General features: G+C 62.3%; 101 protein-coding genes, 1 tRNA gene and 1 pseudogene (2 of these 103 running past the window's edge). 49 read left to right on the plus strand and 54 right to left on the minus strand.

Features of this window, described 5'->3' with window-relative positions:
- The 3 genes from BLR13_RS08265 to BLR13_RS39985 all read right to left on the minus strand — a co-directional run.
- Positions 1-327, minus strand: the start of a protein-coding gene (locus BLR13_RS08265; protein ID WP_079586509.1) for an ABC transporter permease. Its footprint begins 549 nt before the window's first position; 327 of the gene's 876 nt are visible here — the first part of the coding sequence; it begins with the start codon at positions 325-327; its stop codon lies off the left edge, out of view.
- Positions 328-390: 63 nt separating this feature from the next.
- A complete protein-coding gene (locus BLR13_RS08270) occupies positions 391-1,539 on the minus strand; it encodes an ABC transporter substrate-binding protein (protein WP_074825599.1) in 1,149 nt (382 codons plus the stop codon).
- A complete protein-coding gene (locus BLR13_RS39985; RefSeq protein WP_143039774.1) occupies positions 1,536-1,721 on the minus strand; it encodes a hypothetical protein in 186 nt (61 codons plus the stop codon). Before BLR13_RS39985 ends, BLR13_RS08270 begins: the two co-directional genes overlap by 4 nt.
- 294 nt (positions 1,722-2,015) lie before the next feature.
- On the opposite strand from BLR13_RS39985, the gene BLR13_RS08275 reads away from it, so the two are divergent.
- Positions 2,016-2,966, plus strand: coding sequence for a LysR family transcriptional regulator (locus tag BLR13_RS08275; protein ID WP_074825596.1), 951 nt, complete (start codon positions 2,016-2,018; stop codon positions 2,964-2,966).
- A gap of 529 nt (positions 2,967-3,495) precedes the next feature.
- On the opposite strand, the gene BLR13_RS08280 is transcribed toward BLR13_RS08275, so the two are convergent.
- Entirely contained in the window at positions 3,496-4,725 is a 1,230-nt protein-coding gene (locus tag BLR13_RS08280; protein ID WP_244525229.1) for a GlxA family transcriptional regulator, read from the minus strand.
- Positions 4,726-4,950: 225 nt separating this feature from the next.
- Here BLR13_RS08280 and BLR13_RS08285 point away from each other — a divergent pair, with 225 nt between their 5' ends.
- Genes BLR13_RS08285 through BLR13_RS08295 form a run of 3 tightly spaced genes read left to right on the plus strand, consistent with a single transcriptional unit; the run spans position 4,951 to position 7,067 of the window.
- Positions 4,951-5,592 carry a glutathione S-transferase family protein gene (locus BLR13_RS08285; RefSeq protein WP_074825589.1) on the plus strand — a complete coding sequence of 214 codons (642 nt, stop codon included), beginning with the start codon at positions 4,951-4,953 and terminating at the stop codon, positions 5,590-5,592.
- A 12-nt stretch (positions 5,593-5,604) separates the two neighbouring features.
- Positions 5,605-6,090, plus strand: a complete 486-nt coding sequence (locus tag BLR13_RS42410) for a winged helix-turn-helix domain-containing protein (protein WP_349517037.1) — start codon at positions 5,605-5,607, stop codon at positions 6,088-6,090.
- On the plus strand, positions 6,087-7,067 hold the full coding sequence (locus BLR13_RS08295; RefSeq protein WP_074825587.1) for an agmatinase: 981 nt from the start codon (positions 6,087-6,089) through the stop codon (positions 7,065-7,067). Before BLR13_RS42410 ends, BLR13_RS08295 begins: the two co-directional genes overlap by 4 nt.
- 127 nt (positions 7,068-7,194) lie before the next feature.
- Here BLR13_RS08295 and BLR13_RS08300 read toward each other — a convergent pair whose 3' ends face one another.
- The 4 genes from BLR13_RS08300 to BLR13_RS08315 form a co-directional block, all read right to left on the minus strand.
- Positions 7,195-7,830, minus strand: a complete 636-nt coding sequence (locus tag BLR13_RS08300) for an ankyrin repeat domain-containing protein (RefSeq protein ID WP_074825586.1) — start codon at positions 7,828-7,830, stop codon at positions 7,195-7,197.
- A gap of 85 nt (positions 7,831-7,915) precedes the next feature.
- Positions 7,916-8,710: a catalase gene (locus tag BLR13_RS08305; protein ID WP_283806925.1), complete on the minus strand. Its 795-nt coding sequence runs from the start codon at positions 8,708-8,710 to the stop codon at positions 7,916-7,918.
- 760 nt (positions 8,711-9,470) lie between these two features.
- Positions 9,471-10,538, minus strand: coding sequence for a DUF4062 domain-containing protein (locus tag BLR13_RS08310; protein WP_074825580.1), 1,068 nt, complete (start codon positions 10,536-10,538; stop codon positions 9,471-9,473).
- A 22-nt stretch (positions 10,539-10,560) separates the two neighbouring features.
- On the minus strand, positions 10,561-11,712 hold the full coding sequence (locus BLR13_RS08315; protein ID WP_074825578.1) for a hypothetical protein: 1,152 nt from the start codon (positions 11,710-11,712) through the stop codon (positions 10,561-10,563).
- A gap of 1,197 nt (positions 11,713-12,909) precedes the next feature.
- Between BLR13_RS08315 and BLR13_RS08320 the strand changes: the two genes are divergently transcribed.
- Positions 12,910-13,338: a hypothetical protein gene (locus BLR13_RS08320; RefSeq protein ID WP_074831762.1), complete on the plus strand. Its 429-nt coding sequence runs from the start codon at positions 12,910-12,912 to the stop codon at positions 13,336-13,338.
- A 21-nt stretch (positions 13,339-13,359) separates the two neighbouring features.
- Here the strand turns inward: BLR13_RS08320 and BLR13_RS08325 are convergent, their stop codons facing one another.
- Complete coding sequence (locus tag BLR13_RS08325; RefSeq protein ID WP_074825576.1) at positions 13,360-14,238, minus strand: VOC family protein; 879 nt, start codon at positions 14,236-14,238, stop codon at positions 13,360-13,362.
- 920 nt (positions 14,239-15,158) lie between these two features.
- Here BLR13_RS08325 and BLR13_RS08335 point away from each other — a divergent pair.
- Positions 15,159-17,405, plus strand: a complete 2,247-nt coding sequence (locus tag BLR13_RS08335) for a TOMM precursor leader peptide-binding protein (protein ID WP_074825574.1) — start codon at positions 15,159-15,161, stop codon at positions 17,403-17,405.
- A 95-nt stretch (positions 17,406-17,500) separates the two neighbouring features.
- The gene (locus tag BLR13_RS08340) at positions 17,501-18,877 is read left to right on the plus strand and encodes a SagB/ThcOx family dehydrogenase (RefSeq protein ID WP_074831760.1); all 1,377 of its coding nucleotides are present in this window, start codon (positions 17,501-17,503) and stop codon (positions 18,875-18,877) included.
- Positions 18,878-19,607: 730 nt separating this feature from the next.
- On the opposite strand, the gene BLR13_RS08345 is transcribed toward BLR13_RS08340, so the two are convergent.
- The 7 genes from BLR13_RS08345 to BLR13_RS08380 form a co-directional block, all read right to left on the minus strand.
- Positions 19,608-20,771 carry an IS110 family transposase gene (locus BLR13_RS08345; RefSeq protein WP_083387627.1) on the minus strand — a complete coding sequence of 388 codons (1,164 nt, stop codon included), beginning with the start codon at positions 20,769-20,771 and terminating at the stop codon, positions 19,608-19,610.
- On the minus strand, positions 20,738-22,321 hold the full coding sequence (ltrA, locus tag BLR13_RS08350; RefSeq protein ID WP_074825571.1) for a group II intron reverse transcriptase/maturase: 1,584 nt from the start codon (positions 22,319-22,321) through the stop codon (positions 20,738-20,740). The genes BLR13_RS08345 and ltrA overlap by 34 nt, the downstream gene beginning before the upstream one ends.
- A gap of 383 nt (positions 22,322-22,704) precedes the next feature.
- Positions 22,705-23,865 (minus strand): IS30 family transposase, encoded by a 1,161-nt coding sequence (locus tag BLR13_RS08360; protein WP_074825569.1) that lies wholly within the window; start codon positions 23,863-23,865, stop codon positions 22,705-22,707.
- A 125-nt stretch (positions 23,866-23,990) separates the two neighbouring features.
- Positions 23,991-24,974, minus strand: a complete 984-nt coding sequence (locus BLR13_RS08365) for an ABC transporter substrate-binding protein (protein WP_074825568.1) — start codon at positions 24,972-24,974, stop codon at positions 23,991-23,993.
- A gap of 136 nt (positions 24,975-25,110) precedes the next feature.
- A complete protein-coding gene (locus BLR13_RS08370; protein ID WP_074831757.1) occupies positions 25,111-26,550 on the minus strand; it encodes an IS1182 family transposase in 1,440 nt (479 codons plus the stop codon).
- 179 nt (positions 26,551-26,729) lie between these two features.
- The gene (locus BLR13_RS08375) at positions 26,730-26,963 is read right to left on the minus strand and encodes an ABC transporter substrate binding protein (RefSeq protein ID WP_074825563.1); all 234 of its coding nucleotides are present in this window, start codon (positions 26,961-26,963) and stop codon (positions 26,730-26,732) included.
- 792 nt (positions 26,964-27,755) lie between these two features.
- A tRNA-Gln gene (locus BLR13_RS08380) sits at positions 27,756-27,830 on the minus strand.
- 301 nt (positions 27,831-28,131) lie between these two features.
- Here BLR13_RS08380 and BLR13_RS08385 point away from each other — a divergent pair.
- Positions 28,132-29,913, plus strand: coding sequence for an acyl-CoA dehydrogenase (locus BLR13_RS08385; RefSeq protein WP_074825561.1), 1,782 nt, complete (start codon positions 28,132-28,134; stop codon positions 29,911-29,913).
- A 48-nt stretch (positions 29,914-29,961) separates the two neighbouring features.
- Positions 29,962-31,143 carry a MalY/PatB family protein gene (locus BLR13_RS08390; RefSeq protein WP_074825560.1) on the plus strand — a complete coding sequence of 394 codons (1,182 nt, stop codon included), beginning with the start codon at positions 29,962-29,964 and terminating at the stop codon, positions 31,141-31,143.
- A 798-nt stretch (positions 31,144-31,941) separates the two neighbouring features.
- Here BLR13_RS08390 and BLR13_RS08395 read toward each other — a convergent pair.
- The 7 genes from BLR13_RS08395 to BLR13_RS08425 all read right to left on the minus strand — a co-directional run bounded on the left by BLR13_RS08395 (position 31,942) and on the right by BLR13_RS08425 (position 42,958).
- Positions 31,942-32,151, minus strand: a complete 210-nt coding sequence (locus tag BLR13_RS08395; protein ID WP_074825557.1) for a hypothetical protein — start codon at positions 32,149-32,151, stop codon at positions 31,942-31,944.
- A 158-nt stretch (positions 32,152-32,309) separates the two neighbouring features.
- Complete coding sequence (locus tag BLR13_RS08400; protein ID WP_074825555.1) at positions 32,310-33,854, minus strand: SpoVR family protein; 1,545 nt, start codon at positions 33,852-33,854, stop codon at positions 32,310-32,312.
- Entirely contained in the window at positions 33,854-35,131 is a 1,278-nt protein-coding gene (locus BLR13_RS08405) for a YeaH/YhbH family protein (protein WP_074825554.1), read from the minus strand. The genes BLR13_RS08400 and BLR13_RS08405 overlap by 1 nt, the downstream gene beginning before the upstream one ends.
- A gap of 13 nt (positions 35,132-35,144) precedes the next feature.
- A complete protein-coding gene (locus BLR13_RS08410) occupies positions 35,145-37,088 on the minus strand; it encodes a PrkA family serine protein kinase (RefSeq protein WP_074825552.1) in 1,944 nt (647 codons plus the stop codon).
- A gap of 278 nt (positions 37,089-37,366) precedes the next feature.
- Entirely contained in the window at positions 37,367-38,512 is a 1,146-nt protein-coding gene (locus tag BLR13_RS08415; RefSeq protein ID WP_074825550.1) for an OpgC domain-containing protein, read from the minus strand.
- Between the two features lie 56 nt (positions 38,513-38,568).
- Positions 38,569-39,756: an efflux RND transporter periplasmic adaptor subunit gene (locus tag BLR13_RS08420; RefSeq protein ID WP_074825547.1), complete on the minus strand. Its 1,188-nt coding sequence runs from the start codon at positions 39,754-39,756 to the stop codon at positions 38,569-38,571.
- 16 nt (positions 39,757-39,772) lie between these two features.
- Entirely contained in the window at positions 39,773-42,958 is a 3,186-nt protein-coding gene (locus BLR13_RS08425) for an efflux RND transporter permease subunit (RefSeq protein WP_074825546.1), read from the minus strand.
- A 265-nt stretch (positions 42,959-43,223) separates the two neighbouring features.
- Here BLR13_RS08425 and BLR13_RS08430 point away from each other — a divergent pair, with 265 nt between their 5' ends.
- From BLR13_RS08430 to BLR13_RS08475, 10 genes are all read left to right on the plus strand, one after another.
- Entirely contained in the window at positions 43,224-44,102 is an 879-nt protein-coding gene (locus BLR13_RS08430; protein ID WP_244525231.1) for a LysR family transcriptional regulator, read from the plus strand.
- 209 nt (positions 44,103-44,311) lie between these two features.
- Positions 44,312-45,073 carry a crotonase/enoyl-CoA hydratase family protein gene (locus tag BLR13_RS08435; RefSeq protein WP_074825542.1) on the plus strand — a complete coding sequence of 254 codons (762 nt, stop codon included), beginning with the start codon at positions 44,312-44,314 and terminating at the stop codon, positions 45,071-45,073.
- A gap of 55 nt (positions 45,074-45,128) precedes the next feature.
- The gene (locus tag BLR13_RS08440) at positions 45,129-46,793 is read left to right on the plus strand and encodes a bifunctional metallophosphatase/5'-nucleotidase (protein WP_074825540.1); all 1,665 of its coding nucleotides are present in this window, start codon (positions 45,129-45,131) and stop codon (positions 46,791-46,793) included.
- Between the two features lie 114 nt (positions 46,794-46,907).
- Complete coding sequence (locus BLR13_RS08445; protein WP_074825539.1) at positions 46,908-47,834, plus strand: histone deacetylase family protein; 927 nt, start codon at positions 46,908-46,910, stop codon at positions 47,832-47,834.
- 75 nt (positions 47,835-47,909) lie between these two features.
- Positions 47,910-48,161, plus strand: a complete 252-nt coding sequence (locus BLR13_RS08450; RefSeq protein WP_074825537.1) for an exodeoxyribonuclease VII small subunit — start codon at positions 47,910-47,912, stop codon at positions 48,159-48,161.
- Positions 48,162-48,431: 270 nt separating this feature from the next.
- Entirely contained in the window at positions 48,432-49,730 is a 1,299-nt protein-coding gene (locus BLR13_RS08455) for a hypothetical protein (RefSeq protein ID WP_074825535.1), read from the plus strand.
- Between the two features lie 328 nt (positions 49,731-50,058).
- Positions 50,059-52,005, plus strand: coding sequence for a 1-deoxy-D-xylulose-5-phosphate synthase (dxs, locus tag BLR13_RS08460; protein ID WP_074825533.1), 1,947 nt, complete (start codon positions 50,059-50,061; stop codon positions 52,003-52,005).
- 186 nt (positions 52,006-52,191) lie between these two features.
- Entirely contained in the window at positions 52,192-52,755 is a 564-nt protein-coding gene (locus BLR13_RS08465; RefSeq protein ID WP_074825532.1) for a nucleoside 2-deoxyribosyltransferase, read from the plus strand.
- Between the two features lie 2 nt (positions 52,756-52,757).
- Complete coding sequence (locus BLR13_RS08470; protein ID WP_074825530.1) at positions 52,758-53,513, plus strand: TlyA family RNA methyltransferase; 756 nt, start codon at positions 52,758-52,760, stop codon at positions 53,511-53,513.
- Positions 53,506-54,753, plus strand: a complete 1,248-nt coding sequence (locus BLR13_RS08475) for a class I SAM-dependent RNA methyltransferase (RefSeq protein ID WP_244525125.1) — start codon at positions 53,506-53,508, stop codon at positions 54,751-54,753. The genes BLR13_RS08470 and BLR13_RS08475 overlap by 8 nt, the downstream gene beginning before the upstream one ends.
- Before the next feature lie 154 nt (positions 54,754-54,907).
- Here the strand turns inward: BLR13_RS08475 and BLR13_RS08480 are convergent, their stop codons facing one another.
- Positions 54,908-55,171 carry a metal-sensing transcriptional repressor gene (locus tag BLR13_RS08480; protein WP_197679570.1) on the minus strand — a complete coding sequence of 88 codons (264 nt, stop codon included), beginning with the start codon at positions 55,169-55,171 and terminating at the stop codon, positions 54,908-54,910.
- A gap of 152 nt (positions 55,172-55,323) precedes the next feature.
- Here BLR13_RS08480 and BLR13_RS42220 point away from each other — a divergent pair, with 152 nt between their 5' ends.
- The 4 genes from BLR13_RS42220 to BLR13_RS08490 all read left to right on the plus strand — a co-directional run bounded on the left by BLR13_RS42220 (position 55,324) and on the right by BLR13_RS08490 (position 59,285).
- Entirely contained in the window at positions 55,324-55,446 is a 123-nt protein-coding gene (locus BLR13_RS42220) for a hypothetical protein (protein ID WP_283806842.1), read from the plus strand.
- Positions 55,447-55,735: 289 nt separating this feature from the next.
- Positions 55,736-56,158, plus strand: a complete 423-nt coding sequence (locus BLR13_RS40005; RefSeq protein WP_143039771.1) for a hypothetical protein — start codon at positions 55,736-55,738, stop codon at positions 56,156-56,158.
- A gap of 69 nt (positions 56,159-56,227) precedes the next feature.
- On the plus strand, positions 56,228-57,961 hold the full coding sequence (locus tag BLR13_RS08485) for an ABC transporter permease (protein ID WP_074825527.1): 1,734 nt from the start codon (positions 56,228-56,230) through the stop codon (positions 57,959-57,961).
- A 13-nt stretch (positions 57,962-57,974) separates the two neighbouring features.
- Entirely contained in the window at positions 57,975-59,285 is a 1,311-nt protein-coding gene (locus BLR13_RS08490) for an ABC transporter ATP-binding protein (protein ID WP_074825525.1), read from the plus strand.
- Between the two features lie 58 nt (positions 59,286-59,343).
- On the opposite strand, the gene BLR13_RS08495 is transcribed toward BLR13_RS08490, so the two are convergent.
- Entirely contained in the window at positions 59,344-60,228 is an 885-nt protein-coding gene (locus BLR13_RS08495) for a DUF1194 domain-containing protein (RefSeq protein WP_074825523.1), read from the minus strand.
- Positions 60,229-60,409: 181 nt separating this feature from the next.
- Between BLR13_RS08495 and BLR13_RS08500 the strand changes: the two genes are divergently transcribed.
- The 3 genes from BLR13_RS08500 (at position 60,410) to BLR13_RS08515 (ending at position 62,346) form a co-directional block, all read left to right on the plus strand.
- On the plus strand, positions 60,410-61,288 hold the full coding sequence (locus BLR13_RS08500; RefSeq protein ID WP_074825521.1) for a c-type cytochrome: 879 nt from the start codon (positions 60,410-60,412) through the stop codon (positions 61,286-61,288).
- 332 nt (positions 61,289-61,620) lie between these two features.
- Positions 61,621-61,926 (plus strand): ATP-dependent Clp protease adapter ClpS, encoded by a 306-nt coding sequence (gene clpS, locus BLR13_RS08510; protein WP_074825520.1) that lies wholly within the window; start codon positions 61,621-61,623, stop codon positions 61,924-61,926.
- A 3-nt stretch (positions 61,927-61,929) separates the two neighbouring features.
- Positions 61,930-62,346: a hypothetical protein gene (locus BLR13_RS08515; RefSeq protein ID WP_079586503.1), complete on the plus strand. Its 417-nt coding sequence runs from the start codon at positions 61,930-61,932 to the stop codon at positions 62,344-62,346.
- A gap of 4 nt (positions 62,347-62,350) precedes the next feature.
- On the opposite strand, the gene BLR13_RS08520 is transcribed toward BLR13_RS08515, so the two are convergent.
- Positions 62,351-63,535 carry an adenylate/guanylate cyclase domain-containing protein gene (locus BLR13_RS08520; RefSeq protein ID WP_074825518.1) on the minus strand — a complete coding sequence of 395 codons (1,185 nt, stop codon included), beginning with the start codon at positions 63,533-63,535 and terminating at the stop codon, positions 62,351-62,353.
- A gap of 129 nt (positions 63,536-63,664) precedes the next feature.
- Here BLR13_RS08520 and BLR13_RS08525 point away from each other — a divergent pair, with 129 nt between their 5' ends.
- On the plus strand, positions 63,665-65,359 hold the full coding sequence (locus BLR13_RS08525) for a GMC family oxidoreductase (RefSeq protein WP_074825516.1): 1,695 nt from the start codon (positions 63,665-63,667) through the stop codon (positions 65,357-65,359).
- A gap of 26 nt (positions 65,360-65,385) precedes the next feature.
- Here BLR13_RS08525 and aroC read toward each other — a convergent pair whose 3' ends face one another.
- A complete protein-coding gene (gene aroC, locus BLR13_RS08530) occupies positions 65,386-66,474 on the minus strand; it encodes a chorismate synthase (RefSeq protein WP_074825514.1) in 1,089 nt (362 codons plus the stop codon).
- Between the two features lie 124 nt (positions 66,475-66,598).
- The gene (locus tag BLR13_RS08535; protein ID WP_074825512.1) at positions 66,599-67,198 is read right to left on the minus strand and encodes a histidine phosphatase family protein; all 600 of its coding nucleotides are present in this window, start codon (positions 67,196-67,198) and stop codon (positions 66,599-66,601) included.
- 254 nt (positions 67,199-67,452) lie between these two features.
- On the opposite strand from BLR13_RS08535, the gene BLR13_RS08540 reads away from it, so the two are divergent.
- On the plus strand, positions 67,453-67,941 hold the full coding sequence (locus BLR13_RS08540) for an RNA polymerase sigma factor (protein ID WP_074280304.1): 489 nt from the start codon (positions 67,453-67,455) through the stop codon (positions 67,939-67,941).
- 113 nt (positions 67,942-68,054) lie between these two features.
- Positions 68,055-68,825, plus strand: a complete 771-nt coding sequence (locus BLR13_RS08545; RefSeq protein ID WP_074825510.1) for an anti-sigma factor family protein — start codon at positions 68,055-68,057, stop codon at positions 68,823-68,825.
- A gap of 402 nt (positions 68,826-69,227) precedes the next feature.
- Here the strand turns inward: BLR13_RS08545 and BLR13_RS08550 are convergent, their stop codons facing one another.
- Together BLR13_RS08550 and BLR13_RS08555 are read right to left on the minus strand one after the other, a co-directional pair.
- Positions 69,228-70,196, minus strand: coding sequence for a DnaJ C-terminal domain-containing protein (locus BLR13_RS08550; RefSeq protein WP_074825508.1), 969 nt, complete (start codon positions 70,194-70,196; stop codon positions 69,228-69,230).
- A 191-nt stretch (positions 70,197-70,387) separates the two neighbouring features.
- Positions 70,388-70,792 carry an RT0821/Lpp0805 family surface protein gene (locus tag BLR13_RS08555; protein ID WP_074831752.1) on the minus strand — a complete coding sequence of 135 codons (405 nt, stop codon included), beginning with the start codon at positions 70,790-70,792 and terminating at the stop codon, positions 70,388-70,390.
- A gap of 122 nt (positions 70,793-70,914) precedes the next feature.
- Here BLR13_RS08555 and pdxH point away from each other — a divergent pair, with 122 nt between their 5' ends.
- Positions 70,915-71,556: a pyridoxamine 5'-phosphate oxidase gene (gene pdxH, locus BLR13_RS08560; RefSeq protein ID WP_074825506.1), complete on the plus strand. Its 642-nt coding sequence runs from the start codon at positions 70,915-70,917 to the stop codon at positions 71,554-71,556.
- 118 nt (positions 71,557-71,674) lie between these two features.
- Complete coding sequence (locus BLR13_RS08565) at positions 71,675-72,430, plus strand: SDR family NAD(P)-dependent oxidoreductase (RefSeq protein ID WP_074831750.1); 756 nt, start codon at positions 71,675-71,677, stop codon at positions 72,428-72,430.
- A gap of 26 nt (positions 72,431-72,456) precedes the next feature.
- Here BLR13_RS08565 and BLR13_RS08570 read toward each other — a convergent pair whose 3' ends face one another.
- Together BLR13_RS08570 and BLR13_RS08575 are read right to left on the minus strand one after the other, a co-directional pair.
- Entirely contained in the window at positions 72,457-72,681 is a 225-nt protein-coding gene (locus BLR13_RS08570; protein ID WP_074825504.1) for a hypothetical protein, read from the minus strand.
- A gap of 184 nt (positions 72,682-72,865) precedes the next feature.
- Entirely contained in the window at positions 72,866-73,843 is a 978-nt protein-coding gene (locus tag BLR13_RS08575) for a magnesium transporter CorA family protein (protein WP_074825502.1), read from the minus strand.
- Positions 73,844-74,182: 339 nt separating this feature from the next.
- Between BLR13_RS08575 and BLR13_RS08580 the strand changes: the two genes are divergently transcribed.
- On the plus strand, positions 74,183-74,860 hold the full coding sequence (locus BLR13_RS08580) for a L,D-transpeptidase (protein ID WP_074825499.1): 678 nt from the start codon (positions 74,183-74,185) through the stop codon (positions 74,858-74,860).
- 39 nt (positions 74,861-74,899) lie between these two features.
- Here the strand turns inward: BLR13_RS08580 and BLR13_RS08585 are convergent, their stop codons facing one another.
- Positions 74,900-76,048 carry an extensin family protein gene (locus BLR13_RS08585; RefSeq protein WP_074825497.1) on the minus strand — a complete coding sequence of 383 codons (1,149 nt, stop codon included), beginning with the start codon at positions 76,046-76,048 and terminating at the stop codon, positions 74,900-74,902.
- A gap of 83 nt (positions 76,049-76,131) precedes the next feature.
- On the opposite strand from BLR13_RS08585, the gene BLR13_RS08590 reads away from it, so the two are divergent.
- The gene (locus BLR13_RS08590; RefSeq protein ID WP_074825495.1) at positions 76,132-77,760 is read left to right on the plus strand and encodes a fatty-acid--CoA ligase; all 1,629 of its coding nucleotides are present in this window, start codon (positions 76,132-76,134) and stop codon (positions 77,758-77,760) included.
- Between the two features lie 204 nt (positions 77,761-77,964).
- The gene (locus tag BLR13_RS08595; RefSeq protein ID WP_074825492.1) at positions 77,965-78,819 is read left to right on the plus strand and encodes a DUF1499 domain-containing protein; all 855 of its coding nucleotides are present in this window, start codon (positions 77,965-77,967) and stop codon (positions 78,817-78,819) included.
- A 93-nt stretch (positions 78,820-78,912) separates the two neighbouring features.
- Here the strand turns inward: BLR13_RS08595 and BLR13_RS08600 are convergent, their stop codons facing one another.
- The 3 genes from BLR13_RS08600 to ribB form a co-directional block, all read right to left on the minus strand.
- The gene (locus tag BLR13_RS08600; protein WP_074825490.1) at positions 78,913-79,830 is read right to left on the minus strand and encodes an MBL fold metallo-hydrolase; all 918 of its coding nucleotides are present in this window, start codon (positions 79,828-79,830) and stop codon (positions 78,913-78,915) included.
- A gap of 159 nt (positions 79,831-79,989) precedes the next feature.
- Complete coding sequence (locus BLR13_RS08605) at positions 79,990-81,204, minus strand: acyl-CoA dehydrogenase (protein ID WP_074825487.1); 1,215 nt, start codon at positions 81,202-81,204, stop codon at positions 79,990-79,992.
- Between the two features lie 176 nt (positions 81,205-81,380).
- The gene (ribB, locus tag BLR13_RS08610; protein WP_074825485.1) at positions 81,381-82,457 is read right to left on the minus strand and encodes a 3,4-dihydroxy-2-butanone-4-phosphate synthase; all 1,077 of its coding nucleotides are present in this window, start codon (positions 82,455-82,457) and stop codon (positions 81,381-81,383) included.
- Positions 82,458-82,689: 232 nt separating this feature from the next.
- Between ribB and BLR13_RS08615 the strand changes: the two genes are divergently transcribed.
- The 3 genes from BLR13_RS08615 to BLR13_RS08625 are packed head-to-tail and all read left to right on the plus strand — an operon-like array spanning position 82,690 to position 85,707.
- Positions 82,690-83,685, plus strand: a complete 996-nt coding sequence (locus BLR13_RS08615; RefSeq protein WP_074825483.1) for a Bug family tripartite tricarboxylate transporter substrate binding protein — start codon at positions 82,690-82,692, stop codon at positions 83,683-83,685.
- Positions 83,682-84,188: a tripartite tricarboxylate transporter TctB family protein gene (locus BLR13_RS08620; protein WP_074825482.1), complete on the plus strand. Its 507-nt coding sequence runs from the start codon at positions 83,682-83,684 to the stop codon at positions 84,186-84,188. The genes BLR13_RS08615 and BLR13_RS08620 overlap by 4 nt, the downstream gene beginning before the upstream one ends.
- Before the next feature lies 1 nt (position 84,189).
- Complete coding sequence (locus BLR13_RS08625) at positions 84,190-85,707, plus strand: tripartite tricarboxylate transporter permease (protein WP_074825480.1); 1,518 nt, start codon at positions 84,190-84,192, stop codon at positions 85,705-85,707.
- 68 nt (positions 85,708-85,775) lie between these two features.
- Here the strand turns inward: BLR13_RS08625 and BLR13_RS08630 are convergent.
- A pseudogene (locus BLR13_RS08630) lies at positions 85,776-87,504 on the minus strand (cation:proton antiporter).
- 58 nt (positions 87,505-87,562) lie between these two features.
- Between BLR13_RS08630 and BLR13_RS08635 the strand changes: the two are divergent.
- The 3 genes from BLR13_RS08635 to BLR13_RS08645 all read left to right on the plus strand — a co-directional run bounded on the left by BLR13_RS08635 (position 87,563) and on the right by BLR13_RS08645 (position 90,393).
- Positions 87,563-88,102 carry a DUF3124 domain-containing protein gene (locus BLR13_RS08635; protein WP_079586500.1) on the plus strand — a complete coding sequence of 180 codons (540 nt, stop codon included), beginning with the start codon at positions 87,563-87,565 and terminating at the stop codon, positions 88,100-88,102.
- Between the two features lie 98 nt (positions 88,103-88,200).
- Positions 88,201-89,445: a PLP-dependent aminotransferase family protein gene (locus BLR13_RS08640; protein WP_074825478.1), complete on the plus strand. Its 1,245-nt coding sequence runs from the start codon at positions 88,201-88,203 to the stop codon at positions 89,443-89,445.
- 69 nt (positions 89,446-89,514) lie between these two features.
- Complete coding sequence (locus tag BLR13_RS08645) at positions 89,515-90,393, plus strand: DMT family transporter (RefSeq protein ID WP_074825476.1); 879 nt, start codon at positions 89,515-89,517, stop codon at positions 90,391-90,393.
- A 6-nt stretch (positions 90,394-90,399) separates the two neighbouring features.
- Here BLR13_RS08645 and BLR13_RS08650 read toward each other — a convergent pair whose 3' ends face one another.
- Positions 90,400-91,680, minus strand: coding sequence for an amidohydrolase family protein (locus tag BLR13_RS08650; RefSeq protein WP_074825475.1), 1,281 nt, complete (start codon positions 91,678-91,680; stop codon positions 90,400-90,402).
- Positions 91,681-91,871: 191 nt separating this feature from the next.
- Here BLR13_RS08650 and BLR13_RS08655 point away from each other — a divergent pair, with 191 nt between their 5' ends.
- Both BLR13_RS08655 and BLR13_RS08660 read left to right on the plus strand, forming a co-directional pair.
- Positions 91,872-93,140, plus strand: a complete 1,269-nt coding sequence (locus BLR13_RS08655; RefSeq protein WP_074825472.1) for a serine hydrolase domain-containing protein — start codon at positions 91,872-91,874, stop codon at positions 93,138-93,140.
- Between the two features lie 128 nt (positions 93,141-93,268).
- Positions 93,269-93,487, plus strand: coding sequence for a hypothetical protein (locus tag BLR13_RS08660; RefSeq protein WP_074825470.1), 219 nt, complete (start codon positions 93,269-93,271; stop codon positions 93,485-93,487).
- Between the two features lie 209 nt (positions 93,488-93,696).
- On the opposite strand, the gene BLR13_RS08665 is transcribed toward BLR13_RS08660, so the two are convergent.
- On the minus strand, positions 93,697-94,866 hold the full coding sequence (locus BLR13_RS08665; protein ID WP_074825468.1) for a thiolase family protein: 1,170 nt from the start codon (positions 94,864-94,866) through the stop codon (positions 93,697-93,699).
- A gap of 101 nt (positions 94,867-94,967) precedes the next feature.
- Positions 94,968-95,786: an aldo/keto reductase gene (locus tag BLR13_RS08670; protein WP_074825467.1), complete on the minus strand. Its 819-nt coding sequence runs from the start codon at positions 95,784-95,786 to the stop codon at positions 94,968-94,970.
- Positions 95,787-95,866: 80 nt separating this feature from the next.
- Between BLR13_RS08670 and BLR13_RS40010 the strand changes: the two genes are divergently transcribed.
- The gene (locus BLR13_RS40010; protein ID WP_074825466.1) at positions 95,867-96,049 is read left to right on the plus strand and encodes a hypothetical protein; all 183 of its coding nucleotides are present in this window, start codon (positions 95,867-95,869) and stop codon (positions 96,047-96,049) included.
- A gap of 2 nt (positions 96,050-96,051) precedes the next feature.
- Here BLR13_RS40010 and BLR13_RS08675 read toward each other — a convergent pair whose 3' ends face one another.
- The 3 genes from BLR13_RS08675 to BLR13_RS08685 form a co-directional block, all read right to left on the minus strand.
- On the minus strand, positions 96,052-97,635 hold the full coding sequence (locus BLR13_RS08675) for an alkaline phosphatase D family protein (RefSeq protein ID WP_074825464.1): 1,584 nt from the start codon (positions 97,633-97,635) through the stop codon (positions 96,052-96,054).
- A gap of 190 nt (positions 97,636-97,825) precedes the next feature.
- Complete coding sequence (locus tag BLR13_RS08680; RefSeq protein ID WP_074825462.1) at positions 97,826-98,254, minus strand: hypothetical protein; 429 nt, start codon at positions 98,252-98,254, stop codon at positions 97,826-97,828.
- Between the two features lie 154 nt (positions 98,255-98,408).
- The gene (locus tag BLR13_RS08685; protein ID WP_074831747.1) at positions 98,409-101,882 is read right to left on the minus strand and encodes an indolepyruvate ferredoxin oxidoreductase family protein; all 3,474 of its coding nucleotides are present in this window, start codon (positions 101,880-101,882) and stop codon (positions 98,409-98,411) included.
- Between the two features lie 190 nt (positions 101,883-102,072).
- Here BLR13_RS08685 and BLR13_RS08690 point away from each other — a divergent pair, with 190 nt between their 5' ends.
- The 3 genes from BLR13_RS08690 to BLR13_RS08700 are packed head-to-tail and all read left to right on the plus strand — an operon-like array spanning position 102,073 to position 104,421.
- Positions 102,073-103,017 carry a hypothetical protein gene (locus BLR13_RS08690; protein WP_074825460.1) on the plus strand — a complete coding sequence of 315 codons (945 nt, stop codon included), beginning with the start codon at positions 102,073-102,075 and terminating at the stop codon, positions 103,015-103,017.
- 47 nt (positions 103,018-103,064) lie between these two features.
- On the plus strand, positions 103,065-103,619 hold the full coding sequence (locus tag BLR13_RS08695; protein ID WP_074825457.1) for a carboxymuconolactone decarboxylase family protein: 555 nt from the start codon (positions 103,065-103,067) through the stop codon (positions 103,617-103,619).
- 1 nt (position 103,620) lies between these two features.
- Entirely contained in the window at positions 103,621-104,421 is an 801-nt protein-coding gene (locus BLR13_RS08700) for an SDR family NAD(P)-dependent oxidoreductase (protein ID WP_074825455.1), read from the plus strand.
- Here BLR13_RS08700 and BLR13_RS08705 read toward each other — a convergent pair.
- Positions 104,369-104,923, minus strand: a complete 555-nt coding sequence (locus BLR13_RS08705; RefSeq protein ID WP_074825453.1) for a response regulator — start codon at positions 104,921-104,923, stop codon at positions 104,369-104,371. The genes BLR13_RS08700 and BLR13_RS08705 overlap by 53 nt on opposite strands.
- 421 nt (positions 104,924-105,344) lie before the next feature.
- On the opposite strand from BLR13_RS08705, the gene BLR13_RS08710 reads away from it, so the two are divergent.
- Positions 105,345-105,569 carry a hypothetical protein gene (locus tag BLR13_RS08710; protein ID WP_074825450.1) on the plus strand — a complete coding sequence of 75 codons (225 nt, stop codon included), beginning with the start codon at positions 105,345-105,347 and terminating at the stop codon, positions 105,567-105,569.
- A 222-nt stretch (positions 105,570-105,791) separates the two neighbouring features.
- Positions 105,792-106,670 carry a DMT family transporter gene (locus BLR13_RS08715; RefSeq protein WP_074825448.1) on the plus strand — a complete coding sequence of 293 codons (879 nt, stop codon included), beginning with the start codon at positions 105,792-105,794 and terminating at the stop codon, positions 106,668-106,670.
- A gap of 16 nt (positions 106,671-106,686) precedes the next feature.
- Here the strand turns inward: BLR13_RS08715 and BLR13_RS08720 are convergent, their stop codons facing one another.
- Genes BLR13_RS08720 through phnG form a run of 9 tightly spaced genes read right to left on the minus strand, consistent with a single transcriptional unit; the run spans position 106,687 to position 113,656 of the window.
- Positions 106,687-107,298 carry a pyridoxamine 5'-phosphate oxidase family protein gene (locus tag BLR13_RS08720; RefSeq protein WP_074825447.1) on the minus strand — a complete coding sequence of 204 codons (612 nt, stop codon included), beginning with the start codon at positions 107,296-107,298 and terminating at the stop codon, positions 106,687-106,689.
- A 14-nt stretch (positions 107,299-107,312) separates the two neighbouring features.
- The gene (gene phnN / locus BLR13_RS08725; RefSeq protein ID WP_074825445.1) at positions 107,313-107,909 is read right to left on the minus strand and encodes a phosphonate metabolism protein/1,5-bisphosphokinase (PRPP-forming) PhnN; all 597 of its coding nucleotides are present in this window, start codon (positions 107,907-107,909) and stop codon (positions 107,313-107,315) included.
- Entirely contained in the window at positions 107,906-109,057 is a 1,152-nt protein-coding gene (locus tag BLR13_RS08730; RefSeq protein WP_074825442.1) for an alpha-D-ribose 1-methylphosphonate 5-triphosphate diphosphatase, read from the minus strand. Before BLR13_RS08730 ends, phnN begins: the two co-directional genes overlap by 4 nt.
- Positions 109,058-109,072: 15 nt before the next feature.
- A complete protein-coding gene (gene phnL / locus BLR13_RS08735) occupies positions 109,073-109,771 on the minus strand; it encodes a phosphonate C-P lyase system protein PhnL (RefSeq protein WP_074825441.1) in 699 nt (232 codons plus the stop codon).
- Between the two features lie 9 nt (positions 109,772-109,780).
- Complete coding sequence (gene phnK, locus BLR13_RS08740) at positions 109,781-110,581, minus strand: phosphonate C-P lyase system protein PhnK (RefSeq protein ID WP_074825439.1); 801 nt, start codon at positions 110,579-110,581, stop codon at positions 109,781-109,783.
- Positions 110,574-111,458, minus strand: a complete 885-nt coding sequence (locus BLR13_RS08745) for an alpha-D-ribose 1-methylphosphonate 5-phosphate C-P-lyase PhnJ (protein ID WP_074825437.1) — start codon at positions 111,456-111,458, stop codon at positions 110,574-110,576. Before BLR13_RS08745 ends, phnK begins: the two co-directional genes overlap by 8 nt.
- Positions 111,455-112,558, minus strand: coding sequence for a carbon-phosphorus lyase complex subunit PhnI (locus BLR13_RS08750; protein ID WP_074825435.1), 1,104 nt, complete (start codon positions 112,556-112,558; stop codon positions 111,455-111,457). Before BLR13_RS08750 ends, BLR13_RS08745 begins: the two co-directional genes overlap by 4 nt.
- Positions 112,559-112,570: 12 nt before the next feature.
- Positions 112,571-113,179 carry a phosphonate C-P lyase system protein PhnH gene (phnH, locus tag BLR13_RS41050; RefSeq protein WP_074825434.1) on the minus strand — a complete coding sequence of 203 codons (609 nt, stop codon included), beginning with the start codon at positions 113,177-113,179 and terminating at the stop codon, positions 112,571-112,573.
- A 3-nt stretch (positions 113,180-113,182) separates the two neighbouring features.
- A complete protein-coding gene (gene phnG / locus BLR13_RS41055; RefSeq protein ID WP_074825432.1) occupies positions 113,183-113,656 on the minus strand; it encodes a phosphonate C-P lyase system protein PhnG in 474 nt (157 codons plus the stop codon).
- Between the two features lie 124 nt (positions 113,657-113,780).
- Between phnG and phnF the strand changes: the two genes are divergently transcribed.
- Positions 113,781-114,509 (plus strand): phosphonate metabolism transcriptional regulator PhnF, encoded by a 729-nt coding sequence (gene phnF / locus BLR13_RS08760; protein ID WP_074825431.1) that lies wholly within the window; start codon positions 113,781-113,783, stop codon positions 114,507-114,509.
- A 112-nt stretch (positions 114,510-114,621) separates the two neighbouring features.
- Here the strand turns inward: phnF and phnE are convergent, their stop codons facing one another.
- Positions 114,622-114,752, minus strand: partial view of a phosphonate ABC transporter, permease protein PhnE gene (phnE, locus tag BLR13_RS08765; protein WP_074825429.1) — the 3' end only. The gene runs 718 nt beyond the window's last position; the window shows 131 of its 849 coding nt (coding positions 719-849); its start codon lies off the right edge, out of view — the gene reads right to left on this strand; its stop codon occupies positions 114,622-114,624.

Here is a 114,752-nt window from a genome sequence, read left to right on the forward strand (position 1 = left end):
ACGGGTGGCAGACTTGGCCCGGAACACGATCGTGTAGGCAGCCGGAAAGGCGATCAGGCTGCACAGCACGGCCGCCAAGAGCGACAGCGTGAAGGTGTGGACGAAAGCTTTGGCGAAGAAGTCCGCCTTGAAGATCGTCACCCAGTTCGCAACCGTGAAATCGGGCTGCAGCCGGAAATTACGCACCGACCAGAAGGTCATCGCGAGCAGGAAGCCGAGCGGCACGACGAAGAACAGGAGCTGCCAAGCCAAAGGCGGCGCGCCGAGCACGACGGCGAAGCGACGCGACGCGGCCTTCGATCGCTCGGATATGGCTTGGTCGGTCATCGGGCACCGCGGTAGCATGACGTGCGACTTGGAGGCCGCAACGCCGGGTTCGGAGCAGCTCGATCACATGGCCTTGAATTCGGACCAAGTGTCGTTCCAGGCCTCGATGCTTTGCTTCAGGGGCGTTTGCCGGATGAAAATCTTGCCGTCCTTGTACTCGTCCATGACATTGCGCTTGTCGAACGTGTGACGGAGCTTGACGGCGTCAGTGGGAGCTTCCTTGTTCATCTGCTCCCATCCTTTCTTGTTGGGGATGGATGCCCAGTAGGCCGGCAGGCGCGCGGAGCGAAACTGGCCCTCGGGCGAGCTTGCATACTGGATGAAAGCCTTCGCCAAATCTTTCTTGGTGGAAGTCGACACGACCGACATGGACTCGGTCCACTGGATGCCGCCCTCCTCAGGCACCACCGCCTCGACCGGAACGCCGTTCTTCTGCAGCAGCAGCACGACCCAGTCCCCGATGCCGGGGATCACGGCCGCAGAGCCATTGGTTAGCATCGCGAACTGGTCGGCCATGCTGTAGAACCCGCTTTCCTGCGGCTTCAGCGAGAACAAGGTCTTCTTGAGCTTGCCGAAAGCCGGATCGGCGATGTCGAAGGGCGGCTTGTTGCCGTCGTATAGGCTGAGGCAGCCCATGGTTGGTAGGTACCAGTCGAAGAAGCCAACCTTGCCTTTCACTTTAGGGTTCCAGAGCGCCTTGTAGGACTTGACGTCGTCAGGCGTCAACGCGTCGCTCCGGTAGGCCATGCCGAGATAGCCGAATCGGATCATCACCGAATAGAGATTGTCACCGGCCCAATGCAACGGGAAATGCTGGAACTCGGGCCAATAATCGGCGAGCGGGAAGTCCGCCGGGTTCAAGGCGTCGATAAGTCTGCCTTCCTGCAGCATGTGGATGTATTCGGCGTCCGCCAGAACCACGTCGAAAGTGCCGGGCGGGGACTGGTTCATCAGCGCGAGCATCGGCTCGCCGCCGACATATTCCTTGGCCACGACCTTGACGCCGTACTTGTCCTCGAACGGCTTCACAAAGGCGGGGTCGCCGTGACCGGGCCAGGACAGGAGATTGAGCACCTTGTCGTCCGCATACGCGGAGCCCATTCCGGCGACGCCGGTGGCCGCCGCCGCAGCAACGGCGCCGGCGCCTTTTACGAAGTCGCGTCGCGTCGTGCGAAGAAGCCCTCGCGGATCGGTGATCTTGAACTCGGTCATCGTCGTCTTCCTCCAGCCATCTCGGCAGTCATCTTGATCGCCTGACCGCCCAACGCGGCGGGATCAGTGATGGCTGCTGAATTGCCGATGCAAGGTTCTTGCCGGGCAAAGCTAGTCGTCGAACACAGTCCGAGCACTGCTGCTGCAACGATTCCGCGGCGGAACATACTCTGCGAAAACATTTCGACTTCTCCCGCTCCTTTGGTGACCGAAACTCAAGCGTCCCGCTCGTTCCCGCCGGCGAGCTAACGGCAAACGTATTCCTGGAACAAAGACCAAATTCCAATGAAAGACATAGGCAAAACCTATTGCATTTGCCATGCTCGAATTTGATGCAGAGGATCTATGCTTACCTTTATGATTTATATAGATTATTTCTATCGCTAGGCAATAGTTTTTCCGAATGCACATTTTGAAAGCATGTTGACAGTGGCCACTGCCCAGCCACAAATGTTTGGATCAGGAACGAACGCTAAATGGATCTGCGTCAGCTCAAATACTTCGTGCAAATAGCAGAAAGCGGCAATTTCTCTCGCGCCGCTGAAGTGCTCCGCATCGCACAGCCTTCGCTCAGTCAGCAAATCAAAAGCCTTGAAGAAGAGCTCGGGGTTAAACTTCTGGTACGCCACGCAAGAGGCGTAACCGCAACCGAACCCGGACAGCAGCTATACGACCACGCCCGCCGGATTCTTCAGGAACTCGATCACGCCAAGGATACCGTGCGCTCGCGGACATCCGATCCATCAGGCCGGGTGTCTGTCGGACTGCCGACATCTGCTTGCCGCGGATTGTCGCTCCCGCTCTTTCGGATAATGGCCGAGCGCCTGCCAAACGTGACGTTCCATCTCGTCGAAGCAATGACGGGATATCTTGACGAACTCATACAGGCGGGTCGTCTCGATGTGGCGCTTCTGTACGATCACAAGGCTTTCGAACACGTCGCATGGACAGAGATGATGACGGAAGACCTGATGCTTTTCGTGCACAAGAGCAGCCCGATAGCGAAGCGAAAATCCGTGTCCTTCAGGAAAGTGTTTGATTTTCCCATCGTTCTTCCAGGGCGCCCGAACGTCCTTCGAACCGTGATAGAACAGCTGGCTGCCCGTCACGATATCACGCCTGCGGTCAAGGACTGCGACAGTCTGCCTGCCATCGCGAAGCTAGTCTGCAATTCAAACTACATGGCGATCATGCCACACTTTGCTTTTATCGATGAAATGGCGCGGGGGGAGATGGTGGCGATCCCGATCCTAGACCCGGTTCCATCATGGACGCTTGCAGTTGTGGTTTCGCAAAGAACCATGAACACGCGTGGAAGCGAGGCGGTTGCCCGCGTGTTGGCGGATCTGATCGCGGACATGGTGGAGCAAGGCACTTGGCGCGCAAAACTCCGGGGTGAGAAGTTTAACAGGGAGACGCTGGCCTGACCGGCTCATGCGGAGATCGGTACAGAACCTCGACAAGGCGATGCTAACTGCGCCCTCGAAGCACGTCCGGCAGCTTTATCGATCAGAAACAATTCGCCCTTCTTCGCCCTGTGTGTACCGAAAGCTAAACCCGGAAGTAGTGATGGTGAGCCCGTACAAGCCTTTGCGCGCCTGCAGCAGCATCAAGGTCCGATCGCCGAGGCACTCACCCTTCTGCAGTCGGTGTACGATCGCTTCAGTGAGGGCTTTGAAACTGCCGACCTAAAGACCGCGAAGGCGTTTCTCAACTCTTGGCAGTGACGCTCGAGGCGGCGGTCGCGCGGGCTGTCATCGACGCCATGGGGGTTCAGCCACTTCGTTACCTCAATGACTGCTCCGATCGCTTCCGGCTGGAGCGATTGCCGGATGGGGCTTGCACCCACTGGAAAGCGCCGCCTTTGCACGGCGCACACCTGAAGCGGGCATCGCTCAGATTTGCGAGCCGACAAAAGGCGCCTACTTGCGGACGTATCGTTGTTTCCCCGAACACCTATCGCCGAAATCGTTCTCGATAGTCACTGGGTCCGGTGCCGATCCGCCTTACGAAGGCCCGCCGCATTGTATCTGGACTCGCAAAGCCGCAGCGCGAAGCCACTCTTTGCAACGGGGTATCGCTTTCCTCCAGCAGACGCCGGGCCGAATCCACGCGCGCCATCTCGACAAAGTCCGCAGGTGTAATGCCCGTCTCGTCTTGAAACACACGCGAAAAATTGCGCACGCTCATGGCAGCTCGTTCCGCCAGGGACGCCAAGGTAAGATCGAGCGGAAGATGGTCGAGGATCCAGTGTTGCACGGACTGAATCCGCCCCTCGTTTGCGATTTGCGCCGCAAGGTGCGCACTGAACTGTGATTGACCTCCGGGGCGCTTGAGAAACACCACCAACCGACGAGCGACCATCAGCGCGATATCCCGACCATGATCGTCCTCGATCAACTTTAGAGCAAGATCGATCCCGGCGGTGACCCCGGCGCCCGTACATAGTGAGCCATCCTCGACATAGATCTGGTCCGGCACGACCTTGGCTGCCGGAAAGCGTTCCGCAAGTTCTGCCGCGTGTTGCCAGTGCGTCGTTGCATTCAATCCGTCAAGCAGGCCTGCGGCGCCGAGAAAAAACGCCCCGGTACATACCGAGCCGTATCTCCGTGCCTTCGGTGCGCGGCGGCGCAGCCAGGTGTGAAAATCTCCGCTCGAATAAGCGAGTGCGAAGTCAGGCGTGCCGGCAACAAGAAGTGTATCGATAGCCTTGGAATCGTCGAAAATCGAACTATCCGCAATCAACGACATGCCGCCTGCCCTGATCGTTCGGCCGGCATCGATGGCCACCAGCCGGACATCGTAGTGAACCCGGCCGGATGATTGACGGTTTGCTTCAAGAAAGGCGTCGAGCGGACCCGACACGTCCAGCGATTGCGCGTTCGGCGGCACGACAATGGCAATCGACCTCCGCGCCGGTTTCGCACTCATCTTCTTCATCCTTTCTTTGCGCGCTCTTCGAGCGCCAGAACCTAAACCCTGCACGGCCGGATATGGCGTGTCTTTGGCCAGAATCGTCGGCTTCCGGTTGTTGTGGCCAAGCTTACAGAATTCTATTTCCAGATCAGTGCAAAATCCAGCACAACGATGGAGTTCGACGATGTTAAAAAAACGCCTTCTCACGATTTCGCTCTTGTTGCGGCTGATGGCGATATCTACAGCGGCCCACGCCGGTTCAACGATCACGGACAAAAGTTACTGGCCGGATGAGGCCAGGCAGACCGCACAAAGCTCATCTCTCAGCTCCCAAAGCAACTTCAATTCTGCGCTCGCAGACGAAGGTTCAGCGTCAAGTTTGCAGCTGGCGGCGAACGACGGTGGATCCACCCGACGCTATCAAGGTGGGCCAAAATCCCCGTGATGTCCGCATGCGTCCATCTTCTCCCCAGAATACCAAACAGGAACGCACCGATGTATCAGCTTCACTATTTTCCCGCGAATGCCAATGCAGCGCCGCACATGCTGCTCGAAGAGCTCGGCGCCAAATATGAGCTTCTGCTCGTCGACCGGACCAAGGACGCTCAGAAATCCAAGGAATATCTCAAGCTCAATCCGAACGGACGTATCCCGACCTTGGTCGATAACAGTCTGGTCTTGTCTGAGGCCGCTGCCATCGTACTTCACCTTGTCGATCAACATGGCAGAGCCGGGCTTGCACCGAAGGTCGGAACGCCAGAGCGCGCAAAGTTCTATCAGTGGCTGACCTTTCTGACGAACTCGCTGCAGGAAGAGTTGATGATCTGGCAATATCCGGAGCGTCTGGCCGGTAAGAACTCGACAGCCACGGAAGTGGTCAAGCGCAGCGCAGAAGCGCGTGCCCGCAGCTTTCTTGATGTCGTCGAAGATCATCTCAAGGCCAATGGCCCATTGTTCCTCGGCAACAAACTCAGCGCCATCGACTTCTATCTCGTCATGCTCTGCCGCTGGGCGCGCCCGATGGCCAGACCGCCCCGCTCGCGTTTCAACATCGCAAAACTCCTCGACAAGGTAACCGCTCTACCGTCGGTGCGACGCGCCTACGAGCGCGAAGGCATTACCGACGAGATCTGCTGAAAGGACATTGCAGTGACTACTGACATCATCAACCGCAACACGCCCGACCCGATCGACCTGCCGTTTGTCGGCACTTGGATTCTGCCACGAGCCCAGCCAAGAGAAACGATGCTACGCGTGGGACCGCTAGAGCTCGATCTCATTGATCGGACTGGGAAGCGTGGCGAGCGGCCGATCGACCTGAGGCCGCGCGAGTTCCAGTTGCTCAAATACATGATGCAGCGAAGCGACCAGTTGCTAACGCGGGCTATCCTCTTCCAAGAGGTGTGGCACTATAAATTCGATCCTGAAACGAACCTTGTCGATGTTCATATGGGTCGGCTGCGTCGCAAGGTCGACGGGTCAAATGAAGCGCCCATGATTCGCAATGTCCGCGGCGCTGGCTTCGTTCTCAGTGCGACCCCATCGCAAGCCACACCGACGAGAACTGCTGAACGATCGACCAATCCGGCCATCGGAGACCTGTCTCCGCGGTCGGTGGAAAGGATATTGCAATGACAACCGATAACACCAGCCGCAACACACCCGACCGGATGGACTTGCCCTTCGTCGGTCTAGCAACGTTTGCTCGCCAACCGGCATGCCCTGATTGGGATAAGCTCGACGGCGCCGATGTCGCCATCCTCGGTATCCCGATAGACACGGCATCGAGCTATCGCGTTGGCACGCGCTTCGGACCGCGGGCAATCCGCGAGGTTTCCATGTTTCACGGCTTCGGGCCGGAGGGCGTGTTCGATTTTGAGGACGAGGTCACGTATCTGACCGCAGCCGAAGTGAAGGTCGTCGACGCCGGCGACAGCGATGTGATCTACGCCGACACGAAGCGCAGCCTGGCGAACGCCGAGCAAGCCGTGCGCGCCCTGCTCGACGCCAAAACCATGCCTTACATCCTCGGCGGCGACCACGCGATCACGATGGCGACCGTGGCGGCGTTCTCCAACGAGAAGCCGATCCACATCGTTCATCTGGATGCGCATTTCGACTTCTTCGACGAGCGCAACGGCATCAGCTGGGGCCACGGCAGCCCGATGCGGCGGGCATCCGAGATGCCGCGTGTGAAGGGCATCACCACGCTCGGTCCCCATAACATGGCCGCCGTGAGCCGCAAGGATTGGGAAGCTTCCAAGGTCTACGGCACCAACGTCGTTCCGCTGCGCAAGGTCCGGGCTCAGGGCGCGGTCGCGTCACTCGCACATATTCCGAACGGCGAACGCGTCTATGTTTCGATCGACATCGACAGCTTCGATCCTTCGATCGCACCGGGAACGGCCACGATCAGCCATGGCGGCTTTAGCTACTACGAAGGCAAGGACCTCCTACGCGAAATCGCGAAGCGGTTCGAAGTGGTGGGCGTCGATTTCGTCGAAGTTTCCCCGCCTTACGATCCGTCCGGCATCACGTCGCTGCTCGCTGCACGGACCAGCCTCGATTTCATCGGTTCGATCTTCCACGAACGCGCCAAGCGGCGCGCCTGACATCGATCACGGGACTGGCCCGTCCGGGCCCCGTGATTACACTGCTCTCCTCGGCGCCCAGCGCGTCTGCGCCAAGCCGGCATCCCGGCTCCCCATTTGACGATGCCCGCGTCTCGCGATCAGTGGGTCACTGGCCTTTGGCGGCTTGTGTGAGCAGGGCAATCATCTGCGGGTTGGCCTGTTGCTGCGCCAGGCCCACAGCCGTGTTGCCGGCCTTGTCCCGAAGCTCAGGATTCGCGCCGTTCACAAGCAGCAGTTTTACGACATCCGCGCGCCCGAACATGGCTGCCATCATCAGAGCCGTCTGGCCCTCGTCGTTGCGCGCATTTACATCACACTGGGCGGCGATCAGGCGCTGTGCGATTTTGGTTTCCCCCTTGAACGCAACACCCATCAGGCTGCTGTTGCCTTTGGAGTCCGTCGTGCAAGGACTTGCTCCCTTCTCAATCAGAAAGTCGACGGTCTTTGCCTGCCCGTTGTACGCTGCGAGAATCAGCGCCGTATAGCCCTTCGCATCCCGCTCGTCCGGCTTCATCCCGGACTGGATCAGTCCGTCCAGCAGGTCGTTGCGCCCCTGTCGGGCGGCATCGAAAAATAGCTCCTTGATGTGATCCTGGCTCAGGTTGGCGAAGTCGTGCACGGATGAACTTGCAGCGCGGTCCTGCGTGTCCGCGAGGCGAACGAACGCCGATGCCGGGGCCGTTAATGCGACGGGAACAAGCAACAGCGCCGCGATCAGAAAAGCGTTTGACATGCGTGACATCACAGATTCCTTCACAATCGCTGCCCCGGCTTCCCGCGACAGCTCATTCACTCCTGGCTGAACCGGCGTTGCAGCCCTTGCCGTTTCAATGCGACACTTCCTTGGTGGCAAGGGCAGCAACCTCGTTCACGTCCAGATGGGTCGCTTCCGCAAGTCGCGTGCCATAGTCGCGGTCGGCTTTATAAAAGTAGCTGACCTGCCGGGCCTTCACCCCATGGTCGCGAATCTGATCCAGATCAGACGCCATGTTCTTAACAAGGTTGCTTTGATCCTGCTTGCTGTAGGACCGCCATAGCTCACCGGCCTGACTGAAATCGTCCGTCTTGGCGATCGCAGTCTGCTGCGCCACGCCGGACACCGGGTATTCGCTCAACCTGAAGGACGGCTGGGGAGTGACTGCACCCGCCTGCTTCGCGGTGGAAGGCTCATAGTTCACTTCGCCGACCTGCGGAACGGAGCTCATGCTTCCGTCCTGATTGTTGTTGGCGACCTTCACCAGCGGGCGATTGACCGGCAGTTCCTGATAGTTCGTCCCAATGCGGTACCGCTGCGTGTCAGCGTATGCGAACAGGCGGCCCTGCAGCATCTTGTCCGGAGACGGCTCGATACCGGGAACCATGACCCCCGGCGCAAACGCCGATTGTTCGGTGTACTGGAAGTAATTATCCGGCACCTTGTTCAATGTCATGGTGCCAAACTTGACTTCCGGCACGTTGTCCCAGGTCTTCGTGTCGTCGAAGCCGTCATAGGGAAGTTGCGCGACCTGCTCCGCTGTCAGAAGCTGCACGTAGAGGTCCCATTTCGGAAAATGACTCTCGCGAATGTTGTTATACAGATCTCGGGTCGCGTAGTTCGGATCCGCGGCATGCTGCTGTTCCAGGGTCCAGGCGAACGTGAAAGTCTAGATTTTCGAGCGGATCGGGGATTGGCTGCTTTCGCATTGCGTCCCGCACTTGCGCTTTCCAAACTGCTTTCAGTCGACTGGCACCTATCACTTTGCGTAGGTCTTCGATTTTCAATGGAAACTTAGGGGAGTACATTTCGCATTCCGCCGAAATTAGATGCCGCTGAAAGATATTTTGGTTCGATACTGAGTGGCCGAGCTTTCCCAGCTCAATGGGCCAACATCGCCTCATGAGCCTATTGGTCTAAACCGAATAACCCAAAGGTTGCTAGAGGCTTATTGGCAGCGTCGGGTTGATTAGACCTCGCGGTGACGGTGGGTGGTCAGCAAGCCAAGACCGGTCGTCGGCATCAGGCGTCACGGCATGCTAGGCAGCTCGCGTTGCGTCCGCCGGGCCGCGTCGATGGCCGAGCCCATCTTTGGTTCATCGAGTATCGCCGACAGGCAAATTGCAGCTTTGCCCAGCTGGGCATGCCTCAGCACCCGATATCAGGACCGGTGGGTCAAAAGTTGTTGTATAGATACTAATGACCGACTAGCCCTTGCATGAGCTGTGCTGCTTCGCCTTTGCAGAATACGTGTCCGCTCGGGTGCAGATGCTGGTACAGATGGGTGGGTACCGCCGTTAAAGCCCTTGCGTCTTGATAAACCTAGCGAATTTGCCCGCTATTGATATGCTTTTGTGGCAGGGTTTTGTAGTTGCGCAAACGCCAACCCCGTGGCGGCGCACTACGGGTCAGGTGTCGAGAAAATCCCAATCATCGCCTAACACCCAATTCAATGCCGACAGTTTCCCGTTGACCATTCCCCACTCAAAATCGTCCCAACCAAGGTTTTTCGTTCCATACTTTTTTTCGATCCGTTTGGCTGCTTTGCGGGCTGTTGCGAAGATGGACTTTTGCTCTGGTTTTAGTTCCTCTTCCCCAGTCGAAAGGCGGTAGAGCCAGTTCTGATGACGGTTCCACCAAACCTTGTCCCAAAACTCGCGAGAGGCCTTCGCAACATCGTTGTCATTTCGGCGGATAACGACCGGGATCGGCGGCGCGGTGTCATCTTCACTGTCAGGCCACCACTCAACCTTATCCCCGTTTTTCAGGTAGCCGATTGGAAAGCCGTTTGAACTGACTTCTCCGGGTTTAACGGGATCAATGGAGGTTGCCTTTGCGCGACGCTGGGGACCGATCATATCCTCTCGGAACTTTTCGAACTCTTCCGGGGTGATCTTTTCCTTTTTGTGAACGCGTAAGATTTCTGTCAGACGTGCAACTTGCTCGATGCGGTCTTGCTTCGGTCGCTTCTTCAACTGCCGGATTTGTTGGGTGAGGTTACGCAGTAAGATGTCGCGTAGTGAAGCGCTGGAGCGAAACTCGCCTGTGAGAGCACTGGTGCGTGTGCTTTGCTTGAACACTTTCAACTTTTGGTGCTGCTTCATATCGATCAGGTCGGGATCGATCGGCTTCCGAGAAAAGTAGAGGAGCGCTGGCTTTGATGCCTGAACGAACTGATCGATTTCCTCGACCGTGCCAGAATCCGCGACACCGGTGTTAGTTCCGAACCGTGTCCAGAACATGCCAACGAGAATGTCAGCCGTGGAAACAATCTGCTCATTGAGAGCTTTCTGTGGCCTGACACCCGTCTCCGGCTTGGAATGGGTTTCCCAGCGAACAGGTAGAAGTACGATTCCTTCGGCCGCCGAGTGTAAAGCGTTCCATTCATTGATAGCCGCCGTGGCGACATCCCGCTCTTCGGCCAAATCGGAAGGTGACGCAATTAGGACGCGATACGTTTGTGCTGCAAATGGCATGGGAACCTTCGAGACCGCGCCGTCAATTCAGGCGGTTGTTATCAAGAAATCCGCGCAGTTTGTTTTCCACGAAGAAATGGGGTCTCCATTTTTTAGCCAACCTGTCGATAAGGAAGCCGTCAACAGCGCCCAGTATTGTACTTGAACCCGGAGCTACGATGTCGGCAAAATATCCAGCTCCGCTAAATATCCCGAAGCGCGCGGCCTTCGCGGGCAGTTTCTCCAACCAACCGACGCTCGTTTTTTCCCGCAACATCTCTTGGATAAGGTCCTTGTCAGGATTTTGAGCATTCAGCCACTTCTTAAAACTATCGGCGCTCCCGAGGAGGTCAATGAACTCACGAGCCGTGCGTTCGCCACTGTTAATGGCCTCGCGTACGGATGGCGTATCAAGCGAAATGAAATCGTAAATATCCCGAGGAACGTCTCGCGAGTTCGCCTGCGCACCAATGGCCTTGCTAAGGACCATTTCAACAATGCGTTGATTGGCGCTGTTGCCGATGAACGCCGCATTGTGTTCGGCAGCCATAAAGATATCGAGGCGAGCATCGCCGACACCAGGAAACAGGTCATTCGGACCGGTGACGTTTGGATATTTTTTCGTTAGGCTCGCGAAGTCAATATCGGTGTCAAGGGCGAACCTGCCATCACCGAGTGGAAATACTGTGAGCCGTGAGAACATTATTTCATTTGCTGGCACTCCCAGCTGCAGGAGGCTCATTCGCGCAATCTCGCTGGCAAACCTCGGGTCAGCGATATCGTCGGCAGCTTTTGCAACCGCTTTCCCGTTGTCGAGAGATTTGAAGGAGACGAACTTGCATAACTGTCGGTGATGAGCTCTCGCCTTCCCTTTGTCGGCGAAATGCTTCTCGAGCTGATAAAGGAGGGCGTCAGGAGACCGTTTTAGAGGGCCTCCTTGCTCGCTTCCGACCGTTCTGATGATCGTAAAAAGGTGCTCTCGAAGCCCTCCTTCAGTTTTCGTAAACAGTGCTGGCGTCTCGGGCGCGTAGCTCGCGGTGACGTGGCCGCGCTTCAACATCTCAATGAAATCGTCGAGAAATCCTGCGTTCGCGAAAAGGGCTAAAGTCCCTTGATCAAGAATGACGTGCGTCTTCGAAAAAAACAGCAGCGCCTCGCAAAGCGCGCCTAAATCCAGCGAGTTGTCGCCCTTCATTGGCGTTCGGATTAGACAGTTACCGAGCATCATTCCTCACTGACGAGCCACTAGAGCCGAATCGCGTTAGCGATAGTACTGGAACCCTGAAGCATCAAGCAGCTCTGCAGAATAGGAATCCCTGTGATTCCGAAACGCCTCTACCTGCGGCTGAAGGGGCCTGTTACAAGTTGATCTAACGTTCGTTTCACCGTTCGTATCGGTCTTTTTTTCCGTATTTGCGGTAGCCATCCGCCCCTCTGCTGCCTCGTGCGACAGTCAGAGCGAAAGGCTCCCAATTCTGTACCGCCGAGACCGGGAGATTGGGCCGAAGCTGAGTGCCAAAGTCGGGCGGCAGTCCTGATCGAACCCGTCTCCGCCGATAGTCTCCCTAAAACGGGAATATTCGCGGAAACGGCCGGAGACTTTCAGCAATTTCCCCCTCAAGTTCGGCAAAGTGGGAGTCCAGAGACGAAAGCGAATACGCGAAAAGCCGGGATTTCCGGCGCATTCCGCGGTCTCTTGGGAAGCCTGGCAGAACGCCGGAATGCGTGGCTGGAGACGGAGGGATCGAACTCACGCATTCCTGCTCGAACCGGTCTCCGCCCCTCGGAAGTGGAATTTGGGAATTTGGCACGACGTTGGTGCTGCTCGGGGTCTTGCTCTTTGGGACATTTTCGGAAGCTAGTGCCAACCTTCTCGAGGTCCGTTTTGGCCCTGCTAACGGACATCACCGCCACCATTGCGCACGTCCGAAATGTGCCAATATCGAAAGTGACCCGCACTATTCGATCACCTCACCCACGCGGGAAAGGAAGGGACGCGGGAACTTCTTGAGACGGATTACGAGCATGTACTTGCTGGCGCCCTCGAACCTCGAGAGCGTTGCTATTTTCTACTTTGCGGCCACCGCCAACGGCGTGATTGGAGCGGCCTATGCGCGGAATAAGATTTCAGGAAAATGGCTCTTCCGATTCAAAGCGCTGCAACAGGGCTCACCGTTAGAGTTCCCTCGCAGGTCATAACCATATCCCGCCGCTCGGGTTGCGGGAGCAATTTCAGGTTTTTCGTTTCAGCCGCAGCCTTGGGAACTGCTGTTGTCCTGCCCCCCTGCTACGGGTAGCGCCCAGACATTGCCACGAACCTGAACGAGCTTGTCGCGGCTTCGCCATCACGCAAAGCGATCCAATCGGTTTGCTCGAACCCAAGGGTGGGGACATAAAGTATATGACCCGGTTCCTTGCGGCAATTGTCCTAATCCTAACTGTGTCGGAGGCGTGTGCTGCAATACGCATCTCGAATGATCACGGCGGTCGGATCGCGACTTACGTCGTCAAATATCAGCGACTGGCCTCATCCGGCGAATCCGTGATCATTGATGGTCTCTGCGCCTCGGCATGTACCATTGTCCTGGGCGAGCTCCCCCGAAACAGAATCTGCGTGACGTCGCGCGCGACTCTCGGCTTCCATGCGGTTTGGAATTACGGTCCCAACGGGCGTACCTTCACCGATCCCGAAGCGACCTTGATGCTGTACTCGACGTACCCGGCGCCGGTGCGCCGCTGGATCGCACGTCGGGGCGGCCTCACACCTCACATCATGTTTTTGAGCGGAAAGCCATTGCAGGCGATGTATCGCTCGTGTTGACCAGAGACGCGGAACGTATACCTAGCTTTTTTGTCGCTTCGTCTTGGGAAGCACCATCCTGCCCTGTGAAGCAATGCCCTCCCATTTGGCGGACCAGGTGACTTCCGAGGCGGAGGATCGCTCGATGCCCTTCTGATCCCACGCCCCCTGCAGCGCAAACAGGGCGCCTTGGGGATCGACACATCGCACGATCCAGCAATCATCGGGCAACTCGATAGGCCCTTGGAGAACCCGACCGCCGCGAGCATTGACCCGCCTGGCCGCCGCGCCGACGTCGTCGACATTGAAGTAATGGAGCCAACACGCCTGCGATACGCCCGGAAGCTTGGTGAGCATGCCGCCGATCGTCTGCCCGGCCGCCGAAAACAATTCATACACGCTTGCCGGGTCGGCTTCGACGGAGGCCTGTTGCCAGCCGAGAAGCTCGCCGTAAAACGGAAAGACCTTGCTTCGGTCTTCAGCCAGCAACTCGTGCCAGCCCACGCGCCCGGGCTGGTCCAACCCGCTCGGTTGCGATTGGCCATATGTCAGCCCTGTGACCAGCGCAAGCGTCGCTCCTTGCGGATCGGCGACCACCGCAATGCGGCCGATGTTGCTGTCGGTCGGCGATACCAGGATCGCGCCCCCAAGCCGGCGGATCTGCGAGGTCCTCGCATCCATGTCATCGACGGCGACGTAGCCGAGCCATCTCGGCGTTGCTCCCATTCGCACCCCCTCTTCGGGGAGATCCATGAGCCCGACGACCGGAGCGTCGCCTGCAGTCAGCAGCGTGTAGGCAAGTTCCGGGCTCGACGCATCTTTCACGGTCCAGCCGACGACCTCGGCGTAAAAAGCAGCCGCCGACGGCCTGTCCGTCGTCAGAAGCTCATACCAAGCGAAGCGTCCGAGTTGATCGACCAAGCTAGCTTCCCCGTTCGCGCGGGCAGACGATTGCGCACTGCATCATGGCGGCAGTTCGGTATAAGCGACAAGAAATTGCCGCGATGTCGTTCATGAAGATGAATGCATCTGAACGAGCCCAACACATTTGTGTACGCGTGAATCTTGCTCGCCCTGTTTGCTAGGCGTAGGATCATCCCACCAAGATCGTACTTCCAGCCACGGAGGATGCGGCCATGCAGCGGACGAAGCAAGCTTCGAAACAGAAGCGAATGACCAAAGCAGCAGTACCGGCGCTCGGTTTCGCCGGACTGACTTTTTCGCTGGCCGGAAGCGCGGCGGCGTCCGCGGTGCCGCCAGGCGAGCTTCAACAAAGGCCGAACTTCGCGCCCGGCCAGTTCACCACGCTCAGCGAGGAAGAACTCGCGGACGTCAGCCTCGCCACCTTCCATCTCGCCAACGATGAGAAAACCTTGAGCGGCGTGCTGCTCGCGCGGGGATGCGGTGGCTGTCGTGGCTGCGGCGGTGGCTGCGCGGCCAGAGGTTGCGGTGGCTGCAGAGGTTGCGCAGGCTGCAGAGCCTGTCGCTGCGGCGTCGGTTGCGGGGGCTGCGGCGTTGGCTGGATCGGCGTGGGGGTGGCATGCACAGGGTGCTGTGCATCATGGGGCCGCTGCCGCTGGTGCTAGACAACAGCGCTCCCCGACTGTGTATCGACAAGTCACGATTTCATTGACCGGGCTCGCAAACGACCCGGCCAATTTGCTGTTTTTGTTGAGGCGTTCGCTGCGCCTGGCTGGTCAACTTGCCGATGGCGAGCGAGTATGTTCCAACTTATTCGAAGATGGCCGGTGGTCGAGCTCGACGCACAAGTCGGGCCGGGCCAGGCGTTCGTCGTGCGCCGGCAATCGGAAATGACGGGAACAGGATCAGCGTGCTGCCCGATGACAGTCAATCGAATGAGTCGCGCTGCGCGGCAGACCCGCAAGAGCATTTTGCGATTCGCGCCGAACTTCACCGCCTATCTGCTTCCTCCCAATGTGGTCTGTCTCTACTCGGAGAACCGCAAGTTCTTCCTGCACGGCGATCTGTATTGCGCCGTGGCGAGCGCGATCGGAAAAAATGGCAAGGCTGCGCCGGAGATCATCCGCCAGCTTTCGAAGAGTTTTCCCGTCGCCGAGATCGAGGAGGCGATCAGGCGGTTGTTGGAGCGCCGGTACGTCGTCAGTGGAGCATCGCACGCATACGCAGGCGCCGTTGATGGATATTGGGCAAGCCTCGGCCTGCCTCTCGAGGTCGCCGAAGAGAGCCTGCGCAATTGGCCCGTGCGGGTGGAATCGATCGATGTCAAAGGCGCCGGCGAACTGAGCGCGGCGTTGAGCAAGCTCGGGGTTCAAATCACCCAGCGGTCGCCCAGGCTCATCATCACGCTTGTGAACGACTACCTCGAACGGCGGCTCGCCGATGTGAACACGGGACGCGTGGCCGACGGGACGCCCTGGCTGCTGGTCCAGCCGTCCGGCGTGTTTCCACTGGTGGGGCCTGTGTTCAAGCCGGGCGAAAGCGCCTGCTGGACCTGCCTGTTCGATCGCATGATCCGCAATCGCGAGATCAAGGGATTTCTCGACCGCGGAGCGGCGCAAGCGGTCGCCGTATCGCCCCTGGTCAACGACACCGTAGGACAGACCGCGATCCACTTCGCTGCGGTTGAAATCGCGAAGGCGATCGCCTCGGGATTTCGTACTGACCTCAGCGATCACATCGCAAGCTTCGACCTGACCGGGGCTGCCATCGCCAGGCACTACGTCGCAAAACGCCCGCAATGTCGGACCTGCGGCAGCAAGAAGCTGCGGAATCCGCGACGGGCAGCAGTGCCGATCGACATTGCCGAGGGCAGACGGCTCGTCATGACCAGCGGCGGATACCGCACCGTGACGTCGCGAGCCACCGTGGCGCGGTTCCGCAAACATGTCAGTCCGCTGACCGGCGTGGTGTCGCGGCTCGAGCGGATCGAGGCCGATCTGCCGATGAACACCAATTTTTTCGCCCACCACAATTTCTCTGCGCCGGCCTGGAACGTCGACCAGCTCAGGTCCGCCCTGAGCGGCGGCAGCTTCGGCAAGGGCTCCACGGCCGAGCAGGGCGAGGCGAGCGCGCTGATGGAGGCGATCGAGCGCTACTCGGGCATTTTCCAGGGTGACGAGATCAGGACGAAGCGCCGCTTTGCCGATTTCGCTCCCGGTGACGCTCTTCTTCCCAACGACGTCCAGTTCTTCAGCGACACGCAGTTTCAAAACAGGCATGCCCCGCAGCCGGACGATTCACATCCGGTTCCCGAACCGTTCGACCCCTCGACCAGGACCGAGTGGTCGCCGGTCTGGTCGTTACGCGACAAGCGCTTCAAATATCTTCCGACCGGCCTGCTGTATTTCTTCTATGGCGGCTTCCACACGGATTCCAACGGGTGCGCGGCCGGCAACACCCGCGAGGAGGCCATCGTTCAAGGCTTCCTCGAACTGGTCGAACGCGATGCCTACGCGATCTGGTGGTACAACCGCGTGCGGCGTGCCGAAGTGGACCTCACGCAATTCGAGGATTCCTACGTGCGGGATCTTCAAGACCAGTTTGCCGATGCGGGGCGCCGGCTCTGGGTGCTCGACATCACCAGCGATCTCGGCATTCCCTCCTACGTTGCGATCATGCACTGGATGCAGAACGGACGCGAAAATATCGAGTTCGGTTCCGGCTCGCATTTCGATCGCCGCATAGCTCTGCTGCGTTCCCTCACCGAGCTGACCCAGTTCATCTCGATTGGCATGATGGACGGCGGAAGCGGCGAGAAACCGTCGCTTGACGGTGTCACGCCGCTGCGGCTGGACGATTATCCGTTCCTGATCCCCAGCGACAATCCAATCGTCCCGCCGGCGCCAGGCATCAAGGTGCACGACAATACGCGCGACCAGGTCAATGCCTGCGTCGAGATTGCGGTCCGAGCAGGATACGATTTCCTCGTGCTCGACCAGACGCGGCCCGACGTCGAGGTCCCTGTCGTCAGAGTGCTTGTTCCAGGCTTGCGGCATTTCTATCGCCGCTTCGGGCCCGGCCGGCTTTACGACGTCCCGGTGAAGCTTGGGCTGCTGGATCGCCCGCGACTGGAGAGCGAACTCACTCCGTTCCTGCCGCACACCTGAAAGGCCGGTCTTCCGTGCGCGCTCCCCGCAAAAAGCCGACCAGGAAGATCGCGTCCGTCATCACCGCCCGATTGAACGGTCATTTCTCCCTGCAGATGCAGGCGGACGGGAGCATCACCGCCTTCGTGGACGGCCATTCCGTCAATCTGGGACAATTGAGCACGGCCGCGATGGACCGCGCGCGAAATTTGACCGACGGCCTGCCGCTCGCGTCCTTTGCCGGCAAGAGCGCCATCGCGAGGGAAGTCGACGTCCTGGTGCATCGACTGGCGCGGCACGGGCTGCTCGAATATCGCCTGTCTTTTCCGCGTGACGAGCAGGTTCTCGTGGTCATCGAGCCCCAGGTCCCTGAGTACTGGCCGCAACGCGCAAGGCTCGGTGAGGGTGACAGCATCGTGTTGTCGCGCTTTGCCAACCTGCGCCGGCGTGGCAACGAGATGGTACTGGAATCGCCGCGCTCAGGCGCGCTGTTTCGAATTGGCGATCCCGCGATTGCCGCCACCCTCGCTGCGCTGTCGCGGCCTCAGAAGATCAGCAGGCTTCGCCGCCATGTGACCTTCTTCAACCTCGATCTGTTCGAACTGCTGCTGGATAGCCAGTTCCTGCTCAAGCTCGATGCGAACAGCGGCGACGGCCTTCGGGTGAATGAAGGTGACGGCAATCTTGTTCTCTGGGATTTCCATGATCTCGTGTTTCACACGCGGAGCACGGAGGGCCGACAGGCCAATCCGGTTGGCAGCACCTTCGCCTATGCAAGCGTTGTTTCACCGCTGCCCGCGGTGCGTCCGCCTTGGCCCGGCAAGAAGATCGACCTGCGCAAATTCTTCACCTCGGATCCGATCTCGCCCTTCCTAAAGCTGTTGCGCGACCGCCATTCAGTCCGAGATTTCGATGACGAGCATCCGGTCACGCTCGCCGAACTCGCGCGCTTTCTCGACACCACAGCCCGCGTGCTGTCGGAATGGAAGAGCGACGCGAATTTCGAAGGCGGTCCTGAGATCACCTACAGCACAAGACCCTATCCATCGGCCGGTAGCGCGTACGAACTGGAATTGTATCTGACGGTCTCGAACTGCGAGGGGCTTGCACGCGGACTTTACCACTACGACGCGGGCGGTCACGCGCTGGTGGCGATCGGGGCCTCCGCACAGCAACTCCAGGCACTTTTGGCGGCAGCCGAGTTTGCCATGGACGCACCCGGTCCGCCTCAGGTCTTGATCACGATCGCCGCGCGTTTTGGACGGATCTCCTGGAAATACAGCTCAATCGCATATTCGCTGATCCTGAAGGATGTCGGCAGCATGATCCAGACGTTCTACCTGACGGCGACCGATATGGGCCTTGGTAGCTGCGCCATCGGCACCAGCAACATCGATCTGTTTGCAAAAATGACGGGGCTCGAATTCCACGTAGAGGGTCCGGTCGGTCAATTCGCGCTCGGACGCGGCAAGAAGCTGCTGGTCGCAAACTAGAGAGCCGCCTCCATTTTTGCTTCAACGATGGAGTCATATGGCCGGAGGCCTAGGCCCTAGCCTCAAGGACCCCACATTAAAGTAGTTTCATCCGACCGGGGCGGAGCAAGATTGGCAGCTTTGGGTCAATCGCGTCGGTTTGACGGTCGGCCAGCCACTTTCGCGGTAGGGACGCGAGTTACCTCGCGCCCCCCGCACAGATCCGTACGGGCCCAATTCGGGCATACGGCTTGTATGGGGCTTTCTTTGTCAAGGGGGCGTCACGCCATTTTGGTCGTCCTTTGCATTCCATTCTTTTGTTCGACCCGCGCCACGAGCATTCTTCCGTCCCGACCGCATATTTCCATCGCCGGCGCGCGCAGCGGCGGTCAAGGACGGCGCTTCTTCAGCGCCGCCGAAGGGCTTGTCCTTGACGGACGCGAGCACGGCGGCAGGCTGCCGGCGATCGGGTGGTTGGGCGCGCGATAATCCGAGGGGAGCCTGCCATTGGCCGCGATCAATCGCGCGAACCACGCTTGTATTCGGTTGAACCCGTATGGGGTCCCGACCATGAAGCAGTCATACGCTTCTACGGGCAAGGCTCCGAGGCGGCGGGTCCATTCTCTCAGCGGCATTGCAGCCATAGCCGAATGCGGATTGCCGCCACCTCGGATCGTCATCGGCTACCCGGCGCATCAAGTGCGGTCAGGTTGCCGAACCCTGTTTGTCCTTTCTCGTTCTAGAGTGTTGCTCACGCGGCCGGCCGCAGCTCGACACCGTCCGGCACCTCGCCGGTCGTGACCAGGCGCCACAGCGCTATCAGCAGCTTGCGCGCCAGCGCCACGATCATCGTCGTCTTGCGCGCGCCGCTCGGCTCCTCGGTCCGCGAGCGATACCACTGCGCCAGCGCACTGTCTTTCTGGAACATCAGGAAGCGCCACGCCAACTGGATCAGCCCACGTCGTACCCGCGCATTGCCGGCCTTGGCCAGGCCCTTCTCTCGGCGTTTCAATCCGCTGTCGTCGGGCGATCCCGTGAGCCCGGCATAGCGCGCCACCGCTCTTCGATCTCGAAGCTTCCGCGACAGGATCTCCCGCACCAGCATGTCCGCCGTCTCGATGCCGATACCGATCACCCTGGCGAGCAGCCGCACCATCGCATGCGGCCCTGTATCTGGTGCCCGCTCGAGCCGCTCGGCACGCGTCTTCTCGATCGAGCTGATCTGCTCACGGACCAGTGCCAGCCGAGCCATGTCGCGCCGGAACTCCTCGATGGTGTTTGCCGGCAGGCCCGTGCCCTCCGCTGTCCGCAGACCTGCCAGACGCTCAGGCGCCTTGCGCAGATGTGGCTTGAATCCCCGGATCCCGAGGCGAGCGAGCGCACTTTTCATGCGGTTGGTGATGCGTGAGCGCTCGTCGACAAGGCTCTCACGCTCGCGGCTCGGGCGCCTCGCATCTTCCTCCTCCATCGTCGGGATCGCCACCATCCCGCAGTGCCCCCGCTCACCGCGCAACCATCCCAGGAATACGCGCATCAACATCGCCGCATCCAGACGATCTGTCTTCGCCCGCTTGCGCTCGCGTGACACCGCAACGCTTGCCGAATGGATGACATACGCCTCGATCCCACGAGCAATAAGCCAGCGCGCCAGCCAGAAGCCGTCGCGGCCAGCCTCATAGGCCAGCGCGATCCGGCTGATTGGCCGGCCAGCACGCACCGCCTCGTTCCGCCACCGCTCGATCAATCGTAACAGTGCCGTCGCATCCGGCTCCAGTTTCTTCAACGGCTGGCGCTCGACGCCAGGAACAACGCCGCTCACCAGCCAGCTCGCCTTGCTCATCTCGACGACCACCACCAAGGTCGAGATCGGATTAAACGCGGTCAGGCTTCGGCTGAGATCATTGACTTGGGCCACGGGGCAACCTCCATCGGTTCGTATGGACGATGAAGGTGCCACGACCTCCGCCGCCCGCCCCATAGCTTCTCCCACCTTGGGTGTCTGACGGCGAAGCGACTCTCTGGCCACGGATGAAGGATTCGCGGTTTCGGGAGCCAGTGGTCGGCCAACCGCTTGATCCGCTCCCAGGTCATCCCATCTTTTTGGCTCCGCCACTGCAGCGTTCGCCGCCAGAGATTGGTAACGTGGAATAGGAACGCGGACAGTGACGAACTGTTTGTCGGCACCGCGTGGTAGTTGAAGTAACCGGTGACGACCTGCTGCAACCATCTTCCCTGCTGGGGAATCGGCTGATGCATGCTCCGTCGCAGTTCCTGTTTGATGGCTTGCAACTTTGCCTGCATGCGATCGCGCCGGGACTTTCGTTTGATTTGGAATTTGCCCCGACGAGTTTTGCTGCAGATAAAGGTGAAGCCCAGGAAGGTGAAGGTCTCCGGTTTGCCGAGCCCGCGCCGCTTGCGGTTTTCCACCGCGAAGCGTCCAAACTCGATCAGCCGGGTCTTCTCCGAATGAAGCGACAGTGCAAACTCCTGTAACCGCTTACGCATCTCGTCGAGGAAGCGACGGGCGTCGGTCTCGTGCTCGAAGCCAACAATGAGGTCGTCGGCGTAGCGCACGATGATCATATTGCCCGCTGCCTCACGCCGTCGCCAGCGCTCGGCCCAGAGATCGAAAACGTAGTGTAAGTAGAGATTGGCCAGAAGCGGTGAGATCACCGATCCCTGCCCGGTCCCCTTGTCACTGACCGTCACGATTCCGTCTTCCAGGACGCCTGCCTTGAGCCATTTCTGGATCAGGCGGATGATACGTCGGTCGCCGACGCGATGTTCTACAAACCTGATGAGCCACTCCTGGCTCACCGTGTCGAAGAACGAGCGGATGTCAGCGTCCAGTATCCAGTTCACCTTTGTGCTGGTGATCCCGACCATGAGCGCATCCATCGCATCGTGCGTGCTGCGTTCGGGTCGGAACCCATACGAGAACCCGAGGAAATCCTCCTCGTAGATCGCGCTCAGCACCGCAGCCGTGGCCCTCTGGACGATCTTGTCCTCAAGGGCGGCGACCGCGATCGGGCGTTGCCGACCATCCGGTTTGGGTATGTAAACCCGCCGCGACGGTAGTGCCCGATACGCTCCCCGATGGACGCGAGCATGCAGGTCCTCAAGATTGCGCTCAAGGTGCTGCTCGTAATCCCGACATGTCAGCCCATCCACTCCAGCTGCAGCATTCCCCTTGAGTTCAGAGAATGCCTCTGCGAGATGGTCAATACTGACGTGATGGAAGAGCGCGGTGAACTTCTCCTTCTTCCTTTGCCTTGCGGCTTGCCGTATGCGCTCCAGCGCCTGTGACACGGTTCCCCGGTACTGTGCCCGGCCCGTGCTTTGCTGACGCACATTCCCCTCGGCCCCCGCCCTTGGCTCCACCAACTCCACAGCCGGTTGCCCGGCTTTGTTCGTTGGCTTCACAGCTACTATGGCGGGGTCAGACTTCTCATGATCGTACATCATCGGCTACGGCTCCTCGCCTTCCCGACGCGGGCCAGTGCAGCACGCATACTGGTGCTGGCCGACCATGAGATCTCCCGGTTCCCAAGCAAAGAGCGTGCGCACATGCCAGTGTCTAAGACCACGCCGGGCCGTCTGGGCGCTCGCGTTATCGCGCCCATCCGTGTTGCCTTCCGTCACCGGAACGACGTCGGCACCCAGAATGAGGGTACTTTCGCGGCTCAATGGCTGGCCTATGCGCTCCCCTGTCAACGCTTCGCCGAGGCCCTCGCGGGCATCTGCGCATGACTCGGGGTCGATGCGGTTCGCTACTCCTTCATCGTGATGGACTTCCACCATCTACTCCTTGCCGGTCTCCCGGCGCACTCCGATCTGCCCCTGCCGGCTCAACCGGTCGACGCAACACAGGCGTTAAATCTCTCTGCTGGCGTTTCAAATTGCAAGGTCTCGCGTGGTCGTTCGTTTAGCTGACGAGCCACTTTGTTCAGATGGGCTTGCGAATGCACCGACAAATCGGTGCCCTTTGGAAAATACTGTCTCAGCAGGCCATTGGTATTCTCGTTCGACCCGCGCTGCCACGGGCTTTGCGGGTCGCAAAAATAGACATCGATGTTGGTCGACATCGTAAAGCGGCGATGATCCGTCAGTTCCTTGCCCCGGTCCCAGGTCAGGGACTTATACAGCTCTTTTGGTAGCTTCTTCGACTGCTTGATGAGCGCATCGACTACAGTCCGGGTGTCCTTGCCTGCCACCTTGGCCAACATCACGTAACGCGTTTGACGCTCGACCAAGGTCGCGATGTAGCTGTTATTCGGCCCGGACAGCAGATCGCCCTCCCAATGGCCAGGCACCGCCCGATCTTCAACCGCAGCCGGTCGCTGACGGATTGAGACGGCATCCTTCATATGTCCCCGTCTATCGCCATTCGGATCAACCGGTCTGGAGCGACGCATCGAGCGCGTCGATCGAAGATGGCAAAGCAGCTCTTTTTTGAGCACGCCGCGCGCTTGGACAAACAGGCTGCGATAGATGGTCTCGTGTGACACCTGATTGCACTCGTCTTCAGGAAACGTTCTCTTCAGCCAGCCGGCGACCTGCTCGGGTGACCAATCTAATCTGAGCTTCCTTGCCACCACCTGCCGAAGCCGCGGATTGGTCGCCAGCTTACAACATTTTGGACGACGAGATCGTGCCCAGGCATTCTCGTCCGCAACTGTCGCCCGGTAGCGATCACAGCCGCCATTGCGGCTCATTTCACGGCTCACCGTCGAGGGCGAGCGGCCAAGTAATTTGGCGATCGACCGGGACGATTGGCGTGCCGTAACGCCTCTGGAAATCACCTCGCGTTCCGCAAGCGTCAATGCCAGCCTGGAGCGACGTCGCTCCGAAGGACGAAACCCTCCATGCGGGGAAACCACAAAATAGATCGACGATGACTGCTTACCAAAAGCTCGTCCGATCGCCTTCAGCGACTCCCCGCGCTTCCAACGGTCCCATAATTCCGTCTTTTCGGCCGTGGTAAACCCTCTATGAAATCTCCGCTCCATCCGACACTCCATCTTTTCCTCTAAGATAAAGTGTTGCGTCGATCGGTTGAGACCGCCCCCAATTAACGGACATCGTCAGAGCGGCCCGGTTGGTCCGGTTCGTGCCCAAGCGGAAGAGAGCGCAATTATTCGATTAACTCGTCCGCACGGGCGACCAGCGCCAGAGGGACTGTGAGGCCGAGCGCCTTTGCCGTTGTGATGTTGATGACGAGCTCGAGCTTTGTGACCCGTTGCACGGGCAGATTCTCCGGCTTCTCACCGTTCAGCACACGACCGACATACTCGCCCACCTGACGGTATGCTTCCGAATAATTCGTTCCGTAGCTCATCAATCCGCCGCCTGCGACGAACTCCCGGATTGGATAGGCCGCAGGTAGCCTGTGTCGGGCCGCCAAGCGGACCAGCGTTGCGCGATTTTGGAACATCAATGCGTCGGCCGAGACCAGCACCGCATCCGGTCGCGCGTTCGCCATTGTGGCGAAAGCTGCTTCGAAATCATCGGCATGCCGCGCTTCCACGGGCGATAGCTTCACAGCGAGAGCTTCGGCCGCCGATGCCAGCTCGTTGCCGATGGAGTCGCCCCCGGACACAAGGCCTGTCGGGCTGTAGAGGAACGCAATGGACTTTGCCGACGGCATCAGTTCGCATAGCACCTGTAGACGCTTGGCCAGCAGTTCGGTGTTGAGAACTGAGATCCCGGTGGCATTGCCGCCAGGCCGGTTGAGGCTTGCGACGAATCCACTCTGGACGGGATCGAACCCGGTAAAGAAGAGGATTGGAATGGAGGTGGTGGCGGCCTTGGCAGCAACGATGGATTGACCTGCAAAGACGACGATGGCATCCACGCGGCGCTGCACGAGTTCTGCGGCCAGTTCGGCCAGCCGGTTCTCACGGCCGTTGGCCCCGCGATATTCGATCGAGAGGTTTCGGCCTTCGACATAGCCCATCTCGACGAGGCGGCGCTGGGTCGGGACAAAACCTGTCCGCGCGGCTTCTATCGATCCAAATCCCAGAACGCCGATAATCCGCGAAGCCGGCTGCTGCCCGTGTGCAGCAAGTGGCCACGCTACCGCACCGCCAAGAAGGCCGATGAATTCCCGCCGCCTCATGCCGACACCTCATGGGATATCATTATAACAGCTTGCATAGGTACGCTGGAAGGCATGAGGCAATGCCCGCTATGGGTCTTGGCCGTGTAAAAACACCCTTCTAGGAAGTCGGTGAGAAGCCAGGACCGGTTCGGTCTCAGGCCAAGATCGCAGCCATCAGCGGCTTGGTCCCGACCATGTTCATGACCCGTGTCAGATTATAGGCAAGGACCGAAAGAGCCATCTCGGTGGCTACTTTTGGAAGCGTTTTGGTGAGGAAGTGTGTCGCTCCCATGCGGGCCTTCATCGTACCGAACGGATGCTCGACCGTCTCGCGACGCTGGCGCATGGCTTGTGGGTTTGCATCAAGGCGCTGCTGCACGGCTTCGAGCAGATGTTCATGCTCCCATCGCGGAATCCGCCGCTCTGGCCCTGTCGTGCACTGCGATTTAAGCGAACAATCTTGACAGGCTGTGGTCCAGTAGCGCCGTAGCCGTTTGCCGTCCTCCTCGCTCGTAAAGCGATATGGCAGTTGCTCCCCAGCTGGACAGCGATAGGCGTCCTCCTCTGGCAAATAGACAAAGTCCTGCTTGCCGAAGCGGCCATCTGACTTGGCACCCGACGTCTGCGGCTTGGGCAGAGTTACCGTGACGCCGGCCTCGTGGCACGCGAGGATCTCCAGGCTGCTGAAGTAGCCGCGATCGGCAACGGCCTCGAGCGTCTTGGTCTTGAGAGCAGCCTTCGCCTGCTTGGCCATATTGGCCAGTTGAGCCCGATCTGAGCCGCTGTTCGTTACCTCGTGCGTCACAATCAGATGGTGCTCGGTATCCACGGCGACCTGCACGTTGTAGCCGACGACGCCGGAACCACGCCCGCTCGTCGCCATCGAACGGCTGTCGGGATCGGTCAGTGAGATTTGCTGGTCAGGCGAAGCAAGCATCTGCTTCTCGTAAACGGCAAGCTTGCCCATTTCCTCCTTCAGCTTCGTCAGTTTCTCGGTAAGTCTCGTTACCTTCGCGGTCAGCGCCTCCGTCGGCTCCTGCCGGTCGGCCGTGTCAAGTTGGCTCAGATAGCGCGCGACGCTCTCCTCCAACTGCGCACGCCGCCGTTCCACCTTCGCCCGTGTGAAGTTCTTGTCCCGGTTGTTCACGGCTTTGAACTTGCTGCCATCGATGGCAACGCTCGCCGTCGCGAGAAGGCCCATCTCACGGCAGAGTTCGACGAAGCGCGCACATACCCTGCGCAGCGCCAGGCCATTGTCTTTGCGGAAGTCCGCGATCGTCTTGTGATCAGGTGCGAGCCGACCCAGCAGCCACATGACCTCGACATTGCGCCCGGCCTCTCGTTCGAGCCGCCGGCTCGACTGCACCCGGTTCAGATAGCCGTAAATGTAAAGCTTGAGCAGAACCGAGGGGTGGTACGATGGCCGACCAGTCGCCGCCGGCTCCACCCCCTCAAAGCTCATCTCCGCCAAATCGAGCGCATCGACAAACACGTCGATCACGCGAACAGGGTTGCTATCGTCAATGAAATCATCGAGGCATTCGGGCAATAGCGTACACTGCCCACGATCCGCCTGCTCAACGAAGCGCCTCATCAGCTTCCCCCGCAGAATCACGAGAGAATCATAGCAAAGCACCCGGCGTTTTTACACAGCCAGGGTCAAAAGGCGAAATACTCGCACCGAGCAAATGACGTCCGCTGTTGCCTTGATAACAGACATGTCGCGACCGCTGCGCCATGTCCGAAAAGTGCCCCAGGAGCGGAAGTCGCACCTCATTCGATCACTTCGCCGGCCAGCGTCAGCACGTTTGGAGGAACGGCGATCTCGAGCTGCTTTGCCGTCTTGAGGTTCACCACCAACCAGAACTTGCTGGCTTGCTCGATTGGCAGGTCGCCGGGCTTTGCGCCCTTGGACAATTTTGGCGGCATCGGCGCCCGCACGCCCAGCGGATTGGCCGGATCGCCGGGCACGCGGGCCGGATAGGGACCAAGCCACGCCGGGCGCATCCCGCATTCTGCGGCTGCGCCGTTTGGAACACCCAGCGCTCTGATCGATTATGTCTTCCGATGTCATCGCAAAGGAACCTCAGTCATGACATGGAAACTTACTCTTCTAGTACTCGCGTCCGCGGCTATGCTTGCGAGCACACCCGCATCTGCGCGGCACCACAGACACGGCCACTTCTACTTCCATGGTGGGTATCGCTATTATTCGAGTCCGTCCGCGCCGGGAGGTGGCATGCTCACCCCCTCGGCAGCATGGAACCATTGATGTAGCCTTGCAGAAGCGCGGCGCCCGCGCCGCCGGCTGCCTGCAAGAATGTCCGTCGCCTCATCAGCCCCGCCGCCTCGCCGCCTGTTCAACGCCAGCATCACAGCACGGGCAATCGCGCCGGGCCAGAGGTCAGGCGGTAGGCATGTCATGTCGGCTAAGGGTCCATTATGCGACATCGTGTTTCGCTTGCGACATGTCTGCTCATCTTCCAGGAACAGACAAGTGAACATCGAGTTTAATAAATCTATTTCATCGAGCGATTGCCGCGCGTGCCTCACTGTTGAGCCGTCCGAAAAGGCGCAAATTCACTGTCACCCCTACCGCGCAGTGGCAATCGAGCCTGTCTCCGCCAATCGTCTCCTTGAAAACGGGAATATCTGGGTTTCGGGCTGGAGACTTTCGGCAGATTCCCTCTTAGGTTGCCGAATTTCTTGCTCCTGGAGACCGGCTAGATATGCAAAATCCCCGTAGAATGCGGGCATTTCGCGTAGAAATTGACCACAATCTAAAGTCGAGTGACTGCGTGGCTGGGGCGGGAGGGATCGAACCTCCGAATGGGGGAATCAAAATCCCCTGCCTTACCGCTTGGCTACGCCCCAACAGGCCGCTTCGGAACGTGCGAGACCGCTGGTCCCGACGCCTGTCCGGCAACGCCGGTCTATAGACGGAGTTCGGCCATTTCAACAGGCTAACGACCCGAATTTCACCTGAAATCGGCCCTCGCCCACCCGATCCTTTATATAGGGTGATTTTCCGGGTTCGTCGCCCGGTCGCCTTTCGCACCGAGGGCGCTCCCGCACGGCCCGGTGCGGCCCGATACCGCCGATCGGAGAGTTGAGAGAAGGCCGGTTTCGTGGGAAGACGGCAGCCTCTGTTTTCCGTCAACGCGAGATGCCCGTCATGACCTACCGCGCGCCGATTTCCGACATCCTGCTCGCGCTCAATCACGGTGCGGGCCTTCAGGCCGCCGTGAAGGCCGGCCATTATGGCGATTTCGACGGCGACATCACCGCGGCCGTGCTGGAGGAGGCCGGCAAATTCGCCGGCGACGTGCTGGCGCCGCTCAACCGTGTCGGCGACGAACACGGCATCAAGCTCGAAGACAACAAGGTCACCACCGCGCCCGGCTGGCCCGATGCGTATCAGCGCTGGACCGCGGCCGGCTGGAACGCGGTATCGGGCCCCGAGGCCTTCGGCGGCCAGGGCCTGCCGCTCGCGATCAACGCCGCCTGCACCGAAATCTGGAGCGCCTCCAACATCGCCTTCGGCCTCTGCCCGCTGCTGACGCTCAGCGCCATCGAGGCGCTCGACGCCCATGGCAGCAACGAACTGAAGAAGATCTATCTGGAGAAGCTTATCTCCGGCGAATGGACCGGCACCATGCAGCTCACCGAGCCGCAGGCCGGCTCCGACGTCGGCGCGCTGCGCACCCGCGCCGAGCGCGCGCCCGACGGCTCTTATCGCATCAAGGGCACCAAGATCTTCATCACCTATGGCGACCACGACATGACCGATAACATCGTGCATTTCGTGCTGGCCCGCCTGCCCGACGCTCCCGCCGGCACCAAGGGGATCTCGCTGTTCCTGATTCCGAAATTCATGGTCAATGCCGACGGCTCGCTCGGCACCCGCAACGACATCTATCCGAGCGGCGTCGAGCACAAGCTCGGCATGCATGCCTCGCCGACCTGCACCATGACCATGGGCGACCAGGGCGGCGCGATCGGCTACCTGGTCGGCGAGGAAAATCGCGGCATGCTTTGCATGTTCACGATGATGAACCAGGCTCGCCTCGGCGTCGGCCTCGAAGGCGTCGGCATTGCCGACCGCGCCTATCAGCAGGCGCTGGCCTTTGCGCAGGAACGCCGCCAAGGCCGCGGCATCGGCTCGAAGGGCGACGGTATGGACGCCATCATCGTCCATCCCGACGTCAAGCGCATGCTGATGCAGATGCGCGCCATGACCGCTGCCGCGCGCTCGATCTGTTACGCCACCGCCGTGGCGCTCGACATCTCCGTGCGCGCCAAGGACACCAAGGTCCGCAGCGACGCTGCCGCGCGCGGCGCGTTGCTGACGCCGATTGCAAAAGCCTTCTCCACCGACATCGGCAACGAGGTGACGTATCTGGGCGTCCAGATCCACGGCGGCATGGGTTTTATCGAGGAGACCGGCGCCGCGCAGCACTACCGCGACGCCCGCATCACCTCGATCTATGAAGGCACCAACGGCATCCAGTCGATCGACCTTGTCACGCGAAAACTCGCGGCCGATGGCGGCGCCTCGGTGTGGGCGCTGCTCGACGAGCTCACAGGCATCGTCAAGCAGGTGGAGGCCTCGAACGATCCGGCCTTCGGCACCACCGGCGTAAAATTGCGCGACGCGCTCGGCTCGCTCGACCGCGCCAGCAAGTGGCTCTTGGAACGCGTCGCCGCGGCGCCGAACGACGCGCTCGCGGGTGCGACGCCGTATCTGCGGCTGTTCGGCTCCACGCTCGGCGGCTGCATGCTGGCCGGCGAAGCGCTCGCCGCCAAAGCCAACGGCGACGCCGGCGATCCGCAACGCTATGTCACGCTGGCAAGGTTCTTTGCCGAAAACATCACGGTTCAGTCCGGTTCGCTGGAGAAGACCGTGATCGACAGCGCCGATGCCGTGAACGGCGCCGACGCGGTGCTGCTGGCGTAAGGGCGCACGCGACGCCGCAAACTCTCTCAGGCAGGAGCCATCGTCCCGATGTTTGATTTCGATCGCGTTATTGACCGCCGCGGCACGCACGCGTCGAAATGGGACATGATGGCCAAGCTTTCCGGGATCACCGCCGCCGACGGCATCCCGATGTGGGTCGCCGACATGGATTTCGCCGCCCCTCCGGGCGTGACGAAAGCGCTGAGCGCGGATGTGACCCGCGCCGTTCATGGCTATTACGCCGACACCGGAAGCTGGGCGACTGCGGCGTCCGAATGGCTGGCGCGGAGGCACGGCCTGAAGATCGATCCGGCGTGGGTGAGCCAGACGCCCGGCGTCGTCTCCGGCCTCGGTCTCATCCTTCAAGCCGTCACCGAGCCCGGCGACGAGGTCGTGGTGTTTCCGCCGGCCTATCACGCCTTTCGCAAGATCATTCTCGCCAACGAGCGGCGCATCCATGATGCGCAACTGGTGCTGCGCCAGGGCCGCTACGAGATGGACCTCGAGGCGCTGGCTGCGAAACTCACGCCGTGCACCAAAATCGTGTTTTTCTGCAGCCCGCATAATCCGGGCGGCACTGTCTGGTCGGTCGAGGAAATCCGTGCGCTCGCCACCTTCTGCGCCGAACGCAATTTGATCCTGGTGTCCGACGAGATTCACTGCGACCTGCTGCTGGGCGACGTCCAGCACACGCCGACGCTGTCGGCTGCGCCCGAGATCGCGGATCGCCTGATTACCTGCGTCGCCGCGACCAAGACCTTCAATCTCGCCGGCGCCCATGTCGGCGCCTGCTTCACCTCCAATCCGGTGTTGAAGGCCAAGCTCGACGCGCGCATCGCGGCCAGCGGGCTCGCCTCCTACAACGCCTTCGGCATGATCGCGACCGAAGCAGCCTGGCGAACCGGCGAGTCCTGGCTCGATGCGCTGCTGCCTTATCTGGCCGCCAATCGCGACCTGCTCGACACCCGCATCGAGCGTGCCGCACCCGGCGCGCGTTCGATGCGGCTCGATGCAACCTATCTTGGCTGGGTCGATTTCTCCGGAACCGGACTGGCGCCGGCGGACGTTGCCGCGAGGGTCAAGGACCGGGCGCGGATTTTTGCCAGCCCCGGCGAGCAATTCGGGCCGGGCGGTGAAACCTGGCTGCGCTTCAACTTCGCCACCCCGCGTCCGATTCTCACAGAGGCGCTCGACCGGCTGGATGAGGCTTTTCGGGATTTGCGAGCGTAAGCGGAGAATGCGATGACGTAGGATGGGTGGAGCGCAGCGATACCCATCAACACCGCCCGTGAGGCGATGGGTATCGCTGCGCTCCACCCATCCTACGATTTTCGAATGCGGCATCACGATCTCGCGGCGCGATGCGCCCGAAGTTTTGCATTTCGTTGTCCCTCTTGAGAACAGAGGGCGCAGGGAAGACCGGGTGCGCGCCGCACCCGCGGTCTTGCGTGCGATAGATGCAACAAAGATTTGCACGCAAGCATACAGGTTTGGCGGAGGCATCCGGCCTTCCCTGCGCAATGGCTTTACGGCTTACTTCGTGCTCACCCCGGCGAACGGGCTTTGTTGTCACCGTCATCCGCAAGAAGCGTTAGCCCCTCACGAACTTGATGCCAGCGTCGCGGCATCAGGCCCACACGACTTCACCGTACGCGTCTGCCGCGCTCGTCAGTCGCAGCCTTCGCGTCCACCGCTCCCTGCCCCTCGTTTGCGACGATGGCCAACGCCCCTCTGGCGGGACAGGATGGCGGGAGTCGTAAATCTGATTTGCCCGACGGCCCTAGCGGAATATTTTTGCGTGAAGGGCTGGACAGACTTTTGGTGATTTGCCCGTCGTGCCAATTTGTCGCACGCAAAATGCGATTTCATCGCTGCGGGCAACCCGACTCGCCCCCCCCCGAAGCTCACCCTATGAAATCGGCTTGAACCTTGCTTCGATCGCTGTACGCCGCAACTCGAGGAACAGTGGCAGCGCCAGCTTTCGCCGAGCACGGCCATCGGCCCAACATGCGGACGCGGCGCGCGGTTTCACTCCTTCAAGATGAATTTCTTGCGCAGTTCCGCGGCTATCTTGTCGGCAAGTTCTTGCGCGTTTTTAGTGTGTTTCGGCGCGGTGACCACCGTGGGACGCCAGCCGAGGATTGGATCCTTGCGCACAGATACAAAGACACCACCAATCACCAGGCGCTGAAGGATCATATCTTCGAGTTCCGCGTCGGTTTTTTCTTCCTTACCCATTTCGCGACTCGCTGATGACGTATCAGTAAGTACGATCTAGATAACGCCGCGCCCAAAAACGAGACCGCAGGCCGAAAAATAAACGCGAAAGTGAATTGCGGGCACAGTTACGATGCTTTGGTTCCGGGACTCTTCGTTCAAGACGTTACGCTCGCCACCTATGCGACAGCCGCGACCGGCCGGGGCGTCATTTTGTGTTCCTTGAGGACCACATCTGCTTCGTCGACCTCGACAAGCGAAACATCATAGCTCCAGAGATTGGCGAGGTGCTGCAGCACGCGCACCGTGTCGGCCTCATTCAGTTTGGCGCCCTTCACGACGTTGTGACGCAACACCAGGCGGCGGTCGCCGGCAAGATCGACGTCTACGACTTCGATATTGGCGTCGATGACACCAACGTCATATTGCCGCGCCAGTTCGCGGCGAAGACGACGATAGCCGCGCTCGTCATGAATGGCGTCGACCCTGATGCCTTCCTTTTGCTCCGGATCGTCGTGTAGATGGAACATGCGATAGTGTCGCATCAGCCGCGGGCTGAGGAACTGGCTGATGAAGCTTTCGTCGCGATAATTGGCCCAAACGTCGCGCAGAACCGCCATCGCATCGCCGCTGCCCGCAATGTCCGGAAACCACTCACGATCCTCCTGCCCTGGATCGGTGACGATGCGCTCGATGTCCTGCATCATCGCAAAACCAAGCGCGTAAGGGTTGAAGCCCGAAAAACCTCGATCGTCGAATTCAGGCTGGAACACGACGCTGGTATGCGACTTCAGGAATTCCAGAAAGTTGCCGTCAGACAATTTGCCCAGTTCGTGCAGCCGGTTCATGATGCGGTAGTGAACATAGGTCGCGGTTCCCTCGTTCATGACCTTGGTCTGGCTCTGCGGGTAGAAGTACTGGGCGATATGCCGCACGATCCGCAGCAATTCGCGCTGCCATGGCTGCAGGCGTGGCGCCGATTTTTCGAGAAAGTACAGCAGGTTTTCCTGCGGTAGCCCGAGCAGCTTGCGGCGGCGCTCGGCGCTCAGCACCGCCCCGCTCTTGACGGGTCCGGCCGGAACGGTTCGCCAGAGGTCGTTGAAGGCGGTTTCTTCGTACAAACGACGCTTTCCGGCGCGCTCCTCCTCGGCGCGAAGGTCGAGCTTCTTCTTGCCGGCATACCGATCGACACCGTGCGACCGCAGGGCGTGCGCCGCATCAAGGGTCTGTTCGACCGCCTGACGTCCGTGACGCTCCTCGCATTGCGCCACGTAGCGTTTGGCGAATTCGAGATAGTCCAGAATACCCTCGGCGTCGGTCCACTGCTTGAACAGGTAATTGTTCCTGAAGAAATGATTGTGGCCGAACGCTGCATGCGCAATCACCAGCGTCTGCATCGTCGCGGTATTTTCCTCCATCAGATAGGAAATGCAGGGCGAGCTGTTGATGACGATCTCATACGCCAGACCCATCAGCCCCCTGCGGTAAGAGGCCTCCTCATAGGCAAAGTGCTTGCCGAACGACCAATGCTTGTAGAACAGCGGCATGCCGACGGACGAATAGGCATCCAGCATCTGTTCGGCCGTAATGACTTCGATCTGGTTGGGATAGGTACTGAGACCCAGTTCGGAGCGCGCAATTTCCTCACAGGCGTCGGAGATGCGCTGCAGCGTCTGGAAATCCCAATCCGCGCCCTGAAACAGCAATTGGTCCGTCGCGGTCATCAGGCGACCCTCTCCTGTTTTCCTCGGCGCTTGAACAGATCGTGGAACACCGGGAAGATTTCCTTGCGATCGCAGACTTTGCGCGCCGACAGCGGCGCACCTTCGATGCGCAGTCGCTCGTACAGCGTCCACAGCGACGAGTCAGGCATGTCGAAAGTCAGGCCGTTGTCCTGGCCGACTTCCAGATAGGCAAAGAACTGGCTGACCGGCAGGATCATCTCCGTCAGCAGCCGGGCCACGACCTCGCTGTCCGAACTCGAATTGTCGCCATCGGATGCCTGCGCGGCGTAGATGTTCCAGTCCGCCGGACGAAACCGCGACCTGACAATATCGTGCATCGCCTGCAACGCGCTCGACACCAGGGTGCCGCCGGACGCCGGCCCGCGAAAGAACGTCTCCTCGTCGACCTCTTCGGCCTTGTCGGTATGCCGGATGAAGACGATCTCGACGTGGCGATAGCGCCGTTTCAAGAAGACGTAGAGCAGCATGTAGAAGCGTTTGGCGAGATCCTTCATGTGCTCGGTCATCGAGCCCGATACATCCATCAGGCAGAACATCACGGCCTGCGTCGCCGGCTTCGGCGTCGTTTCAAAACGCCGGTATCTGATATCGATCGGATCGATGAACGGGATCCGGCGCATCCTGGCTTTCAAGGCTTCGATCTCGGCCTCGATCTCGGCGCGTCGCGCCTCGCTGCAATTCGCAAGCTCGGCTTCGAGCGCCGCCAGCGCCTCCGGCCGGGGCCTGCGCAAAGCGACCCGCCGCGCCATTGCGCGGCTGACCGTGCGGCTCACCGAAATATTCGCGGGCGAGCCGGACGTCGTGTAACCGGCGCGACGAATGCTCTCGCTTTCGACCTCGGCAAGCTTGCGCTTGGCGAGATCGGGCAATTCCAGATCGTCGAGGAACAGATCGACAAACTCGTCGCGGCTGAGGACGAAACGGAAGCCGTCCTCACCGTCGCCTTCGCCCGGAGCGCTCGACTTGCCCCCGCCGCCGCGGCCCTGTCGCGGCAGGATGTCGCCTTCGACGAACTTCTTGTTTCCGGGAACCACCATGTCGCGCGTACCGCCCTCGCGGCGAAAGCGTGGCTCATTCATGCCGTCGAGCGGGATACTGATCTCGCCGCCTTCCAGGACATCCTTGATGTCCCGGTCCTGCGACGACTTCCTGACAGCCCCCTGAACCAGCGCCTTGGCCCGGCGCAGGAAGCGCTGGCGGTTTTCAAGACTCTTGCTACCCGGATTCAGCCGCCGGTCGACGATATGAATGGCCACGTTTTCATCCGCCTCAGCCTGCCTGCTTCACGCGCATGTACCACTCGACCAGCCGGCGGACCTGGCGCTCGGTGTAGCCACGCTCGACCATTCGTTCGACGAACTCGCCGTGCTTGCGCTCGGTTTCGCCGTCCTTTTTCGAGCCGAACGAAATGACGGGAAGCAGGTCTTCGACCTGCGAGAATATCCGCTTCTCGATCACTTCCCGGATCTTCTCATAACTGGTCCAGGACGGGTTCTTGCCGCCGTGCTGCGCCCGCGACCGCAACGAGAACTTGACGACCTCGTTGCGGAAATCCTTCGGGTTGGCGATGCCCGCAGGCTTCTCGATCTTGGTCAGTTCCTGATTGAGGAGCTCGCGGTCAAGCAGTTGTCCGGTATCGGGATCCTTGAAATCCTGATCTTCGATCCAGGCGTCGGCATAATCGACGTAGCGGTCGAACAGATTTTGCCCGTAGTCCGAATAGGATTCGAGGTAGGCCTTTTGAATCTCGTGCCCGATGAATTCGGCATAGCGCGGCGCAAGATCGGCCTTGATGAACTCGATATATCGCTTTTCGACTTCGTCAGGAAGCTGCTCGCGGCGGATCGCCTGCTCCAGCGTGTACATCAGATGGACGGCGTCGGCGCCGATTTCCGTCGTATCGTGATTGTAGGTCGAAGCCAGAACCTTGAACGCAAAGCGCGTCGAGATCCCGTCCATGCCCTCGTCGACCCCCGCCGCATCCTTGTATTCCTGAACGCTGCGCGCCTTCGGATCGGATTCCTTCAGGCTTTCGCCGTCATAGACCCGCATTTTTGCAAACAGCGTCGAGTTTTCGTGCCGGCGCAGGCGCGACATCACCGAGAAGCGCGCCAAAGTCTCCAGTGTCGACGGCGCACAGGGCGCGGAGGCAAGCTCGGACCCCTGGATGAGCTTCTCGTAGATCTTCTGCTCTTCCGTGACCCGCAGGCAGTACGGCACCTTGATCACGCAGATGCGGTCGATGAAGGCTTCGTTGTTCTTGTTGGCTTTGAAACTCTGCCATTCCGACTCGTTGGAATGGGCGAGAATGACACCGGTGAAGGGTATGGCCCCGATATTCTCGGTGCCGATATAGTTACCCTCCTGCGTCGCCGTCAGCAGCGGATGCAGCATCTTGATCGGCGCCTTGAACATCTCGACAAATTCGAGGACACCCTGATTGGCGCGATTGAGCCCGCCGGAATAGCTGTAAGCATCGGGGTCGTTCTGCGCAAAAGTCTCCAGCTTGCGGATATCGACCTTGCCGACCAGCGACGAGATGTCCTGATTATTTTCGTCGCCGGGCTCGGTCTTAGCGATTCCGATCTGGCGCAACCGCGAAGGCTGGATCCTGGCCACACGGAATCTCGAGATATCGCCGCCGAAGGCTTCCAGCCGCTTGTAGCACCATGGACTCATCAATCCATTGAGGCGGCGACGCGGGATGCCGTACTTCTCTTCGATCATCGGCCCCAGGGTTTCGGGGTCGAACAGGCTGAGCGGGCTTTCGAAGACGGGGCTGAGTTCGTCGCCCGCCTTGAGCACATAGATCGGATGGACCTCCATCAGCGACTTGAGCCGCTCGGCAAGGGACGATTTGCCGCCGCCGACGGGGCCGAGCAAATAAAGAATTTGCTTACGTTCCTCCAGGCCCTGGGCCGCGTGCCGGAAGAAACCGACAATGCGCTCGATTGTCTCTTCCATGCCGTGGAAACCGGCGAACGCCGGATAGGCACGCATGGTCCTGTTCAAAAAAATACGGCCAAGGCGGGGGTCCTTGGCCGTGTCGATCATTTGGGGTTCACCGATCGCCGCGAGTAGCCGCTCGGCTGCATTGGCATATCGCATCGGATCGCCTCGACACGATTCCAGATACTCTGCCATCGACATATCGACTTCGCTGCGGGCCTCGAAGGACCGTGCGAACGCATTGAACAGAGAATCGTTGTACATGATCCGCTCCTCATCTTGTCGCTGGCCTGCCGCAACACGCGCGCCTCAATCTGGATAAACGGAGTTCTTTCCACCCACGCGAATCGGCATCAGCACATGCGTTATTCGAATCCGACGGCCTTCCGTGCGCAACGCCCGGCATGTGCAGCGGGTGACTTATGAACAGGCAATTGCCTAAATCTTGTGCAAACGGTGAAGCCATCGCCAAATTGCGCGATGATTTGGAGCGGTTGTTGCCGATCCGCACACCCACCCAGGTAGGTGATGGTGTTGCATTTCTAGTCAATCGGCTTCAGCCCCGCCACGATCGCCGGCCGCCGCGGCTGAAGGATGCTTCGACCGCCTCGGCCAGCACGACCAATCGTCCATTTCGGCCATGTCCAGAAATAGGCGACCGCGGTCATGAGCAATATTCCTGCCGCGCCCGCGAAAACCTGAGCCCACAACGAATTCAGGCTTAGTTCGATCACGGCATGAGCGCAAAACGACAGGACGATACCCGTGCAAAAAACCTGAAGCGAGTGCCGGCCGCACCGGATCAACGGCGCCAGCGCCCGCCATTGCAGAACTGGCGAGTCCAGACGCAGAAATCGGGTGACCGCAACAGCAAGAGCAATGAGATGCACGACCCGGCAGGGCGCGAGATTCGTCTTATCGTTGGGATCGAACAGCTGCAGGATCCAATGTGGAATCAGGCTGCCGAGCTCTGGTGCGCGAATGGCCGTCGTCACAATGAGAGCAAAGACGATATAGGCGATTGCCAGCCAGAATGCCGCCGTGGATCGAATGATCGATTGAATGGCATGGCTGCCGTCCAAGGCGATCCAGGCGCCGAGAAAAAACAGGAACTGCCAGGCGAACGGATTGAAATACCAGGACCCCGATGGAGAGGCCGCAAGATTCCAGCCAAAATGCCTTGCGACAAAATACACAGCCATTGAACAAATCAATATCAGCGTCGGTTTCCGAACCATGAGCCACAGGGCGGGAGCAAACGTTCCCAACAACAGGATATAGAGCGGAAGGACGTCCAGATTGACGGGCGTGTATCTAAGAGCCAGAGCCTGGACAGCTTGCCAAAGCGGCCTGCTCATGAAAACGCCGATGTTGAACTGATTTAGGTCGTCCGGATCGTGAAGCTGTTGCGAGACCCACGCAATGACAGCGATATAGATGACAACCACGATGATGTACGCGGCATAAAGCTCCGAGGCACGCCTTAGCAACCGTGAGGCCGCAGCGACGTAACCCCGCTCGATCATTATCCTTCCGAACACCAAGGCGGCGGTGTAGCCGGATATGAAAACGAACAAATCAGCGGCATCGCTGAAGCCATAGTTCCTGGTTGTGATCGAGTTCAATACCTCGTGCGGAATGTGATCCAGGAAGATTGCCCAATTCGCCAAGCCGCGAAACAGATCCAACCTGACGTCTCGTCCTGAGGCAGGCAGATTTGCGCAAACCCTCATGGAAAAGCGCCTCAGTGCTGTGACGGTTTCGATGCGGCGGCGGCAGCCGGCGATGTCGCGGTCGCCACGCGGACAGCGTCGCCCGTAGCCAATGTTTCCGTCGGGCTGTTGATAATCCGATCAGACGGGGTCAGGCCGGCAACAACCTCCACGCTGTCACCGAGATCGCGGCCGAGCTGGATGCTCTTGAGGACAACCTTGCCATTGCCGTCGACGGTCGCGACTTGTGTGCCCTGATTGCCGGTGATGAGCGCGGTCGAAGGGATCTTGACCAGATTTGCGTCGGTCGGAATTTCGAAATGCACATTGCAGTAACTCCCGCCGAAGAACTTTCCGGCGGCGTTGTCGGCCTGAAGCTCGACCTGCATGCTGTGGGACGCCGGATTGATGGCCCTGGAGATATGAGACAGCGTCGCGTCGAATTGCACGCCGGGGTATTGCGGCATTTCGAATGTCGCCTTCATCCCCACCGTAAGCCCGGCCGAGAACGATTGCGGCACCTGCACGTAGATGCGAACCCGGTGCAGGTCCGACACCTCGAACAGCGGCTGACCGGAACCTCCCGAGTTGATCAGCATCCCGAGTTCCACGTTTCGGGAGGTCACGACGCCGTCAAAGGGCGCGGCCAGCGTCTTGAACGATTGCATGGCCTCGAGCTGGCGGACGTTGGCTTCGTTGGCGTCGACGACGGCCTCCTTCGCCTTCTCGTCGGCGGTGGTCTGGTCCGCCAGCTGCTGGGCGACGATCTGCTTTTGCAGCAGTATGTTGTTCCGGTTGGCGGTGAGCGACGCAATTTGATGATTGGCCCTCACGCTCGCCAGCGTCGCTTTGGCCTGCCCGAGCTGCTGATCGAGATCGGGAGCGTCGATGGTAGCCAGCACCTCTCCGGCCTTCACCGCCGACCCGATGTCGTGGTCCCAGCTCTTCACATATCCGTTCACCCGCGCGAAGATCGCCGCCCTGTTAAAGGGCTGGATATTGCCCGGCAGCGTCAGGGCTTGATGGCTGCCGCCGGGGATGGACTGCGCGAGGGCAACGGTCGGGGTCGCCTGCGTATCGGTCCACTGCACGACTTCCTGCTTGCTCTGCGCGCGGCTGATGAAGCCGTAGCCGATCACGATGCCGGCAAGGAGGGCTCCGGCGGCGGCCGTCGTCAGCAGGCTCCGCCGACTTGGGACGTTGATTTGTTCCGGGGTCATGGTCTTCGTTCTCCGCTCAATGCGATGATGAGGTAGCGGCATCCGCTGGACTTGCGGTGCCAGGCTGGCGGCTGTGCACCAGGCTGAAGATGGTCGGCACCAGAAACAGCGTGGCGGAGGTGGCAAAGATCAGCCCGCCGATCACGGCACGCCCGAGCGGTTGGTTCTGCCCGGCCTCGATCGCCATCGGCAGCATCCCGATGACCATGGCGAGCGCCGTCATCAGGACCGGGCGAAACCGCGAAGCGCCCGCCTCAAAGGCAGCCGTCATGGCATCTGCGCCGGCCGCCATCCGTTCGCGGGCAAAGCTGATCACCAGAATGCTGTTGGCGGTCGCAACCCCCATGCACATGATCGCGCCGGTGAGTGCGGGAACCGAAAGCGTCGTTCCGGTCCCGAACAGCATCCAGACGATGCCGGCCAGTGCGGTCGGCAGTGCCATCACGATGACGAAGGGATCGATCCAGGACTGGAAGTTGATGACGATCAGCAAATAGATCAGCACGATCGCTGCCCCGAGACCGACGAACAGCTGCTGATAGGCGCTTGTCATCGTGCTGACCTGACCGCGCAATGCGACACTCGCGCCCTTGGGCAGATCTTTTGCGGTGTCGTGGATCACCGTCCGAATGTCTGACGCGAGCGCACCGAGGTCGCGCCCCTGCGGGGTTGCAAAGATGTCGATGACGGGCTGAACATTGTAGTGGGACACGACGGCATTGCTGTTGGTCCGCTTGACCTGCGCGAGGCCGCCGAGCAGCTGGGTATTGGCGCTGGCCGCTGACGTGACCGGAATGTTTTGCAGACCGGTCATGGTGTTGATATCGCGTTGCGGGGTTTGCACCGAGACCGCATAAGAGACGCCGTTGGCCGGGTTCAGCCAATAGGTCGGGGCCGACTGCGAGCTTCCCGACAATGTCGTCAGCATGGCGGTGGCAACGTCCTTTTCGGTCAGGCCGACCAGCGAGGTCAGCGAGCGGTCGACATTGACGTCAAGGGTCGGCTGCTGAAACGCCTGCTGGATGCGCGCATCGGCGATGCCGGGAATCGCCCTGATTTTCGTCAACAGCGAATCTGCGTATTTGCGATTTGCCGAAAGATCGCTGCCGGCCACCTGCAGGTCGATCGGAGCCGGCACGCCGAAATTCAGCACCTGGCTGACGATATCGGCCGGAAGAAAGGCGAAACTGGTGCCGGGAAACTGCTGCGGCAGTTTCTCGCGCATGGTCTTGATGTAGTCATCGGTGGGCGCGTGTTGGGGCTTGAGGCTGACCAGAATGTCGGCGTCGCCGACGCCGATGGTGCCGGAGTTGTTGTAGGCCATGTTGATGCCACTGACCGAGAGCCCGATATTGCTCACAATGCCGCCAAGCTCATTGGCGGGAATGATGCCGTGGATGGCGGTCCCGATCCGGTCGGTCAGGCTGGTCGTTTCCTCGATCCGCGTTCCCGTGGGGGCGCGGACATGCAGCTTGATCTGGCCGCCATCCACGGTCGGGAAGAAGTCCTGGCCGAGATAGGGCGCAAGGCCGAACGACAGCAGGCTGAAGCAAAGGAACCCGGCGATCAGCTTGATCCGGTTGCGCAGACAGAGCTGCAGCAGGCCGAGATAGGTTTTGCGGACGTTTTCGAACATGCGCTCGAAGCCGCGCTGGAAGCGGGCGAGCGGATTGCGGCTCGGCGCGGCATGCCCCGCCTCATCGGCCGAGCCGTGGACGTGCTGATGGCGCAACAGATAGTTCGCCAGCGTCGGCACCAGCGTGCGCGACAGCACATAGGAGGCCGCAAGCGCCAGCATCACCGCTTCGGCGAGCGGCCGGAACAGATAACCGGCGACGCCGCCAAGCCCGAACATCGGCACGAACGCGATGCAGATGCAGAGCAGCGACACCGTCGCCGGCACGACGATCTGCCGGGCGCCATCGAGAATGGCGGGCTCGATCTCCTTGCCCTGCTCGAGATGCCAGTTGATGTTCTCGATGGTGACGGTGGCGTCGTCGACGAGAATACCGACCGCGAGCGCAAGCCCGCCGAGCGTCATGACGTTGATGGTCTCGCCCAATAGCGAGAGGCCGGTCAGCGCAGCCAGGATCGCCAGCGGGATCGAGAGCGTGATGATCAGGGTCGAGCGCCAGCTGCCGAGGAACAGCAGGATCATCATCCCGGTCAGCACCGCGGCGATCACGCCCTCCCTGACGACGCTGGACACCGCATCGGTGACGAAGACGGATTGATCGCCCACCGCAGTCAGCTTCAGGCTGCCCGGCAGCGTCTGCGATACCGAAGGCAGCAGGTTCTTGACGCCGTTGATGATGTCGAGCGTCGAGCTTGCGCCCGCCTTCATGATGGTCAACAGCACGGCGCCGGCGCCGTTGACGTGAACCGCGTTGGTCTGCGGCGGACTGCCGTCATGTACATAGGCCACGTCACGCATATAGATGACGGTGCCGTTGACGGTCTTGACCGGGAGGTCGTTGAAGGCTGCGACCGCTTTCGGCGAGTCGTTCAAATTGACGGTATATTCATAGGAGCCGATCTTCTGGGTTCCGACCGGCGTGATCAGGTTCTGCAGCGAAAGCGCGTTGATGACGTCGTTGGCGGAAACGCCGTATTGATGCAGCGCCTGCTGGTTGAGATCGGCCTGGACCTGGCGCACCTTGCCGCCGAACGGAAGCGGCAGCGCGGCGCCGGGAACCGGCGCCAGCGCCGGGCGGATGAAATTCAGCGCGGAATCGAAGATCTGGGTTTCGGACATCTGGTCGCTTGAGAGCGCAAGCTGCAGGATAGGCACGCTCGAGGCATTGAAGCTCAGAATCAGCGGCGGGGTGATGCCCGGCGGCATCTGCTTCAGCACGGTCTGCGACATGCCGTTGACCTGCGCCAGCGCGGCATTGATGTTCACGGTCGGCTGAAAGAAGATCTTGATGATCCCGTAATTCACGATCGACTGGGATTCGATATGCTCGATGTCATTGACGCTGTTGGGCAGCGACCGCTCGTAGAACGTGACGATGCGGCCGGCCATATCGTCGGCCGGCAGACCGGTGTAGCTGAACACCACGCTGATGACAGGGATATTGATGTTCGGGAAAATGTCGGTCGGCGTGCGCAACGCCGACGCCGTCCCAAAGATCAGGATCAGGAGCGCCATGACGATAAACGTATAGGGCCGTCGCAGCGCGAGCCGAACGATTCCAATCATAACGTTCTCCCTCGTGAACGATATTCCCGTTGCGCCGCCGATCCTTTGCCAATCCCTGCAGTTACCCTGGCGCGTCGGGTAGCCGCATGCGGTTCGCACAGCCGCGATGCGCAATTGCCATCGACAAGCCGGAATCTAGGGTTGAGTTTCGCATTCACAAAATGCATTCTCTTCATCTTCACATGCGCATTTTGAATTATGGTGGAGTTCCAGTCGCTTGAGCAGGACGGCGCCGAAGCTAGCCGCGCTCGATCTGAACTTGCTGGTGGTGTTCGACGCCATCATGCGGGACCGATCCGTCACGCGGGCCGGACAACGACTGGGCCTGAGCCAGCCTGCGATGAGCCATGCCCTGACGAGATTGCGTCACATGCTCAAAGATGAGCTGTTTGTCCGCAGCCCAACCGGAATGGTGCCGACGCCGCGGGCCGAGGAACTCGCCACGCCGATCAGGATTGCCCTCGACGGGTTGCAACAATCGCTGGAAACCGTGCAGTTCGATCCGTCCAAGGCGACGGCAACGTTCCGCATTGCCGTCGATAATTATGCGGCGATCGTTCTGGTCGCGCCGGTAGCGGCGCAAATTGCCAAAAGTGCTCCGGGGGTGAAGCTGGATTTTCGGCCGAGCGGCACGTTAAACGTTCTCGAGCAGCTTGATCGAAGCGAACTGCATCTGGCGCTGGGTCCATCGGGCGTCCAGGGCGAGCGATTCTCGCGGAAGCGGTTACTGCAGGACCAGTTCGTTGTGGTGCATCGCAAGGGTCACCCGGCAGCGAAGGCACAGGAATTCTCGACCGAGAAGCTGGCAACGCTCGCCCAATTGGAGATCTCATCGGCGCAATTTGGCGCCGATTTTGTCGACGCTGATCCCGGACGATCAAAGCCTGGCCCAGGACCGGCGATGCGGGCGCCATTCCTGTCGGCGGCGCAGATCCTGGCGACGTCGGACCTGGTGTCGGTGCTTCCGCTGAACGTCGCCAAAAACATGACAACGTCCCACCACCTGGTGTTCCGTCGACTGTCGCGTCCGCCCAAGCCGATCGAAGCTGCCATGATTTGGCTGCGACGGCTCGACAATCAGCCCGCGCACGCGTGGCTGCGCGATCTTATCAGCCAGATTACCCGCGACTTGCAGGACAAGTGACCGTTGGCTCCGCGCAGACCGGTATAAAAGGCCAGATTCTCCCGCGGCTTCGCCGAGATCGCGGTCAGATGGTGAGTTCCGGTTAGCTGCATTGCGTTATCCTTTAGGGGAAAACGGCTGCGGCGATTTGGGCCTTTTCAGGGATCATGTAGGATATAGCCTGATGACTCGCCAGCGGCACCGTCGCCGCCTGTTTCAGGGACACCTTCATGACCGGGCACCTCATTGTCACCGACGAAGACGCGATGCGCGTGATCACGCTGCGTCGGCCCGAAAAGAAAAACGCGATCACCCAGGAGATGTATCGCCTGATGAGCGATGCCATCGACACGGCGCAGAACAATCCGAAGATCCGCTGCATCGTCATCACCGGCGGCTCCGGCGTATTCACCTCCGGCAACGACCTCGAGGATTTCCTGAAAGAGGGAACCAACAACACCGACACGCCGCGGGCTTCCAATGCCGCAAAATTTCTTTATTCGCTGGCCCACAACGTCAAGCCGATTATCGCCGCCGTCGACGGCATCGCGATCGGCATCGGCACCACCATGCTGTTCCACTGCGATTACGTGCTCGCCAGCAAGACCGCGACGTTCAAGACGCCGTTCATCAATCTCGGACTGGTGCCCGAAGGCGCGTCGAGCCTCTTGATGCCGCGCACCATGGGCCACCAGCGCGCCTTCGCGATGCTGGTGATGGGCCGCACCGTCACCGCCGACGACGCCCACACCGCGGGGTTCGTCAACGTGGTGGTATCGCCCGGACATACCGAAGCCGAAGCGCGCAAGGTCGCGCGCGAAATCTGCGCGCTGCCGGCCGAAGCGGTCGCGATCTCGCGCAAGCTCCTGAAGCTGCCGCCGGAGGACATGACGCGCCGGATCGACCAGGAAGGCCATCTGTTCGGCGAACGGATGCGCTCCAACGAAGCGATCGCCGCCTTCAAGGCGTTCTTCTCGCGCAAGAAGAGTTGAAGCCTCTTGATTTTGGCTTCGCAAAAACGTCGCGCCGGATGTTTATTGTAGCGCCATGAGACATCATATCCCCGCAGCATTTGCGCTGCTCACCGCGCTCGCAGCCGCCCCACCGGCCCTTGCCCAGACGCCTGCGCCGGTGGAATTGCGCATCCTTGCCATCAACGATTTTCACGGCAACCTTCGCCCGCCGCCGGGCGGCATCCGGATCGCCGATCCTGCCGACAAGACAAAAAAGATCGCGGTCAACGCCGGCGGCGCCGAGCGGATGGCGACATTGGTCAACCGGCTTCGCGCGGGCCACAACAACACCATTTTCGTCGCGGCCGGCGACCTGATCGGCGCCAGCCCGTTTCTGTCGGCGATGTTCCACGACGAGCCGACCATCGAGTCGATGTCGATGATGGGGCTGGCGCTTTCGGCTGTCGGCAATCACGAGTTCGACGAGGGCAAGGACGAATTGCTGCGGATGCAGAACGGCGGCTGCCACCCGGTCGATACCTGCCAAGGGCCGCATCCGTTTACCGGTGCGAAATTCCGCTATCTCGCCGCCAGCACCATCGACAAAAGCAGCGGCAAGACCGTGTTTCCCGCCTACGAGATCCGCACATTCGACGGCATTCCGGTGGCCTTCATCGGCCTGACGCTGAAGGCGACGCCCGACATCATCTCGCCGCAGAGCGCGGCCGGCCTCGAATTCCGCGACGAGGTCGAGACCGTGAACGCGCTGGTCCCGGAACTGAAGGCGCGCGGCGTCGAGGCGATCGTGGTGCTGATCCATCAGGGCGGCACGCCGGCAGGCGATTACAACGAGTGCCCTTCGATCGCGGGCCCGATCGTCGACATCGTCAAGCAATTCGACAAGGCGGTCGACGTCGTGATCTCCGGCCACACCCACCAGGCCTATATCTGCGAGATCGACGGACGGCTTGTCACCTCTGGCGACAAATACGGCACGCTGGTCACCGCCATCGACCTCAAGCTCGATCCCGTCACCCGCGACGTCGTCAGCGCCAAGGCCGACAACAGCATCGTTCGCGTGCCCGATCTGGCCAGAGACCCCGACCAGACCGCGCTGCTCGAAGCCTATGACCGGGTCGCTGCCCCGATCGCCAACCGTCCGGCGGGGTCGGTGACCGAGACACTGTCGCGCACGCCGAACAATGCCGGCGAGAGTCCGCTCGGCGATATCATCGCCGACGCCCAGTTGGCCGCGACCAGCGCGGCGGCGAGCGGCGGCGCGGTGATCGCGTTCACCAATCCCGGCGGCGTGCGCACCGACATCGTGCGCAAGGACAACGGCGCGGTGACGTTTGCCGACCTGTTCGCCAGCCAGCCGTTCCGCAACCAGCTGGTGACGCTGACGCTGAGCGGAAAGCAGATCAAGGACATGCTGGAACAGCAATGGCTCGATCCGAAGCGGCCGCGGATCCTGCAGGTCTCAAAGGGGTTCGGCTACGCCTGGGACGGCGCCAAGGGCGACGGCGAGCGGGTCATCGCCGAGCGGATGTCGCTGAACGGACAACCGGTCGACCTCGCCGCGTCCTATCGCATCACGGTCAACAACTTCCTCGCCGTCGGCGGCGACGGCTTTACCGTGCTTCGGGACGGCACCCTGCCGCAAACCGGCAGCTACGACAGCGACGCGTTGCATACCTATTTCAAGGCGAACAGCCCGATCGGCCCCACGGCGGGCGGTCGCATCGTCAGGATCAACTGAACCGGAGAACTGGGCCGGCGTTATCCCGGCGGCGAGGGCTCTTTCCGAGCGGCCAATGAGCGCCTAGATTGAGCCCTTCCCGCAAAGCGCAATCGAAATGCGCCAGGATTTTGCATGACGCTGCTTCTGACGCATCCCGCCTGTCTCGACCATCTGACGCCCCCGGGGCATCCCGAACGCCCCGACCGGCTGCGCGCGGTCGCCGAGGTTTTGGGCGAAGACCGCTTCAAGGCGCTGGTGCGCGGCGAAGCGCCGGAAGGCAGCCTCGATTCCGTCTCGCTCTGCCATGGCGAGCATTATGTCGGCGAACTCCGCCACATCGCGCCCACCAGCGGCCTGATCTATATCGACGGCGACACCTCGATGTCGCCGGGCACCTGGGAAGCCGTGATGCGCGGCGTCGGCGGCGCGGTCGCCGCGACCGACGCCGTGATGGCAGGTCAGCATCAAAACGCCTTCGTCGCGGTGCGTCCGCCCGGCCATCACGCCGAGGTCAGCAAGCCGATGGGCTTCTGCTTCTTCGACAATGCCGCGATCGCCGCCCGTCACGCCCAGCGCAAATACGGCATCGGCCGCGCCGCGATCGTCGATTTCGACGTCCATCACGGCAACGGCACCCAGGACATCTTCTGGTCCGATCCGACCGTGATGTATTGCTCGACGCACCAGATGCCGCTGTTTCCCGGCACCGGCGCCAGCGGCGAGCGCGGCGAGCATGACACCATCGTCAATGCGCCGCTGGCCTCCGAAGACGGCAGCGCCAAATTCCGCGCGGCGTTCGAAAACCTGATCCTGCCGCAGTTGCAGAAATTCAGCCCCGAACTGATCATCATTTCGGCCGGCTTCGACGCACATTACCGCGATCCGCTGGCCTCGCTGAACGTCAAGGCCGAGGATTTCGGCTGGGTCACGCGCAAGCTGATGGACACGGCGAACGCCAGCGCGGGGGGACGGGTTGTCTCGGTGCTGGAGGGCGGCTACGACCTGCAGGGGCTGAAAGAGTCGGTGGCAGAGCACGTCACCGCATTGATGGCCGGCTAGATCCCCGCCACAATACGCCCCAATAAATTTGTTTGATTCTGCGCATCCTTCGGGGTCGCAACCGGGAACGCAATAATGGCCGATACTGCCCAGGCGGACGTCAAAAAACTCTCCTTCGAGCGCGCGATCGAGGAACTGGAAACGATCGTGCGGCGGCTCGAGGACGGCAAGGTGCCGCTGGAGGAGTCGGTCGCGATCTACGAGCGCGGCGAGGCCCTGAAACGGCGCTGCGAGGAATTGCTGCGGCAGGCCGAGGCGCGGGTCGACAAGATCACCACCGACGCCTCCGGCCAGGTCACCGGGACCGAGCCGCTCGACGTGCAGTAGGCCTCACGGCGGCTAATCCGCGCGGGCTTGGCTGATATTCGAAAAACACCATGCGAATTCAGCGCCCCGCGCCCGCCTGTGACATCACGCCTGCCCAATTTGTCATCGAATTAGCTCTTGGCGCGTGGAACGGCCTGATATAGTCCCGTTAGAGCCTTAGCGGTTCTAGTTGAAGCAGATCCGGGCTCTACTCTTTGTTTTGACGCGTTTTCTTGACGCGAACCGGTGTCCACTTCGCTCGAAAACGCTACGGCAGTCCGGGGACAGTACGTGCGCGTTCAGCACCGCCATATCATCTACATCCAGGGATACGATCCGCGCGGACTGGCGCAGTATTATCGCATGTTCAGGACCGAGCTGCGGAAGTTCTCGCGGCTTTACCAGCTAACCGCCACCCTGGGCCGTCCGAAGACAGCGCCCGATGGCGAGATCGCCTCCTGGACGATCGAGACCAAGGCGGACGACTGGCAGACCCACACCAATTGCGACTTCCTGCGGTTTGAGGATTTCATCCAGCGCGACCTCGCGCAGCCGATCTGGCGCACGGTGCTGCAGGCGGTCTGGATCTACTGGCGGCTGGTGTTCGCCGGCACCATTGCGCGGTTCTGGCGGGCGAACTGGCGGTTTGCGACCTTCATCACCTACCCGCATTTCCTGCTGCTGCTGGAGGCGATTGTTGCTGCCGGTCTCGCTTATGCGTTCGAGAAAGGGCTCGATGCGCTCGGCATCCCCGATGCCTTCAGCATCGCCGCGGCCCTGGCGGCGTTCGTCGCCGTGCTCGGCACCGTGCTCAAATACACCGAAAACCAGACCTATCTGCTCTACGTGCTCTCCGACACGATCTGGACCTGGGAATTTTCGCATCGCGCCCGTCCCGAATGGGACCAGCGCATCGACCGCTTTGCGCAGCACCTGGTCAAGACGGCGCGCGAGAGCGACGCCGAGGAAATCGTCATCGTCGGCCATAGCTCGGGATCGTTCCTGGGCACCGAAATGCTGGCGCGGGCGCTGCAGCTCGATCCCGACCTCGGGCGCCACGGCCCGCGCATCGTGCTTTTGACGATCGGCGGAAATTTCCCGATCGTCGGTTTCCACGCCGCCTCACAGCCGTTCCGCGAGCACTTGCGAATGCTGGCGGTCGAGCCTTCGATCGACTGGATCGACTGCCAGTCGCGCAAGGACGTGATGAATTTCTTTCCGTTCGATCCGATCGCCGGCCACGACATCGACGTCGGTTCCGCACGGCGCAATCCGAGAATCGTGTCGGTGCGGTTTCGCGACATCATCAGCCCCGCGCACTACAACGTGTTCCGCTGGAAGTTCTTCCGGGTCCATTTCCAGTTCGTGATGGCCAACGAGCGGCCCCATGCCTACGATTTCTTCATGATCGTCTGCGGACCGATCCCCCTCGCCGCACGCATGGCTGTCCCCGACGCCGCGCTTGATGTCGCGACCGGCGACCCGGCGACCCGCGAATGGGCCTGGAAAAGGATCGAAACGGCTAAAACGGATGCCTCCGGTGCTACCGAATTGGGCGAAATGGAACCATCTGTCCGCCGCAGCGGTTAAAAAGCTGCGGTATTACAATCCTGCGATCCGGAACCGGTCCGGTTCGGCGGGTTGGCTTTGGCCCCCGGTTTGGTGTAAAGCTTGCACTTCTATGGGCTGAGGAGCGCCGCCTGTCACCGCTTTACGGCGGCAGCAAGCACTTCAAATAGCTAAAGAAACTGACCGGGAAGGGTTAAAGCAACCAACGTGATGCATATCACATGGTTTGATCCGGAGTGCATCTAGGCTTTCAAATCAGGTACCGATCTGCCGAGATGGCAACGGCGTCTGGATTTTCACAGCGCGGTTAACGCGCACCCCATCTCGCGTCGGGCCGTTCGCCCCCGACATGCAAAATTGGAATATCGCTGTGACCACATTTAGTAAAACGCCGCTTCTCGATACCATCCGCACGCCCGACGATCTGCGCAAGCTCAAGATCGAGCAGGTGCAGCAGGTCGCCGACGAACTGCGGCAGGAGACCATCGACGCGGTGTCGGTGACCGGAGGCCATTTCGGCGCCGGCCTCGGCGTGGTCGAGCTGACCACCGCGATCCATTACATCTTCGATACGCCCCGCGATCGCCTGATCTGGGACGTCGGCCATCAGGCCTACCCGCACAAGATCCTGACCGGACGCCGCGACCGAATCCGCACGCTGCGCACCGGCGGCGGCCTGTCCGGCTTCACCAAGCGCACCGAGAGCGACTACGATCCGTTTGGCGCCGCGCACTCCTCGACCTCGATTTCCGCCGGCCTCGGCATGGCGGTGGCCCGCGACCTGTCCGGCGGCAAGAACAACGTGATCGCCGTGATCGGCGACGGCGCGATGTCCGCCGGCATGGCCTATGAGGCCATGAACAATGCCGGCGCGATGAATTCGCGCCTGATCGTCATCCTCAACGACAACGACATGTCGATCGCGCCGCCGGTCGGCGCCATGTCGGCCTATCTGTCGCGGCTTTACTCCGGCAAGACCTATCGCACGCTGCGCGAGGCCGCCAAGCAGATCAACAAGCGCCTGCCGAAGATCATCGCCAACCGCGCCAACCGCGTCGAGGAATATTCCCGCGGCTTCATGATGGACGGCGGCACACTGTTCGAAGAGCTCGGTTTCTATTATGTCGGCCCGATCGACGGCCATAACCTCGACCATCTGCTGCCGGTGCTGAAGAACGTCCGCGACATGGAGACCGGTCCGATCCTGGTCCACGTCGTGACGCAAAAGGGCAAGGGCTACGGCCCGGCGGAAGCCTCCGCCGACAAATACCACGCCGTCGCCAAGTTCGACGTCGCCACCGGCGCCCAGGCCAAGGCCAAGCCGAATGCACCGTCCTACCAGAACGTGTTCGGCCAGAGCCTGGTCAAGGAAGCCGAAAAGGACGACAAGATCGTCGGCATCACCGCCGCGATGCCCTCGGGCACGGGCATCGACATCTTCAACAAGGCTTTCCCCACCCGAACCTTCGATGTCGGCATCGCCGAGCAGCATGCGGTGACCTTCGCGGCCGGCCTTGCCACCGAAGGTTACAAGCCGTTCTGCGCGATCTATTCGACCTTCCTGCAGCGCGGCTACGACCAGGTGGTCCACGACGTCGCGATCCAGAGCCTGCCGGTTCGCTTCGCGATCGACCGCGCCGGCCTGGTCGGCGCTGACGGCGCCACCCATGCCGGTTCGTTCGACAACGCCTATCTCGGCTGTCTGCCGAACTTCGTCATCATGGCGGCCTCCGACGAGGCCGAGCTGGTGCACATGGTCGCCACCCAGGTCGCGATCAATGACCGCCCGAGCGCGTTGCGTTATCCGCGCGGCGAAGGCCGCGGCGTCGAAATGCCCGAAGTCGGCATTCCCCTCGAAATCGGCAAGGGCCGTATCGTCCGTCAGGGCACCAAGGTGGCGCTGCTGTCGTTCGGCACCCGCATGGCCGAATGCGAAAAGGCCGCCGACGAACTCGCCGCCCACGGCCTGTCCACCACCATTGCCGACGCCCGCTTCATGAAGCCGCTGGATGTCGATCTGGTGCTGAAGCTGGCGCGTGACCACGAGGTGCTGCTGACCATCGAGGAAGGCTCGATCGGCGGCTTCGGCTCCCACGTGATGCAGACGCTGTCCGACCACGGCATGCTCGACGGCGGCCTGAAGATGCGCGCGATGATCCTGCCCGACGAGTTCATCGACCACGACTCGCCGACGGCGATGTATGCCCACGCCGGCCTCGACGCCAAGGGCATCGTTGCCAAGGTGTTCGACGCGCTCGGCAAGGACTACAAGGCCGAGACGGTCAAGCTCGCCTGATTGCAAGCTAGCCTGATCCTGGCGAGCGGCGCATAAGCGTTGTCAGGCGAAGCGGTAACCGCTTCGCCTCGGGAAAGATCGCCGAATTAGAGCCTTAGATTAGGCTCTACTTTTGTTTTGACGCGTTTTCTTCACGCGAACCGGCGTCCACTTCGCTTGAAAACGCCATGGACCGCCGGTGCCCCGATGAAGATCTATCTGGCAGGCCCCGATGTGTTCCTGCCGGATGCCGTCGACATCGGAAAGCGAAAAGCCGCGATCTGCGCCCGCCACGGCGTGCGCGGCCTCTATCCGCTCGACAACGCGATCGACCTCGCAGCCAGCGATGCCTCGCTCAGGATCTTCAAGGGCAATGAAGCGATGATGGATACGGCGGATGCTGTTATCGCCAACCTGACGCCGTTTCGCGGAGCAAGCGCGGACGCCGGCACCGTTTACGAACTCGGCTACATGGCCGGCCGCGGAAAACTCTGCCTCGCCTACAGCAACGATCCGGCCGGCTATGTCGAGCGCGTCGCGCGGTTCGATGCCGTGACGAAATCCGCCGACGGCCGTCTGATCGACCGAGACGGGCTCACGGTCGAGGATTTCGGCCTGGCCGACAATCTCATGATGATTCACGCGCTCGACCTGCACGGCGCAAAACTGGTGACGCCGCGGCAGGCGCCCTCGGACATCTGGCACGACCTCACCTCGTTCGAGGCCTGTGTCGTTGTCGCGGCGGGTCGCGCCAGCGGCAAAACGAGTTGACCTTGGCAAACAAGAGCGAAAACGAAACCTCCTCCCGCAAGCGCGCGGACGTGCTGCTGGTCGAGCGCGGCCTGTTCGAAAGCCGCGCCCGCGCCCGCGCCGCGATCGAGGCGGGTTTTGTGACGGCCGGCGGCAAGCAGGTGCTGAAGGCATCGGAGACGATCGCGGCGGACGCAGAAATTTCCGCGCAGCCCGCCCACCCCTGGGTATCCCGCGGCGGCGTCAAGCTCGCCGGCGCACTGGAACAGTATCCGATCGAGGTCGAAGGCCATGTCTGCCTCGACGTCGGCGCCTCCACCGGCGGCTTCACCGAGGTGCTGCTGGCGAACGGCGCCAGTCTTGTGTTCGCCATCGACGTCGGCCACGGCCAGTTGCACCACTCCCTGCAAAACCATCCCCACATCGTGTCGATGGAAGAGACGGATATCCGCGCCTACGAAGGCAAGCGGCTGCCGGCGCGGCCGGATATCGTCGTCATCGACGTCAGCTTCATCTCGCTGAAAGCCGTGCTGCCGGTGGCGTTGTCGCTGGCAGCGGCGCCGATGCACCTGCTGGCGCTGATCAAGCCGCAATTCGAGGCCGAGCGGAAACACTCCAAGCACGGCATCATCCGCAACGCGATGGTGCATCAGCAAATCTGCGACGATATCTCGGCGTTTGCCGCGTCGCTTGGCTGCACCGACATCCAGGTGTTTCCGTCGTCCATTGCCGGCGGCGACGGCAACATCGAATTCTTCATCGGGGCGCGCCGTGGCTGACATCGAGCGTCTCGTCATCGACCATGTCGGCCATCGCGGCGACGGCGTCGCCACCGTTGGCGGCGAAAGCGTCTACGTGCCGTACACGCTGGGCGGCGAAACCGTCGAGGTCGCACCCGTCCCCGGCCACCATCCCGACCGCCGCCGGCTGGTCGCGGTCGAAATCCCAAGTCCCGAACGCGTGGCGCCGTTCTGTCCGCATTTCGGCATCTGCGGCGGCTGCGCGATCCAGCACTGGGAGACGGCGCCCTATCGCGCCTGGAAGCGCGACATCGTGGTGACGACCCTGGCGCAGGCCGGGATCGCGTGCGAGGTCGCACCGCTCATCGATGCGCATGGCGCGGGCCGCCGCCGCATCACCCTGCACGCGCGGATGGGAACCCACGAGGTGCTCAAGGTCGGCTTCGCCGCGGTCAGTTCGCACGACATCGTCCCGATCAACCGCTGCCCGATCCTCGATCCGCATCTCGACGGCGCGATCGAGGCCGCCTGGGCCATCGCCGAACCGCTGATCGGCGTAGGCAAGCCGCTCGACATCCAGGTCACGGCCACCGAAAACGGTTTGGATGTCGATGTCCGCGGCTCCGGGCCGGTGTCGACCAAACTGATCGGCAAGCTCTCTGAAGTCGCCAAGCAACACGGGCTGGCGCGGCTGACGCGCCATGGCGAACTGGTCTTGGCGCGAACGACGCCGGTGATCTCGATCGGCGCCGCACAGGTCGCGCTGCCGCCGGGATCGTTCCTGCAAGCCACGATAGCGGGTGAGGAAACGCTGGCAGCCCTGGTGGCCGATCATTGCAAGCGAGCCAAGCATGTCGCCGATCTCTTTTGCGGCGTCGGCCCGTTTGCGCTGCGGCTGGCCGCGAAATCACGGGTGGCGGCGTTCGACAACGACGCCAGCTCGATCGCGGCGCTGCAGAAAGCGGCGACATCGACGTCGGGATTGAAACCGCTCAAGGCGGAGGCGCGCGACCTGTTCCGGCGTCCGCTGGTGCCGCAGGAGCTGCGCGACTACGACACGGTTGTGTTCGACCCGCCCCGGCAGGGCGCGCAGGCGGTCGCGACCCATCTCGCCGCCAGCAAGGTTCCGACGGTTGTCGCGGTGTCCTGCAACGTCGCGACCTTTGCGCGCGACGCCAGAATTCTGATCGACGGCGGCTACAAGATCGACGGCGTCACGCCGGTGGATCAGTTTCGCCACACGCCGCATGTGGAATTGGTGGCAAGGTTCAGACGGTAGCGGACTTCGGCTCCCCCGGCTTTGGAGGGAGGCGATCGGTCGCGCAGCGAGCGGAGCGGGTGATCCTTCCGCAAATGAGATTCGTGCGATCTCTCCATCGAACCACTGGGCGGCCGCCGGGCGGGAAACACCGCCACGGGGGTGCGGTTTCGCGTCAGAGATATTTTGCGATCAACCGGAAGTCTCTGAGCGCAGCCTGACCTTTCGAACCCGATGCCTTGAACGATCGTTCGAGGCCATGGCTGATGTGATCGTGTATCAACGCCTTCTTCGCGTTCTCGATGGCACTTTCCACGGCTTGAAGCTGTTGTGCAATCTGGGCGCAAGGCCTGCCCTGCTCGATCATCGCTATGATCTTTTCGAGGTGGCCATTGGCTCGCTTCAGGCGCCGGCCGATTGCAGAGTGCGGGTGGTCCATCATTGGAATCTCCTATCCTCCGGGGAGGATAACCGCGATCCTCCCGGGAGGATAGGAAAATGCGCTTGACAGCGATACAGGTCAGGCGTACCTGCCAAATCGTTGTCCAGAGCATTTGTTCGAGACAAGCATCCAACGCCAATAGAGAGCCCATGGGCAGTACCACCTTTGGCAACGTCACCCCGACGACCATGATCGGTCTGGCGATGCCGCAAAACAAGAAGATTGATCGCGCGGGCAATGGCCGCGTGAGTGTGATGGTCGCGACTGGCTGACCGTCCGCTCACCGACCTGCCGCGCAAAGCGGATATGGAGGTGAGCGATGTTCGAAAAACTCGCAAGATTCCGGCATTTTGAGCCGCGGCACTTGAAGCCGCACCGGCTTGAGGCTGCGCATTCCACTGACAATCAGCCGGGTTGTCGCCGTCCCAACGGCCACCGCCGGCGCGCGCAGCCGTTGCTGACGTGCCATTGGTCGATCGTCGATGAGACCCGGCTGGAATGCCGGTGGGAAATTGAATGCCACGACGGCCGCGGGCGGCGTGCGGACGGGCAAAGAATCCGATGATGGTCGAACCCGAGAATGCACCGGGTGGGGCGTCCAGTGCCTCATCACTATCGGCAAAAGCAATTGGCTCAGGCGTTCGTGCTCGTAACGCTGCTTTCCTGCGCCGCGATCTTCGCTGCAATTTTCTGGATATCGTCGTGAAAGCGAGGATCGCGGCCGCCGTGGAAAACGCCAGACGATGGACCGCCATCGGCATTTTTCGGATCGCGAGCCTCATCTTGCGTTGCGCAATGAACCTGCACCAGCAGCGCAGGATTTCACACAACGGTCTTCGAACCGTCCTATCGGGAACGCGGGTGCTGGAGCGGTTCGGAGCATGGTTGGTTCTAGACCGTCGCCGAAAGCGACAACAGGACGAGCAGGATTTTCACAGTGAACGCCACGGCGGATTATCAACTCATTGCAAATCCCGCCTATAACGCCGACCGTGGACCCGTTTCCATTTTCTCAGCCCGCCTGCACGGCGAATTCCAGACAAGGCGGCAGCGATGACTCTGCAAGAACTTCTGACGCCGAGATTGGGGCAGGCGCTGCGGCCCAACATCTGGGACGCCGTTGCGCTGATCCTCGTGATCGGCGCCATGGTGCTGATCGTCTACGGCGGCGAGCAAACCACCCTTCCCTTGTCGGCACTCGACGTCACGCCGGTATCGCTCGATCCCGCGAATCTGCCGGGTTACGCGTTGCGAACGACCATGCGGATGCTGCTCGCCATCATCTGCTCGATCGTCTTCACCTTCGTCTACGCTGCTCTCGCCGCCAAGAGCCGGCGCGCCGAGATGGTGCTGATTCCGCTGCTCGACATCCTGCAGTCGGTGCCGATCCTCGGCTTTCTCACCTTCACCGTCGTTTTCTTCCTGAACCTGTTTCCCGGCCGCGTGTTCGGCGCCGAGCTCGCCTGCGTGTTTGCGATCTTCACGAGCCAGGCTTGGAACATGACCTTCAGCATGTACCAGTCGATGCGCAACGTCCCAAAGGACCTGGAGGAAGCCTCCCAAAGCTTCCACCTCAGCGGCTGGCAGCGCTTCTGGCGGCTCGACGTACCCTTCGCCATGCCGGGCCTGATCTGGAATACGATGATGTCGATGTCGGGCGGCTGGTTCTTCGTCGTGGCTTCGGAAGCCATCACGGTCGGCGACACGACCGTCACGCTGCCGGGGGTTGGCTCCTATGTCGCACTCGCCATCAAGGAACAAAACCTCGCTGCGATTGGCTACGCCATCCTGACGATGTTTTTGGTGATCCTCGCCTATGACCAGTTGCTGTTTCGGCCCGTGGTGGCCTGGGCCGACAAGTTCCGGTTCGAGCAGACCGCTTCGGCAACCGCGCCGGCATCCTGGATGCTCGATCTGTTTCGGCGGACTCGGGCCTTACGGGCACTGACGTATCCGTTTGCGGCACTGAACAAAGCCGTCTCGAACCTGCATATCGCGTTGCCAGGCAGCCTGAGGATGCCAACCAGAAGCGGCCCGCCATCCCGTATCGTCGATGCGGTCTGGCTCGCCTTTATCATTGCAAGCACCGGCTATGCCGCCTGGAGGGTCTATGGGTATCTCTCGGTGACGTTGAGTCCGTCGGATGTCCTCAGCGCCTTTGGATATGGCTTCATTACGCTGGCGCGGGTCAGCGTGCTGATTGCCCTTGCCACGCTGATATGGGTGCCGGTCGGCGTATGGATCGGACTTCGGCCAAAACTGGCCGAACGAATCCAGCCGCTCGCGCAGTTCCTGGCCGCGTTTCCCGCCAACCTCGCCTTTCCGGTGTTCGTGGTGATTATCGTCCGTTATGGCCTGAACGCGAATGTCTGGCTCAGCCCGCTGATGATCCTGGGCACCCAGTGGTATATCCTGTTCAATGTTATCGCCGGTGCGAGCGCCTTCCCGACCGACCTGAAAGAAGCTGCCGGCAGCTTCCATCTCAAGGGATGGCGCTGGTGGATAAAAGTCATCCTGCCGGGCATTTTTCCATACTATGTCACGGGAGCAATCACCGCTTCGGGCGGATCATGGAATGCCTCCATCGTCGCGGAGGTCGCAAGCTGGGGCGACACCCATCTGACCGCCGCAGGTCTTGGTGCCTATATCGCGACGGCGACCGAAGCCGGAGACTTCCCTCGGGTCGTTCTCGGCATCGCCGTCATGTGCATTCTGGTGACGCTTTTCAACCGGCTCCTCTGGAGGCCACTCTACGCCTTCGGCGAGCGCCGTCTTCGCCTCGGCTGATCAGGAGAAACTCATGCTCGATCATACCAACCAGGCCAGCCTGCTCGATATCCGCGGCGTCTGCCGGTCATTTCCGAAAGGCAGCGGCGAGGACCTGCTCGTCCTCGAAAAGGTCGATCTGACAATTCAGTCCGGCCAAATCGTCGGACTGCTTGGCCGGTCCGGGTCCGGCAAGTCGACGCTGCTGCGGATCATCGCCGGCCTCATCGCGCCGTCTTCAGGTGATGCGAAATGCCGCGGCGAGACGATCAAGGGTCCGCCGAACGGCGTCGCCATGGTGTTTCAGTCGTTTGCACTGTTCCCGTGGCTGACGGTTCTTCAAAACGTCGAACTGGGGCTGGAAGCGTTGGGGGTCGACAGCACCGAACGCCGCACCCGGGCGCTCGCGGCGATCGACCTGATCGGTCTAGACGGCTTCGAGTCGGCGTTTCCCAAGGAATTGTCAGGCGGCATGCGCCAGCGCGTCGGATTTGCACGAGCCTTGGTCGTTCATCCGGATCTGTTGCTGATGGACGAGCCGTTCTCCGCCCTCGACGTGCTGACGGCGGAGACGCTGAGAACCGACCTGGTCGATCTCTGGATCGAAGGGCGGCTGCCGATCAAATCGGTGCTGATGGTGACGCACAACATCGAGGAAGCCGTGCTGATGTGCGACCGCATTCTGGTGTTCTCGTCCAATCCCGGCCGGGTCGCCGCCGAGATCAGGGTCGACCTGCCACACCCGCGCAACCGGCTCGACCCGACATTTCGGCAACTCGTCGACAGTATCTACGCCCGCATGACCCAGCGGGTGGAGGCGAAGACGCCGGCGATCGAGGGCATCCCGGGTACCGGCGTCGGCATGATCCTCAAGCATGTCTCTTCCAACGTGCTCTCGGGTCTGATCGAGACCCTCGCCGGGCCACCGTATAACGGGCACGCCGACTTGCCTGTCCTCGCTACCCACCTGCAATTCGAAGCGGACGAAATATTTCACCTCGGTGAAGCCCTTCAACTATTGCGCTTTGCCCAGTTGAGCGAGGGCGATTTGATGTTGACGGAGGCCGGAAAACGCTTCGCTCACCTTGAGACAGATGCCCGAAAAAAACTGTTCGCCGAACATCTCATCAACTATGTGCCGGTGATGGGCCTCATCCGCCGCGTGCTCGATGAGCGGCCGTCGCACTCGGCCCCGGTCGCACGCTTCCGCAACGAACTCGAAGACTACATGGCGGAAGACCAGGCCGACGAGACGCTCAAAACCATCGTGTCGTGGGGACGGTACGCGGAACTGTTCGCCTATGACGAGCAGGCGGAGCTGTTCAGCCTCGAAAATCCACACTGAGCCGCAGGCCTGGGAGGCGCAACATGCGACGAGCGCCTTTGCCCGCTCTATTGGATACTCACCGCCCCCATCGGTCCTGCCAGATCTTCTCACCGATCAGGCAGCTGACGCGCGGCTCCTTGCTGGCGGCGACGGCCGGGACGACCGGGCGTTCCGGGGTGCGGCCGGCGACCTCGAGCAGCAGTTTGGTGCGGATCGCTTCCTTGAACTTTTCGCGGTCCTTGATCGTCACCACGAAGGCGCCGGGACCGCCGATGACGCAGTCCTCGTAGTAGAAATCGAGGTTGTCGATATCCATGGTGGAGTAGGACGGCTCCTTGACCATGATCGGCAGGCCGTTGATGACGATCCCCTTCTCGATCGCGGCATCGCGGGCAACCACCACGGGGCCGCCATTGTTGTTCGGGCCATCGCCGGAAATATCGATCACGCGCCGCAGGCCGCGATACGGGTTCTCGTCGAACAGCGGCATGGCGAAATTAATCGCGCCGGAGATCGAGGTGCGGGAAGCGCGGCGGATCGGGGTCTTCATGATCTCGTTGGCGACGGCGTCGGCGGTTTCGGGGCCGTCGATGACCCGCCACGGGATGATGATCTTCTGGTCGCTGGAGGCCGCCCACTCGAAATAGGTCACCGCGATCTTGCCGTTCGGGCCACTCTTCAGCGCCTGCAGGAATTCCCTGGAGACGATCGCCTGCGCGTAGCCCTCGCGCTGGATCGCGAGTTCGTCCATGTCCATCGAATAGGAGACGTCGACGGCGAGAATCAATTCGACGTCGACCGACGGCGTGGCTTCCTTGTCGGCGGATTGGCGGCCGGGTGCAAAACTGCTGAGTTGGCTGCTGAACTGGTTTTGTGGGCTCGGCGCGGCAACACCCGCGACGTCGCCGCCGGCGAGAACGCCTGCCACAAGCACGGCCCCGATCGAGACATACCAGCGCATCGCTGCCCTCCCGTCGACTGGCAGCAATCGTGACACGCAAACTGGCCTGCGCAAAGCACTGATATCATCCATCCTTCACATTCAGGTGCGTGCCGAATCGCCTACCCTGCCCGGATTTCGCCAAATATTGCAGAGCCTCGATTCGCCTGCGATAGATCGCGTGCGGACTGGAGGGAACATCATGCTTCGAATCGGTATCGTGGCCGGCGCCCTGTTGCTGGCGGCCTCGAATTGCGCCGTCGCGGAAACGTCGGTCGAGCGCGGGGCCTACCTCGTCAATACCATTATGGCCTGCGGCAACTGCCACTCGCCGCGCGACGCCGACGGCAGACTGATCCCCGACAAGGCCTTCTCCGGCGGCCTCACCTTCAACACCCCGCCCTTCGTCGCCACCGCGCCGAACATCACCCAGGACTTCGAGACCGGCATCGGAAGCTGGACCGACGCCGAGATCAAGCGCGCGCTGGTCGAGGGATTGCGGCCCGATCACGGCCACCTCGCCGGCGTGCCGCTGGCGGCGATCATGCCGGCGAATTTCTACAAGGCGCTGCTGCCCGAGGATCTTGACGCCGTCGTCGCTTACTTGCGCAGCGTCAAGGCGATCAGGAACCAGGTCCCCGATCCCGCCTACAAGGCCCCGGTGCGCCGCGATGCCTATCCCGACGCCGATGCCGGATTCAGCAAGGCTGACCTGGCCGGTCCGGTGAAGCGCGGCGCCTATCTCGTCACCATCGGCCATTGCATGGAATGTCACTCGGCCTGGTCGCGCGGCGTATCCGATTTCAGAGGCGGCCTCGGCGGCGGCGGTCGCCTGTTCCCGCCGCGCGACGGGTCGCCGGAGGGAACGCCGCCAACCATCGTTCCCAACATCACGGCGCATCCAACCGCCGGCATCGGCGGCTGGACCGATGCGGAAATCATCCGCGCCGTCACCCACGGCGTGGCGCGCGACGGCCGGCCACTGAAGCCGCCGATGGCCTATGATTACTATGCCAGCCTCAAAAACTCCGATCTGGCCGATATCGTCGCCTATCTGCGGACCGTGCCGGCGCTGCCATAGCGCCTTACTCGAACCGGCATCCACTTCGTTTGAAGCGCTATCGAGCCTTATCGGTATGGCCTGGTTTTGCCGCGGAACTGGACGAGCCCGGCGCGATGCAAGCCCTGATCGCGCACAAACTCTCGGCAATCACCCAGTTTCACGATCGGCCCGGAGCCTGTAAACTGATCGAGACCGCCGGCTGATCGCAGCGACGCCGGCTAGAGCCATTTCCGTTCCGATGGAATCGAAACGGGGCTCTGGATTTTTGATTTGACGCGTTTTCTTGACGCGAACCGGTTTCCACTTCGCTGGAAAACGCTCTAACGTCTGCTTCGGGACATAGCGCTGGAATGATCGATACCGTCGCCAAGCCAAAGACGAAGACCAAGACCAAAACCGAGCGGCCACGCCTGCACAAGGTCATCCTCGTCAACGACGACTTCACGCCGCGCGAATTCGTCGTCACGGTGCTGAAGGCCGAATTCCGCATGACCGAGGACCAGGCCCACAAGGTGATGATCACCGCGCACCAGCGCGGCGTCTGCGTGGTCGCAGTCTTCACCAAGGACGTCGCCGAGACCAAGGCGACGCGCGCCACCGACGCCGGACGCGCCAAGGGCTATCCATTGCTGTTCACGACCGAACCGGAGGAATGAAGCATGATGCGAAACCTCGTCACCGGGATCCTGCTGCTGTTCACGACATCGGCGATCGCGGGCAACAACTCAGGCTTCGAGATGGGCGGCAGGTACGCGCGGTTCGATCCGGTGGTCAGCCAGCATAATCAGTCAGGCGAGTTGTTCCGGATCAAGGGCCATTGCCAATCGTCCTGCACGCTGTTCCTCGCGATCCGCAATGTCTGTATCGAACCGTCGGCGACGCTGCTGTTTCATTCCGCGCACGACGACAGAGGAAACCCTTCGCCGGCGCGGACCGAACATATGCTGGCGGCCTATAATGCCAGCCTTCGCAACTACGTGACCTCGCACCACTACCTGGACACGCTGGAGTTTCATTCGATATCCGGCGGCGACATGATCCGGAAATTCGGCTACCGGGCCTGCCCGAAGGCGTAGGCTCTCAATCCGCCGACGTCTCTTCGATCAGGCCATAGACGCGCTCGGCCTTCGAGAAACCCGCGATCGGAAACTCGCCGAGGTCGCTCCACCCGCCCCGGCAGATCGAGGCGAAGCCTTCCGACGCCACCACCGTGCGGTGCAGACGGCTTGCGATCTTTTCCAGCCGCGCCGCGAGATTGACGGCAGGCCCGATGCAGGTGAAATCGAGCCGGCTGCCGCCGCCGATATTGCCGAATAATATCGGCCCGACATGCAGCGCCAGCCCGAAGCGAAAGCGCTCGACCACATCGCCGATCGAATATTGCATTTCCGCGACGCTGACACGGGATTCGTGGGCGGCTTCCAGCACGTGCGAACAGACCTTCTGGTCATCGCCGACATATTCGTCGATCGGGAAAACCGCGAGCAGCCCGTCGCCCATGTATTTGAGGACTTCACCGCCATGCTTGCGGATCGCGGCCACCTGGCAGTCGAAATACAGGTTGAGAATATCGACCACGGTCTCGGCGGGCAGCCGATCGGACAGCGAGGTAAAACCGCGCAGATCGGAGAGCCAGATCGCGGCATTCATGGTCTCGGTGTGGCCGCGGCGAATCTGGCCGCCGAGAATCCGCTCGCCGGCGCGATTGCCGACATAGGTGTCGAGCAGGCTGGAGGCGGTACGGGTCAGCGTGACGATCTCGCTGATCCGCGTCAGCGGCGTCACGATCCGCCGCAGGGCGGCTAGCTGCGCGTCGGTGAAGCCGCCGGGCTGCTTGGTGGTCCAGCTGCTTGCGTGTATCGAGCCGTCGATGAACAGCAGCGGCAACGCGATATAATCCGTGACGCCTTCGGCGCGCAGCTCGGCGACGATCGGAAAGCGGCTGCTGGCGGGATCGTCGACGCGGGCGCGAACCTCGATCCCCTGCTGAAACACCGCTATCAGGGGGCTGTTCTGGAAATCCGGCGAGTTCAGGATCTGGAAATCGACCGTGCCCATTTCCACCTCGGCGCCCGGCTTCCAGATGAAATTGCGGCCGTAGATTTCAGGATGCAACGTCCGGATGAAAAGGCCGACCCGCCACAGCGGCAGGCCTGCCGCCACGATCCGTTCGCAGGTTTCGCCGAACATGTGGGTCGAGCTGGCCGCCGACCGCGCGCCGTCGATCAGCCAGTCGGTCAGCTTCTGGATATCCGATGTGTCCATGCCGTCAGCATGTGGACACAAGTTCATCGCGTCAAGGCGGACAACCGCCGCGTTTCAGCATCATCTGCCAGCGTGACCCGGCGCCCAAGCTGCGCTAGCCTCCCGGCAAAATATAAGGGGAAACATCCATTGTACGACTTCATCATCGTTGGCGGCGGGTCGGCGGGCTCGGTCATGGCCCACAGACTCTCCGCAAAGAGTGCCAACAAGGTCCTGCTCTGCGAAGCCGGACAGGACACCCCGCCCGGCAACGAGCCGGCCGAGATTCGGGATAGCTATCCGGGCACGGCCTATTTCGATCCGCGCTTCCACTGGACCGAACTCAAGGTCACAACCCAGGTCGTCAGCCATAACAATCCGAACGAAGGGCGTCCTCCCTTACGCAAATACGAACAGGCGCGCGTGCTGGGCGGCGGCTCGTCGATCAACGGCCAGATGGCCAACCGCGGCGCACCGACCGACTACGATGAATGGGAAGCGCGGGGCGCCACCGGCTGGAACTGGAACGAGGTGCTGCCCTTTTTCAAGAAGGTCGAGCGCGACCTCGATTTCGACGGACCGTTCCACGGCAAGGATGGCCGGATCCCGGTCCGCCGGATCCCGCGGGAGCACTGGACACGGCATTCGCAGGCGTTCGCCGAGGCTTTCCAGCAAGCCGGCCATCCATTCGTAGCGGACCAGAACGGCGAGTTCGTCGATGGCTATTTCCCGGTGACGCACTCCAATCAGGCCGAGCAACGTGTCTCGGCCGCGATGGGCTATCTCGATCGCGAAACGCGCAAGCGCGCCAACCTCACGATCTCAACCAACACGCAGGTCAGAGAACTTTTATTCGAAGGCACGCAGTGCGTCGGCGTGAAGGCTGTGGTCGACGGGCGGGAGCAGGAATTCCGCGGCCGCGAGATCATTCTCTCCGCAGGCGCCATCCATTCGCCGGCGCATCTGCTGCGCGCCGGCATCGGCCCGGTCGGTCATCTCAGGGACATGGGCATTCCGGTCCTGATGGGACTGGCCGGCGTCGGCCAGCGCCTGATGGATCATCCCTCGATTTCGCTGTCGTCCTTTGTCCGCCGCGGCGCGCGCATGAACGAGCATACCAGGCGCCACATGCAGCTTGGGCTGCGTTATTCGTCTGGATTGCAGGGCGTGCCGAAGGGCGACATGTTCGTCGTCGTGCTCAGCAAATCTGCCTGGCATGCGGTCGGCGCGCAAATCGGCTCGCTGCTGACGTTCGTCAACAAGACCTATTCCGAGACCGGACAGATCAAACTCGGCTCGCGCGATCCCGCAGCGGAACCTGTCGTCGAGTTCAACCTGTTGTCCGACCGGCGCGATCTCGATCGCCTGATGAGCGGCTTCCGCAAAATGGCCGCTATGCAAATGAGCGATGTGGTCAGGGCGGTGACAGACAAGCCGTTCCCGGCCTCCTATACCGACCGCGTGCGCAAGATCGGCGTGGTCAACACCAAGAACCGGATACTCACCACAATCGCCGCGGCCTTGATGGACGGGCCGGCGGCGCTGCGCCACTACATGATCGACAATTTCGTGGTCGAAGGCTTTACGTTCGACGACGTGATGAACGACGACGAGGCGCTGGAAGCCTTTGTGCGCAAGGCGACCATCGGCGTGTGGCATGCCTCGTGCTCATGCCGGATGGGCCGGGCCGACGATCCGATGGCGGTGGTCGATACCCAGGGCCGCGTCAAAGGCGTCCAGGGCTTGCGGGTCGTCGACGCCTCGATCTTTCCGGTGGTGCCATGCGCCAACACCAACTTCCCGGTCCTGATGGCGGCGGAAAAGATCGCAGACGCCATGCAATGAACGAAGGCTGGATGGGCTGACGCGTTCTATCCGCCGACCTGGCCACGATGCCGCAGGAAATGGTCCGCCAGCACGCAGGCCATCATCGCCTCGCCGACCGGCACCGCGCGGATGCCGACGCAGGGATCGTGGCGGCCCTTGGTCATGATGTCGGTGTCGTGGCCGGTGCGATCTACGGTCTGGCGCGGCGACAGGATCGACGAGGTCGGCTTCACTGCGAAGCGCACCACCACCGGCTGGCCGGTCGAGATGCCGCCGAGCACGCCGCCTGAGTGGTTGGACAGAAACCGCGTACCGTTATTGCCGGTGCGCATCTCGTCGGCGTTTTCCTCGCCCGACAATTCGGCAGCGCCGAAACCAGCGCCGATCTCGACGCCCTTGACCGCATTGATGCTCATCATCGCCGCCGCCAGTTCGCCGTCGAGCTTGGCGTAGATCGGCGCGCCCCATCCGGGCGGCACGCCTTCGGCGACCACTTCGACGACCGCGCCGATCGAGGAGCCGCTCTTGCGGATGCCGTCGAGATACTGCTCGAAGAACGCGGCCTTGTCCTTGTCGGGGCAGAAGAACGGGTTGCGCGCGATCTCGTCCCAGTCCCACTTCTCGCGATCGATCCTGTGCGGGCCCATCTGCACCAGCGCGCCGCGCACCTTGACCTCGGGCAGGACCTTTCGCGCGATGGCGCCGGCCGCGACCCGGGTCGCGGTCTCGCGCGCCGACGAACGGCCGCCGCCGCGATAATCGCGCAGGCCGTATTTGGCCTCATAGGTGAAGTCGGCATGGCCGGGACGAAACTTGTCCTTGATCTCGGAATAGTCCTTGGAGCGCTGATCGGTGTTCTCGATCAGAAGCGCGATCGGCGTTCCCGTCGTCACCTGCACGCCGGTCTCGGGATGGGCCATCACGCCGGACAGGATCTTCACCTGATCCGCCTCCTGGCGCTGGGTGGTGAAGCGCGACTGGCCGGGACGGCGGCGATCGAGATCGAGCTGGATGTCCTCGTTGGTCAGCGGGATCAGCGGCGGGCAGCCGTCGACCACGCAGCCGATCGCGATCCCGTGGCTTTCGCCGAAGGTTGTGACCCGGAACAGATGGCCGAAGGTGTTGAAGGACATTTTGGAGACCGCATGAATTACCGAGAAATCGGTATGTGTCGTAACCCCTAGATTCTAGGGGGTCAAATGTCCTCTCAGTCGTCATGGCCGGGCTTGACGGCGGATGGGGCGCGCCTCGCCGCCTTTAACTATATTTCTGCAATCCGCCGTCGCGGAACACGTAGACGGCGCCCTGCTCGATGGTCAGGTCGGCGGCGCTGAGCGGCGTTTCGATGCCGAGCACCACCATCAGCGCCCGCGCGGTGCCGCCATGCGCCACCGCGACCGTATCGCCCCGCAGCGAGGCATACCAATCCTGCATCCGGTCCTGGACATCGACATAGCTCTCGCCGCCGGGCGGCGACACCGTCCATTTCTCGGTCTGGCGCTTCGCATACAGGTCGGGGTCCGCAACCTGCATCTCGGGCAGGGTCGAGCCCTCCCACTGGCCGTAGCCGATTTCACGCAGCCGGTCGTCGAGCGCGTAACCGGCCGGCGGCAGTTTCAGTTCGCTGCGCACCAGCTCCATGGTGGCGCGGGCGCGGATCAGCGGACTGGCGACAAAGGCCAGCGATGATTGGTCACGTCCGTCGCGTGCGAACAGATCGAGCAGGATGTTGCCGGCCGCGGCCGCCTGCCTGCGGCCGAGATCGTTCAGCGGAATGTCCTGCACGCCCTGCAGCCTGCCTTCCGCATTCCACGACGTCTCGCCATGGCGAATGTAGTAGATCACGGGCGCGGGCATCGGACGTGCAGCTATTCCTTGATCAGCGAAGTGTTCGACGCTTCCATACGCTTGATGCCGACAACGTGTAGCCGGAATTCCGACAGGTCTGGAGGTACACCAGCACTCTGGCGGGGTACAGCCCAAATCCGCTCCGGATTAACGCTGTTTTGCGCTGGTTGCGATCGCCGGAATAGATGCCGCCATTGGGTGTTATGTTGGGTAAGGCGTTCGCGCCGGACCAAGACCTGGTGACGTCTAACGATCTGGAAGCAATGACCGCGTTTCGCCAAAGTGTCGAAGCCATGATACCGGCGCTCCGCCGCTATGCACGCGCGCTCGCGCGCGATGCCGACATCGCCGACGATCTGGTGCAGGATACGCTGGTGCGCGCGTTGCGTTCGGAACGGCTGTTTCTCGGCGGCGACGTCAGGAGCTGGCTCTATACGATCCTGACCAACCTCAACAAGAACCGGCGGCGATCGCTGGCGCGGCGGCCGCAATTCATGCCGCTGCTCGACAACAATCCGGATGCCAGCGGCACCGAGGCGGAGGGGCGCGACATCGCCCGCGCGCTGGCCACGCTGGTGGAAGAGCAGCGCTCGGTATTGCTGCTGGTGATGCTGGAAGGGTTGAGCTACCGCGAGGTCGCCGACATCCAGGGCGTTCCGATCGGCACCGTGATGTCGCGGCTGGCGCGGGCGCGCGCGCATGTGAAGGCTTCGCTCGAAGGCGAGCGCACGGCGCTGCGGCGGGTGAAGTGATGGCAGGCGTTATGCGTGGACAGAGTTCGAAACAAATCTCGACCTGGAATAGACGGCCTCAAGACTAGACAGAACTGAACAGACCGGCCCTGGAATAGACAGAGACGACGACAATGACCGAGCCCAACATTCCCGTCACCGAAGACGAGCTGCACGCTTACGTCGACAACGAGCTGCCGGCGGAACGCCGCGGCGACGTCGAGGCGTGGCTCGCGGCGCATCCCGACGATGCCGCGCGGGTGCAGTCGTGGCGCGCGATGGCGGAGGCGCTGCACGCGCGTTACGACGCGGTCGCCGACGAGGCGGTGCCGAAGCGGCTCGAGATCGAGCGGCTGGTGCAACAGCCGCGCCGATGGATGTACGGCGCCGTGGCAGCAGCGCTGGCGGCGTTCATCGTCGGCGGCGGCACCGGCTGGGTGGCGCGCGGCGCCACCGCAGCGTCCTCGACGTTCCAGAATTTCACCGTGGATGCGCTCGATGCGCACCGGCTCTATGTGGTGGAAGTCCGTCATCCCGTCGAAGTGCCCGGCAGCGAACGCGCCCATCTGCAGCAATGGCTGACCAAGCGCTGCGGCTGGGACGTGCGCGCACCCGAGCTTGCGGCGTCAGGACTGAAGCTGGTCGGCGGCCGGCTATTGCCCGGCCCGACGGGACCAGCGTCGTTCCTGATGTATGAGAGCGCGTCGGGCGAACGCTTCACGATCTACACCGCGAAATCGGAAGCCGAGGCGACGCAGATGCGATATGCGGCGCAAGGCAGCGAGAGCGCGCTGTTCTGGGCCGATCGCGGCGTCGGTTATGTGGTGAGCGGCGGCGTCGACCGCGGACGCCTGACGCAAATCGCCCAAGCCGTCTACGACCAGATGGAAAAAAGCGGCGGTTAGAGCACAGCCTTATCGGTTCTGATTGATCGGAACCGGGCTGTAGCGTTTTGTTTTTGACGCTTTTTTTCACGCGAACCGACGCCCACTTCGCTCGAAAACCCTATGGTCAGGCCGGTTGTCCCAATTCGGACACCGAAAATCTGGAATCAAGTCATGGGTGCGTCTCATTATCGCACTGGGTACTCACGAAAAAATGAGTAGCGCTCGATCCGCCGATCGGCGCAAGCGGCCTCGATCGGGGTTTGGTACCGCGCTGGTCCCCCTTTCGAGGCCGCCCCTCATTTCCCGAAAACAGCTTGTTTTCCAGGAGATGACCTTACTTTTCGGGCGCTAATTCGAGAAGGGACTTGGCGGCAAACTCCGCTCCTTGCTGGCGTGTTTTTGGCGCGAATCAGTCTCCGATCAGCCGAAATCGCTGCGCGGATTGTAGGGATGGCCGTCGCGCCACTTCTGCATCAATGCCTCAAGCTCGCTATCGTTCCCGTCCGGCAGGATGATCTTGGTGGTGACGAACAGATCCCCGACAGCCCCCGCTCTGGGCAGGCCCTTGCCCTTGAGGCGGAACGTGCGGCCGCTGGAGGTGTTTTTCGGGATCGACAGTTCGACCGCGCTGCCGAGCGTCGGCACGCGGACCTTGCCGCCAAGCACGGCTTCATAGAGCGTGATCGGCAGATCGACCCGCAAATCGTTGCCGTCGACCTTGAAGAACGCATGCGGCGCGATGCTGATCGTGATCAGGAGATCGCCGGGCGGATGGCCGGGCGCAGTCTCGCCCTGGCCCTTCAGCCGGATCTGCTGACCCGGGGTGACGCCTGCGGGAATCCTGACATTGAGCTCCTTGCCGGTCGGAAGGCGGACGCGCTTCTCCCCGCCGTTGACGGACTCTTCCAGCGACACCGCCATGGCGACGTTGAGATCGAGATCGACACCGATCCCGCCGGTATCGAATTCAAAAGTCCTGCCGCCACCGCCGCGCTCGCCCCGGGCCGCCGCGCCGCCGAACATGCTGTTGAGGATATCCTCGAAGCCAGCGCCGCCCATGGCGCCGGGGCCAGCGCCGCCCCCGGTCCGGAAGGTGTGCGACTGGAAGCCGCCGGGGCCGCCGGCGCGGCCGCGCGGGTCGCCGCCGGGAAAGCCCTGAAAGCGCGGCTTGCCCTCGGCGTCGATTTCGCCGCGATCGAACTGCTTGCGCTTGTCCTCGTCGCCGATGATCTCGTTGGCCGTATTCAACTCGGAAAAACGGTCCGCGGCCTTCGGATCGTTCTTGTTGCTGTCCGGGTGATGCTTCTTGGCGAGCTTGCGGTAGGCACTCTTGATCGCCGCAGCGCTGGCGCCCCGCGGCACCCCCAAGACCTCATAGGGGTCGCGCATCCGTCACGTCTCCTTCAAGGGAATTCGGTTTCTCAAAGCTTAGGACAAATCGCCCGCTTTGGCTTCATCTGGGGAGCCAGTTGCATTTTTGCAACGGCTTTATAGCCATGGTCTGGACCATGGCTATAAATTTATGTTTTGACGCGTTTTCTTGACGCGAACCGGAGCCCACTTCGCTCGAAAACGCTATGTTATCCTCGCTTCCAGGGCTTTAGCGTATGAATCTCCCACCGGCCATGACTGGCCTTGCAGGCTGCGCCCTGCAGCCAGCTTTCGGCGCGGCCGTTGACGTAGCTCGCCAGGAAATCACGGCAGGTCCGGCCATCCTCCGAGGCATAGGACTGGGCCAGCGGCGTCACCGACCCCCGCGCCCCGGTTTCCGGATTTTCCCAAGGCTGGCTGGAATCCTTGTCGCCCTTGGTCAGGACGTCGGAGGCGGCGTTGCGGGCAAACGCCAGATCGCTCTCGGTCGGGACCGGCGGCGTGGCCGGTGCGATCGACCCCGTGACCTCGCTGTCATCGATCTTGGCCAGCGCCTGGTCCGAACGGTTCAGGCTGCAGCCGCTCGAGCCGAGGCCGACCAAAATCAGCGTCACCACCGCGCCCGCTGGCCTGATCGCCGATAGGCCAACGCGTCCCCATGTCCTATATAGGGCGAACCTATACCGGGGCGATGGCGCGCTCTGGGACGCGAACGGACGCAACTGGAACTCCTGACATGACGGACACAACCTCCATCAAACACCCGACACCGTTAACATCGGGTGATTTTACCGCCGCCGAGGAACCGTTCACGCTGTTCGGGGAGTGGTTTGCTGAAGCGGTGAAGTCCGAGCCGAACGATCCCAACGCGATGTCGCTGGCCACCGTCGACGCCGACGGCCTGCCCGACGTGCGGATGGTGCTGATGAAAGGCTATGACGCGGATGGTTTCGTGTTCTACAGCCACATCGCCAGCCAGAAAGGCCGCGAACTCGCCGCAAATCCTAAGGCCGCTTTACTTTTTCACTGGAAGTCGCTGCGCCGTCAGGTCCGCATCCGCGGCAATGTGACGCCGGTGACGGCGGAAGAAGCCGACGCCTATTTCGCGACACGGCCGAAGCAGGCGCAGATCGGCGCCTGGGCCAGCAAGCAGTCGCAGCCGCTGGAAAGCCGCTTCGCGTTCGAGCAGGCGATCGCGCTGGTCGCCGCCAAACACCTGATCGGCGAGGTGCCGCGCCCGCCGGGCTGGAGCGGCTGGCGCATCACGCCTTCGCGTTTCGAATTCTGGCACGACCGTCCGTTCCGCCTGCACGACCGCATCGAGTTTCGCCGCGACAGCGCGGTACAGCCATGGGAAAAAGTGCGACTGTATCCGTAGCGCTTGAGCCGTCATGGCCGGGCTTGTCCCGGCCATCCACGTTTTTGCGCTCTCAACCAGTTTGAAGACGTGGATGCCCGGCACAAGGCCGGGCATGACGAAGAACGAGAGACTGTTTATGCCCCCCGCATCCAACCACGGCCCCCGACGCACGATGCTCCTGACCGGGGCCAGCCGCGGCATCGGCCATGCCACCGTGATCCGCTTTTCCTCCGCGGGCTGGCGCGTCATCACCTGCTCGCGGCATCCGTTCCCGGAAAACTGCCCGTGGGACGCAGGCCCTGAGGATCACGTCCAGGTCGACCTTGCCAACCACGCCGACACCACGCGGGCGATCTCGGAAATACGCGAACGCCTCGAAGGCGGCGCGCTGCACGCGTTGGTCAACAACGCCGCGATTTCGCCGAAAGCCCCGGGCGGCGGACGCATGGGCACCATGGACACCGATATCGACACCTGGAGCCATGTATTCCAGGTGAATTTCTTCGCGCCGATCATGATGGCGCGTGGGCTGATCGAGGAATTGAAGGCCGCCAGGGGTTCGGTCGTCAACGTCACCTCGATCGCGGGCTCCCGCGTCCACCCGTTCGCGGGCGTGGCCTATGCGACCTCGAAGGCGGCATTGGCTTCGCTGACACGGGAAATGGCGTCGGATTTCGGGCGGGTCGGCGTCCGCGTCAATTCGATCGCGCCGGGCGAGATCGACACCTCGATCCTGTCACCGGGCACCGAGAAGATCGTCGAGGAAGATATCCCGCTACACCGGCTCGGCACGCCCGACGAAGTGGCGAAGATCATCTACGTGCTGTGTACGGAAACCAGTTCCTACGTGAACGGCGCAGAAATCCACATCAACGGCGGCCAGCACGTTTAAGCGCGGGCACCGCGTTCGAAAAAAAATCAGATCAGACCGCGCAAGATCTGCGCGGCCTGCCAGCGCAGGGTGGTGTCGTCGACCCTGAACGTGGCGGAGCACTCGTCCTCGTTCTCGCCGTCGGCCAGAACAGCGCCGCAATGACGGCAAAGCCGTGCCGAGATCGCCTGCGCTCGGCCTGCGGCGCGCCCCTGTTGATAGCGCCCGAAATCGATGACGTTGCGGGGTGACGTTATAGTTTTCTCAACCATTGTATCCTCACGGCCTGAGGCTGTCTTATCGCAGACAAGTTTCGATCAATCGTTCAGCGCACCGCTCAAATTTTAGCAGTGGAATTGAGGCAGGTTTCGGACGTCGGGAAAGGCCGGGAACCGCGGCTATTTGTTTAACGCGTTTTCTTTACGCGAACCGGTGCCCACTTCGCTTGAAAACGCTTTAGAGCCACTTTTTCCACTTGAACAGGAAGTACGGCACGATCGCCGCGGCGACCATCAGGACCAGTGCGTAGGGATAGCCGTGCGCCCATTCGAGTTCCGGCATCGCCTTGAAGTTCATGCCGTAGATCGAGGCGATCAGCGTCGGCGGCATCAGCACCACCGCCATCACCGAGAACAGCTTGATGATGTTGTTCTGCTCCAGATTGACGACGCCGAGCATCGCGTCCAGCACGAAGGTGATCTTGTTGGAGAGGTAGGAGGCGTGGTCGGTCAGGGAAGCGACGTCGCGCTGCATGGTCTTGAGCTGCTCGCGCATGTCCTTGGACCATTTGACGCCTTCCATGACCGCCGACAGGAAGGTGACGACGCGGCCGATCGAGACCAGGCTCTCGCGGACCTTCGAGGTCAAATCGCCCTTGCGTCCGATCGCCTGCAGGATCTGCGAATACTGCTTGGCGTGGCCGTGGCGCTGCTGTTCGGGTTCGAAGATGTCGTGGGAAACCTGGTCGACGTCGGCGCCGGCGCGCTCCAGAATGTCGGCGCAGCGGTCGATCACGGCGTCGAGCAGCTCCATCAGCACCATTTCGCCGGTGATGCCGGACGCGCATGACCGCGCCAGCTTGTTCTCGACCAGCGCAAACGGCTTCGGTTCATCGTAACGCACGGTCACCAGGCGGTGGCCGGTGAGGATGAAGGTGACGGCCGTGGTCCGCGGCATATCGGTATCGGAATGGCACATCAGCGTCGCGGTCATGTAGCGTGCGCCGTTCTCGATGTAGAGCCGGCTGGAAATCTCGATTTCCTGCATGTCCTCCCGGGTCGGCACCGCGATGCCGGCCAACCGCTCCACCGCGTGATCCTCCGCCGCCGTCGGCTTCACCAGGTCGATCCAGACCGCGGCTTCCGGCAGGGCCGCCGGGTCCGTGACCTGGGCCTTCCTGAGGGCGGTTTCCGAGGGGACGTACACCGAGAACATGGGCAACTCCGGAACAGGGCACAAACCGTACCCAACGGCACTAAACGCGATTCTGACAAGCGCTTCATGACTGGGGTATTAATCGCCAGTCCCGATTTGTGGCGGTGGGGTGGCGGCAGCGTGACCTTGATTCGGCGGCGGCGCCACCCCTGCCCAAGAATCGACCCCAAACCGCAAAACTTGCGGCATAAAAGCCACAGGCAGCGTCCCGCAGTGCCGAACGGCCACGCAAGCACTGGAGTAATTGCCGGTTTTTGTCGATAATGAGATTAATGGAATCGTCGCGTTTGAGGCGCAGATTTGCCGCCGCGAACGCAGAGCTTTCGATTGGAAGTAAACATGTCGTCGCTGAAAGCTACATTGGGTATCCTTGCTGCCAGCCTGATGTTGTCAGGCTGCATCCAGGGCGCCACTTACGAAGCGACCAACACCCAGAATTTCAAGCCGCGCGACAAGGAACTGCTGGCCAAGGTTTCCTACGTGAAGACCCCGGTTCCGGAGGCTTTCCGCCGCGCGATCGTCGACTATCACCGCAAGGAAGCGCCCGGCTCGATCGTGGTCGATTCCGACAACCACTATCTCTATCTGGTTCAGGCCAACGGCAAGGCGATCCGCTACGGCATCACCGTCGGCGAAGAAGCCATGGCTTGGTCGGGCATCGCCAAGGTCGGCAGCAAGACCGAGTGGCCGCCGTGGCATCCGACCCCGGGTGAGATTTCGCGTCTCGGCGTGCCGAAGTTCGTGGCGCCGGGCCCGGACAATCCGATGGGCTCGCGCGCGCTCTATCTCTACTCCGGCGGCAAGGACACGCTGTTCCGTATTCACGGCACCAACCAGCCGGAATATATCGGCGCATCGATTTCGTCGGGCTGCATCCGCCTGACCAACGAGGACGTCATCGATCTCTATGACCGCGTCGGCCTCAATACGGTCGTGGTGGTGCTGGAGCCGAAGCACGGCGACTCGCCGTTCAATTCGCAGATGGCGCTGCAGGGCGGCGGCAACAACGTCCAGTAATCGCGTCGCAGCTTTCGAGCGAGATCAAAAGCGCCGGTTTTACCGGCGCTTTTTTGTTGCCGGCTTTTTTGTTGCCGGCTTGGCGGGCTCCGGTTCGGCCTTATCCTGTTTCGCGGCTTCCGCCGGTGCGGCGGCTTCGGGCTTGGCATTATCAGGCTTGGCTCCGTCAGACTTGGCGGCAACCTCGCGCGGCGGCGCGTCGTCGGGGCGTATCGCCGGCAACAGCGGTGCTATCTGCGGCAGCGGGTCCAGCACGTCCCACTGACAGATCCGGTAGTTGTTGCGCCGTTCCATCAGGTCGAGATGGATGTGATCTTCATGATACCAGTCCGAGCTCGGGCCGAGCACGGTCGAGAACCGCGCGCAGACCGAATGCAGCACGGTCTCGCGCACGGCCCGCGGCACCGTGCGGTCGGTGAGCGAGATCGAGCGGCCATTGGCGAGTTTGAGTGCGCGAACATCGAGCGCATTGGCGCGACCATGCTCGGAGAGTCTGGCGCCGACGATCCGGTTACGGCCGCGGCATTCGAACGAGTCGAAATTGTCGAGATCGGAAATCGTGCTGCCAAGGCTGACCGCGAGCGGCGCGATGTCGGTGCGGATCCAATCGGCCAGCTCCGAGGCCATGGCGCAACGCAGGATCGCGGCGGGCTTCACCGCTACCCGCCGCTGGTCCGGCAGCACGATCGCCTCGAGCCGCACCAGATCCTCGCCGCCGCAGCCGCCGGCGCCATGGATGTCGGGAATGCTGGGGGCGATGGCGATCGCTTCCGTCAGCGCCTGCCGGCAGGCCGAGGCTTGCGGCGCTGGCGGCGGTGAAGGCGCCGTCGCGGGTGCGGCCTGCTCGGCGGGCTTGCCGGCCTGGGGCGCCTGCGGTTCGGCGGCCGCGGGGCCTGTCCTTGTCGCTGTCTCGGCCGCCGGCGCATCGTCCGGACGCGGCCTCGGCAGCGGCACCGCCGCGCGGCGTACGCTGCCACGCAGCCTTTCTCCCCTTGGCTCTCTCCTTGGGGAGCCAACGCCGAACAGGTCGCCCCACGGCGCCGGGCGGAAACCCTTCGCGGCGTGGACCGGCCCTGCCTGCGCGCCGAGCAGGAGCAGCACAGCCGCAGCGGTAACCATTGCCGCCTGGTTGCGGCCAAAGGCGCCAGAAGCCCATTTTCGGCTTGCTTTCTCCGCGCTACAGTTCATGTCAATTCCATGATCTCACACCAGACCACCAGCACTTTGGCGGGATCATGCGGGAGCGAATAACCATCGGGAGGAACGTGCGTATGCTCGGATTGATGCAAGACTGGCCTTTGCTCTGCCACCGGATTATCGAACACGCGGCGAAGTATCACGGGACGCAGGAAGTCGTTACGCGGTCGGTCGAAGGTCCCATTCATCGCACCAATTACGCCGAAATTCATGCCCGCGCCCTGAAAGTCTCGCAACGGCTCGAACGCGACGGCATCAAACTCGGGGACCGCGTCGCCACCATCGCCTGGAACACCTGGCGCCACCTCGAAGTCTGGTACGGCATCATGGGGATCGGCGCGATCTGCCATACCATCAATCCCCGCCTTTTCCCCGACCAGATCGCCTGGATCATCAACCATGCGCAGGACCGCGTGGTGATGGTCGATATCACCTTCGTGCCGGTGCTGGAAAAGATCGCCGCCAGCCTGCCGAGCGTCGAACGCTACATCGTGCTCACCGACAAGGCCCATATGCCGCAGACCACGCTGAAGAACGCGGTCGCCTATGAGGACTGGATCGCGGAAGCGGACGGCAAGTTCCAGTGGAACAACTTTGACGAAAATACCGCCGCCGCGATGTGCTACACGTCGGGCACCACGGGCGATCCCAAGGGCGTGCTGTATTCGCACCGTTCCAACGTGCTGCACGCGCTTTTGGCCAATTCGAAGGATGCGCTGGGCACCTCGGCCGCCGACACCATGCTGCCGGTGGTTCCGCTGTTCCACGCCAATTCGTGGGGCATCGCGTTCTCCGCGCCCTCGATGGGCACCAAGCTGGTGATGCCCGGCCCGAAGCTCGACGGCGCCTCGGTCTATGAACTCTTGGATACCGAGAAGGTCACCTTTACCGCGGGTGTGCCGACCGTCTGGCTGATGCTGCTCAACCACATGGCCGCCGGCCACCTGAAACTGCCGCATCTGCGCATGGTGGTGTGCGGCGGCTCGGCGATGCCGCGCTCGATGATCAAGTCGTTCGTCGACATGGGCGTCGAGGTCCGCCACGCCTGGGGCATGACCGAGATGAGCCCGCTCGGCACGCTCGCCACATTGAAGCCGCCCTTCGACACACTCGAGGGTGAAGCCCGGCTCGATATCCTGCAGACGCAGGGCTACCCGCCCTACGGCGTCCAGATGAAGATCACCGACGATGCCGGCAAGGAGTTGCCGTGGGACGGCAAGACCTTCGGCCGGCTCAAGGTCTCGGGCCCTGCGATCGCAAAGGCCTATTTCCGCGTCGATACCGATATCCTCGACGATGAAGGCTATTTCGACACCGGCGACGTCGCGACCATCGACGCGCACGGCTACATGCGGATCACCGACCGCTCCAAGGACGTCATCAAGTCCGGCGGCGAATGGATTTCGTCGATCGACCTGGAAAACCTCGCCGTCGGCCACCCCGCGGTCGCGGAAGCCGCCGTGATCGGCATCCATCATCCGAAATGGGACGAGCGCCCGCTTCTGATCGTCCAGCTCAAGGCCGGCCAGAAGGCCACCCGCGAGGACATCCTGAAATACATGGATGGCAAGATCGCGAAGTGGTGGATGCCCGACGACGTCGCCTTCGTCGAGGGCATCCCGCACACCGCGACCGGCAAGATCCTGAAGACCGCGCTGCGCGACCAGTTCAAGGCCTACAGCTTCCCGAACGCGGCGGCGTAAGGCGAGAGGCGAATGGCGAGTGGGGAGTAGCGAATGGAGAAGTGGGGCCGGCTAAGGCCTCGTTTTTACCCTATTCGCCATTCGCTACTCGCTATTCGCCAACCTAATCTCCCTTGAAATTGCCGCAGGTCCGTGGTCTCAAGCGGGCTTATCGGCGGCCGGTGCCATTTGCCCGGCGACGCACCAACCCGGCAGATTTTGTTTATGGCCCGCAGGTTTTCCGCTCCCTATCAGTCGGAGCCCGTGTCCAGCCTCGCCACATGGGCGCGCAACCTCGCCATCTTCTCCGTGATCGCGGTCGTGGTCTCGATCCTGATCGTCCGCTTCGGCTTTCTCGAAATGAAGCCGGCGCTGGCGACGTTCTTCGGCGCGCTGGCGCTGGCTGTTCTGTCGATCCTGGTCGGCCTGGCTGCGTTTGCCGCGATCTGGCAGAACGGGTCGCGCGGCATGAGCCGGATCCTGCTGGCGCTCTTGATCAATGCGATCATTCTCGCCTACCCGGCCTATCTCGCCCTGCAATATCGCAAGCTGCCGCCGATCCACGACATCACCACCGATCCGATCGATCCGCCGCGCTTCGAGGCGCTGGCGCGGCTGCGCAGCGGCGAAGGCGCCAATTCCGCGGTTTATGCCGGCCTCTACTCGGCCGAGCAGCAGCGGCTGGCCTATCCCGATATCGAGACCGTGGAGCTCGAGGTCCCGCCGCAACGCGCTTACGACGTCACGCTCGCGCTGGTCACCAAGCGCAAATGGCTTGTCATCGACGAGCGCCCGCCGCAACCGCCGCGCCGCATCGGCCGTATCGAGGCGGTGGCGCGCACGCCGATCATGGGCTTCCGCGAGGACGTCTCGATCCGCGTCACCCCTGACGGCGACGATTCGCGCGTCGATATCCGCTCCTCGTCGCGCTATTTCGAAAGCGATCTCGGCAGCAACGCCGCCCGCGTCTCCAAGCTGATCGACGACATCAACACCGCCGTCGACAACGCCAACGCCAAGCCGGCCACGAAGAAGCCGCCGACACCGGCCAAGGCCCAGGCAAAGACGGTGAAGAAGTAGTAGCCGTCATTCCGGGGCGATGCGTCAGCATCGAACCCGGAATCTCGAGATTCCGGGTTCATCGCTGCGCGATGCCCCGGAATGACAGAGCAGTCACGCCATCCGATAGGTCCCGCCGATCACCGGATCGCCGTCGGTTGCGACCACCCCGCGGGCGACCAGATCTTCCAGATGCGCCAGCACGGAATAGCCGGCGGCGGTGGTCAGCCGCGGGTCGAGGCCGATATAGATCGCGCGCACCATGGTCGGAATGTCGGCATCGCCCTTGGCGAGACGGTGCAGGATCGAGGCTTCACGGGCCTTGCGATGCCGCGTCAGGAAGCGGACGTAACGCGGCCCTTCCGGAATCTCCGGTCCGTGGCCGGCGAAATACAAATCCTCCGCGCGCCGCTCCAGGCGTTCCAGCGAGGCCATGTAGTCGATCATCGATCCATCCGGCGGCGCCACGATCGAGGTCGACCAGCCCATGACGTGGTCGCCGACGAAATTGATCTTCCGCTCGGGCCAGGCGAACGCCAGATGATTGGCGGTGTGGCCCGGCGTCGCCACCGCTTCCAGCGCCCACCCCTGCCCTTCGACGGTGTCGCCGTTCTTGACCTCGATGTCCGGCCGAAAATCGCGGTCGGCGCCGGATTCCGGATTGTGCTTCTCGCTTTCGAAGCGCGGCCGCGAGGCGCGATGCGGCCCCTCGGCGTAAACCGGCGCACCGGTGGCAGCCTTGATCCGCGCGGTGTTCGGCGAGTGGTCGCGATGGGTATGGGTGACCAGAATATGTGTCACGGTCTCGCCGCGCACTGCATCCAGCAACGCCTTGGCATGGGCCTCGTCGTCGGGACCGGGATCGATGATCGCGACCTTGCCCTTGCCCACGATGTAACTGACCGTGCCGGTGAAGGTGAACGGGCTCGGGTTGTTGCACAGCACCCGCCGCACGCCGGGGCGTGCTTCTTCGACCACACCCGGCTTCAGCGGGAAGTCGCGGTTGAACGGGATGTCGTCGTTGTCGGCCATGGGGTGCCCGTGTGATTTGTGGGTTCTTCGATCTCGTCATGCCCGGCCTTGTGCCGGGCATCCACGTCTTGGCGGCAAAGGAAGTCGTGGATGGCCGGGTCAAGCCCGGCCATGACGAAATATGGGATTAGGTTGCTACGAGCACGACGGCCGCGGGATTTAAGAAAACGCCTGAATGCCGGTGATCGCCCGGCCCAGGATCAGGGCATGGACGTCGTGGGTGCCTTCATAGGTGTTGACGGTTTCCAAATTCGCGGTGTGGCGCATCACATGATATTCGATCTGGATGCCGTTGCCGCCGTGCATGTCGCGCGACACCCGCGCGATGTCGAGCGACTTGCCGCAATTGTTGCGCTTGACGATCGAGATCATCTCTGGCGCCATCTTGCCCTCGTCCATCAGCCGGCCGACGCGGAGCGAGGCCTGCAGCCCGAGCGCGATTTCGGTCTGCATGTCGGCGAGCTTCTTCTGCACCAGTTGCGTCGCCGCCAGCGGCCGGCCGAACTGCTTGCGGTCGAGCGTGTACTGCCGGGCACGGTGCATGCAGTCCTCGGCGGCGCCGAGCACGCCCCAGGAAATGCCGTAGCGGGCGCGGTTGAGGCAACCGAACGGGCCCTTCAGGCCGGACACGTTGGGCAACAGCGCACTCTCCGGCACCACCACGCCGTCCATCACGATCTCGCCGGTGATCGAGGCGCGCAACGAAAGCTTGCCGCCGATCTTCGGCGCCGACAGGCCCTTCATGCCCTTCTCGAGGATGAAACCACGGATCTGGTTATCATGTGCGGCCGACTTCGCCCAGATCACGAAAACGTCGGCGATCGGCGCGTTGGAGATCCACATCTTGCTGCCGGTGATCCGGTAGCCGTCGGAAACCTTCTCGGCGCGGGTCTTCATGCCGCCGGGATCGGAGCCGGCATCCGGCTCAGTCAGGCCGAAGCAGCCGACCCACTCGCCGGTCGCGAGTTTCGGCAGGTATTTCTTGCGCTGGTTCTCGTCGCCATAGGCGTAGATCGGGTGCATCACCAGCGACGACTGCACCGAATTCATCGAGCGATAGCCGGAATCGACGCGCTCGATCTCGCGGGCCACCAGGCCGTAGGCGACGTAGCTCGCATTGGCGCAGCCATATTCTTCCGGCAGCGTGATGCCGATCAGGCCGAGCTCGCCCATCTCGTTGAAGATCTCGCGGTCGGTCTTCTCTTCAAGGTAGGCCTTGGTGACGCGCGGCAGCAGCTTGTCCTGCGCATAGGCGCGCGCGGTGTCGCGGATCATGCGCTCGTCTTCGGTGAGCTGCTCGTCGAGCAGGAACGGATCGTCCCACTGGAAACCGGCGGCAGTCGGCTTGTCCTTGGTCTGAGGGCGCACGCTCATGAAAATCCCTTTCGCATCGTCCTTGCGGAATTGGGCACTAAACTAAAGGTCTATGAGGGGAATCGCAAATCTTTCCCTGCGTCATTCCCCGGTGCGCAATTCCGCACCTGGGGGCACGAAGCGAACCCCAGGGGTGAGGTCTGGTGCTAACGCACCATCCCGGAATGACGTTGCCTCTAATCTTCCAGCTTCTCGTTCGAGACGATCTCGATACCGAAACCGGACAGTCCCTTGTAGTCGTGCACCGAGGACGTCAAATGCCGGATCGAGGTAATGCCGAGATCGCGCAGGATCTGCGCGCCGACGCCGACTTCGCGCCATTGCCTGTTGCGATCGGCTTCGGCCGACTTCTGCTCGCCGACCGGCTCGACGGGAACCCCGGCAGCACCGTCGCGCAGGTAAACCAGCACGCCGCGGCCAGCCTGCTTGAAGTGGTTGAGCACGACCTGCATGCGGGCCTGCCCGGTGAAGAGATCCTTGACGATATTGGGCTTGTGCAGCCGCGTCAGGACGTTCTTGCCGTCGCCGATGCCGTTATAGACAAACGCGGCATGCGCGATCTCGTCGAACGGGGAACGGTAGGCGTAGCCCTGCAGTGGCCCGATCGGGCTCTCCGTCGTAAAGGTCGCAACCCGCTCGATCAGCTTCTCGCGCGCCTGGCGGTAAGCGATCATGTCAGCGATCGTGACGTGCTTGAGCTTGTTGGTGGCGGCGAATCTGACGACCTGCTCGCCCTTCATCACCGTGCCGTCGTCGTTCATCAACTCGCTGATGACGCCGACCGGCGGCAGGCCGGAAAGCTTGCAGAGGTCGACCGCGGCCTCGGTATGGCCGGAGCGCAAGAGCACGCCGCCGTCGCGGGCGATCAGCGGGAAAATATGACCAGGCCGGGCAAAATCATTGGCGCCGGCATTGGGATTGGCGAGCGCGCGGCAGCAGGAGGCGCGTTCGTCCGCCGAGATACCGGTGCCGCCGTCCGGCTTGTAGTCGATCGAGACGGTGAAGGCGGTGGTGTGGTTTGAATCGTTATGCGCCACCATCGGATCGAGCCGCAGCCGGCGGGCGTCGTCCTGGGTGATCGGCGCGCAGACGATGCCGGAGGTGTGACGGATGATGAACGCCATCTTCTCGGCGGTACACAGCGAGGCGGCGACGATCAAGTCGCCCTCGCCCTCCCGGTCTTCGTCATCGGTGACGACGACGAGTTCGCCATTGGCAAAGGCTTGCAGAACTTCCTGGATGGTATCGGGCATTTTCTCGATTTCTCGCCTGGTGCAGGGAGTGCATTAGCCGGACTCCAAGGCCCGCGCCAGCGTCAAAAATGCCCCGCGCCAGCATCAATACGCAGGGCAGCAAGTCGCGGAAGGGGATTGGCGGAATGGCCATGCTGCGACAGGGGCGGAGCCGGAAAAATCATTGACGAGGTCCGGTCCCAATCGCCATGGTCCCAGCCATAAAAACAAGAAGCAGGCGTCGGGTAGAAACATGAAGCGTTTTCAATCGAATTTCCGTCAGGCGGCATGGGCCGGGATCGTCATGCTGGCAACCGTCGCGGGACTATCGTCCCCCGCTCACGCCGCCGATGAGTGGCCGACCCGGGACATCACGTTCTACGTCCCCTACGCGCCGGGCGGCTCGACCGACCCGATCGGCCGCAAATATGCCGAGCTGCTGGAGAAGCAACTCAAGGTCAAGGTGATCGTTGAGAACAAGCCGGGCGCGTCCGCGACCATCGGCACCGGCGCGGTGATCCGCGCCACCCCCGATGGCTACACCATCGGGCTCGGCTCCAGTTCGTCGCTGGCCTACCAGCCGCTGGAGATGAAGGGCCTCGTCTGGAAATCGGCAAACGACTACCAGTCGATCGCCAAATTGTCCGATCTGCCGGTCATCCTCGCGGTGCCGGCAGACTCGCGCTGGAAGACGCTGGATGATTTCCTCGCGGAAGCCAAAGCCAATCCACGCAAGCTCAAGGTGTCGGTATCCGGCCTGCGCTCGATCAACGACATCGTCATTCAGCAGCTCAACAAGCTGTCGGGCCTGCGGATCGTCACCGTGCCGTTCACCGGCGGCGGCGGCGAGGCGACGCTGGCGGCACTCGGCGGCCGCGTCGACGGCTCCTCGGGCTTTGCGCCCGGCATGAAGGGCCAGATCGACGCCGGCAAGCTGCGCGTGCTCGCGGTGTTCCAGCAGGGCAAATACGACCTGCTGCCGGACGCCAAGCCGATCGGCGAGACGCCCTGGAAAGATACCTTTCCGGTCGGCTACTACGTGATTGCGCCGAACGGCCTGCCGAAGCCGATCCTCGAAAAGCTGACGGCGGTCTCCAAGGCCATCGTCGAGAGCGACGAGTTCAAGAGTTTTCTGAAAGCCAACGGCTATACCTCCGATCCCAAGATCGGCGACGACATGAAGCAGGAGCTGGCCGCCTACGACGCCAAGTTCCGCGACGTCATCAAATTCCTGGATGACGACAAGTGACACCGACAACAAGTTTCGGGCTGCCGCGGGCACGGCGGCTGATCGGCCTGCTCGCGCTGCTGCTGGCCGCCGTCTATGTAGCGGACGCCTGGCAGACGCTGTCGGTCGGGCGCTGGCACAAGCCGGGGGCGGCGATCTTCCCGATCGCGGTCGGCCTGCTGCTCGCGATCTCGGCCATATCGGTCCTGCTCGAAAGGCACGGCGGCGCCGACGATCCGATGCCGGCCACCTTCGCGCTGCCGGCCGGCGCCGACCTGCGCCGGCTGCTAAAGGTGCTGGCGGCGTTTGCGCTCTACTTCCTGGCGATGCCTCTCCTCGGCAACATGATCGCGTCGGCGCTGTTTCTGCTGGAGAGCATGTGGCTGCTGTCAGACGATCCCAAGCGATCAGTCGTGCGACTTGCGATCTACGCGGTCGTGATCGCGCTCAGTTTCGAACTGTTTTTCGTCCGGCTGTTGAAGGTCCAGATGCCCGGCGGGCTGTTCAAGCAATGGCTGTTTTAGCATGAACTCCCTCCAGGGCCTGCTCTACGGACTGCATATCGCGGCAACCCCCGCCAACCTGCTCGCGGCCTTTGTCGGCGCGTTTGCGGGGACGGCGATCGGGGTACTGCCGGGGCTTGGGCCGGTCGCCGGCGTGGCGCTGATCCTGCCGCTGACGTTCTCGCTCGATCCGACCGCGGGCCTGATCATGATGGCCGGCATCTTCTACGGCTCGATGTATGGCGGCTCGACCACGGCGATCCTGCTTAACATTCCCGGCGAGTCCGCCTCCGTCGTGACCGCGATCGACGGCTACCAGCTCGCCAAGAAGGGCCGCGCCGGGGCGACGCTGACCATCGTCGCGGTCGGCTCGTTTGTCGGGGGCACGCTGGCGGTCGTCGGCGTCATGCTGTTCTCGTCGTCGCTGGCCAATCTCGCGATCCTGTTCGGCCCAGCGGAGTTCTTTGCGCTTACCGCGGGCGGCCTGATCGTGATGTCGCGGATCTCGGGCGGTACGCTGGCATCGGCATTGCTGCCGATGACGCTCGGGCTGATGCTGGGGACGATAGGCCAGGAAGCCGTCACCGGCGAGACGCGTTTCACGTTCGATCTTCCAGACCTCGCCGAGGGCGTGTCGCTGGTGCCGGTCGTGGTCGGGCTCTATGGATTCGCCGAGCTGATGCTGCTGGTCGAGGACAAGGCGCACGCCGCCAACCGGCCGGAATCCGTGAAAATGCGCGACCTGCTGCCGACCCGCACCGAGTGGAAACGCGCGGTGCCGTCGTGGTTGCGCGGCACGTTCTTAGGCTTTCTGTTCGGCCTGGTGCCGGGGCCAGCGGCGACGCTGGCGTCTTTCGCCTCTTATCGCCTCGAAAAGGCGACCTCGAAATATGCCGACGAAATCGGCTCCGGCGCCATCGAAGGCGTCGCCGGCCCCGAAGCTGCCAATAATTCCGCCGCCACCGCCTCGCTGGTGCCGCTGCTGGCGCTCGGCATTCCCTTCACGCCGATCGCAGCATTGATGATCTCGGCGATGCTGGTGCAGGGCATCCAGCCCGGGCCGCTGCTGATTACCCAGCATCCGGAAATCTTCTGGGGCCTGATTGCATCCGCCTATATCGGCAACGTTATGCTGCTGGCGCTGAACATCCCGATGGTCGGCGTCTGGGTCAGCCTGCTCCGGATTCCACATTACCTGTTCATTCCGCTGCTGCTGGTGCTGTCGGTCATCGGCACCTACAGCGTCCGCAACAGCATCTTCGACGTCTGGGTGCTGCTCGCCGCCGGGGTCGTCGGCTACGCCTTCAACAAGATGAAATTCCAGCTCGCGCCTTTGGTGGTCGGCCTCATCCTCGGCCCCAATATCGAAAAGCACTTTCGCGAGGCGCTGTTCCTCAGCGACGGCGATCCCTGGATCTACGTGCAAAGCCCGATCGCAATCACGGTCTGGCTGCTGGTCGCGGCGATCCTGATTGCCGGCTTCATCGCCCGCCGGCGCGCCGCGTTTGCCGACGCGATGGCGCAGGAGAGCAGCCTTTAAAAGCGTTTTCAAGCGAAGTGGACACCGGTTCGCGTGAAGAAAATGCGTTAAAAAAGAATCTAGAGCCGTTACGGCAGTACCTCGCGGCGTTCGGCAAGCACCGCATCGGTTTCCGCGCGCTTGTCTTGCAACAAACCCGCCTGCGCGGCCTCGATCACCTTGTACAACTGGTGGGCGTCGCTCAGCCGCGTCACCGTCACGTAATCGGCACCGGCCTCGTAGAGATCGGTGACGTCGGATAGCAGTTCCGCGGTCGCGACAATCTTCGCGGTCGGGTTGAGCGAACGCACGTGCCGGACCAGTTTTTCGTTGTCGGCGCCCTTCAGCAGCGAGTTCGGGATGCTGAGAATGATCAGTTCGGACTTGGCGACCCCCGCATGCAACAACGTATCCACGTTGCTGATGTCGCCATAAACCACATGCATGCCGCGATCCGTCAACGTCCGGAACACGACGGGATTGAAGTCGATCACCGTGATCTGTTCAAGGACCGAGGGATTGCGGCTTTCAATCTCGCTCAACAGCGCGCTGGCGGCGCGGAAAAAGCCGAGAATGACGATCCTGCGGGCTTCGCCGTGGCCGCCCTCGTGGTCGGCATCGGCATCGTGGGCCATCGTCCAGATCGCGAAGCCCGATCCGCTTCAACGGCCCGATCAGGCCCCGCGTGACCTGATCGCTGCGCGCCATCACAAAGGTGCTCAGCACCGCCAAAATCACGAAAGCAAACGACGCGGCGCTCGACGTCGCGGTCGAGATATGGTTGGCGGCAACGCCGGTCTGGATCACGACCAGCGAGAATTCGGAGATCTGCGCCAGATTGATCGCCGGCAGCAGGCTTGCGCGCAGGCCCTGCTTCATCAGATACAGCGGCGTGAACGTCGTCACGACGCGACTGACCACCGTGAAGGCGGCGATCAACAGCGCCAGCCCGATCACGGAAAGTCCGGGAATAGGGATGGTCATGCCGAGCGCGACAAAGAACAGCGTGATGAAGAAATCGCGCAGCGTCGTCACCTTGGCGGTGACGTCGAGCGCATAGGGGAAGGTCGACAGCGACACGCCCGCCACCAGCGAGCCCATTTCGCGCGACAGATGCAGTCTTTCGGCGATCTCGCCGATCAGGAAACACCAGGCCAGCGCGCCCAGCAGGATCAGTTCCGGCCGCCGCGCAATCTGGTGGAACAGCCGCGGCAGCACATAGCGGCTCAGCACCAGCGCGGTCGCCACCAGCACCCCGACCCGGCCGATCGAGAGCAGGATCACGCTGACCTGCAGATTGTCGAGGCTCGGCTGCACCGCCAGGAACAGGATCGCAAAGATGTCCTGCAGCACCAGCACGCCGAGCGTGATGCGCCCAGGCAGCGTGTCGAGCTCGCGCTTCTCGTACAACACCTTGACGATGATGACCGTGCTGGAAAGCGCGCAGGCGACGCAGAGATACAGCGCGTCGAAATGGCCGCTGCCCATCGACAGCCCGATCCCCAGGAAGAACAGGATCCCGAGCAGGCAGCCGCCGATCAATTGGCCGCCCGCGGCAAACAGGATGACCTTGCCGGCGCGCACGATCTTTTTGAGGTCGATTTCCAGCCCGATCATGAACAGCATGAAGATCAGGCCGAGTTCGGAGATGACGGCGATCGATTCCTGGGACTTGACCCAGCCCATGCCGAATGGACCTATGAAAAACCCGGCGATAAGGTAGGCCAGGATCAGCGGCTGCCGGGAGAAATGGGCCAGCAGGCCGAGCACCCAGGCGAACAGGATGCATAAGGTGATATCGCCAATGAGTTCGTGCATGATTCCGGACTTTTCCTGCCCGCAACCTAGTGGCCCCGGCGCTGGGGTCAAACGAGCAATGTGTCACATCCGCGCAGCGGGCTTTATTCTCGCGATTCTGACCACCCTGTCGATCCATACCTCGACCGCCCGAGCCCAGGCTGCGGGCTCGATCGAGCAAAACTTCGCCGGTTCCCTCACCGCCATGCCTGCGGAAAACCTCACCGTTTCCGGGGCATTTTACGTGCCGGTCTATTCCAGCGTATCGATGAGCGCTGGCCGGCTGCGGGGCGACTTTTCGGTGACGCTCAGCATTCACAACGCCTCGGAAACCAAGTCCCTGGTGCTGAAGCGGATCGGCTATTTCGACACATCGGGGAAAATGGTGGACAGCTACCTCAAGGCGCCGGTCGCGCTGAAACCGTTCGCGACCATCGAGGTCTTCATCGCCGCGACCGACGTGCGCGGCGGCACCGGGGCCAATTTCGTGGTCGACTGGGCGGCCACCGGCGAGATCGCCGAGCCTGCGGTCGAGGCGCTGATGGTCGGCAGCGTCGGCCCCGGGCATTATGCCTTCATCAGCCAGGGGCGCCCGATCAAGGTGATCGGCAAGAACTAGCCTGCAAGAACTAACCTGTAAGAACTAACCTAAGCGCAACCAGCCGGAAGGCCGGAGCAACCGGCCTTCTCAACAAGAAACAACGGGAGTGAACATCCATGTCGACCGCGGCACCTTTCGATTTTGCAGCCCTGTTGCCTGCCGGATTGCCGGCGCCGGCGGCGCGGTGGACCGGCCTTGCCAAATACAGCTTCGTCGGCGGCAACAATGATCCCGACCAGGTGCCGGTCGAGGGCCTGATCGATGCGGTCAATGCGGTGCTCCGGCGCGAGGGCAAGACGCTCGCGACCTATGGTCTGGCGAGCGGCCCGCAGGGCTATCGCCCGCTGCGCGAATTCCTCACGACAAAGCTCAAGCGCGACGCCGGCATTACCTGTGCCGCTGACGACATCATGATCGTGTCGGGCTCGCTGCAGGCCCTCGACCTCGTCAACCAGACCTTGCTGGCGCGCGGCGACACCGTGCTGATCGAGCAGGAGAGCTATCAGGGCGCCATCAACCGGCTGACACGGCTTGGCGTCAAGGCGGTCGGCATTCCCCTCGACGACGGCGGCATGCGGATGGACGCGCTGGCGGCTGTTCTGGCCGATCACAAGGCCCGCGGCATCACGCCGAAATATATCTACACGATTCCGACCGTGCAGAACCCGACCGGCACCATCATGCCCGAGAAGCGGCGCGCGGAGATGCTGAAACTGTCGCAGCAATACGGCGTGCCTGTTTTCGAGGACGATTGCTACGCCGATCTGATCTGGACCGGCGAGCGGCCGCCGGCGATCTATGCCATGAGCCAGCACGCCAACGTCATTCATATCGGCTCGTTTTCGAAATCGATCGCCCCGGCGCTACGGGTCGGCTTCATCGTCGCGCCCTGGGCGATGATGTCGCGGATGCTGGCGCTGAAAACCGACGCCGGCTCCGGCGCATTGGAGCAGATGGTGCTGGCGGAATATTGCGCACCGCACTTTTCCACCCATGTGCCGAAGCTGACGCGCGGCCTGCGCGCCAAGCTCGATACGCTGATGGAGGCGCTGAACGAACAGTTCGGGACTGCGGCGGAATTCGAGGACCCCAAGGGCGGCATCTTCCTGTGGGTCAAACTGCCCGACAATGTCGATACGCTGAAACTGTATCAGGCCGCGCTGGCCGCCGGCGTTGCCATCAATCCGGGGCCGGAATGGTCGACCGACAAGGCCCATTCCGGCAGCCGGCTGCGGCTGTGCTTTGCCAGCCCCTCGCACGACCAGATCCGCGAGGGCGTCGCCGTGCTCGCCGACGTCTGCCGCAAGGAGTTCGGCGTGCCGGAACGCAGCGCCAATGTGGAGAAGCGGGCGCGGACTTGAACCGGTCGGTTTTGACGAGATCGCGCACCGTCACAATATAGCGCCCCGAGCGCAGACAGGATTTTGGGAATGGCCGGGGCGCAATCGCAGCATCGCACGGGGATTGCCCTTGTCGTCGCAGCTGCCGTGGCGTGGAGCACCGCGCCGTTCTTCACGCGGCTGCTTCCGTTCGACTCCTGGACCATCCTGTTCTGGCGGGGCCTGTTCGGCGCAGCGATGATCGCCGCCATTCTGGTGCTGCTGCAGGGCTGGAGTGGCCTGCGGGACTTCACCCGGATGGACAGAACCGGCTGGCTCGTCGCTGCGCTGTCGACGCTGGGCATGGTGTGCTTCATCCCATCCCTGCAACTGACCAGCGTATCGAACGTCGCGATCATCATCGCAACCGGCCCGTTCGTCACCGCCGCACTCGCCTGGGTCTGGCTTCGGGAAGTGCCACGGCTGCGGACCACGCTGGCAAGCATCGTGGCGCTCTGCGGCATCGCCATCATCGTCGGCGGCGCACGGCTTGGTTCCGACTTTCTTGGCATCGCGCTGGCCGTCATCATGACGGTGGCGATTGCCGCGATGACAGTCATTGTCAGGCAGCACAGAAACACATCGATGGTCGCCGCCGCGGCGCTGTCGAATATCCTGGGCAGCGTCGTCAGCATTCCCTTGGCTCAGGGCATCGCCGCCATCACCGCGCACGACTTGTTCATTTTCGCGATGTTCGGGTTCTGCCAGGTCGCGCTCGGCCTCTCGCTGTACATGCTAGGCTCGCGCCTGCTGCCCTCCAGCCAGGCCGCCCTGATCGCCACGCTGGAGACGCCGCTGATGCCGTTCTGGGTATGGCTGGCGTTCCAGGAGGCCCCTGCCCCGCGGGCCCTTATCGGCGGCGCGCTGGTGATGGGTGCCGTCATCGCCGACATCGTCGGCGATCACCGGGAGCAGAAGCAAGCAGCCTGAACGCCGTTACCGCACCGCGAACGGTGCCTGATACGGCCGGCCGAACGGCACGCCGTTGATGACAGTCTGTACGGGTTTGAGCAAAGCCTTGCCGTCGCGCTTGTTGTTGCGGGTGTCGAGGAACGAAACCGGCCCCTCCACCAGGTCCATGATGGCGAGGTCGCCGGGCGCACCAACCTGCAGCGTGCCGATCTTGGCGGCGCGGTTGATGATCCTGGCCGGCGCCGTGGTCGCCATCGTCACCACCTGCTCCAGCGAAAAGCCCATCGCCATGAACTTGCTCATCACGTTCGGCAGATAGGGCACGCCGGGCGAGTTGCCGGAGAACACGTGGATGTCGGACGAGATCGTGTCGGGCGTGCAGCCGCCGGGGATCGCCACTTCCGCCACCGTGAAGTCGAAGCTGCCGCCGCCATGGCCGACGTCGAAAATGACGCCGCGCTGCTTGGCGGCGAGCGCCGCCGGCAACAACTTGCCGTCCTGCACGATGTTGGTGAACGCACCGGCATTGTTGGGGGCACCGGAATAGGCATGGGTCAGCACGTCGCCGGGCCGCAACAGGTCGAGTATCTCTGACATCAGCTCCCTGGTCTCGACGCCGCCGATATGCACCATCATCTTGGCCGGCCAGCCGCACATCTCGCAGGCCTGGATGCCGCGCTTCAGCGGCTCGAGGCCGTGCTTGTAGATGACGTTCTCCGACATCCGCACCTTGACGCCGATCAGGAAGTCCGGGTTTTCGGCGAGCGCCATGGCGCAGGCTTCGACCTGCGCGTTGTCGATATTGTAGAGCTCGGCCACCGGAAACGCCGACAATCCGTTGTTGGCGATATGAACGAAGGCGTAAATCCGCGCCCGCGATTGCGCCACGATGTAGCGGCGCAACGCCGCCAGATTGTTGACGCCGGCGTCGCCCGCCGACACCACCGTGGTCGTGCCCTGAAACTGCACCAGTTCGTCGGCGGGGATCCCGATCGCCGAGCCGTAGGGATAGACGTGGCAGTGCAGGTCGATCAGCCCCGGCGTCACCAGTTTTCCCGAAGCGTCGATCGACTTCGAAATGCGGGCGGCCGGAATCTCGTTTTCGATCGCCTCGATCACGCCCCAGCGAATGCCGATATCGCGCTTTCCCCGCAACGACTGGCTGGGGTCGAGCACGTCGCCGCCCTTGATCACGAGGTCGAACTTGTCGTTCGGTCCCATCGCGGCGCCGGCAGGACCGGCCATCGCGGCCACTGCCGCGGATCCGGTCAGGCTCAGAAAATCACGGCGAGAACACCCGGTCATGGCAACGCTCCCCCTGATATGTTTTTTATGGCGCGATGATGCGCCCGTGACCGGCGTTGCGCAAGCCGAGGCGCGGCGGCCAACTGCCGGCGCCCGCAAAAATGAATGCCCGCGCCGCTGGTCGGGCGGAGCGCGTTGCCCTAGGCTTTGGCGATCAGATCAAGGGCCGAAGAGCCCGACGGGAGGCGTCCATGATTTCAATGAGAGTTGCCGTGCTTGCGTTTGGCCTGGCTGCCTCTGGCGCAGCGTTCGCCGACGATCCGCTGCCCCGTGCCAAGCCCGAAGACGTCGGCATGTCCAGCGAACGGCTGGCGCGGATCGGCGAAACCCTGAAGGCCGATATCGCGGCGGGTCGAACGCCCGGCGCCGTCATCGCCATCGCACGCCGCGGCAAGCTCGTCGCGTTCGACGCCTATGGCTGGCGCGACAAGGCCGCCAATATCCCGATGACAACCGACACCATCTTCAACATCGCCTCGATGACCAAACCGATGACGGCGGTCGGCGGCCTGATGCTGTACGAACAGGGCAAGCTCCTGATCAACGACCCGCTCAGCAAGTATTTTCCGAAATTCACCAATATGCGCGTTGCGGTGCTCGACGGCGACGGGCTTGCCGGTTCCGTGGCCGCCGATCGCCCGATCACGATCCAGGACCTGATGCGGCATACCTCCGGATTGATCTACGGCGGGCGCGGCAACACGCCGGTGCACAAGATGTATCCGGCGGGCAGCGGCAATGCAGCGCGCGACTATGATGGTTCGGCCTTCATGGACAAGCTCGCCTCGCTGCCGCTGCTCTATCAGCCCGCAACGGTGTGGGACTACGGCTTCGGTCTCGATGTGCTCGGACAAACCATTGAGAAGATCAGCGGCCAGTCGCTCGGGCAATATCTGCAGGCCAACCTGTTCGCACCGTTGGGGATGACCGATACCGGCTTCTCGGTTTCGGCGGAAAAGGCCGCCCGCTACGCCAGGCCGCTGCCGGCAGATCCCGACACCGGTAAGCCGCAGGCACGCAGCCCCGAACTGACCCAGCCGCTCAAATTCGAATGCGGCGGCGGCTGCGCCGCGTCCACCGCGTCGGACTATCTGCGCTTTGCGATGATGCTGATGAATGGTGGACGCTCCGGCGAAGCCCGCCTGCTCGGACCCCGGACCGTCGCCTATATGCTTTCCGACCAGTTGGGCCCGAACATCAAAAATCTCGTCGGCAATGCCGATCCGACCCGCGCCGATTACGGCTTCGGTCTCGGCCTTGCGGTACGCACCACGCCCGGCGTGATCAGGATGATGGGCTCGGTCGGACAATTCTCATGGCCCGGCGCCAGCGGCACCGACTGGTGGGTCGATCCGAAGGAAGAGCTCGCGGTGGTCTATCTCTCCGCCGCACCTGGCCCGATCCGCTGGCACTACCGGCAGAAGATCAACGCGCTCGTCTATCAGGCGATCATGGATTGACATTGAAACGCACGGGCTTCACGCGCGTTAACGCTGACTGAACAGGCGTTCAGAAAACTGTTCACGTTCCAAGGGAACGATCGCATCACTGCGCTGTTACATCCTCGATTCCATTGAGGAGGACAGACATGAAGAAGCTTGGATATGTGTTGGCTGCGCTTGGCGCTATCGTCATCGCGGCGCCGTCGATTGCAAGTGCTGAGACTGTTGTGATCAAGCGTGGCGGCTATCACCATGGTTACGGCGCGCGCGCCGAATTCCGCGAGCACCGCGATCGTGGCTGGCATCGCGGCTGGGAGGGTCATCATCGCGACCGCGAGGTGGTGATCCGTAGGCATCGCGACTAAGGCTTTATCGCTGAAGGAGCCCGGTTCTGATTCAGAACCGGGCTCCTTGATTTTGTTGGACGCGTTTTCTTAACGCGAACCGGTACCCACTTCGCTTGAAAACGCTATGAACGGAAAATGGCTCCTCACGGAGCCATTTTTTGTTTGTTGCGTGTTCTTTGCCTGTGCGGGCGCCAGGACTCGCGTCAGGACCAGCGTTGCGAAAAATCTCAGTAGATTTCGAACAGGCCCGCGCCGCCCTGACCGCCACCGATACACATGGTGACGACGCCCCACTTGGCCTTGCGGCGGCGGCCTTCCTGCAGCAGGTGGCCGGTGAGACGCGCGCCGGTCATGCCGAACGGATGGCCGATCGCGATCGAGCCGCCATTGACGTTGTACTTCTCGGGATCGATGCCGAGCTTGTCGCGCGAGTAGAGGCACTGGCTGGCGAAGGCTTCATTGAGCTCCCAGAGATCGATGTCCTCGATCTTCAGGCCATGGCGCTTCAACAGCTTCGGCACGGCAAAGATCGGGCCGATGCCCATCTCGTCCGGCTCGCAGCCCGCCGCCGCCCAGGCGACGAAACGGCCCATCGGGTTGAGGCCGCGCTTTTCGGCATCCTTGGCTTCCATCAGAACGACCGCTGCCGCACCATCCGAGAGCTGGCTGGCGTTGCCGGCGGTGACGTATTTGCCGGGACCCTTGACCGGCTCGAGCTTGGCGAGGCCCTCGATGGTGGTGTCCGGACGGTTGCACTCGTCGCGATCGACGACGTAATCGACGATGCTTTCCGCCTTCGTCGCCTTGTCGACCACCTTCATCTTGGTCTTCATCGGGACGATTTCGTCCTTGAACTTGTTGGCCTGCTGGGCGGCCGCCATGCGGCGCTGCGATTCCAGCGAGTACTCGTCCTGGTATTCACGGCTGAGCTTGTAGCGCTCGGCGACGATATCGGCGGTGTCTATCATCGCCATGAAGATATCGGGCGCGGCCTTGAGCAGGTCGGGATCGATCGATTCCTTGGGCGAACCGCCGCCGGGGATCGAGATGCTTTCGACGCCGCCAGCCACGATGCAATCAGCGCCGTCCGAACGGATCGAGTTGGCGGCCATCGCGATGGTCTGCAGGCCCGACGAGCAGAAACGGTTCACGGAGACGCCGGCCGTCGACTTTGGCATGCCAGCCAGCAGCGCGGCCTGACGGCCGATGTTCGGCGCGCCATGCGCGCAATTGCCGAGATAGCAGTCTTCGACATAGTCCTTGGCGACGCCGGCGCGCTCGACGGCGTGCTTGATGGCGTGGGCCGCCATCGACATCGGAGGGGTAATATTGAACCCGCCACGGCCGGACTTTGCCAGTCCCGTGCGAGCATAGGAAACGACGACAGCTTCACGCATTTTAAAGACCTCCCTTGGATGCGGCCCAGTATGGACTGGACCACAGTCGGTGTGTAGCAAAAACCTTCAATTCCGGCGGACGGAAAAGGCGGGAATCGGCATCAATCCCAAGCCGGCGCGAAGCCGGGATTTACACAACGCTTGTCCTTCGGCAAGGCCGCGATGGCCGCCCGGTCGGCGTCGTCGAGCTGCACTTTCAGCGCATCGAGATTGGCTTGCTGGCTTTCGGCACGCGACGCCTTGGGAATCGCGGCGACGCCGTCCTGGTCGAGCAGCCATTTCAGCGCCACCTGAGCAGCACTGGCATTGTGCTTGCGGCCGATCGCAGCCAACGCCTCGTCCGTGGCCACCCGGCCCTGCGCCAGCGGGCAATAGGCCACCAGCGGGATCGATTTCGCAGTGAGAAACTGGCGCAGCGGCGTCTGGTCCAGCATCACATGGTATTCGACCTGGTTGCAGGCGATCGGGGCCTTAATCTCGTCGACCACAGTCTTCAACAGCGCGATGTTGAAATTGGCGACACCGATGGCGCGGGTGCGGCCCTCTTCCTTCAGCTTCATCAGCGTTTCAAAGATCGCCGGCAGGTTCATGTTCCGCGCCGGCCAATGCACCAGATAGAGATCGACATGGTCGAGCCGGAGCTTCTTCAGCGAAGCATCGAACGCCCCGCGGATCGCGTCCGGCGCCAGGTTCTCGTTCCAGACCTTGGTGGTAACGTGCAGGTCCTTGCGGGCGACCTTGGAAGCGGCCAATGCCGCGCCGATCGTCTCCTCATTGGCGTACATTTCCGCGGTGTCGAGGTGCCGGTAGCCCAGATCAAGCGCGCTCTCGACCGCCGCGCGGCAGGCATCGCCCTGCATGCGAAAGGTGCCGAGCCCGAGCTTGGGCAGGCTGATGCCCTGAGTCTTGATATTTTCCATGATGGCTCCTGAGGGAGGTAGGGCGCCGCATCCGTGGCAAAAGCCACGCGGACGGGTTTCATTGCGGGGAATAGGCCGCTATGGATAGCCTGCCGGCACGGCGCAGTGCAAATCAAGATCAGGTCAGGACGGCGATGGCGAGGGCGTTGCGACAGTGGCTCGAAACCCATGAACTGGCTGCGATCATCGCCGCCGTACTCGGCGTGATCGTGAGCCTTTCGCTCCTGCTCGTGGTCGGCGGCTACTTCCTGGTGACGCCCTGAACTCAGATATGCTGCGCCATGATCTGGCCGGGCCGCGCGTCCGGACGGGGCTCGATATCGACCGACCATAGATCGCGGTTGTCGACGTCCTTCAGCGTCACGGTCATGACTTCGGTTTTGCCGTCGATCGCGACATGGCCGAAAAACTGCAGCCCAAAACATGGCGCGAGATTTTCGCCCTGCTCCGCGCTACTACCCTTCTGGAACATCGCCTTGGGCCCGAAGGTATTGTCGAGGTCGCCGGGCGCCCAAGTGCCCGCATGCAGCGGGCCCGAGACGAATTCCCAGAACGGTTCGAAATCCTGACAGGCAGCGCGGTTCGGATCGTAATGATGCGCGGCCGTATAATGCATGTCGGCGGTCAGCCACACCGTGTTGCGGATGCCGGCGCGCTTCATGAACGACAACAGATCGGCGATCTCATGCTCGCGCCGCTGCGGCGGGCCGTCGCCGAGCGCGACGGCATCCTCGCTGATCAGGCCGATCGACATGTCGGCGGCGATCACCTTCCAGGTCGCGTTGGAGGCCACCAGTTCGCGCTTCAGCCACGCCAGTTGCGCGGAGCCGAGGATGAAAGTGTCGCTGTTGTCGTCGCGCTTGTTCCAGGTGTTGTCGCGGTAGCTGCGCATGTCGAGCATGAAGACGTCGAGCAGCGGGCCGTAGCCGATCCGGCGATAGACACGGCCGTTGTCGCTGGACGGCTCTCGCATCGGCATGAACTCGTGGAACGCGCGCCGGGCGCGGGACACCAGTTTCGGGACGCCGTCCTCGGCAAAACCGCTGTCGTCGTAGCTGCCGAGCGGCGCCCAGTCGTTGGTCACTTCGTGATCGTCCCATTGCGCGAACATCGGGACTTCGGCATGGAAGGCGCGAAAATTTTCGTCGAGCCAGTTGTATTTGTAGTTGCCGCGGAACTCCGCGAGGCTGTGGGCTGCGACGGATTTTTCTTCCGTCACGATGTTGCGCCAGATCTCGCCGTTCGGCAGCTTCAGCTCGGACGGGATGGGACAGTCGGCATAGATGTGATCGCCGGAATGAATGAAGAAGTCGGGACGGTTGTCACGCATGGTCCGGTAGGTCCGAAATCCCCCGCGCGCCGGATCGATGCCCCAGCCCTGGCCCGCGGCATCGCCCGACCAGACGAATGACACCGAACGACGCTCCGCAGGCGCGGTGCGGAAATGCCCGACCTGGGTTTCCCCGGCGAGGCCGCTTGCGATGTCGTCGAAACGCACGCGGTAGAAGATATCCTGCCCGGCGGGCAGGCCATCAAGCAGCACTTTCGATGTGAAGTCGCTGTCCGGCAACGCATCCGATGAAGCGGTGCCGATGATGGTCCTAAAACTCTCGACCGTCGAACACTCCACCTGCATCCGGGCCGGCCGGTCGGCGCGCGCCCAGATGACAGCGGAGTCCGCCGCAACGTCGCCGGATTGAATCCCGCAGGCGACCAGCGGACGATCCGCGGCGCGGCTCAGATAGGGTTTAGCGAGGCTGCCGAGACCGGCGGTCGCGATCGTGGCGGCGGACCTGACCAGCAACTGACGCCGGTTCAAAGCTTGCTTGGCGCGTATCACAATCGGCATCGAGTCACCTTCGTCGAATCACGACAAAGGTGTGCCCGTTGAATTTGACTCCCAGCCGAAGGTTTTACGACAGGTGGATGACGTGGGATCGTACGAACCGTAGGGTGGGTTGGCCGAAGGCGTAACCCACCGCGCCGCACGAAGATGGTGGGTTACGGCTTCGCCTAACCCACCCTACGAAGTCTCAACTTTATCGCTGCCAGCCGCAAATACCGCCGGACTTGCACGGCCATGTTTGGATTCGCGTATCGCGCGCCTGCGCATCGAGCGGGTTGCCGTGGCGATGCGCCAGCCTGGTGCGGGCGGCGGCGCGTGGCGGTTCTGCGCTGCTCTTTGCAATTTCAGGCTTGGCCATCTGGGGCTTGGCAAGGTGAGGCTTGCGCGCTGGAAGCTTCGGCCAAACGGAAGCATCCGTATCTGCCTGCGCGCGATCGGACTTGGCTTCGATCGGAATCGGGGCGAACTCCGTTTCCGGCCCGAGCCGCTTCGGAGAAAGCACGGCCCTGGATAGATCGAGCCCAAGGAACTCGCTGGGGCGATACTCGTCCGCCACTGCCACGCCGCCCACTGCCAGGAACCCGGTGCAAAGTACTGCCGCAACGGCACTTCTCAGGACCATTCATGGCCTCCTGAAACCAATTAAAAACAAACTACCGCAATCATGTAGGAAGCCGGCACAGCAATGCCAGCCGTTCACGCCGGCAAGGTTACTGGTCAACTATGCCGGTCGTGAAAAGTTTCACGGCCCAAATCCCGCTTCTACTCCGCCGCTTCTACTCGGCCGCCTGTGCGACGGGCTGCCCGATCGCGCTTTCGAGCCGCTTGGATTCGGCGCGGAATTTCGCGACGTTGGCTTCCTTGATGTGGCCGTAGCCGCGCACGAGTTCGGCCGACTTCGCCAGCGTCACCAGCCGCGGCAGATCGAGCGGCTTATTCGCATCGAGATGGCGGAAGATCATCGCCGAATATTCGCCCGGCAGCGCGCGCTCCATCCTGCGCTCGCTGGTATAGCCGAACGGATCGAACGCGGTGCCGCGCAGCGACTTCATCCGCGACAGCAGACCGAACGCCTTGAATACCCACGGTCCGAATTCCCGCTTGCGCAGGTGCCCGGTCGCCTTGTCGCGTGGCGCGAACATCGGCGGCGCCAGGCTGACTTTCACGCTCGAGTCGCCGTCGAACTGCTCCTTCAGCGCTTTCGCAAACTCGCCGTCGGTGTAGAGCCGGGCGACTTCATATTCGTCCTTGTAGGCCATCAGCTTGAACAGACCCTTGGCGAAGGCTTCGGTGAGGTCCTGCGATCCCGGCGCTGCCTTGGCCTCGGCGGTGCGAACGCGCTCCACCTCACCGAGGTAGCGCTTCGAATAGGCCTCGTTCTGGTAGTCGCTCAGGAAGCCGGCGCGGAACGCGATGCTTTCATCGAGCGTGCGCTTGACCGGCGCCGCGCCCGAATTCTTGAAGCGCGCGGCGGTGATCACGCGCTGCAAGTCGTGCGCGGCGAGGCGTCCCCACGAGAACGCCAGCTTGTTCATATCGATCGCTGCACCATTGAGATCGATCGCCTTCATGATCGCCTCCAGCGACAGCGGGATCGCACCACGCTGGAACGCAAAGCCGAGCATGAAGGAGTTGGTGGCGATGCTGTCGCCCATCAGCGCGGAGGCGAGCCCCGTAGCATCCAGAACGTCAAGATCGGAAGCGCTGACGGCCTCATTGAGCGAGTCGCGCATCGCGCCGGCCTGGAAATCGATATCCGGATCGATCACGAAGCTCGCGGTCGGCAACAGGTCGGCATTGACCACCGCACGCGTGACGCCGCGCTCGGCCCGGCTCAGCGCCGGGACCGAGGTGGCGACGACGATGTCGCAGCCGAGGATGAGGTTGGCGCTGCCGGGCCCGATACGGACGTTGGCGAGATCGTCCGCCGACGGCGCGATCCGGACATGGCTCATGACCGCGCCGTTTTTCTGCGACAGGCCGGTAAAGTCGAGCGTCGAGCACGCCTTGCCGTCGACATGGGCCGCCATGCCGAGCAGCGCGCCGATGGTGATGACGCCGGTGCCGCCGATGCCGGTGACGAGGATGTTGAACGCCCCGTCCAGCGCTGGCACCGTCGGCAGCGGCAGGTCGGCGAACAGCGCCGACGGATCGGCGGCGGTACGATCCGCTTTCCGCAGCCCGCCGCCATGCACGGTGACGAAGCTCGGGCAAAATCCCTCGATGCAGGAAAAATCCTTGTTGCAGTTCGACTGGTCGATCCGCCGCTTGCGGCCGAGTTCGGTCTCCAGCGGCTGTACCGAAACGCAGTTGGAAGCCACCGAGCAGTCGCCGCAGCCCTCGCAGACGCGCTCGTTGATGAACACCCGCTTTTGCGGATCGGGATAGAGCCCGCGCTTGCGGCGGCGGCGCTTTTCGGCGGCGCAGGTCTGGTCGTAGATCAGCACCGTGAGACCCTTGACCTCGCGCAGCTCCTTCTGCACCGCGTCGAGATCGCGGCGGTGATGGATGGTGGCGCCCGGCGGGAAATAATTGGCCGGATACTTGTCGGGCTCGTCGGAGACTACGGCGAGTTGCTTGGCCCCTTCCGCCGATACTTGGTGCGCGATCTGCGACACCGTCAGGCCGCCTTCGGCGGGCTGGCCGCCGGTCATCGCCACCGCATCGTTGTAGAGGATCTTGTAGGTGATGTTGACGCCTGACGCCGCGGCGGCGCGTAGCGCCAGCAGGCCGGAATGGGTGTAGGTACCGTCGCCCAAATTCTGGAACACATGTTGTTCGCTGGTGAACGGCGCCTGCCCGATCCACGCCACGCCTTCGGCACCCATATGCGAGATCGTCTGGGTGCGGCGGCTCGGAATCGAGAGCGCCATGCCGTGACAGCCGATGCCGGCCATCGCGCGGCTGCCCTCGGGCACCTTGGTCGAGGTGTTGTGCGGACAGCCCGAACAGAAATACGGCGTCCGCTGCAGCTTCGCCGCGGCAATGCCCTCGGCCGGCCGGTCGAAGGCCTCCAGCTTTGCCAGACGCTGCTCCAGCACGGGGCTGCGGTGGCCGAGCTTGCGCAAGCGCGCCACGACGGCGGCGGCGATGATGGTCGGCGTCAGCTCGCCTTCGCTCGGCAGCAACGTGGCGCCGGTCTCGTCGCGCTTGCCGACCACCGAAGGCCGCTTCGAGGCATCGACATTGTAGAGAATGCGAAGCAACTGGTCCTCGATGAAGCCGCGCTTCTCCTCGACAACAAGCACGTCCTGCAGGCCTTCGGCGAAGGCGCGGGCGCCGGCCTGCTCCAGCGGCCAGGTCAGCGCCACCTTGTAGATGCGCAATCCGAGCGCCTGGGCTTCGCTGTCGGTAATGCCGAGATCGGCCAGCGCCTGCCGCAGATCTAGATAGGCCTTGCCGGTCGCCATGATGCCGAGTCGCGCCGGCTTGGAGTCGAGCACGATACGGTCGAAACGGTTGACGCGGGTGAAGGCCGCGACCGCGTCCATCTTCGGGCCGTGCAGACGACGTTCCTGCTCCAGCGGCGCGTCCGGCCAGCGGATGCCGAGTCCGCCCGGCGGCATCTCGAAATCCGTGGGCATGATGATCTTGATGCGATCGGGATCGCTGACGATCGAAGCCGAACTCTCAACCGTCTCCGATATCGCCTTGAAGCCGACCCAGCAACTGGAATAGCGCGACAGCGCGAAGCCGAGAATGCCGAGATCGAGATAATCCTGCAGCGTGGCGGGATTGACGATCGGCATCAAGGCCGATGCAAACACCTGCTCGCTCTGATGGGCGAGCGTCGAGGACTGGCAGCCATGGTCGTCGCCGGCCAGCGCGATGACGCCACCGTTGGGCGACGTGCCGGCGGAGTTGGCATGCTTGAGCGCATCCAGCGAACGGTCGACGCCGGGGCCCTTGCCGTACCAGATGCCGAACACGCCATCGACCTTGGCGCCGGGAAACATGCCGACCTGCTGGCTGCCCCACACCGCGGTTGCCGCCAGATCCTCGTTGAGTCCCGGCGCGAATTCGATGTCATGCTGCTTGAGGAAGGATTTGGCGCGCCACAGCGCGTGGTCGTACATGCCGAGCGGCGAGCCGCGATAACCTGAGATAAATCCCGCGGTGTTGAGGCCCTGCGCGCGGTCGCGTTCGCGCTGCAACATCGGCAACCGGACCAGCGCCTGCGTACCCGAAAGGAAAATCCGCTTCGCATCCAGACGGTACTTGTCGTCCAGCCCAACTTCCATCAACGCCATTATCAGCTCCCCGTCGCGCTTGCCGGTCGTTCGAACCGGTCTCATTGACATTAGAATGTACCTAATTTGCTATGCGTGCCCAGCGTGAATTCATGGCCGGAGGACATATCTCCTCCGCTTGCGGACGTTTCATCGGCCTTGCCGAAGCCTCTCTTCTTTGAGACGCTGACGGTAAAGGGAGGAGCCAGGGATGACGGAAGCAGCGTTCACGAGCGAGATATTGGAGAGCGGCAACCTGCTCACCGGGCCGTGGCGCAGGCCAGCGCAGATGCTGCATGCGCAGGTTTACGACTCTCACGCCTCGATCCACGACGATGCGACCGCGCAAAAGCTCGGTTTTCAGGGCGGGACCATCGAGGGACCGACTCATTTCAGCCAGTTTGCGCCGTTGTGCGAACGGATCTGGGGCCCGGCCTGGTTTGAGACCGGCTGCCTGTCCGCGCATTACCGGAACCCGGCCTTCGAGGGCGAGGAAGTCCAGGCCAATATCGAAAAGCCGCAACCGGGCCAGACAACTCTCGCGATCGGCATGACCAAGCGCGACGGCACCGAGATCTTGCGCGGCACCGCCTCGATCGGCGGCAGTGGTGCGGAAACCGCGCTCGCGAAGCGGCTCGGCGAATTGAAGCCGCTCGCCGACCCCGTCATTCTCGCCGACCTCAAGGTCGGCATGAAGACCGGCCGGCAGACCGTGAAAATGGATTTCGACCAGAACATGGGCGATCTCTATCCGTTTTCACTGGCGGAGAAGCTGAAGGTCATCACCGAACCGTCGGCGTATTATTCGCAGGAACTCAATCCGTGGGGGCGGGCTATCATCCCGTTCGAGATGCTGAGCGTACTGTTTCAGTACCGCGCGCGCGAGGACCGCTTGCCGATCCGTGGACCGGCAGTCGGGCTGTTCGCGGATCAGGAAATCCGGCTGCTGCGCGGCCCGTTATTTCCCGGCGAGGCCTACACCACCGAGCGTGAGGTCGTGGCGCTGAGCGGCAGCCGCCGCACCGAAAGCATGTGGGTGAGAACGACCGTCTTCGCGGCCGACGACAGACCGGTCGCGACCATGCTGCTCAATCTGGCGAGCATGAAGGATTCCTACGCCAACTACGAACGTGAGCACAAAGCGCTCTACGGCTAGTAGCGTCCGTTCGACTTCGACAGCGCCAAACAAGGAAAAACAACAAAATGGCCCGCCTGCCCTATCTCGAAGCCGACCAGGTCGCCCCCGAATATCGCGACATGCTCAAGCGCAATACCAACCTGCACAAGCTGCTGGTCAATTCGCCCGACATGGCACGGGCCTTCAACGGCATCGGCGGCTACATCCGCTTCAAGAGCAAGCTCGATCCGCGCTTGCGCGAACTTGCCATCCTCCAGGTCGGCTGGATGGAAAAGTCCGAATACGAGTTCACCCATCACGTGAAGATCGGCAAGGAATTCGGCGTTACCGACGACGACATCAAGGCCATGATGGCCGAGACCGAGGGCAAGCCCTCGAAGCTCGAACCGCTGGCGAAAGCCATCTTGCGTGGCGCCCGCGAGATGGTGCGCGAACTCGCGATGTCGGATGCGACCTTTGCCGAGATCAAAAACGAGTTGTCGGACGAGCACATGACCGATCTGGTGCTCACCATCGCCTTCTACTGCGCCGTCGTCCGCGTGCTCGCGACGATGAAGATGGACAACGAATCCTACTACAAAGAGGTACTGCAACAGTACCCGATCCCGGGAGTGAAATGAAATGCGTCTGAAAGATCGTGTCGCCATCGTCGTCGGCGCCGGCCAAAGCCCCGGTGAAGGCATTGGCAACGGCCGCGCCACCGCGCTGACCTTCGCGCGCGAGGGCGCCAAAGTGCTGTGCGTCGATCACAACCTCGCCTCCGCCCAGGAGACGGTGGACATGATCGCCGCCAAGGGCGGCACCGCGGCCGCGTTCCAGGCCGACGTCACCAAAAATGCCGACCTCAAGGCCATGGTGGCCGACGCCCATGGCCGCTGGGGCCGCATCGACGTGCTGCATAATAATGTCGGCGTCAGCCTGTCCGGCGGCGACGCCGAACTGCTCGATATCACCGAGGAGGCGTTCGACCGCTGCGTCGCGATCAACCTGAAAAGCTGCATCCTCGCCGCCAAGCACGTGATCCCGATCATGCGTCAGCAGAAGAGCGGCGCCATCATCAACATCTCGTCGATGGCCGCCATCACGACCTATCCTTACGTCGCCTACAAGGCGACAAAGTCGGCGATGATCGCCTTCACCGAACAGCTCGCCTATCAGAACGCGCAATACGGCATTCGCGCCAACGTCATTCTGCCCGGCCTGATGAATACGCCGATGGCGGTCGACACCCGCGCCCGCGAGTTCAAGAAGAGCCGCGCCGAGGTCGAGGCCGAACGCGATAGCAAGGTGCCGCTGCGCCAGAAGATGGGCACCGGCTGGGACGTCGCCAACGCCGCGCTGTTTCTGGCGTCCGACGAGGCGAGCTTCGTTACGGGCGTGACGCTGCCTGTTGACGGCGGCGCGAGCGTGCGGCGGGGATAACGTCGGCGCGATGGGCTTCCTTGGTGCGGCCGACAAAGGCGCCGCCCCAGTCGTGGATCGCCGGCAAGCCCTGGATATCCTTGCCCAGGTTGGCAAGGCAAATCCGGAGCGAGGCGAGATCGACCGGCTTCGGCAAGCCCTGCGCTTCAATCCCCAGCGACCTGGCATAAACGCGGGCGGCCGAGCGGCGCCGCGCATCGGTGCCGCTGATGATGATCAGGGCGCCGGCATAACCCGTGCGCACCATGGCACGGCAGACTTCGACACCGTCGCCATCGGCGAGTTCGAGATCGAGGATCACGCAGTCAAAGCCATCGGTCTCCAGATGGCGTATCGCCTCGCCGCACGAGCCCGCGACGGTCATCTCGAACTTGGAACGGCCGGCCGCGCGCTTCATTAACTCCTGCTGCACGACATCGTCGTCGACGATGAGCAGCCGCAGCGGGCGACGCGTGACGCCAGGTTCGAGGTCGGTTCTGGTTGACTGCGGATCGATGGCCATCAAGGTTCTCCTCATTCGGAAGGCAAACCTCGCACACCAATCGTATGAGTGCCGTGAAGTCTTTTGTACGCACTTGGCCGGCCGCTTTAAGCACCTGTGCAGCATGATATCGCAGGCCGAATGCGCGGAATATGCCCGGCTGCGGCGAGCCCGTGTTGTTACGGCTCGGAAAATTCACGTTTGGTTAAGAACCTGGTCATAACGGTTGCCTTAATCGGGGCGATCCTTTTTGACGCCCCCGCTCACGCCATCTGCGCCAGCGTTATTTGTCCGGCGAGCGTGATTCGAAACAATCGATCGATTCCAATGACACGATGATGTGACAGCACGTCACCATCAGTCGAAATCCTGACTCGTTGTGGTCGCACGAAATTCACGTGCGCTCGCTATGAGCGACCCAAGAATTGGGAGTTGAGATACCATGCAAGACGAATTCGACTACGATCTCACGCCCGGCCAGTGGGAAGCGCTGAAAGCCGTTCGCACCTCGGCATCGCGGCGGCCGCCAATCAGCCGCTACACGGTCGACAGCCTGATGGCGCTGGGACTCGTTGCCATGAGCGGCGATGCGCCGGTCATCACACCGACAGGCCGCAAGGTGCTGGTGAGAGGCTCCTCGCAGCTGTTGCTGGATCTCGCCGCGTAGCTGGCCGGACCGGCCTGGCGCGATTTCGGGTTGACCATGGCCCGAATCCAAAGAATATCCTCTCTTAATCGACTGAGTGGCAACTAGGGTTCCGGATGGCTCAAGGCCATCGCCGGTCCGAGCGTTGCGAAAACCGCGATAGCACGCGGCTGCACCCGAGGGACAAAAGCCCAGAGGAGGAGATGTCGAGATCTTGTTCGCGCCTGACGGCACGGAGGTCTCATGTCATTGCTCCCCCTCACGCTCGTTGTCCTCGCTGCATTCATCCATGCAACCTGGAACCTGCTTTCCAAACGTGCCGCGTCGGCCGGCCCGGCATTCGTCTTCGCCTATAACCTCGTCGCCTGCATCGTCTACCTGCCGTGGATGATCTGGCTTCTGGTCTACGGCCAGGTGACGTGGAACTGGCCTGTGGCTGGCTGCCTCGTTCTCAGCGCCATTATTCATCTCGCCTATAGCCTGTGTCTGCAGCGCGGCTATCAGGTCGCGGATCTTTCGGTGGTTTATCCGATTGCGCGCGGCACCGGCCCGATGCTGTCGTCGATCGGGGCGTTCATTCTGCTCCGTGAAACACCCACGACCCAGGGCGTCCTCGGCCTGCTCGCCGTGGTGACCGGGATCGGCTTCATTTCCACGCAAGGTGACCTCACGGCATTTCGGAAGCCACGCGGGCTGGACGGCGTGCGTTGGGGCGCCGCCACCGGCTCGCTGATCGCGGGCTACACCGTGGTCGACGGCTACGGCGTCAAGCTGCTCGGCATTCACCCCGTCGTGCTCGACTGGGTCTCCAATCTGCTGCGCTTCTTCATGCTGGCGCCGATCGTGATGTCGAACTGGGCCAGCGCCAGGCAGAGGATGAAGGGTTACTGGTGGCTGGCAGTCGGGGTCGGCGCGCTCTCGCCGCTGTCCTACATCCTCGTGCTGAGCGCCATCGAGATGGGAGCCCCGCTCAGCCTCGTCGCACCAGCCCGCGAAATGTCGATGATGGTCGGCGCGATGTTCGGGATGCTGATCCTCGGCGAGCGGGTGACGGGGTGGCGGCTGATCGGATGCCTCATCCTGATCGCAGGGGTCATTCTGCTCGGTTCGGCTTCGGCATGACCTGGACAGGCCGCCGTCACCACATCGTCTGACGTGCACGCTCCGGCCATTCGCGGTCGTATTTTTCGCCGCCGACCGTGTTGTCGCTTATCTCGGCCAGAATTTGCCCCGGCGTCGGCAAGGTCATGGGATCGACCCGCTTGTCCGGATTCCAGAGATCGGAGCGCACGATGGCGCGCGCGCACTGGAAATAGATTTCTTCCACCGTCATGACGATGACGGTGCGCGGCGCCTTGCCGTCCATCTTGAAGGACTGCAACAGTTGCGGCTCGGCCGACACATAGCCGCGGCCGTTGACCCGCAGCGTGCTGCCCGAACCGGGGATCAGAAACAGCAGCGCCACGCGCGGATCGCGCACGATGTTGCGCAGGGAATCGCAGCGGTTGTTGCCGCGGCGATCCGGCATCATCAGCGTCTTGTCGTCGTGAACGCGAACGAAACCCGGCAGGTCACCACGCGGCGAGCAATCGAGCCCTTCCGGCCCACCGGTCGCCAGCGCCGCGAACGGCGAAATGTCCATCAGCGCGCGATAGGCCGGCGTGACGCGATCGGCGACCTTGACGGTCGAGGCATCGTTGGGAAAGCCGTAGATGGCCTCGAGCTGCTCGATGGTCGCGACCACAGTCATTGTCGGATATCCTCCTATTCAGCCCACTTCTCGCCTTTGACGATCCGCACGAACTGGCGTGCGTGATATTCGGCGCTGGAGACATTGACGATAGTGACATCGGGCGCGGTCAACGCATCCTCGACCGTGCGGTTGAGCCGCTGATCGAGCCTGCCGTCGCTGCCGCGGGCCCGCAGCGCGATGCGCTCCGCGAGAACGTTCGGCGGCGCGGTGACCAGGACCACCGTGACATCGGCGTAGGTGCTACGCATCGCAGAGATCACGGTGCGCGAGACGTTGACGACCACGGTCCGCCCGGCACGGATATCGTCATCGATCGCGCGCCACAGTGCGTAGCGATGGCCATGGGCTTCCCAATGGAGGGCAAAATGACCGCGCTCCACTGCCTCCTGAAAGGTGCCGGCACTCACCTCTTCATTGTCTTCGGACGCCGAGGTTTCCCGCGTGATCACGCGACGCGGAAACACGATGTTGGGATCCTCGGTGCAGGCGGCCTTGGCGAGACCCAGCAGCGTATCCTTGCCGGCGCCGCTCGGGCCTACGACGAGAACGAGCCGCCCGGGTCCGATCAGGCCGGACTGTCCGGTCGATATGGTCAATGTTTCCGTCATGCGACCCTCTGCCCTTCCCGCCAGACGCTGCGCACCACCGGAATGTCGCGGGCGACATGGACCCGGATCAGATCGGCGCGCTTGCCGGTTGCGATCTCGCCGCGGTCGGTTAACCCGACCGCCTCGGCCGGCGTCTTGGTGACGGTGCGGACGGCGGAAGCCAGATCGATCGCCGGAACGCGCTGCGGCAGCTGCAACGCTGCCATCAAGAGGCTCGACGGGATGTAGTCGGACGACAGGATATCCAACAGTCCCTCGCGGGCGAGATCGACGGCCGCGATATTGCCGGAATGCGATCCGCCGCGCACGACGTTCGGCGCGCCCATCAGGATGCCGATGCCGGCCTGGTGCAGACCGCGCGCGGCCTCCATCGTGGTCGGAAACTCCGCCACCGCGACGCGATCACTGATGGCGTCGGCGACATTTTCTTCCGTCGTATCGTCATGGCTGGCGAGCGGGATCTCGTATTTGTGAGCCAGCGCCACAATCTCGCGCATGTTGGTCGCGGCATAGGCCTTCTGATACGCAAAACGCTTTTCGAACAGCGCATCGAGCTCGGCATCGGTCATCCCGGCGCCCTTGCCGCGATAATAATCGCGCAATTTGCCTTCGTCGCGGAACTGGCGTTGCCCCGGGGTGTGGTCCATCAGCGACATCAGCCGCACATCGGGCCGGTCGATCAGCTCCATGGCTTCCTCGACCACGCTCGGCATCGGAATTTCGCAGCGCAGATGCAGAAAGTGTTCGGCGCGCAGCAAATTGGCGGCACGCGCCGTGGTGATGGCTTCCGCCAGAATGCCGGCACGGCCATCGACATCCTCGGCGCCGTCCTCGCGCCAGACCCGCAGCGAATCCAGCACGGTGGTGATGCCTGACGTCGCCAACTGGCCGTCATAGGAAACCACCGCGGCGATCGGATCCCAGAACACCTTTGGGCGCGGCACGTAGTGCATTTCAAGGTGATCGGTGTGGAGTTCGATCAGGCCGGGCATAATCAGGTCGCCGGCGGCGTCCTCGCTGCCTTTGGGCGCGTCACCCTCGCCGAATTCGGCGATGCGGCCATCTGACATGGCGACCCAGCCGCGCTCGATCACGCGATCGGCCAGCACGACGCGGGCATTGCCCAGAATGGTTTCCGTCGAAGTCATCTCACGTCTCTTTCTTCATGCCGCGGCGGCAAATGATGTCACGTCGACGATCCGGTCGGCGATCAGATGGCGTATCTCGTCGTCATGAACGATGGCGACCATCGCGACGCCCTCGCGCTTCTTCTGGCCGACCAGTTCGACCACGACGGCGCGATTGGCGGCGTCCAGCGAGGCGGTCGGCTCGTCCAGCAGCAGGATCGGCAGATCCGAAATGAACCCGCGGGCGATATTGACCCGCTGCTGTTCGCCGCCCGAAAAGGTCGATGGCGGCAACGCCCACAGCCGCTCCGGAATATTGAGGCGGCGCAGCAAGGCACCGGCCTTTTCCCGGGCGTCGGATCGCGCAATCCCGTTCGCGATCAGCGGCTCGGCCACCACGTCGATCGTCGCCACCCGCGGCACCGCGCGCAAAAACTGGCTGACATAGCCGATGGTGGAGCGGCGTACGCTCAGCACCTGCCGCGGCTCGGCGGTAGCGAGATCAATCACCGAACCCTCATGCCTGATCCCGATCCGCCCGCCGTCGCAGCGGTAATTGCCGAAGATCATCTTCAGGATCGAGGATTTGCCGGCGCCGGACGGTCCCGACAGCACCACGCATTCACCTGATACAACATGGAACGAAACGCCGTGCACCACCGGCAGCTCGATGCAGCCCTGCAGGTGCATGGTAAACGTCTTTTTGGCGTTGGTGATGTCGATCATCGCAGTCATGGTTTCAGCTCACGCCGGCAAAATCGAGGAAACGAGCAACTGGGTGTAGGGCTCGCGGGGATCGTCGAGCACCTGATCGGTCAGCCCGGTCTCGATGACGCGCCCGCCCTTCATCACCATCACGCGGTGCGACAGCAGCCGGGCGACGGCGAGATCATGGGTGACGACGATGGCGGCAAGACCGAGTTCGCTGACCAGGTTGCGCATCAGGTCGAGCAAGCGCGCCTGTACGGAAACATCGAGTCCACCGGTCGGCTCATCCATGAACACCAGACGCGGCTCGGTGACGAGGTTGCGCGCGATCTGCAACCGCTGCCGCATGCCGCCCGAATAGGTTTTCGGCGCATCGTCGATGCGACCGGTATCGATCTCGACCCGCTCCAGCCACGACGACGCGGCATCGCGGATGCGGCCGTAGTGATTCCACCCCACCGCCATCAGCCGCTCGCCGACATTGGCGCCGGCCGAAACTGCCATCCGCAGTCCTTGCGCCGGATCCTGGTGCACATAGCCCCAGTCGGTGCGGAACAAAAAGCGCCGTTCGGCTTCGCCGAGGCCGGCGAGATCGCGCAGCACACCGTCGCGCATCCGGTAGGATACATGCCCCGCACTCGGCGCGAGCTGCGCCGAAAGCAATTGCAGCAGCGTCGTCTTGCCCGAGCCGGACTCGCCGACGATGGCCAGCACTTCGCCCGGATAGAGCACAAACGATACGTCGCGGCAGGCAATCAGCCGGCCATAATTCTTGTCAAGGTCTTTCGCGACCAGCAGCGGCTGGTCGTCGGACGCAGGGGTGCGGAGCTCAACCATGCGCCCTCTCCTTGTGCGGAGCTGCGCTTTCGCTGCCGCGATGGCCGGCAAGCTGGCGGGATTCACAATAGTCCGTGTCGGAACAGACGAACATCCGGCTGCCCTTGTCGTCGGTGACGATCTCGTCGAGATAGGAATCGCCGGCACCGCACAGCGCACAGGGCGCGTCGAACCGGTAGCGCGTGAACGGATGATCCTCGAAGTCGAGCGAAACCACTTCGGTATGCGGCGGGATCGCATAGATGCGCTTCTCGCGGCCGGCGCCGAACAGTTGCAGCGCCGGGCAATTGTCCATCTTCGGATTGTCGAATTTTGGCGTCGGCGACGGATCCATCACGTAGCGCGCATTCACCTTCACCGGATAGGCGTAGGCGGTCGCGATATGGCCGAAGCGTGCGATATCCTCGTACAGCTTGACGTGCATCAGGCCATATTCGCTGAGTGCATGCATGCGCCGCGTCTCGGTCTCGCGCGGCTCGAGGAAGCGCAGCGGCTCCGGGATCGGGACCTGATAGACCAGCACCTGGCCGGCATGCAGCGGTGCCTCGGGAATCCGGTGCCGGGTCTGGATCACGGTCGCCTCCGCTGTCGCGGTGGTCGTCGCGACGCCGGCAGTCTTGCCGAAGAACTTTCGGATCGAGATCGCGTTGGTGGTGTCGTCCGAGCCCTGGTCGATCACCTTCAGCACGTCGTCAGGCCCGAGGATCGCCGCCGTCACCTGCACGCCGCCGGTGCCCCAGCCATAGGGCATCGGCATTTCGCGGCTGGCGAACGGCACCTGATAGCCGGGGATCGCGATGGCTTTCAGAATCGCGCGGCGGATCATCCGCTTGGTCTGTTCGTCGAGATAGGCGAAATTGTAAGCCGGCGCGTTCATTCTGCGGCCTCCTGCATTGGCGGAGCTTCGTTCGCCTCGGCGAATTCCTTGCGCAGCTTGCGCAACAGGCCGAGCTCGGACTGGAAGTCGACGTAATGCGGCAGCTTGAGATGTTCGACGAAGCCGGTCGCCTGGACATTGTCGGAGTGCGACATCACGAACTCCTCGTCCTGGGCTGGTGCTGCCACCTCCTCGCCGAGTTCGCGGGCGCGCAACGAGCGATCTACCAGCGCCATCGACATGGTCTTGCGTTCGCTCTGCCCGAAGGCCAGACCATATCCGCGCGTGAAGCACGGCGCTTCGGTGGCCGAACCCTTGAACTGGTTGACCATCTGGCATTCGGTCATCGCGATCGGACCCAGCGGCACGGCGAAACCGGCATCCTCGGCCATGAACTCGACCGCGACCTCGCCGAAGCGGATTTCGCCCGCGAACGGATGGTTGCGGCCGTAGCCGCGCTGCGTCGAATAGCCCAGCGCCAGCAGAAACCCTTCGTCGGCGCGCGCGAGATTTTGCAGGCGCAGGTCGCGATCGGCCGGGAAATCGAGCGGCTCCCGCGTCAGGTCGCCGACGGGTTTGTCGGCATCCGCCTCGGGCGAGGTCTCGATCAGCCCGTCGCGGCCGAGAATGTCGGTCACCCGCGGCGTCGCCGCCGTCGATGCCTCGCCCGTCGCCGGCTCTTCAGGCGTGAACCCTTCCGCAAGCTGCGGATCGAGCAGACGATGGGTGTAATCGAAGGTGGGGCCGAGGATCTGCCCGCCCGGAATATCCTTGAAGGTCGAGGAGATCCGGCGACGCACCCGCATCGCGCCGGTATCGACCGGCTCGGTCGCGCCGAAGCGCGGCAGCGTGGCGCGGAAAGCGCGGACCAGGAAGATCGCCTCGATCATGTCGCCGCGCGCCTGCTTCATAGCAAGTGACGCAAGTTCGCGGTCGTACAGCGAGCCTTCGGTCATGACGCGATCCACGCCGAGCGAGAGCTGGCCGGAGATCTGGTCCAATGACAGTTCGGGAACATCGCGGTCGCCACGCCGCTCATGCGCCAGCAGGCGATGGGCGTTTTCAATGGCGCGCTCGCCGCCTTTGACCGCTACATACATGCTCAGTCTCCCTCAATCGCCTTTGGCGACCAGCCGTGTCGTGCGCGGTATCGCGACAATGGCGTCGTCATGAACCAGCACCACGTCGATGCCGCGCGGAAACAGCGCGGAATTGACGGCGAGCCGCCCGAACAGGTCATGCGGCTCGATCTCGGCCCGCAAGATTGCCGTGCCGTCGATGCCGGGGCCGCGCAATTCGAAAACCGTGCCTTGCGTCAGGCTCCCGACCTGCAGGATCAGCGTCGTGGAACGGTCCGGATATTCGTTGCTGCCGAACGCGAAGCGATCGAGCGGCGGCAGATTTGCGGGATCGCCGACCAACGCAAAGCTCGCGATCGAGGAATCCGCGATCACAGGCGCGCTGGTATGGAACTTGAGCCATTTGGAAACATCTGTGGTCGCCGACATCGCCGGATCCAGCCAGATCGGCGTGTCGTGGTCGAACAGGGTCAGCGCAATGGCAGCGGCGCCGCGCATCATCGCGGCCGGCGTGCCGGCGCCGGACAGGATGCGCTGGACGCTGCCCGGGCGCGCCATCGCATCCATGACCGATCGGAAGGTCGATTGCGCCGACAACACCTTGTCGGCAAATCCTGCGGGCAGTTCGGCAACCGTCGTCATGTCTCACCCCTCCCCGCGCACCAGCGTGTAGAAATCGACCCGCGTCGCCGCGGCCTCCGCGGCCTTGCGGTTCCGCTCCGCGATGACAGCCGCTCGCAGCGGCGCGACCACTTTGGCTTCCACGATTTCCGCGAATTCAACCGATTGCACCATGGCGTCGCACAGCGCGATCATCTGCGCCTTCTGCCGGTCGCGGCCGAGCGTGTAGCCGAAGCCGACTTCGCCGGTCGAAAGCCGCACCGCCGCGCGCGATACCGTGGCTTCGCCAAGATTGAACGGTGCGCCATCGCCGCCGACGCGGCCGCGCACCATGACGAGGCCATTCTCGGGTTCGCGCAAATTCTCGTGCGCCGGCAAACCGATGGCCTCGAGCCGACCCGATATCTCGGCCGCATCGGCGTACGCCAGCACCGCCATGACGGCCTTGCGCCGCGCCTGGCCCACGCTCTCGCTTCCCTGACTTTCGTCGCTCGTCATCGTATCGGCCTTGCCGGAATCAAGTTGTCTATGGTACTAGACAACTTGATAACGAAACGCCATGAAAGTTTCGTGACAATGAGGTGATTTTTCCCGATGGCTGATTTCGCGCCATGAGCACGACATGAGCATGCAGGACTCCGCCTCCGGCGTGGCCCTGTGGCGGCAGGTCGCCGACGGCATCGAGCGCGGCATCGCCGACGGCCGCTTTGCCGCGGGCGAAAAGCTGCCGGGCGAGATGGAGATCGCCGAAACCTACCGGGTCAACCGCCACACCGTGCGCCGCGCGCTCGCGACGCTCGCCGAACGCGGGCTGGTGCGGGCCGAACGTGGCAGCGGTACTTATGTCGAGGCGCAACGCCTCGCTTATCCGCTACGCTCACGGACGCGGTTTTCCGAAATCGTCGGCGCCGGCGGACAGGAACCGCGCGGCCAATTGATCGACGCCTCCGAAGACGTCGCGACCCGGGAACTCGCGCGCGAACTGGGCTTGAAGACCGGCGCACCGCTGATCCGGATCGAATCGGTTCGATCCGCCGACCGCACGCCGATCTGCGTCAGCACCACCTGGCTTTCCGCCGAACGTTTCCCCGACGCCGGAAAAGTCTTCGCCAACCTGCGCTCGATGACCAAGCTGCTGGCGCATTATGGCGTCGGTGACTTCAGCCGCGCATCGACCAGGATCACCGCGGCCATCGCTGATGCGACCGACGCCGCACGGCTGGACCTGGCGCTCGGGCGTCCGGTGCTCGTGGTCGACAGCACCGACGTCGATACCGGCGGCAAGCCGCTGGTGACCAAGCGCTCGCGCTTCGCCGCCGAGCGGGTCGAGTTTTTGGTGGAGAATAGTTAGATCGTTTTCGAATTCGTAGGGTGGGCAAAGCGAAGCGTGCCCACCATTCAGGTACCTTTTGGGATGATGGTGGGCACGGCGCTCGCGCGCCTTTGCCCACCCTACGGCCTGATCAAGCCACCGCGCGCCGGCCGATGATGGCAAAGCGCAGTTTGGTTGAAATCCAGTCGATCGCGGCCACCGCGATCAAAATCATCAGGATCAGGAACGAGACCTTCTGCCATTCCAGCACGCGGATCTGCT

This window comes from Bradyrhizobium ottawaense (assembly GCF_900099825.1).
GTDB classification, from domain to species: domain Bacteria; phylum Pseudomonadota; class Alphaproteobacteria; order Rhizobiales; family Xanthobacteraceae; genus Bradyrhizobium; species Bradyrhizobium ottawaense_A.

What these genes read in the sequence shown, in the direction of transcription:
- BLR13_RS08685 (WP_074831747.1), bottom strand. Translation starts at nt 101,882, where the DNA reads ATGGCGTTGATGGAAGTTGGGCTGGACGACAAGTACCGTCTGGATGCG.
- BLR13_RS08465 (WP_074825532.1), top strand. Translation starts at nt 52,192, where the DNA reads ATGAAGATCTATCTGGCAGGCCCCGATGTGTTCCTGCCGGATGCCGTC.
- BLR13_RS08370 (WP_074831757.1), bottom strand. Translation starts at nt 26,550, where the DNA reads ATGAGGCGCTTCGTTGAGCAGGCGGATCGTGGGCAGTGTACGCTATTG.
- BLR13_RS08410 (WP_074825552.1), bottom strand. Translation starts at nt 37,088, where the DNA reads ATGTACAACGATTCTCTGTTCAATGCGTTCGCACGGTCCTTCGAGGCC.
- BLR13_RS08650 (WP_074825475.1), bottom strand. Translation starts at nt 91,680, where the DNA reads ATGACCGGGTGTTCTCGCCGTGATTTTCTGAGCCTGACCGGATCCGCG.
- BLR13_RS08570 (WP_074825504.1), bottom strand. Translation starts at nt 72,681, where the DNA reads ATGGTTGAGAAAACTATAACGTCACCCCGCAACGTCATCGATTTCGGG.
- BLR13_RS08360 (WP_074825569.1), bottom strand. Translation starts at nt 23,865, where the DNA reads ATGGAGCGGAGATTTCATAGAGGGTTTACCACGGCCGAAAAGACGGAA.
- BLR13_RS08420 (WP_074825547.1), bottom strand. Translation starts at nt 39,756, where the DNA reads ATGACCCCGGAACAAATCAACGTCCCAAGTCGGCGGAGCCTGCTGACG.
- BLR13_RS08385 (WP_074825561.1), top strand. Translation starts at nt 28,132, where the DNA reads ATGACCTACCGCGCGCCGATTTCCGACATCCTGCTCGCGCTCAATCAC.
- BLR13_RS08605 (WP_074825487.1), bottom strand. Translation starts at nt 81,204, where the DNA reads ATGAGCGTGCGCCCTCAGACCAAGGACAAGCCGACTGCCGCCGGTTTC.
- BLR13_RS08660 (WP_074825470.1), top strand. Translation starts at nt 93,269, where the DNA reads ATGAAGAAGCTTGGATATGTGTTGGCTGCGCTTGGCGCTATCGTCATC.
- BLR13_RS08730 (WP_074825442.1), bottom strand. Translation starts at nt 109,057, where the DNA reads ATGACTTCGACGGAAACCATTCTGGGCAATGCCCGCGTCGTGCTGGCC.
- clpS (WP_074825520.1), top strand. Translation starts at nt 61,621, where the DNA reads ATGATCGATACCGTCGCCAAGCCAAAGACGAAGACCAAGACCAAAACC.
- BLR13_RS08535 (WP_074825512.1), bottom strand. Translation starts at nt 67,198, where the DNA reads ATGCCCGCGCCCGTGATCTACTACATTCGCCATGGCGAGACGTCGTGG.
- BLR13_RS08590 (WP_074825495.1), top strand. Translation starts at nt 76,132, where the DNA reads ATGCTCGGATTGATGCAAGACTGGCCTTTGCTCTGCCACCGGATTATC.
- BLR13_RS08440 (WP_074825540.1), top strand. Translation starts at nt 45,129, where the DNA reads ATGAGACATCATATCCCCGCAGCATTTGCGCTGCTCACCGCGCTCGCA.
- phnF (WP_074825431.1), top strand. Translation starts at nt 113,781, where the DNA reads ATGAGCATGCAGGACTCCGCCTCCGGCGTGGCCCTGTGGCGGCAGGTC.
- BLR13_RS08315 (WP_074825578.1), bottom strand. Translation starts at nt 11,712, where the DNA reads ATGAAGGGCGACAACTCGCTGGATTTAGGCGCGCTTTGCGAGGCGCTG.
- BLR13_RS42220 (WP_283806842.1), top strand. Translation starts at nt 55,324, where the DNA reads ATGGGCAGTACCACCTTTGGCAACGTCACCCCGACGACCATGATCGGT.
- BLR13_RS08680 (WP_074825462.1), bottom strand. Translation starts at nt 98,254, where the DNA reads ATGGTCCTGAGAAGTGCCGTTGCGGCAGTACTTTGCACCGGGTTCCTG.
- BLR13_RS08720 (WP_074825447.1), bottom strand. Translation starts at nt 107,298, where the DNA reads ATGACTGTGGTCGCGACCATCGAGCAGCTCGAGGCCATCTACGGCTTT.
- BLR13_RS08595 (WP_074825492.1), top strand. Translation starts at nt 77,965, where the DNA reads ATGGCCCGCAGGTTTTCCGCTCCCTATCAGTCGGAGCCCGTGTCCAGC.
- BLR13_RS08635 (WP_079586500.1), top strand. Translation starts at nt 87,563, where the DNA reads ATGTGTCACATCCGCGCAGCGGGCTTTATTCTCGCGATTCTGACCACC.
- BLR13_RS40010 (WP_074825466.1), top strand. Translation starts at nt 95,867, where the DNA reads ATGGATAGCCTGCCGGCACGGCGCAGTGCAAATCAAGATCAGGTCAGG.
- BLR13_RS08615 (WP_074825483.1), top strand. Translation starts at nt 82,690, where the DNA reads ATGAAGCGTTTTCAATCGAATTTCCGTCAGGCGGCATGGGCCGGGATC.
- BLR13_RS08640 (WP_074825478.1), top strand. Translation starts at nt 88,201, where the DNA reads ATGTCGACCGCGGCACCTTTCGATTTTGCAGCCCTGTTGCCTGCCGGA.
- dxs (WP_074825533.1), top strand. Translation starts at nt 50,059, where the DNA reads ATGCAAAATTGGAATATCGCTGTGACCACATTTAGTAAAACGCCGCTT.
- BLR13_RS08665 (WP_074825468.1), bottom strand. Translation starts at nt 94,866, where the DNA reads ATGCGTGAAGCTGTCGTCGTTTCCTATGCTCGCACGGGACTGGCAAAG.
- BLR13_RS08375 (WP_074825563.1), bottom strand. Translation starts at nt 26,963, where the DNA reads ATGCGCCCGGCGTGGCTTGGTCCCTATCCGGCCCGCGTGCCCGGCGAT.
- BLR13_RS08435 (WP_074825542.1), top strand. Translation starts at nt 44,312, where the DNA reads ATGACCGGGCACCTCATTGTCACCGACGAAGACGCGATGCGCGTGATC.
- phnL (WP_074825441.1), bottom strand. Translation starts at nt 109,771, where the DNA reads ATGACTGCGATGATCGACATCACCAACGCCAAAAAGACGTTTACCATG.
- BLR13_RS08275 (WP_074825596.1), top strand. Translation starts at nt 2,016, where the DNA reads ATGGATCTGCGTCAGCTCAAATACTTCGTGCAAATAGCAGAAAGCGGC.
- BLR13_RS08750 (WP_074825435.1), bottom strand. Translation starts at nt 112,558, where the DNA reads ATGTATGTAGCGGTCAAAGGCGGCGAGCGCGCCATTGAAAACGCCCAT.
- phnG (WP_074825432.1), bottom strand. Translation starts at nt 113,656, where the DNA reads ATGACGAGCGACGAAAGTCAGGGAAGCGAGAGCGTGGGCCAGGCGCGG.
- BLR13_RS08515 (WP_079586503.1), top strand. Translation starts at nt 61,930, where the DNA reads ATGATGCGAAACCTCGTCACCGGGATCCTGCTGCTGTTCACGACATCG.
- BLR13_RS08625 (WP_074825480.1), top strand. Translation starts at nt 84,190, where the DNA reads ATGAACTCCCTCCAGGGCCTGCTCTACGGACTGCATATCGCGGCAACC.
- BLR13_RS40005 (WP_143039771.1), top strand. Translation starts at nt 55,736, where the DNA reads ATGATGGTCGAACCCGAGAATGCACCGGGTGGGGCGTCCAGTGCCTCA.
- BLR13_RS08520 (WP_074825518.1), bottom strand. Translation starts at nt 63,535, where the DNA reads ATGGACACATCGGATATCCAGAAGCTGACCGACTGGCTGATCGACGGC.
- BLR13_RS08500 (WP_074825521.1), top strand. Translation starts at nt 60,410, where the DNA reads ATGCTTCGAATCGGTATCGTGGCCGGCGCCCTGTTGCTGGCGGCCTCG.
- BLR13_RS08600 (WP_074825490.1), bottom strand. Translation starts at nt 79,830, where the DNA reads ATGGCCGACAACGACGACATCCCGTTCAACCGCGACTTCCCGCTGAAG.
- BLR13_RS08545 (WP_074825510.1), top strand. Translation starts at nt 68,055, where the DNA reads ATGACCGAGCCCAACATTCCCGTCACCGAAGACGAGCTGCACGCTTAC.
- BLR13_RS08675 (WP_074825464.1), bottom strand. Translation starts at nt 97,635, where the DNA reads ATGCCGATTGTGATACGCGCCAAGCAAGCTTTGAACCGGCGTCAGTTG.
- BLR13_RS08310 (WP_074825580.1), bottom strand. Translation starts at nt 10,538, where the DNA reads ATGCCATTTGCAGCACAAACGTATCGCGTCCTAATTGCGTCACCTTCC.
- BLR13_RS08550 (WP_074825508.1), bottom strand. Translation starts at nt 70,196, where the DNA reads ATGCGCGACCCCTATGAGGTCTTGGGGGTGCCGCGGGGCGCCAGCGCT.
- BLR13_RS08655 (WP_074825472.1), top strand. Translation starts at nt 91,872, where the DNA reads ATGATTTCAATGAGAGTTGCCGTGCTTGCGTTTGGCCTGGCTGCCTCT.
- BLR13_RS08645 (WP_074825476.1), top strand. Translation starts at nt 89,515, where the DNA reads ATGGCCGGGGCGCAATCGCAGCATCGCACGGGGATTGCCCTTGTCGTC.
- phnK (WP_074825439.1), bottom strand. Translation starts at nt 110,581, where the DNA reads ATGGTTGAGCTCCGCACCCCTGCGTCCGACGACCAGCCGCTGCTGGTC.
- BLR13_RS08585 (WP_074825497.1), bottom strand. Translation starts at nt 76,048, where the DNA reads ATGAACTGTAGCGCGGAGAAAGCAAGCCGAAAATGGGCTTCTGGCGCC.
- BLR13_RS08395 (WP_074825557.1), bottom strand. Translation starts at nt 32,151, where the DNA reads ATGGGTAAGGAAGAAAAAACCGACGCGGAACTCGAAGATATGATCCTT.
- BLR13_RS08365 (WP_074825568.1), bottom strand. Translation starts at nt 24,974, where the DNA reads ATGAGGCGGCGGGAATTCATCGGCCTTCTTGGCGGTGCGGTAGCGTGG.
- BLR13_RS08670 (WP_074825467.1), bottom strand. Translation starts at nt 95,786, where the DNA reads ATGGAAAATATCAAGACTCAGGGCATCAGCCTGCCCAAGCTCGGGCTC.
- aroC (WP_074825514.1), bottom strand. Translation starts at nt 66,474, where the DNA reads ATGTCCTTCAACACCTTCGGCCATCTGTTCCGGGTCACAACCTTCGGC.
- BLR13_RS08565 (WP_074831750.1), top strand. Translation starts at nt 71,675, where the DNA reads ATGCCCCCCGCATCCAACCACGGCCCCCGACGCACGATGCTCCTGACC.
- ltrA (WP_074825571.1), bottom strand. Translation starts at nt 22,321, where the DNA reads ATGATGTACGATCATGAGAAGTCTGACCCCGCCATAGTAGCTGTGAAG.
- BLR13_RS08335 (WP_074825574.1), top strand. Translation starts at nt 15,159, where the DNA reads ATGACAGTCAATCGAATGAGTCGCGCTGCGCGGCAGACCCGCAAGAGC.
- BLR13_RS08575 (WP_074825502.1), bottom strand. Translation starts at nt 73,843, where the DNA reads ATGTTCTCGGTGTACGTCCCCTCGGAAACCGCCCTCAGGAAGGCCCAG.
- phnN (WP_074825445.1), bottom strand. Translation starts at nt 107,909, where the DNA reads ATGACGGAAACATTGACCATATCGACCGGACAGTCCGGCCTGATCGGA.
- BLR13_RS08295 (WP_074825587.1), top strand. Translation starts at nt 6,087, where the DNA reads ATGACAACCGATAACACCAGCCGCAACACACCCGACCGGATGGACTTG.
- pdxH (WP_074825506.1), top strand. Translation starts at nt 70,915, where the DNA reads ATGACGGACACAACCTCCATCAAACACCCGACACCGTTAACATCGGGT.
- BLR13_RS08490 (WP_074825525.1), top strand. Translation starts at nt 57,975, where the DNA reads ATGCTCGATCATACCAACCAGGCCAGCCTGCTCGATATCCGCGGCGTC.
- BLR13_RS08285 (WP_074825589.1), top strand. Translation starts at nt 4,951, where the DNA reads ATGTATCAGCTTCACTATTTTCCCGCGAATGCCAATGCAGCGCCGCAC.
- ribB (WP_074825485.1), bottom strand. Translation starts at nt 82,457, where the DNA reads ATGCCCGATACCATCCAGGAAGTTCTGCAAGCCTTTGCCAATGGCGAA.
- phnH (WP_074825434.1), bottom strand. Translation starts at nt 113,179, where the DNA reads ATGACGACGGTTGCCGAACTGCCCGCAGGATTTGCCGACAAGGTGTTG.
- BLR13_RS08480 (WP_197679570.1), bottom strand. Translation starts at nt 55,171, where the DNA reads ATGGACCACCCGCACTCTGCAATCGGCCGGCGCCTGAAGCGAGCCAAT.
- BLR13_RS08270 (WP_074825599.1), bottom strand. Translation starts at nt 1,539, where the DNA reads ATGACCGAGTTCAAGATCACCGATCCGCGAGGGCTTCTTCGCACGACG.
- BLR13_RS08445 (WP_074825539.1), top strand. Translation starts at nt 46,908, where the DNA reads ATGACGCTGCTTCTGACGCATCCCGCCTGTCTCGACCATCTGACGCCC.
- BLR13_RS08340 (WP_074831760.1), top strand. Translation starts at nt 17,501, where the DNA reads ATGCAGGCGGACGGGAGCATCACCGCCTTCGTGGACGGCCATTCCGTC.
- BLR13_RS08695 (WP_074825457.1), top strand. Translation starts at nt 103,065, where the DNA reads ATGGCCCGCCTGCCCTATCTCGAAGCCGACCAGGTCGCCCCCGAATAT.
- BLR13_RS08425 (WP_074825546.1), bottom strand. Translation starts at nt 42,958, where the DNA reads ATGATTGGAATCGTTCGGCTCGCGCTGCGACGGCCCTATACGTTTATC.
- BLR13_RS08300 (WP_074825586.1), bottom strand. Translation starts at nt 7,830, where the DNA reads ATGTCACGCATGTCAAACGCTTTTCTGATCGCGGCGCTGTTGCTTGTT.
- BLR13_RS08450 (WP_074825537.1), top strand. Translation starts at nt 47,910, where the DNA reads ATGGCCGATACTGCCCAGGCGGACGTCAAAAAACTCTCCTTCGAGCGC.
- BLR13_RS08495 (WP_074825523.1), bottom strand. Translation starts at nt 60,228, where the DNA reads ATGCGCTGGTATGTCTCGATCGGGGCCGTGCTTGTGGCAGGCGTTCTC.
- BLR13_RS08745 (WP_074825437.1), bottom strand. Translation starts at nt 111,458, where the DNA reads ATGAACGCGCCGGCTTACAATTTCGCCTATCTCGACGAACAGACCAAG.
- BLR13_RS08400 (WP_074825555.1), bottom strand. Translation starts at nt 33,854, where the DNA reads ATGACCGCGACGGACCAATTGCTGTTTCAGGGCGCGGATTGGGATTTC.
- BLR13_RS08700 (WP_074825455.1), top strand. Translation starts at nt 103,621, where the DNA reads ATGCGTCTGAAAGATCGTGTCGCCATCGTCGTCGGCGCCGGCCAAAGC.
- BLR13_RS08710 (WP_074825450.1), top strand. Translation starts at nt 105,345, where the DNA reads ATGCAAGACGAATTCGACTACGATCTCACGCCCGGCCAGTGGGAAGCG.
- BLR13_RS08390 (WP_074825560.1), top strand. Translation starts at nt 29,962, where the DNA reads ATGTTTGATTTCGATCGCGTTATTGACCGCCGCGGCACGCACGCGTCG.
- BLR13_RS08540 (WP_074280304.1), top strand. Translation starts at nt 67,453, where the DNA reads ATGACCGCGTTTCGCCAAAGTGTCGAAGCCATGATACCGGCGCTCCGC.
- BLR13_RS39985 (WP_143039774.1), bottom strand. Translation starts at nt 1,721, where the DNA reads ATGTTTTCGCAGAGTATGTTCCGCCGCGGAATCGTTGCAGCAGCAGTG.
- BLR13_RS08715 (WP_074825448.1), top strand. Translation starts at nt 105,792, where the DNA reads ATGTCATTGCTCCCCCTCACGCTCGTTGTCCTCGCTGCATTCATCCAT.
- BLR13_RS08580 (WP_074825499.1), top strand. Translation starts at nt 74,183, where the DNA reads ATGTCGTCGCTGAAAGCTACATTGGGTATCCTTGCTGCCAGCCTGATG.
- BLR13_RS08705 (WP_074825453.1), bottom strand. Translation starts at nt 104,923, where the DNA reads ATGGCCATCGATCCGCAGTCAACCAGAACCGACCTCGAACCTGGCGTC.
- BLR13_RS08690 (WP_074825460.1), top strand. Translation starts at nt 102,073, where the DNA reads ATGACGGAAGCAGCGTTCACGAGCGAGATATTGGAGAGCGGCAACCTG.
- BLR13_RS08485 (WP_074825527.1), top strand. Translation starts at nt 56,228, where the DNA reads ATGACTCTGCAAGAACTTCTGACGCCGAGATTGGGGCAGGCGCTGCGG.